This is a genomic window from Thermomicrobiales bacterium (assembly GCA_041390825.1).
Classification (GTDB): Bacteria; Chloroflexota; Chloroflexia; order Thermomicrobiales; family UBA6265; genus JAMLHN01.
Window position 1 is genome coordinate 173,014 of sequence record JAWKPF010000004.1, and the last position, 97,235, is coordinate 270,248.

Sequence of the window (97,235 nt, forward strand, 5' to 3'; positions counted from 1 at the left end):
AAGAAGCGCGGTTCGAGCGAACCGCGCCCCCTCAATATCGAGCATCGATGGTCTGGTTTATGCGCTCGGGGCGCTGAGGTACTGGCCGGCGACGAAGCCGGTGAGATCGCCAGAGGAGATTTCGAACCAGACGAGACCTTCGGCTTCGGTGGGACCGCTGACGACGGTGACCGTCGCGCCGGTTTCCAGTTGGCCGAGCGGATCGCCCTCGGTGGAGGCCGTGGACCGGACGTTGAGCGGACCGTCTGACACCTGAGCTGCCGCGCCAACTGTGATGCCACCGGTGAGGAAGTCGCCCGCGACATAGCCGGTTACGGCCGCGTCACCAGCGCCGAAGGTGACGGGATACCAAGAATAGTCACCACCCAGAACGGGCGCGTCGTTCACCGTGCCGACCGCGCCGTCGGCCAGTTGGCTGACGACATCGGAGTCGACGGAGGCATCGGCGCGCAGGTTGACCGATTCGCCATCGCCCGCGATGAAGACATAGGAGCCCGTTGGGAACGTGGACGATGCGGTGGCGGCGCTGGCTTCTGGTGTGGCCGTGGCTTCAGGTGTCTCGGACGATTGCGCGCCCGCCGCGGCTTCAGTTGTCGTTGCGCTGCTGGCTGCGCCGGGAACCGGGCCGAGATAGACGCCGGCAAGCCAGCCCTGCTCACCGTAGGCAGTATCGACCTGATACCAGTCGAGGTCGTCGACCACGTCCGGTCCGCTGACAATGGTGACGAGGTCACCTTCGACCAAGCCGCTGATGACTTCGGATGAGGCGCCGGCTTCGGCGCGGAGGTTGAGGGAATCGGCCACGATCTCGCGCTCGGTGCCAGGGGCGAGCTGGGCGCCACCCTTGGCGATGCCGAACTGATCGGCGGCGATCCAACCGGTGATGCCGCCTTCGGTCTCGACCTGATACCAGTCGACTCCGCCGATCGGCTCAGGGCCGGCCAGGACGGTGACCGTGGCGCCTTCGTCGATCTCGGTCAGGGTGGCGGCTTCTGAGCCGGCCGCGTTCTTGACGCTGGCCTGACCGTTGAGCAGCATGAGCTCGGTGCCATAGGGGTACTTGCCGGTGGAGAGCGCCGCAGCGGCCGCATCGGCCTCGGTTTGCGGTGTTTCCGTCGCGGCTGGAGTGTCCTGTGCTGCAATGGATCGCGCCGGAATGCCGGTCAGCGATGCTCCGAGCAAAGCGGCCAGTGCCAGCGAGCCGATTGCTCCGCGTAATCGATGGTTCATCGTTCCCCTCTTCGTTCTTCGCGGCCGCAGGGTTCGACCGCGGATTGGTGCACGGCGTTCGCGGCAGCCACCGCGCGCAACGTGCGGATATCCGAAATGCCTGGCCACACGCGTGCGCGCGTTGCCGGACAGACTGCGCGGGGTATCGAACGGTTACGGGGGTAGCCTCATCATAGCAGGATGTGACCGTACACTTCTAGCCGTTCTGGACGTACGCAGGAAACCTGGGCGGTCTATGGGAAGCGTTGGGGGCGGTCTGTGCGGATAACCAGGAGCGACGATGCGCAAACGATCTCGGATCGGCGTGTCGAACTCATCGTTTGGATGCTGGCGCTGACCACCTTCGCCTATGTCAGCCTGTCGGTTTCGCTCAGCCCGTTGCTGACGTCGATCGCCACGACCTTCGGTGTGTCGGAGAGCGCCGCCGGGCAACTGGCGACGATCCAGGGTGTGGTGGGAACGATTTCGGCGTTGGTGTCGGCGCCGTGGATGAACCGATATCCGCGGAGAACGTGGCTGCGGGCTGAACTGGCGTTGCTCTGCGTCGGTGTGGCGCTCGCCGCACTGGCGCCGAGCTTTGCGGTGATTGTGGTTGCCCGGGTGATCACCGGCATTGCCGCGGGGGCTTTGGTGGCGAATTGCTTCACCGCTGCCGGGGAGGTGGTGCGCGACCCACAACGGCAAGGGCGCGCGGTGGGGATCGTAGCATCGGGCACGACGATTGCCACCATGATCGGATTGCCGATGGTCGCTTGGCTGAACGGTCTGTTCGGCTGGCGCTGGGCGATGGCCTGTTTGCTCATCCCGATGGGTCTCGCCCTGGCTGGCACGAGTCTGCTGCCGAGGGGCGTGCGGGAACATGGCGAAGACGAGAGCCATGGGGAAGCGATCGACAGCGGTGCGTTGCGTCAGGTCATGCGAGGAGACCGGGCCGCGCTGGTGCTGATCGTGGTTGGCGGGATCATCTTCGTGGCGTATATCGGATGGGTGACGTATTACAGCGCATATGTCGAGCGCGATTTCGACGGCGACGCGCGGCTTATTGGTTTGCTCTTTCTGGTTGGGGGCGTATTCGAGCTGGCAGGCAACTTTCTCGCGCCGGCGCTTTCGCATCGGGCGCCGGTGCGGTGGATCACGATTGCGGGCGCGGCCGGGATCGCGCTGGCATTGCTCGGTAGCGGTGTCGTCTTTCGCACGACCACCGGGTTGATTGCCGGGATCGCATTGCTCCATCTTGCGACATCGTTTGCCTATGTGGGGCTGAACACCTTGCTCTTGCGGCGTCCGGCAGCGATTCGCGGTACCGTGATGGCGTTGTCGTCCGCGGCAGTCGGGTTTGGCGGCGCGATGGGCGCATTGATCGGCGGAGTTGTGCTTTCGCGGACGGACGACTACGAGTCGATTTTTCATGTATTGGGCGCTGTGATGGCGGCAGGCGCCGCTGCCCTTGTGGTGGCGCTGCGTTCGAGCGACGAGACTCGCATGGAGCTGGAGGAGTGACGATGAGCGGGTTGATCGATCCTGGACCGATCGAGTTCGATGCGGAGGTGCTTGGCGAAGGCGGGGGCACGTGGGTGGATGTGCCGCTGAATCTCAAGCAAACCTACGGCAAGGGGAACCTTGTGCCGATCAATGCGACTTTCAATGGGACGGCGCCATATCAGGGCATCCTGGCGATGATGGGCGGTGATTGCCCCATGTTGCTGATCCGGAGCGATGTGCGCGCACAGCTCGGGGTAACCGTGGGCGATCGCGTGCATGTCCGCATCGAGCTCGATACGAAGCCGCGCGTGGTCGAGTTGCCAGAGGATGCGTCGACCGCGGTGGGCGCGAATCCTGAGGCGCAAGCGGTCTGGGATCGACTCGCGCCGAGTCACCGGCGCGAATATGTCCGCTGGATCGAGGACGCCAAGCGGCCGGAGACGCGCCAACGGCGCATCGAGGAAACCGTGCGTAAACTGAGCGCAGGTGAGAAACTGCGGTAGCGGTCAGCCGTATTCAATCGCAGTGGAGGAGACGAGATGAGCAACGGCCCACTGTTTCCGAAGAAGTCCGAGACCAACGAGGAGCCGACGACCGGGTCTCAGGTGGAGATCGAACGCTCGGACGATCCGAATTTTGGCAAGACGACGAGCCGTGGACGGGGTAGTTTGCCGACGATGCAGGGAAAGCAAATCGGCTGCGGCACGTCGGTGTTCGTGCTGATGCTGTTGGTTGCGATCGTGGTGGCTGGGCAAGCGCTGCTCTAGCAGCGACCGTGCAGCGCCGCGACGGGTATTCGTGGATCGTCCCGTCGTTCTTCGATGCGGCACATGCTGGTTTCGATCCTGACACCTTCACTCAACCAGCGGGAGTGGTTGGCGGACAATCTCCAGTCCGTGGCCAGACAGAGCTATGCCCAGATCGAGCATGTGGTGATGGATGGTGGCTCCGTCGATGGAAGCGTCGAGGTGTTGGCCGCGCATTCGCGGCCGGGATTGATCTGGGTCAGTGAACCGGATGCGGGACAGTCTCACGCGCTGAACAAAGCGCTCGCCGCGAGTGCAGGGGAGATTGTGGGGTGGATCAACGCTGACGATGGCTATGTCGATCGCCGCGCGGTGGAGTTGGCGGCCAACTGTTTCAAGCGTCGCCCCGACGTCGATGTGGTGTATGGACATTCTCTTCTCGTTGGGCCCACGAATACCGTCTTGCAGGTCTTGTGGGCGCCTCCCTATTCACGCGCCCTCTCGGGGTACGTCACACCGTTTTTTCAGCCAGCGGTTTTCTTCCGCCGCACGGTCCTGGCGGCCGGGTTCGTCGACGAATCGTTGGACTATGTGATGGATTTCGATCTGTGGCGACGATTGCGAGAGACCGCCACCTTCCAGCGGATTCCGATCTATGTTGGGCTCGAACGTCATCAGCCAGGCCGCAAGGTCTATTCGGCCGCCTATCGGACCGAGCGGGCAGCCTATTTTCAGACGAATCTTCCGGAACGTGACCAGTGGCGATTCCGTGGGATGCGCATGACGTATGCGGCGTTCGAGCGGGGAAGCGGCATCGCGGCGTCGATCCTGGCAGAACGCGACATCGAGCCTGCAGTCGATCTCCGTTGGCCACCGTTGTTCCGCCTTTGGAGGACGCAGCTCGCGTTGCATCGAAACGAGCTTCCCGTTACGTGAGCAACGCACGAGATGGGGCGAAGCGTCGCCACTCTTCCGGGCCGGCATATCGGGATTGGCGGGGTTCGGATCGAACAGAGACGCGCAAGACGCGCAAACGCCCGGGAGGTCCCGGGCGTCTGCACCATTCCGTTGTGTCCGGTTCGAAGCCCTCTAGGCGGTGACCGGACCGAGATACCGACCCGCCACCCAGCCAGTGACCGAATCGGTTGTGGTGACCTGGAACCAGTAGACTCCATCGATCACGTGCGGATTGACATTGAGGACGCTCACTTGGGCGCCCTGCGCGAGGCTTTGCAGGATGGTTGCACTGGCGCCGGCGGCGGAGCGCAGATTGACGGGCCCGTCGGCAACGACTGCGACCTCGCCGAGGGCGAACCCGCCCGTAACGTAGTCGGTCGCGACGAAGCCGGTGATTCCGGCATTCTCGACCTGGTTCCAGTCGTACCCGTCGGCGGTTGTGGTTTCGCCCAGGACGAGCATTCCGTCGCCGTCGGTCAGGCTGGCCAGAATCTGGCCGCTGGTGCTCGGGGTGGCGCGCAGATTGAGCGGTGGATCGGAGACGAAGATCCAGTCGCCGGCTCCGAAGGCTCCGGACGGCGGGGTGACCGGGGGCGCATCGGAAAGAGCCAGATATTCGGCCGCCACCCAACCGGAAACGACACCGCTGACATCGATCTTGTACCAGTCACGGCCATCGACATTGGTGGGACCGCCGGTGATCACCGCGATGGTGCCTTCGAAGATGGTGTCGAGCACGGTGCTATTGACACCAGCTTCGCTGCGCACGTTGAGCGAATCGGTGGTGACATAGACCACGTCGCCGGTGGACCAACCGACCTTGTCGAGTAGCTCACCTGCAACCCAGCCGGAGCTGCCGGATTCGGCGGTGACGCGGTACCAGGTATAGCCATCGGCAGCGGATGGGCCGCCTGTGACGGTCAGGAGATCTCCGGTCTTGAGCACGGCGACCACGGAGTTGCTGATGCCGGCCGCGCTGCGCAGATTGGCAGGTCCGTCCACGACCACCGCGCGATCGCCTGCGGCGAAGTCCCCATTGGGAGACGGGTTCGTGCCGGGAGTCGCCGTTGGAGACGGATTTGGCTGATTCACCTTCTGGAGGAAATCGGCCGCGACCCAGCCAGTGGCGCTCTCGGCGGTTTGCACCTGGTACCAGGTGTAGCCGTTGCCGGCCGAGGGGGCGCTCAGGATGGTGAGCACGGCTTCCTGGGGAATGGACTGGATCACCGGGGCACTGGTGCCGGCGGCGGATCGGAGATTGATCGGTCCGTCGAACACGAAGACCTGATCGCCGATCGCGAAGGTGGCATTGGCGTCGGGCACGATCTGGAGGGCATCGACGATGACCCAGCCGGTCTGCCCGGATGACGAGGTGACCTGATACCAGTTGTAGCCATTGGCGGCGACCGGTCCGGAAACGATGGTGAGTTGCGTGCCGATTGCGAGCGAACCGAGCGAGCTGGAAGAGGTGCCGGCGGCCGAGCGCAGGTTGAGCGGACCTTCGGCGACGACCACTTGATCGCCGGGAACGAAGACATCTCCGGTATCGGCAGGCGCAACGGATTCGTCCGCGGCGGAATCGACCGGTTCATCCACAGCGCTGTCGTCAACCGACGGAGCCTCAGCGGGAGGTGGAGCGGTGGTGGCGGTTGGCGAAGGGCGCAGCCCGGCAGTCGGTTGCGGAGTGACCTCGGAAAGCTCCTCGGTCGCAGCCGGTTCCGCTGGAGGATCGGCGGTGGTGTTCTCGGTGGCGGGAGGCTCGATCACGGGTGCGTCGGCAGACATCAGGAGGTACATGTCGAGCGAGGCGGAAGGGCTGGCCGCGCTGGTGGTGAAGCGATAGTCGAAGGATGCGGATTGCCCGGAGGCGACGCCTTCGCCCTGGACCAGGAAGGCGGACGTGCCGTCGGGCAGAGTGCTGTGCTTGAAGCCCCATTCATCGGTCGCGGAGCCGGAGGACGTGGTGGTCCAGCGGAAGGTGTTGCCGTCCAGCACGGCGTCGCTGATGGTGAGCGGAGCGATGGCGCCGTTGATGGCCGTCAGGATGACATCGACCCCACTGGTGATGGGGATGCAGTCGTCGGGGACCATGGCCTGGAGGGTGACGCCCGGAGGGCAACGATAGACATCGAGCGCGATCGTGCGCGTGGTGTTGTCCTGGGCAGCGGCCGGCATCGATCCGGCGAGCGGCGTGACAAGCAGTCCAGCCAAGAGTGCCACAATGGCAACGATGTGTCGTAGTCGCATTTGCATGCGGAAGCCCCCATTCCGTCGTCTGGCAGCGCCCTTCATCGCTGTCAGGGGCCATTATACGCACGTACACCTGTTTTGGGAACCCTGCAAAGCGGGAAATCCCCGCGTTCGTACGCGGGTAATTGTGCCTTTGCGGTCAAGATGGCCGATCAGAGTGACAGGCAGGCATCGGCTGGTCTGGCGGAACGATCGGGCGAATGACGTGTTGTGACCGTGAGGCGCGATTCCCCTCGCCATGCTCTGCTGGAGGGCATCAATTGGGGCTATGCGGGCGAACTCACGCCGAATGCAGCCCGTCTCTCCAACGGAGAGACGGGCTGCTGGCAGCTGCGGAAGGAATGTCAGGCGAGATAGGAATCGTAGGCCCAGCCGGCGGCGGAGCCATCGACCAGTTCGACGTAGCGGAATCCATTGCTCAGCTGGTCAGAAGGCCACACCATGGTTCCAGCGGGCATGACCCTGAGGACAGGCGCCGAGAGCGATGCGGACGACCGCAGGTTGAGCGCCGAGGTGACGCGCAGTTGCCCGATCGGGCCGCCATTGCCTTCGCCATCGCCCCCTCCACCCGAGAGATAGTCGAGCGAGACCCATCCGAGCTGCTGGGCGTAGCCAACGAGCTGGAAGTTGCCCTGGAAGCTGTCGAAGACTTCGACGCTCGTCCCTTGCGGGAGCGTGCGAATGACGGAATATCCGGTGCTGGGACCGCTGCGCATGTTCACATAGGCAGACGTGGTCTTGTAGCCGAGGCTTTGCGGAATGTCGGAGCTTCCTCCATTGCCGGTGGCAACGTAGTCGGCATGCACCCAGCCGATCGTGCCCTGATTCGAGACTTTCATGAATCCGTAGCTTTCCGGACCGACAGCCTGGAGCGGCGATTGGGGTGGAAGGACCCGGATGACGCCGTAGTCGGCGCCAGGACCAGTGCGGAAGTTGACGTAGTCGGTGGTGCGATAGAAGCCGGATGCGGCCGCGGCGACTTCCTCGTCCTGGGCGGATGCGTTCGAGCCGAGGAGGGGCAGAGCGGCGACAGCAGTCGCGGCGGCGGACGAGCGCAGGAAGGCACGCCGGGAGAGATTGGATGAAATGGTTTCCATGATGGTTTTCCTCTTATCGAATGAAACGATTAGCAACACGATGACGAACTTTTGGGTAGCAACGGGATCACCCACGCGACGATGGGGGCGGGGCGTTCCGGAATCGGGCGGTCGTGGCATAGGCCCCGGCGAGACGGCAGGGACGCTCCTTGCAACGACCGGTGGTTGGCGATGGCGGATCCTTTCATGTCCGGGCGATTCGGGTATCGCCTCACTGAAGCTGAGTGTGGCAGCGGGGACCGGGATTGTCTCTCGGTAGGATGCAGTAATTCTTCATAAGAAGGTGCGGATTGGTAGATCGACGTAGAAGGCACGCAGCACGCGGTAGGCAGCAGGCAGAACGATCGGGGTCTTGCTCGGCGTTCAGGGGCGATAGGCGGCGATGAGGGTGTGTCCGGCGCGCGCCCAGGGGATATCGATGCGGGTGTAGCCGGTCTGACGGAGCCAGTCGATCTGGTCGACGAGGGGGGAGGGGAAGTCCATTTCGAGGTCGGGCCAGGTGTAGATATTCCAGTGATCGTCGCGAAAGAACTCCCAGGAGGCCGGACTGCCGGAGAGCTCGCGCGATTGACGTTCGACATCCTCGTCCCAGGCGCGGGCGGCATGGCGCAGGGCGGCGGGGCTGGCTGGTTCGACCAGATCGGCTATGAGGAGCGCGCCGCCGGGGGAAAGGTGGCTGTGCAGATCGGCGAAGAGGCCGCGCTTGGCAGTTCCCTTCAGATGATGGATCGCAAGGGAGGAAACGATGGCGCGCAGGTCGTTCGGGAGATTTGCGCGCCAGTTGGTGTCGAGTAGTTCGAACGCGCGGGTTTCCCAGCGGCCAGGATAGGGAGCCAGCGATCGGGCGGTTTCGGCACGCATCTCGACGGAACCGTCGAGCGCGAGGATGGACGCGTTGGGGTATCGCTCCAGGATGGCGGCTGAGAGCCAACCGGCGCCGGACGCGAGTTCGACGACCTGGAAGGCCTCGTCGCGTTCGGCCGGGATCAGATCGAGGAACGCGTCCCGCAGTTCATCGCGGCGAGGGGTGAAGACCTTGCCCTGGTCGATGAAGATCTTCGATTCGTCCTCGTTCCAGTTTCGTTCGGTCATGGTTTGCGATCGCCCCTGTCAGCGTCGAACGACACGGCTGGAGAAGCGGCTTCCCCTTCTTGCTTTCGACTCTTTGCCGTCTTCCAATGGTACGCGCAAGGAGGGACTTGTGATGTGTCAACGGGCCGGGATCGACTCGGGGCTTAGGGGCGGAGATGGGCCACCCGGCCAGGGCGTGAGCGTGCGTTCTGGCCGGGTGGGTAAGCGCGAGGGGCTGTCGTCAGGCGGTGACGTCGATCATCACGCGCTGGACGGCGTTGTATTGGTAGCCGAGCTGGTTCCATTGAGCGACGCCCGGTTGTGAGGTGGCGCGGTCGTCGGTGGCGCGGGTGAGCAGCCCGGTTGGTCCCGGGGTGGCGTCCCATAGGTATTCGAAATGCGCCCATGAGTGCTCGCCGCTCGAATCGGTGATGGTGGCGTCGTTCCAGGTCACGCCGTTGTCGGTCGAGACCTCGACTTTGGCGATGGCGCCAAGTCCGGACCAGGCGTAGCCGGTGATCGGCACCTGGCCGGCTTTCACCTGGGAGTCGTAGGCGGGCGTCCAGATGGCAGACGACACCGGCATCTCACGGACCGGCCGGAGCACCTCATTCTGAGCAGTGATGACGATGTAGTTGCCGACGTTGAAATCGCCCTGGAAGGTGGTATCGAGCACAGTGAGGCCGATGATCCATTTGGTGGAGGCGATGCCACCCCAGCCGGGGACGAAGAGGCGCACCGGCCCACCATGAGGCGCGGGGAGCTCTTCGCCGTTCATTTGCAGAACCAGCATGGTGTCGGCGCCCATGGCGACGTCGATCGGCAGCCCACGTTGCATCTCGGGGAAATCACCCCCCTGGGAGACGACATCGATGGCGCCGTCCTTGACCCCGGCCTGATCGAGGACGACGTGGAGCGGCACACCGGTCCATTCGGCGTTGCCGATGGCGTCATTGCGCCATTGACCGCCCTTGGCGGTGGGATTGAAGAAGCCGCGACCGTTGCCAGAGCATTCGAGGAATGACTGGTAGGTCTGCATCGGCATCCCTCGCAGGTCGTCCAGGGTGAGCTGAAGCGGGGTATCGACATGACCGCCCACCGTGAGCGTGTACTTCGACGGATCGTCGAGTTGGGCCGATGGTCCGTGCGATCGGATGAAGAAGGCGTCGTTGGCAACGTCGAAGTCGGTCACCAGTTCCGGCGGGGTGCCAAAGTTGAATCCTCCGTGCGCGATCAGCGGTTGATCGACACCAATCGACGCGAGGGATTTGGCCGGGTCGTCGTTGGGGGGAATGATCGTGAACGGGCTGGTGAGCTCGGGCAGCGCTGCCGCGGAGCCAGCTGTGGGTGTGCCGGCGACCGGGGTGGCGGCATCCTGCGCCCAGGCGCCGTCGGCCACGATCGAGGCGATGACCGGAGCGGCGAATCCTGCGGCGGCAAGGCGTTTCATCAGGGTGCGGCGATCGTAACGCGGGGCGGACGATTCGGTAGCGAGCATCATCTTGGTTGTCCTTTCCGAAGCACGGCTATGAACGATGCGTATCGCTTCTCCAAGCGTTGCACAGCCACGCGCGTTCGGCAGATTCGCGCAGGTGGTTCGGAGCGGAGCGCCGGCAATCGTTCGGAAAGGGTTACGGTCGTCGATGGACGAGCGGCAAGGAACGGTTGGCATCCCTCTCCCGGAGTTGGGAGAGCGTGCTTCTCAGGCAAAGCCGGGATGCGAGAGCACAAGGGACATGAGACAGGAGGACACAGTGGTCCTTCGCTCCGATTGGGCGGGGCAGCCTTGGGAGGTGGTGGCTACGCGGTTCCTCCAGCGAGGGTTTGCTGGGTGGCGCCGTCGAAGAGGTGCATGTGGGGGAGGTCGAGGGTGGCCCAGACGATGTCGTCGGCCTTGATGTGGGTCGAGGGGGGAACGCTGGCGACGATGAGGGCGTCGCCGAGGTAGCCGTGGACGTAGGTGAGGTCGCCAGTCGGTTCGACGGTGTAGACGCGCACGGGGATGGCGCCGTCGCGCTCCTGGGTGTGGAGGTCGATGGCGTTGTGGCGTAGTCCGGCGACGACGGTTCCGGAGCTGGCGGCGCGGGCCATGGCGGCGCGTTTGTCGTCGAGCTGGTACGACCATTTGTCCGCGTTGCGCAGCCAGGTGGTGGTTCCGTCGACTTCGACCGAGGCCGGAAGAAGGTTCATGGCGGGGCTGCCGACGAAACCGGCGACGAAGGTGTTGACCGGGTGGTTGTAGACGGTATCGGGCGCGTCGTATTGCTGGAGGAGCCCGCCGGACATGACGGCCATCTTGTCGGCCATGGTGACGGCTTCCAACTGGTCGTGGGTGACGTAGACGATGGTGGCGTTGAGGTCTTGATGGAAACGTTTGAGCTCGGCGCGCATCTGGACGCGGAGCTTGGCGTCGAGGTTGGAGAGCGGTTCGTCCATCAGGAAGACCTGCGGATTGCGCACGAGGGCGCGGCCGAGGGCGACGCGCTGCTGCTGGCCGCCGGAGAGCTCTTTCGGCCGTCGGTCGAGCAGGGGCTCGATGCTGAGCAGGCGGGCGGTTTCGCGTACGCGTTGGTCGATCTGGGCCTTCGGAGTCTTGCGCATCTGCAGTGGGAAGGCGAGGTTGTTGTAGACGGTCTTGTTGGGATAGAGGGCGTAATTCTGGAAGACCATGGCAATGTCGCGGTCTTTGGGGTCGAGGTCGTTGACCAGCCGCTCGCCGATGTAGATGTTGCCATCGGAGAGCTCGAGCAGGCCGGCGATGAGATTCAGGGTGGTGGTCTTGCCGCAGCCGGATGGACCGACGAGGGCCACGAACTCGCCTTCCTCGACGGTGAGGGAGACATTGTCGACGGCGATGACGTCGCCGTAACGCTTGACGACGTTCTCGAGAATTACGCGGCCCATGGGCGGTTCCCTTTGATACGAGCAGGCGGCATGCAGCAGACAGCATGCAGATCGATTGTCCAGAGTCCGGAGTCTTGTGTCCAAGTAGTGAACGCGTCGTCGAGCAGCACTCGCTGCGGCGAGGAGATCCTTCGCTGGCGCTCAGGATGACAAGACTGTCTGCTGCGTGCGGTGTGCTGCCTGCTCATTGCTTGACGGCGCCTTCGGTGAGGGCGCGGACGAAGTATTTCTGCAGGACCATGAACATGATGACGACTGGGACGCTCATGAGGAAGGCGGCGGCCATGAGGCCGGGCCAGTTGGCGACGTATTCCGAGAAGAAGCGCTGCAGACCAACCGGGACGGTGAGTTTCTGGTCGTCGGTGATGAAGGTGAGCGCGTAGACGTATTCGTTCCAGGCGAGGATGAAGCTGTAGATCGCGGTGGCGACGATGCCAGGCGCCGACAGCGGCATGACGACTTTGATGAATGCCTGGAAGCGAGTGGCGCCATCGATGCGGGCGGCTTGTTCCAGTTGGACGGGTATGTTGTCGTAGAAGCCTTTCAGCAGCCAGATCGAGAGCGGAAGACCGAACGTGAGATAGGTGATGATGAGGGAGAGGTAGCTGTTCACCAGATGCAGGTTGCGCATGAGGATGAAGAGCGGAATCAGGAAGATGACCGCCGGGAACATGTTGCGCAGCAGCACCCCATAGAAGAGGGCGTTCTTCCCAGGGAAGCGGAAGCGGGAGAAGGCATAGGCCGCTGGGACCGCCACGCAGACGCCAACAATGGTGGTGGCAGTCGAAACCCAGAGGCTGTTGAGCATGTAGCGCAGGAAGCGGCGGCCGATGTCGTCGTTCGGATCGAGGAGCATTTTGAAGTTGTCCAGCGTTGGATTGGCGGGAATCCAGCGCGGGGGGAACTGGAGCGCGCCGAGCTGGGTCTTGAGCGCGGTAGAGAGCATCCAGGCCAGCGGGACGAGCGTGAAGACCATCAGAAAAAAGAGGAAGATCCAGCCTGCAATGCCCCAGGCATCGAAGCGCTTGCGCGAGCCAGCGGTTCGTTCGTAGTTCGCGCCCATTAGCCCTCCCGTCGCTCATCGCCCCGCGTGAGGGCTTTCACATAGAAGTATCCGAGCGACATCATCACCAGGAAGAGGATCACCGAATAGGCCGAGGCGATGCCGAAGCGGGTGCGCCCAAAGGCCAATTGGTAGATCTGGGTGATCCAGATGTCGGTGGAGCCGGCGGGACCGCCGCCGGTCATGATCCAGACGAGGGTGAACGAGTTCAGGTTCGTCAGCAACAAGAGCAGGACAGTGACGACGGAGACGCTCTTGAGTTGCGGCATGGTGATATGCCAGAAGCGAGCCCAGGCGCCGGCGCCATCGACGCGCGCTGCGCGGTGGAGCTGATCGGGTACGCCCTGGAGCCCGGCCAGCAACATGATCATGGCGAAGGGGAATTCTTTCCAGATGTTGGCGATGATCAATGCGGGGAGGGCGCGGTGGATGTTGTCCAGGATATTGATGTTGTCATCGACGATGTTGAGGCGAACGAGGGTGTCGTTGATGAGCCCGTAGTCGGAGTGATAGAGCCATTTCCAGATGTAGGCGGCGGAGACGTAGCTGATTACCCACGGAATGAGGAGCAGGCCGCGCACCACGCTGCGGCCGCGGAACTCGCGTTGCACCACCAGCGCCGCGCCGAGCCCGATGAGATAGGCGAACGCGGTGGAGAGGATGGTCCACTCCAGCGTGTTCATGGTCACGTTGCGGAAGGAATCGCTTTGCAGGATGCGTTTGTAGTTGTCGAGCCCGACCCAGATCTTGTCTTCCATGGCCAGGTTCGCCGGAGTGGAATAGAAGGAAAGGCGAACCGTGTAGAAGATGGGATAGGCGATGACCACCAGCATGATGCCGAGAGCCGGGATGATGTAGAGGTAGTCGTTCCAATGGCGCGCGATATCGCCGGGCAGCGCGGCAAGCCGGCCGAAGAACCCGGGGCCGGATTTCTTCGGCGGTGGAGGGTCAGCCGTGGGTTGGCCGCCGGTGATCGCGGACATGCGCGGATGGTCCTTTCCGAACGAGGGAGAAGGCGAACCCGGCCGGCGCCGTTGAGATTGCCGTCGCCGGCCGGGTTCTGGTTACGCGATGTTGGCGACTAGAGCCCGTCGCCGCGCAGTTCTTCGATCTTGGCAGCCGCATCGTTGGCGGCGTCCTCGACCGACATCGATTCGGTGAGCGCGTTCTGCAGCATCTCCGGCACGATGATGTTCATGATTTCGGTCGATTCCGGGACCACCGGGAAGGGGATGCCGTAGGGGAGCATGGAGGTGGTCACATCGAGGTTGGGGATCGAATCGAGCCGTTCCTTCATCCAGATGGTCTGGAAGCCGCGGATGTTGGAGGGGTTGGAGCCGACCCAGGCGAGCTTGGTGGACCATTCCGGACCGGTCATGAAGGCGATGAGCGCCCTGGCGGCGTCCAGATCGACATTGCCGCCATCGACCACGGAAGGATCGAAGACGTGGACATTCGATCCGCCGAAGACGACCGCGCGGCGATCGGGGCCTTCCGGCAGGAAGCCATAGCGCATGTTCTCGACGACCTGATCGGCGATCTCTTTGTCCGCGCCGGTGGCAGTGGCGGCGAGATCGTTCATCTTCGCGTACTCGGAGGGATGGGCGATCATCATGCCGAGGGTGCCGGCGATGAATGGCGCCTGATTCTCGGTCTGGGTGTTGGTCAGCGCAGAGGTCGGCACCGACTTGTCGGTGACGTACATCTGATAGTAGGCCTGGAGCGCGGCTTTGGAGCCGTCATTGTTGACCCAGATCTCCTCATAGGTGGGGTTCTCCGCAGCTTCGTCGAGCGCGCCGCCACCATATGCCCACATGGCCGGCATGAAGCGGAACGGGGTGTTGCCGGCATTGACGCGGGCGACGAGACCGTAGCCGTCCTTGCCGGTGTTGTCCTTGATCTGCTTCGAGTACGCGACGAGATCGTCCCACGTGGCCGGCGGCGCATCGGGATCGAGACCGGCCTCCTCGAAGATGGCCGCATTCCAGATGAGGGCCATGGTTTCGTTGTTGGTGGGGACGCCATAGGTCTTGCCGTCATAGGTGACCGACTTCATGGCACCTGGCCAGTATTCCTCGACCGGGTAGCCGGCATCGGCTGGGCCGAATTCCTGAAGCTGGCCCTTGGCGGCGAACTCGACGCCCCAGAGGATCGGCATCTTGGCGACCATCGGCGCGGCATTGCCCAGCGCGGCGGTGCGGATCTGGTCCAGCATGTCGTTATAGGTCAGGCTGGTGATGTTGACCTTGATGTTGGGATAGGTAGCCGCGAATGCTTCCCAAAATTCCTTGTCGATGTCTTTGGTGATTTGCGGTTCGGCATCGGCCGGACCAACGTACCAGTAGGAGACTTCGCCGGCATAGTCGAGCGGCACCACCTTGGCGACCTCGGCGGCGGTATCGACCTCGAGGGTACCGGCTTGCGCCACGATGGTTTCCGGAGTCCATTCGGTTGTGTCGATGGTGCCGTCCTGGGCCAGGGTCAAGGCCGAGGGGAGGAAGGCGGCTCCGGCGCCCGCTGCTGCGCCATATGCGAGGAACTTGCGGCGGTTCAATTCCTTATTGAAGAGTTCGCGATATCGCTGCGTTGACATCTTTGCTCCTTGTTGGCTCAGCAACGAGCCGGGTGCGGTTCGAACAGATCGATCGGAAAACCTGCCGGTAAGCATACCGGGAGTGGACTTCGAGGTGCTCCTTTCGCGCAAGCAGAAACGGCCGATCCGGGCTGATTCGAGAGAGAACGGCGAGATCGAGCACCGGCATCTTCCGGTGCGTAGCGAGACTGGAGGTGCCGTTATACCCATTGCGCTCGCGGGCTGTCAAGCATCGGCAGCAACCTGTGCAACGTGCCTGTTTTTCCGCGAGCGAGGCAATGGCAAATCCCCATCGACCTTGGTTCTCCTGCACGAATAGTGCGCAATGAAGCTGAAGATTTGGCAAGGGAATCACGGCGCCTTGTGGGCATGACGCCAGGGGTTCCGCGCGCTTAGGGGGAACAGGGCCGCTGGGATCAGCATGACACGATTGACGGAGATCGTTTGGGCCGGCACACCTGACAATTACCGGCAGACACGCGCTCGAGCACGAAATGGGGGGACGGAGGCACCGATGGCAAAGAAGCAGACGAAGGCGGAGAAGCCGGACGAGATTCAGCAGATCATCCCGGATGCGTGGCCGAAATATGCGCCGGCGGGAAAGGAGCCGGTGCGGATTCGGGATCTGAACGTGATCCTGACTGCGCCAGACGGCATCCGGCTGGTCATCGTGAAGGTGGAGACGAGCGAGCCGGGGCTCTATGGGCTGGGTTGCGCGACGTTCACCCAGCGGCCTATGGCGGTGGTGGAGGCGATCGAGCACTACATCAAGCCGATGGCGATCGGGCGCGATGTGCATGACATCGAGGACCTTTTTCAGACCGGGTATCTCTCGTCGTACTGGCGCAGCGGGCCGGTGCTGAACAATGCATTGTCGGGGCTCGACATGGCGTTGTGGGACATCAAGGGGAAGCTGGCGGGGATGCCGGTCTACCAGCTTTTCGGTGGCAAGTCACGCCGAGCGGCGAATGTCTACGTGCATGCCTCGGGGAACGATTTTGCTGAGGTGGAGGAATCGGCCAGGGAGTTCTGGGAGCAGGGATATCGCTATATCCGATGCCAGGTGGCGGTACCGAACTCGGCGACGTACGGGGTGTCGGGCAAGAGCATGAAGGCGGCCTACCACCTCGACCCGAAGCAGGAGTCGTGGGATCCGGACGCCTACGCGCGTATCGTGCCGAAGCTGTTCGAGCATATGCGCGCGGCGATGGGCGATGAGGTGGAGTTCCTGCACGATATCCACGAACGGGTGCCGCCGATCACGGCGATTCGCATTGCAAAGGAAGTCGAGCCGTATCGGTTGTTCTTCCTGGAAGACCCGTTCGCGCCGGAGGATAACGGCTATTTCCCATTGCTGCGGCAGCATTCGGCGGTGCCGATCGCGATGGGTGAACTGTATGTGAATCAGGCGGAGTACATCGATCTGGTGAAGGATCGGTTGATCGACTTCATGCGGGTGCATATCTCGGATATCGGCGGATTGACCAACGCGCGCAAGCTGGCGGCGTATTGCGAGTACTTTGGCGTGCGGACGGCCTGGCACGGACCGGGGGATGCCTCGCCGGTGGCGCATGCGGCGAACTTGCAGCTCGACCTGAACACGCCGAACTTCGGTATCCAGGAAGCGTATCTGCCACCAGAGAAGACCCGTGCGGTTTTCCCGGGCACGCCGGAGATACATGACGGCATGATGTGGTCGAACGAGCAGCCGGGCCTGGGGATCGATATCGACGAGAAGCTGGCGGCGAAATATCCCTTCCCGGAGCATTCGATCAATGGGGCGTGGCCGCCGGTTCGGTTGAAAGACGGGACGGTGCAAAGGCCGTAGGTGGGGCGGGGACGGCGGAAGCATCACCCGCTCGGTGCGATTGTGAAGTATGATCGGACCGAACCCAGCGGACCTATTCATATGGAATGTGCGTGTGGTGTCGTTCACGTGGAGTGGCACGTCGCGCGGAGAGGGCAAGGCATGGACGATCGCAGTTTCGATTCGCTTGTGAAGGCAGTTGCTCTCGGGGCGAGCCGCCGCCGCGTGTTGAAGGGGATGCTCGGCCTGGGAGGAGCGGCGCTGGTTGGAAGCGTCGCGATGGAGGGCGACGCGGATGCCGCGCGGCGTCCGACGCCAACACCCAAGCCGATTCGGTGTCCCGGCCGGCAAACCTGGAACGGATCGGAGTGTGTCTGTCCTGATGACGCGCCTTCCAAGTGCGGCCCTGATTGTTGCACCGAAGGTGAGATCACGCCCGGAAGCCCAGGGTACTCCGAGTGTTGCGATAACGCGTGTTGTTTCGGTACGTGTTACGGCGAAGAGCTTTGTTGTCCGACAAATACGCCCGATGGGGGTGGGCTGCCCATAGCGAGTGTTTGCGCCAACGGCGAGTGCTGCCTGTTGCCAAACGTTTGCATCAACGGCGCGTGTGTGCCGTTCTCTGGTTGTGAATCGAATGACGATTGTGGAGACTGCGAAACCTGCAACCCGAGGACGGGCCAATGCAGCTCGTTGTGCACTGCCGATCTTCCCCAGTGCTGCGTCAATGGCTTCGGTGAGTACTGCATTCCGAGTGGAGAAACGTGCTGTTCCAGCGGTTCTGACTGCACGGAACCGTGTTCGTATTGCAACGATGTCGTCAGGTACTGCGTCGACCGATGTGACAATCCCGGCGAGTGTTGTGCCGGCGCGAATGGGGATGACTGCTGCCCGGCCGATCGCTGCGTTCCGGGACAAGGGTGTTGCGCGGAAGGCACGAGCGCGTGTGGTACAGGTTGCTGCGACAACGCCACCGAAACCTGCGATGGAAACGGCAGTTGTGTTTGCAATGCGGGCTTGATCGAGTGCGATGGCGTGTGCATCGATGCGCAATGTTGCGGGAGCGACGAATCGCCGTGTATCGAACTTGGGTACGATCCCGATTGCGTCGCGTGCTCAAATGGCGAGTGCGCTACCGCGGGATTCGATTTTCAGAGTTGCGGCACCGCTTTTCACAGTTGGTGTTCCAACGGCCAATGCCTTGCGTGCATTCCGTATCTCTCGTACGGGTGTACCTACGACAATCAGTGCTGCAATGGGACTTGTATCGGGGGCAGATGCGACACGCATTGATCGGCTGCATCCAGCGATGATTCCGCTGGATCAGTGCGTGCTTCAGGGATGATGTGACGCTCCGAATCTTGGAGACAGGAGGATACGACGGGCCAAGTCTTTGGCATGACCGGCCCGTCGTGTGGGGGATTGTTGCAAGGGCTTCGGCAGAGACGCCGGACATCGATCGTCTGCTGGTGTTGCATCTCGAGATCGAAGCCCTGGATCGACGTCTGGATCGAACGCGGCTCACCCCGTATTCGTTGCCACCGATTCCTGACCGTGTAGACGCACCGTGGATGCTTGCCTGGGCGACGGCCGGATTGCAGCGGCTTGCCGGCGACAATGTCTCGTTCTTTGGCGCCCGTGAGCTGGAAGAAGCTGGGACCAGCGAGATCGTGGTCGAGTGCGGGCACCAACAGACGGGGCTGTTGGCGCTTCGGATCGCGTTGCAGCAGCTGAATGCAAGTGCAGACGCCAACCGAGTGCGAATGGCGCTGGAATTGGAGCAGGCGTTTGCGAAACGTCTTGCGCCGGTTTCGGCGTCTCGGCGGCCAACGGCTGGACTGGCGTGTATTTTGGAGGCTGCGCGCACGCGGGAGATCCCTATCACGTCGCTCGACCCGCACGGCCTGGTGCGCGAACTGGGACATGGAGTCTACCGGCGGCGGTTGCGCCATACGAGCACATCGAACACGTCCTACCTTGGCACGCTCATCGCGCAAGACAAGCATCTCTCATTGCACTATCTGGCAGAGTGTGGGTTGCCGGTGCCCGACACGTTGCTGGCGCGCGATGCCGGCCAGGCGGTTGCCAACGCGAGGCAGATTGGGTTCCCGGTCGTTGTCAAACCGAACGACGAAGGAAACTCGGCTGGTCTGCATCTGGATTTGCGGAACGAGGAAGAGGTGCGAGCCGCCTTCGAGGTCACCGCTGGGATCAGCCGGTCGGGAACCGTGGTCGTGCAGCGGTTTCTGACCGAACGGCACTACCGCGTGCTGGTGGTTGGTGACCGGATTGTCGGGATTGCCGAGCGAATTGCCGCGCACGTGGTGGGCGACGGAGAGCATTCGATCCGGGAGTTGGCGGAGATCGAGAACCGAAATCCGCGACGAGGAACGCTGATGTCCGACCGGCTCAAGACGATCGCCATCGACGAGACGTCCGAACGAATACTGGTCAAGCAGGGATTTTCGTTGGACGACGTGCCACACCCGGGACTCCGGTTGGAATTGCAACGAATCGACGATCTCGAAGCGGGAGGCGAGGCGATCATCCAGACCGGCAAGACGCATCCAGACAACGAGGCCATCATCGTTTCGGCTGTGCGGGCCATGGAGCTCGATATCGCTGGGGTCGATCTGGTGGCCACGGATATCGAGGCGTCGATATGGGAAACATCCGGCGGCATACTCGAAGTCAATCGCGATACTGGGTTCGCGCTCATCCAGTTCCCAACTTCAGAGGGCGCGATCGATCCTGGTCCGGCAGTAATCGAATCGCTCTTTCCGCCGGGAGCGCCGGTGCGTGTGCCGCTCGTCGCGGTGACGGGTGGGAGTGGAACCGGTGCGGTGACCCGGGCGATCGGGCGGTTGTTGACCGCGCTTGGACCGGTTACGGGTGTTGCCGTCGGTGATGAACTCCTGCTTGGCGATCGGAGTCTTGTGGGAATCGACGGTGCGGGCGCACGGGGCAAGCGTCGCATTCTGCTGCATCCCATGGTGGAGATGGCGGTGCTGGAGATTCGGCCGGATGAGATCGTGGCGGAAGGGCTGGCGTTCGAGCGGTGCGATGTGGCGGTGGTGACATCGCTCTCAGGGATGGCTCCTGCGGGATTGCCGGAGGCGGAATCGGTGATTTGTCGGGTAGTGACGCCTGAGGGAGTGCTGGTCGTGGCGGCGAATGCGCCACAAGCGGTCGAGCTGGCGCGGGGCTCAGGTTCTTCTCTGGTGCTCTACGGCTGCGCGGATGACGCGGACACGATCGACCGGCACCGGGCGGATGGCGGTCGGGCGGTCTGGTTGCAATCGAAGAGCGGCGCGAGCGAGCTGGTCATCGACTGGGCTGAGGGGAGACTCGAGACGGCGCCGTTGCCAGGGCGAATCGAAGGAAGCGGGCGGGTCGTGGCGGCCGGGTTTGCGGCGGTGCTGGCGCTTGGACTGCCACGCGACGCAGTGCTGCAACTGGCGCGCGATGGGGGGACATTTCTTCAGGTAGGATGAGGGGTAGTCGTGGCAATGAAATAAAGGAGTCTCGATCGGAGGCAACATGAACCGGCGCACGATGCTCGGAGGTTTGCTCGGATCGGCAGTTGCGGTTAGTCCGGGACGAATCCTGCGGGCGCAAACTGAGCAGCGACCCGAATTGGCGGGGTGTCTGGCGGAGCCGGGGATCGCGCTCTTTCTGGATCTCTTCGAGGGCCAACAGACACTGACGCTGCAGGAACTCGTGCCGCCAGCCGACTGGTTGCCATTTTCCTTGCCATATAGTCCGGTCTGGTTTCTCTATCCGCCTGACTGGAGCGCGCAGCTGCTCTACGCCGCGACGTTCACCCAGAATGCCGCTCCGATCTGGATATCGAACGTTCCCCAGACTGGCGGGTTGCTTTCCGCGCGAGTGGTTTCGCCCGATGCGACCTCCGCATGGGAATACGCGGTTGGGTCGTTGCAGGGGGTGGTCATCTCGATCGAGCAGGCGATCGCGATAGCCGAGGGTGGGATGCTGGGAGATGGGTATGCGGGAAGTCGCTTGTGTTTCTCCACCGGACCGGCGATTCCCACCGGTATTGCCTGGTTGACGGCAATCGACAGCAACGGATTGCTGGCGCTGACCAACGGAACGTTGATCGTCGATACCTCCGGGTTTGTGCCGTTCAGCGTGATCACCTATTACTCGCTGGTAGCGCCGCGCGCGAACTACGAGCAGGTCATGCGGCAGGTGTTTGTGCCAATTCAGTGGCAGTTGCTCCGGCGTGACGACGGGCCGAGCTCGACGGTGACGCCAACGCCGTGACGGTTCGATAGCGTCCGGACGCGATCCTCTCGACCGGGAGGTCGGGTTGGACGGGGCGGCCACGGAGGGCCGCGGCTACGCGGGAATGGGGGAATGGGTGGAGCGGCCAGGGAGGGCCGCGGCTACGCGGGGATACCGGGGTGGCGCCAAGTTCGATCCGATGGACAGATCGCACCGCGATGCGTTTTGAGATTTAGCCTGGACTATACATTGCGCGGCATGTTTGCTAATCTGATTCTGTTGCTCGGCAATTTCGTGAGCTACAGGGTTTTCAGATGATCGTAGGTGGAGAACGCGTGGATCGCCGGCAACTGTTGCGTATCGGGGCGAGTGGCGCGGTCATTGGCGGGGTGGGCGTATCGGTTCCGCTGCTGAAAGAGCGGGGTTCGTCGGCGTCCGAGAGCGAGCGGATGCCTCCGGGGCATTCGCTCATGCAGACGGACGACGCCGACCATATGAGCGACGACCATGTGGCGGCGAACGGCGGAACGGTGGGGGACATCGTTTACGACGAGGATCGGCTCGATCCCTCGGTTTTTGCCACGGCGTTCGACTATGGCCACGTTTCGACGATGGCGGATGGCACGGCGGTGCGCGAGTGGGACATTGTGGCGCTCGACCGGGAGATCGAGATCGCGCCGGGGTTGTACTTTCCGGCCTGGACCTTCAATGGTCAGGTGCCGGGTCCGACGTTGCGCTGCAACGAGGGCGACCGGCTGCGGATCAACTTCGTCAATAACGGCTCGCACCCGCATTCGCTGCATTTCCACGGGATCCATTCGTCGTACATGGACGGGGTGCCGGGAATCGGGCGGGGGAACGTCGAACCGGGAACGATGTTCACGTATGAGTTCAACGCCAAGCCGTTTGGGGTGCATCTCTACCACTGCCATACCGCGCCGTTGAAACGGCATATCCACAAGGGGTTGTATGGCGCGTTCATTGTGAATCCCGATCCGGCGCGGCGCGGGGAGAAAGCGCGCGAGCGGCATCCCGACTCTCCGGAATTCGAGAAGTGGCAGGAGTTCGTGATGGTGATGAACGCCTTCGATACGAACTTCGATGCCGAGAACGATGTGTATGCGGTCAACACAGTGGCATTCCATTACATGCGGCACCCGATCGCGATCGACAAGTCACGCCCGGTGCGGATCTATCTGGTGAATGTGACCGAGTTCGACCTGATCAATTCTTTCCATCTGCATGCCAACTTCTTCGACTACTACGACACCGGAACGCAGCTCGAACCGAATCTGCGCACGGTCGACACGATCATGCAGGCGCAGGCGCAGCGGGGGATTCTGGAGTTCAGCTATGACGACGACGATCACGAGCCGGGGCTCTATATGTTCCACGCGCATGTGTCGGAGTTCGCCGAGCTCGGCTGGATGAGCGCGTTCGATCTGCAGGAAGGAGGAGCCGCATGAGCAGCGAGCCCGTTGCCCTGTCGAAGACGAGCGGTCGCGGGGTTCCCTGGCTGTATGCCGTCGTGCCGATCGGATTGCTGCTGTTGACGCTGGCCGTCATCGTGGGCACCGGCGCCGGTCTGCGGAACAATGGGGCGCCGCCGATCGAAACGCTGGCGGTGCAACGCGTCTGGTTGCCCGAGCCCGACGAGATTCGCCTGTCGGTGATGAACGACGGTCCGGATCCCATCACGATCTCGCAAGTGATGGTCGACGATGCGTATTGGCCGTTCACCATGGACGGCGATATGACGTTGGGACGTCGCGAAGGGGCAACGCTGACGATTCCCTATCCCTGGATCGAAGGGGAAACGCACGCGATTGCGATTCTGAGCTCGACCGGCGTGGCATTCGAAGCCGAGATTCCGGTTGCGATCGAGAGTCCGCATCTGACCGGTGAAACGGTGCTGCGGTATGGACTCATCGGGATCTATGTAGGGGTCATTCCGGTGGCCCTTGGGCTGCTCTGGTATCCGCTGATGCGGCGGCTTGGGCGCTCCAAGATGAACTTCATCCTGGCGTTGACGGTGGGATTGTTGCTTTTCCTGGTGGTGGATATGTTCCAGGAGGCGCAAGAGGTGGCGCTGGACGCGCCGGCCACGTTCGATACGCCGGTGCTGGTGCCGCTGCTGGCGGTCCTGGCGGCTGGACTACTGATTACCATGAGCCGTTGGCTCGACCGGCGCGGAAAGCGGCTGCATCAGACCCGCAATCCGTCGCTCATGCTGGCCTACCAGATTGCGCTCGGGATCGGGCTGCACAATCTGGGTGAAGGGTTGGCGATTGGAAGCGCGTTCTCGATCGGCGAAGCGGCGCTCGGGGTCTTCCTGATCGTCGGATTCACGTTGCACAATGTCACGGAAGGGATCGGAGTCGCCGCTCCGCTGGTCGAGAACCGCCCGCCCCTGCGGCATTTTGTGGGGCTTGCATTGCTGGCGGGAGGTCCAGCGGTGCTGGGGACGTGGATCGGGGCGTTTACCTTCTCGCCGTTCTGGACCGCGGTCTTCCTGGCGATTGGGGTTGGCGCGATCGTGCAGGTGATCTATGAGGTCGGTCGCATCGTCTGGCGCAGCCAGGAGCGTGCCGGCGAGCCGGGGTTGAGCTGGGTGACGTTCGGCGGACTGGCCGCGGGAATCGCAGTGATGTACGCGACGGCGCTCATCGTGGCGTGAAGCGGGCGAAACGCGGCCGGTTGGCGGCGACGATCTTGTAGCCGAGCTCGACGATCCAGACGAAGGGGCGACGCTCCAGCAGCCGGACGAGGCGGGGATGCCAGTTGGTTTCGCGGAGCGCGAAGAGCACGGCGCGTCCCCCGGAGAGTTGGCGTCCATCGGCGGTGATGAGCTGGGCGGCCTTGCGCGACTGGACCATGAGCAATGGGGTCATCGGTGGGCTGGGGACGACTTTCCGCGGACAGATACGGAATTTGCGGGTGCTGGCATCGCGCAGGGCGAGCCAGCCAGCCCATTCCTGGCAGAAGTCGCAATCGCCATCGAAGATGAGCATGTGCTGATAGTTCGCAGTCATGGAAGAAGGATAGCGGGTTGGGGCTGGAGTACGGGGCCTGGGTCCTGAACCGTGGGTCCTGAGAATGGCGGGGTTACCAGGATTCGCAGCCGTATCCGTCATTTTCTCTGTCGAAACCATGCCTGTCGTACCCAATCACTTGCACCGAGAATCTGATGTCATCGCAGTCGAGGTCATAGGGGACATTCGGCACACAGGGCGTGTAGTTGGGATCGCAGTTTCCTCCCCCCAGATTCATTGGCGCCTGGGTTGGCGGAGCGTAGGGAACATCGGTGGGAACCGGTACCTGAGTAGGAAGCGGCACTTGGGTCGGAAGTGGCGTAGGCGAGGGAAGCGCAACGCCAAAGCCGCCACATTGAGACCAGACACCGAGACGGTGGGATTGGGCGAAGTTAGCGGCCGAACCGAGTTGAGTCGGATAGGGGTCGAAGTCGTCCCCGTAGTCGATGTTTTCCGCCCATCCATTGTTGATCAACACGTGATTCAGCAGATAGGGTTGTCCGTCGACTGTGAACCAAACGTAGGCGAGCCTCCGGCCGTGTCGATCGCGCTGTCCGACCTCTTCGATCCAGACGAAGCCCGGTGTGTCATTGAATCCGAGTGCGAAGCGGACAAACTCGGTGGCGTTCGTGCCGCCGCATTCCACTAACTCTCCAACTTCAGGCGTATCGGCGCGATAGAGCCGGTAACGACTTGTTTCCCCGTCAACGGTGATTTCGTACGTGTCTCCATCGACGATGGATACGAGGACACCTTGAGACAATCCGTGTGGAAGGCTGGTCATCCAGAATGCGGGGGCGAATCCCGACGTCAGGCCATCGCACGCCACCCCATTGCCGTCGGGATCCAGACTGGCGAAGGCGGAGGGATCAGTTTCGAACACACTCTGCGCCCACTCCCAGGCGTCGTAGCCGGAGCAATCAGTAGCAGCAAGTGCGAGCCCGGAGACCGTGGATGTTGGCGGGACGGCAGTTTGCGTCGCCGGGATAGTAGTTTCTGTCGGCGGATCCGGCATGCGAAATGGGATATTGGTGGGACTCTGTGGTGTATTGGGGGAAACCGGTTCCGGTGTTCTGGTCAACAGGTGCGTCACGGGATCGCTTTGCCGGACAGGCAGGGTCGCCGTCTCCAGAACATGCGTTGGAGGCATGTCCGTGGGTTTGCGAGCCGGAGTTTGTGTTGGGCGAGGCGACTCTGGTTCGGCGGTGCGAGATGGATCGACCCAGGGGGTCTTTGTCGGTTTGGGTTTCGAGGTGCTCGAGGGGGGAGCCGTCGTTCTAGTGTGTGGCGCCAGCGTTCGGGTAGCGGGAGGATCTATCAAACTTGAGGTACTGGATGGGACGCCGGTAGGTTCCTTGTCGTTCGGCGAGAGCAGTTGTTTCGCCATACCAAGCAGAAGGACGATGATGAATAACCCCACTACTCCCTTCCCTAGCAGGGTTTGAAAGCGGCTCGACGGTTTCACAACCACGCCAGGGACGAGCGCTCCCCCGCATTGTGCGCAGAAGTTCTGGGTCGGACGAACGGATGATCCGCATGATGGACAACGTCGTCCAGAGACTGATGGAGCCAAGGGTGATACCTGGAGACAAACGGAATTCGAAATGGAGGTTTCGTCCCTACTGTCTCCTAATGTGGAGTGGACTGTCAAGCACGCGCGGGGCCTGCCGCATAATGGAGCGGTTCGTATCTACCAAGGGAACAGCGATGTACTTCAAGCAATTCCTGAACGAACTGGTCGGGTGCGCGTCGTATCTGGTGGCGTCGCGGCAGACTGGAGAGGCGGCAATCGTCGATCCTGGGGTGGAGATCGGCCAATATAACGAGCTCTTGAAGGACCGGAATTTCACGCTGCGGTACGTGATCGATACCCATATCCACGCCGATCATGTCTCCGGAGCGCGCAGACTGGCAGCTGAGCATGCGGCGGAGCTTTGCCTTTTCGAAACGGCGAGCGTGGCGTATCCGTTCCGACCGTTGAGCGACGGCGAGGAGTTGCCACTGGGGCAGTTGCGTCTGAGGATCGTGCATACGCCTGGGCACCGGCCGGAATTGATTTCGATTTTGATCATCAACCCGGAGCGGAGTCCGGAACCGTCGATGGTGCTGACCGGGGATTCGCTGTTGGTGGGCGATGTGGGGCGGCCCGACTTTGGCGGTGGCGATGCGCAACAGCAATACGAGAGCGTGGGGCGGTTGCTGCGGTTGCCGGATTGGGTGGCGGTGTTCCCCGGGCATTTCGAGGGGCCGTGCGGCAAGCATATGTGCGGCCGACCGAGCACGACGGTGGGATTCGAGCGGTTGTTCAATCCGATCGCGCGGATGGATCGGGAGCCGTTCGTGGACAAACTGGCGGGCGAGGTGCCAGCGCGGCCATTGAACATGATTGCGATCGAGGCGACCAACCGGGGGGACACGGACGCATATTGGGCGATGCTCAGCCGGATGAGCCAGATTCCCCAGCTCTCGAACGAGGAATTCGACGCGCTCGATACGTCGCCGGTCCTGATCGATGTGCGCGAACCGGGCGAGTTCGCCCGCGGACATCTTGCGGGCGCGATCAACATCCCCCAGGCGGAGCTGGCGACCCGTATCGAGGAGCTGCCGAAGGACCGGCCTGTGGTGACGGTGTGTCTCAGCGGGGCGCGGTCGTATCGGTCGGCGCAGTTTCTGGCGCAGATGGGATTCGAGCATGTCTCGAGCCTGGCTGGTGGTGTGAGCGGGTGGTTGGAAGATGGCCGTGAGATCGAGGTTGGCGTGGAGATCCCGGATGGACCGCGGGTGATCGAAACGGAGTGGGCGCACGCGGGGGCGGGATGATGGGAGAGACTTGGAAGTAGGAAGTGGGAGATAGGAAAGAGGAGATAAAGAGGCCATGGCATTGGAAGGGGATGCGCGGAATGCAGCGATGCGGAATGCGAATGCCTGTCAGCAACTCGTCGAGCTGTGCGGCGAGGTGCTCGAGGTTGCGCCGGAGCTGACAGCGCGCGAGTTCCTCAGGACGCTCGGTGCATTGGTGGCCGGGATCGATCTGGACCTGAAGGGTTTTCGACAGTTGGCGCGTGGCGGGGCGAATGGCTTGATCGGAGCCGGGTTTCGCGCCGAATACGACGACGGCACCGCGGGCCAGGCGCGGCATTTTGCTGGGACGGCCGCGGCGGCGGCGCTGATCGGAGAGAAGCCGGCCGAGTTGCTGGCGCATCATGTGGTCGACCCGGCGGAATCGATCGACGGGCACCTGTCTACGGCGGCGCTGGAGTTCGCGCGGTTGTTGATCGAGGGAGAGCTGCCGTTGGCCGAGGCGGGTGGGTGGATTGCAGCGAATGTTTGCGATCCAGCCTTCCAGACCGACGACGGTTCGACGCCGTTCGATGCGCTGGTGGAGCGTTCAGCGACGGCCGAAGGCTTGCGGGCGCGGTTCTCTGACGCCGAGTGGCGCGAGCTGACCGAACTGCCGGAACGGGTGGCGGTGGCGGCGGCGTTGTCCGATGCCACTGGCGGGTTCGAGGACGCAAAGGATCTCGTTGCGGGAATGCGGCAGATCGAGACCGGGTCGGAGAGCGAGAGCGAGTTGGTGCGCGCGCTGGTGGCGGAGCGGTATGACGAGGGGTTTGCCTGGGGTGACGACGACCGATCTCCAGACGAGCGCGTGGAGGATACGTTGCGCGCAGTTCGCGAGGAGCTCCGGGTGCTGCAGGCCAGGGCGATCGCAACGGGCGAGATCGTGGCGTATGCCAACTTTCTGATGGAGATCGCTCGAACGGCGGTACGTGGGTCGCGCTCGGGCGGGTTTCTGGGAATTGGTGGTTCCGATGTTTCTCAGCGCGAGTCGGCTTTCCTGAGTCGGCTGGAGGATGTGCTGGAGGCTGGGTTGCCGGCGTGCGAGGGCTGTTTGGGGTGATTGCGGCGATGACGCGGTGAGTTTGCGGTCGATTCGTCCTCTATGCCGTCGATGCTGCTATCTTCAGCGTGTTGCAGGCGATCTGCGGGGCTGCGCTCGATCGGTGCGCAGTCGATGGAGAGAGCGGCGAAGGGGTTGGTCAGGACGTGCCCAACCATGTGTTCGAGTTGTCTCGAGAGGCGTGCCGGAGCGCGCGTCGATGAACAGGAGATCTGATGCCTCGAATCTTGATGATTTCGGCCGGTGTATTGCTGGGGCTGTGCATTTTGTGCGTTGGACTGGGTTACTTCGTAGCGGTCCCACGCTTCAAGGAAGGCGTGGAGGACGGAGTCAACCAGGCGGTGTCGACGTATGTGGTCCCGCAGATTGCGGGAATTGGCGCAACGCCGGCAGCCGGGACGTATACCTTGACCGAGGATGACATCAACGATCAGATCCAGACCGGCGATGCCGATCTGAGCGATCTGCGGTTCATCATTACCCCCGCAGGGCTGGAGCTGCGCTTCGGTGAGCAGGGTCAGGATGTGGCCTACACGGCGCAGGTGAGCGCGGTGGACGGCAAGATCGAGATCCAGGGCGCGAACCTGGACGGTATTCCCACCTGGATCATTCCGGCCGGTTCGATTTCGAACGGTTTGGAGAGCGGGATCAACGACTATCTGGCGGAAAACAACCTGGTGGTCTCGAGTGTGACGATGCAGGAGGGGAGCATGACGTTGGTGCTGGAGGATGCGCCAGCAGGAGCGATGCTGATCGCGGCATAGGCGCGATCTACCCGATTGCTTTGCCCCGGCCCGTCGGCCCGTGTGCCACCGCGCACGCGCCGATCGACCGGGGCGTTGTTTTTCGCGGGCGGAGTTCGGGTAGGTCGATATCTGCCGGGATGGGAGAGCAGCCACGGAGGGTGCGGCTACGTGAAGATGCTGGGGGCAGCCACGGAGGGCTGCGGCTAGTGGAGGTGGGGGCGGCCACGGAGGGCTGCGCTACGGGGAGATGCTGGAGAGCAGCCACGGAGGGCTGCGGCTACGTGGAGATGCCGGGAGGGCAGCCACGGAGGGCTGCGGCTACGGGGAGATGCCGGGAGGGCAGTCACGGAGGGCTGCGGCTCCGTGGATGTTGGGGCAGCCACGGAGGGCTGCGGTCACGTGGAGATGTCGGAGAGGGCAGCCACGGAGGGCTGCGGCTACGTGGAGATGTCGGAGAGGGCAGCCACGGAGGGGTGCGGCTCCGTGGAGATGCCGGAGGGCAGCCACGGAGGGCTGCGGCTACGTGGAGGTGGGGGCGGCCACGGAGGGCTGCGGCTACGGGGAGGTGGGGGCAGCCACGGAGAGGAGATGCCGGGAGGGCAGCCACGGAGGGCTGCGGCTACGGGGAGATGCCGGGGGGTCAGTCGTGTCCTGGATTGGCTGGGTCGGGGGAGCGTTCTGGGCCGAAGAGCCGCGGGAGGCGTGGGTCGTCGATGGTCGCAAGGGCGGTGATGGCGACGATGACCATCCAGCCAAGAGCGGCCGTGGCGAAGCCGCGTTCTGCGAGGCCGTCGCGGCTGTCCGAGACGGTTTCGAAGAGATAGCCACAGAGTCCTGCGGCGATGGCAAAGCCAATGGCTGGCAGGGTGAGATGGCTCCAGCCGGGTTGCCGACGGGCGGCGAAGCCAGAAAGGAGGATGGCGGCGATGGCGCTCAGGATGGTGAGCGAGGCGAAGGCATTGTGCAGCCATCCTTCGAGATTTCGCGGGGAGCCCGGGGCGCGATTGTAGTCATGAAACATGCCGGTGCCGCCGATGGCGAATGCTGTGAGGAAGACCGGGATGAACACTATCCGGTTGTAGCGGGGGAAGGCGAGAAAACAGCCGACCGCGAAGAAGGCGAGCAGGATGGCGAGAATCAGGAGGCCTGTGCCCATGATTTCCGGATGGGGTTGGCCTTGGGCGGCGGCGTCGCTAAAGGTGCTGGAGATATGCGAATAGCCTGGAGTGATCATCCCGGCCCAGATGGCAAACGGCGCGAAGACAAAGGGGGCGATCAATCCGGCGCAGAGCAGCACGGCGGTTAGCCGCTGACCGGCGAGCGTATTCGGCTGAGCGAGAGGTTCGGCGTTGGACGATCGCACGGAGTTTGCTCGAACTGGGCGGAACGAAGGCCGTTCGAGCAGCATAGCATGGCCACCAGGGTTGTGGATGAGGCGGGTTCGCGCGCGGCCGTGACGCCCGAATTTCGGGTGGCGCATACTGCGTGCATGGAGAGCGCATCGGAAACGCTGAGAGCCGGACCGCTTATGGTGGCGACGAAGTTCCACGCCCCAGTTTGGCGTCCGGGCTTTGTCTCGCGCCGCCGGCTCGTGGACAAACTCAACCTCGGAGCGGAGCGAAACGTCACGCTGATTTCCGCCCCTGCCGGGTTTGGGAAAACGACGTTGCTGGCCGAATGGCTGGCGGACGATGCAACGGGACGGGCCATATCGTGGGTTTCGCTCGATCAGAACGACAACGATCCCGCGCTTTTCTGGGCCTACGCCATTTCCGCGTTGCGAGCACAGGAGCGCAACCTTGGGGAACGCGCGCTGACGCTCTTGCGTTCCCTGCAAGCTGCGCCAATCGAGTCCGTGCTGACCAGTCTGATCAATGAGCTGTCCGCTTCACCACGCACCTTCGTCCTCGTGCTCGACGATCTGCATACGATCGAGAACCGGGCAATCCATGAGGCGCTCGGATTTCTGCTCGATCATCTTCCGCCACAACTGCGGTTGGTCATGACGACCCGGGCAGATCCGCCGTTGAATCTGTCCCGGCTGCGCGCTCGGGGTGAACTGAACGAGCTACGCGCCGCCGATTTGCGGTTCACCCCGGATGAGGCGCGCGCATTTCTCAACGATGTCATGGGATTGCACCTCTCCGATGGTGATGTGCGCGTGCTGGATGCCCGAGCCGAAGGCTGGATTGCCGGCCTGCAATTGGCGGCGCTGTCGATTCGGGATCACGAGGATGCGTCCGGTTTCATCCAGACGTTTGCGGGCGATCATCGCTATATCGTCGACTACCTGTTGGAAGAGGTGCTGCACCGGCAGACCGAGGACACCCGAGACTTTCTGCTCAGGACCTCGATCCTCGATCGGTTGAGCGGTCCACTGTGCGATACGGTCACCGGGCAACGGGATGGGGCTGCGCAGCTGGTGGCGCTCGAGCGGGGTAACTTTTTTCTGATACCGCTGGACAGCACGCGGACCTGGTATCGATATCACCATTTGTTTGCCGATGTACTCAAAGCGCGGCTGCTGGAGGAGTACCCAGAGCAGGTGGCGCAGCTTCACCTGAACGCGAGCGAGTGGTATGAGAAGCAGGGGCTGGCCCCTGACGCAATTGGTCATGCGCTGGCCGCCGGCGCCTATGTCAGAGCCGCAGATCTCGTCGAGCTGACGGCTCGGGAAATGCAGCAACACCGGCAAGAGACCACCATGCTTGGCTGGCTCACCATGGTCCCCGAGGAGGAGATCAGATGCCGGCCGGTGCTTAGCACGGTTTATGCGGGGCTCCAGCTCTGGAACGGTAAGCGGGACATGGTGGAAGACTGGCTGCGCAACGCAGAGCGGTGGCTCGATGCGATGCGAGATCAGGCATCCGGCGTCCCTGCCGGGATGCGGGTGGCGGATCAGGACGAGCTCGAACGGCTGCCGGGATCGATCGCGGTCTACCGAGCCGGGTCCGCACTGATAGATGGAGATGTCTTCCGCACGATGGAGTTCGCGCGGTCCGCGGACCAGCTCATTCCGGACGATGACTATCTGTATCGCGGAGCCGCGGCCGCGCTCCAGGGACTTGCTTTCTGGACGGTCGGCAACCTCGAATCCGCCTATGAGGCGTATGCCAGTGGGATGGCAAGCCTGCGGCGAGGCGGGTACATCATCGATGCCGTCGGCGGATCCATCGGGTTGGCCGATCTGCGAATTGCCCAGGGTCGGCTTCATGATGCGATGGTGATCTACCAACACGGACTCAATCTGTCCACTGAACATGGACTTCGGTCGCCCAGTGGCATGGCCGATATGTACGCCGGTATGGGCGAACTCCACCGGGAGTGGAATGATTTGGACACGGCGACGCACCTGTTTGCACAGAGCGACGCATTGGGAGAGTCCGCTGGTTCTCCGCAGCATCCACATCGCTGGCGCGTGGCTCTGGCCCGGCTGCGGGCCAGTCAGGGAGATTTGGACGGCGCTATCGCGCTGTTCGACGAAGCGGAGCCCCGGCATGTCAGTGACATGTTTCCGAAGATTCGTCCCATCCCGGCGATGCGAGCACGAATCTGGATTGCGCAGGGGCGACTGGATGAGGCCTCCGGGTGGGCGCGCGATCAGGGCCTGTTAGTAGACGATCCCATCAGCTACTTGAACGTCTTCGATCTCCTCACGCTGGCTCGCGTTCTTCTGGCGCAGGGGGCCGAGGTTCGCTCCGAAGCGGACCTTCTGCGCGCGATGCGGCTTCTCGAACGGCTGCGGGACGCCGCGGATGCTGGTGGGTGGACTGGCAACCTGATCGAGACTCTGATGCTGGAGGCACTCGGTCACCAGCGGCTGGGGAACCTCGATGCAGCGCGCGCATCACTCGACCGCGCGCTGACATTGGCCGAACCCGGAGGGTACGTGCGCACCTTCGTGGACGAAGGGGAACCGATGCGCCAATTGCTGCGTGAGGTCGCCAGTGGTGGAGGGGGACGCCGCGCCCAGCGCATCTTGCTCTCCTGGGGCGCGCCGAACCGGCCGGCAGCGGGGCCGGGGATCGCATCTGGACTGGTCGAACCGTTGACTCCGCGGGAAGTCGAGATCTTGCGCTTGATTGCGGCCGGTCTGCGGAACCAGGAGATCGCCGACCAGCTCTACATCAGCCTGCCAACCGTGAAACGCCACCTCGCCAATGCCTACGGCAAGCTCGATGTCACACATCGCACGGAAGCGGTTGCCCGGGCGAACGCGCTGGGGATTCTCTAGCGCGACATTCCATTTGGTCGACACATGAGAACGCGGTTGCGGGCGGCTGTGCTGCCGGGCTGAGCCCAATCGCAGGGCGCGAAGAACATGCGCCACGACCGCAACTGCACCGCGGAATTACACCCCCTTCTGCACCCTTCGGCTGATCTCGCCGGATTGCCGCTTGCCTAGATTGAACGTATGGCGATGACGACTTCGCCATACGGAGGTCAGGCAATGAATGGCACCTATCGATTTCTGGTCCGCGGGCATTTGGACGACCGCTGGTCCGATTGGTTCGGAGGATTGGCAATCCAGCGGCTGGGTGACGGGTCGTCCGTCCTGACGGGAGCGATTGCGGATCAGGCGGCGCTCCATGGGGTGATCGCCCGCATTCGCGATATGGGGTTGCCGCTGCTGGCGGTGGAGCGTGCCGCGGGGTGTGACGAACCTGCCGGGGACGCCTTGCCGGGGGCCCGCGGGAGTCCGTTGCGGCTCGGGCGCGCGCACGAGGATTCGACATTCATTGACGGCACTTCCGTACAACCGACTACTCTCCAAGGAGACATACGATGCGATTGACATTCCCTCCGGCGTCCCTGGCTCGGGGCGCCGCGAACCATCCGTGGCGAACGATCGGCGCCTGGCTGCTCATGCTGGCAGCCGCGATTGCGCTCATGACTACTTTTCTGGGAAGCGCGCTGACCACGGACGTTACCGGAACACTGACGAACAATCCTGAGTCGATGCAGGCGGACCAACTGCTGCGCGACCGGCTTGGGAGCGCCGATGCGTCCAATGGTGAGATCGTGGTGGTGCGATCGCCGGACCTGACGGTGGACGATCCCGTTTATCGCGACTATGTCGAACGGCTGTATGGCGAACTGGTCAGCCTGGGGGACGACATCGTCTCCGAGGGAGCGAACTACTACCTGACGGGAGACGAGTCGCTGGTGTCCCAGGATCGGCACACGACGCTGATCCCGTTGACGTTCCCGCAGCGGCTGGAGAGCGAGATCCTCCAGGTGCATCAGGTGCTGGAGAACGCGGAGGGGGGCGATGCGTTCGATGTTTCCATCTCCGGGATGGCCACGCTCGATGCCGAGATCAAAGAGGTTGCCGAGAGCGACCTGGCGAGGGGTGAGGCAATCGGGATTTCCGTGGCACTGATCGTGCTCGTCATTGCCTTCGGCGCCATCGCGGCCGCTGTGCTCCCGATCGTAATGGCAATCGTGGCGATCATTCTGGGGCTGGGCGCTACCGCTGTACTGGGTCAGGTGTTCGATATTCCGTTCGTGGTGCTCAATGTGATGACCATGATGGGGCTTGCGGTTGGAATCGATTACTCGCTACTGGTCGTGTCGCGCTATCGGGAAGAACGCGCAGCGGGGCGGGAGAAGATCGACGCGATTGCCGCGACTGGCGGAACGGCTGGACGGACCGTGCTGGTGAGCGGTGTGACGGTGGCGCTCGCGCTCTCCGGACTGCTGATCATTCCCGATGCGAGCAATCGGGCGGTTGGCGCGGGTTCACTGCTGGTCATTCTGGCTGCGGTATTGAGCACGATGCTGCTCCTGCCGGCGCTGCTGAGCCTGATGGGCGATCGGGTCGATGCGCTGCGGATTCCGCTGTTGCAGCGGCGCGCAACCGAGGCATCCAGCAGCCGGTTCTGGGACGGATTGACCGGGGCCGTGATGGGGCGTCCGGTGCTCAGTTTGGTGCTTGCCGCGGGGATTCTGCTGGCAGCCGCCAGCTCGATCGTCGACCTGAATCAGGGCGAAGTTGGTATCGAGGCGTTGCCTGATGGACTGATGTCGAGGCAGGCGTATCTGGTGCTGCAAGAAGAGTTTGGGTTTGGGCAAGATCTGCCGGCCATGGTGGTCATCGACGGCGATACTGAATCGGCTGCGGTTCAGGGGGCTATCGCCCGTCTCGAGGAGGAAGTCGCAACCGATGCCGCGTTTGCGGGCGCGACGCTCACGACCTATCCGGAGGACGATCTTGCCGTCTTGCAGGTGCGGATGGCGGGAGATGCGACCTCCGGGACCGCCACCGAGGCCATCGAGCGGTTGCGCGATGACTACATCCCGATGGCATTTTCCGATACGCCAGCTACCGCGCTGGTGACTGGCAGATCAGCCCAGATCCTCGATCTGAACAACGTCACCACGACCTACACACCCATCGTGATCGCGTTTGTGCTCGGGCTCAGTTTCCTGTTCCTGATGGTGGCGTTCCGGTCGATCGTGGTGCCAATCAAGGCTATTCTGATGAATCTGCTCTCGGTGGGGGCGGCCTTCGGGCTGCTGGTGCTGGTCTTCCAGAAGGGCGTGGGGGCCGAGCTGCTCGGTTTCCAGCAGGTCGAGGTGATTCAGACCGGGCTCCCGCTCTTCGTGTTCGCCATCCTGTTCGGGCTTTCGATGGACTATCACGTCTTCCTGATCAGCCGGATCCGCGAGCGATTTCTGGAGACCGGCGACAACACGGAAGCGGTTGCCTATGGGTTGCGCACGACGGGGCGGCTGATCACGAGCGCGTCGCTCATCATGGTGGCGGTCTTCGCCGGATTTGCGCTGGGGCGGATGGCGCCGTTGCAGCAGCTCGGTTTCGGATTGGCGGTGGCGGTGCTGGTGGACGCGACGATTGTGCGCTGCATCCTGGTTCCGGCCAGCATGCGATTGCTGGGAAGCTGGAACTGGTACCTGCCGAATTTCCTGAACTGGTTGCCGGAGATTCGCATGGAACAGTCGGCTGTCGTCGAGCCGGTGACAGCCGGAGATTAGGTCCGGCCGGAGAACATGTGCCCCTCCGATGTGTTCCGAGTTGGGCGACCACGGAGGGTTGCACCTACGCGAGGACGTCGGTTCAGGGGCACATGTTTCTGAAACTGCTCGAGCGCGGGGAGGGGCGTCTGGCGTCACTCGGTGTGACGAGGAGGCCCCCCCGGTAGCACGACCGCTGCTCCAGGCGGCCAACCGACGACAACCGAAACGCCGGGATTGCGCATGGACGATCCCGGCGTTTCGCTGTCGATGGGAGGAGCGGTTACCGCTCGATGGGGGCGCCGATGAGGGAGCCCCATTCGGTCCAGGAGCCGTCGTAGTTGCGGACATCGGGGACGCCGATGAGCTCGGTGAGGACGAACCAGGTGTGAGCGCTGCGCTCACCGATGCGGCAATAGGCGATGGCCGGTTTCTCCTGACTGACGCCTTTGCCGCCGTAGATGGCGACGAGCTCGTCGGCCGGTTTGAAGGTGCTGTCTTCGGCGACCGCGGTGGCCCAGGGGACGTTTTGCGCTCCGGGAACATGGCCGCCGCGCTGGGCGCCTTCTTGCGGCAGGTTGGCGGGCGCGAGCAGCTCGCCAGAGAACTCGCCTGGCGAGCGGACATCGATCAGGACGGTGCCGGCATTGCCGATGGTTTCGCGGACGTCGTCACGGTAGGCGCGCAACTCTGGCCGAGTGGTGGTGACGGTGTAGCGGGTCTCCGCCACGGTGGTGGGGTCGGTGGTCGTGTCGCCGTCGGACGCGATCCACTTGGCGCGGCCGCCGTCGAGCAGCTTGACACTGGCATGACCATAGTACTTGAAGAGCCAGTAGGCGAAGGCGGCGAACCAGTTGTGATTGTCGCCATAGAGGATGACGGTGGTGTCGGGACCGATGCCGGAGCGGGAGAGGAGCTCTTCCCATTCGGATTTGTCCGGGATGTCACGCGCGGGGTGTTGCTGGAGGTCGACCTGCCAGTTCCAGCCGACCGCGCCGGGGATGTGACCGCTTTCGTAGGCGGTGGTGTCGACGTCGACCTCGACGAGGCGGACATTTTGGTCGGCAGCGTGGGATTTGACCCAAGCGACATCGACGAGCGCGTCGGGATTTGCGTAGGTGGCCATGGGTACTCCTCATTGGGACTAGCGCGAATGAATAGTGGAGTTCTCTATCGAAAATAAGAGTACCAGATACGCGCAAGCGCGCTCTCGGCGTGAGCGAGCGTCTCTGTGCAGCGCGGTCGATGCTGGGCTGCTCGGTCCGGGATATGCGGGTTCGGCGAATTGGACTGGTCTTGGCGTGTCAACGCGCACTAGAATGAATTCGTACTAGTTCAGTCGGAATTCGGCTGACGCTGTTGGACACATGCTGCATGCATGTGTCTCTTGGCCGAGCGTGGCGAGCAGAACGAGGAGTGGGATGAACGTGAAGGGAACCTTGGCCAGCGTTGGGCGGATCACGTTGGCGATGCTTCTGGTGGCTTCGATCATGGCGGTGATGCCGGGCGTTGCGGCAGCGCAAGATACGGCGAACGTTGCGCCGGTGGACGATGCGGCGTTGTCGGTCACCTTCGAGGATGGGGTGATTCCAACGGTCTTCGGGGATGTGACGTTGCCGGAATCGCGCGAGAAGGTGGTGACGCTCACCGATGGGTCGCTCGATGCCGCGTTGGCAGTGGGTGTGATGCCGGTCGGGTTGACACGCAGCTCGAATGGCGAAACCGTGGCCACGTATCTGGAAGACGAGCTGCTGGGCGAGCCGGTCTATGTCGGCGGCTGGGGCGAGGTCGAAGGCGCGGGCACCGACATCGAAAAGATCATCGAGCTGCAACCCGATCTGATCTTCTCCGATCAGTGGTTGCCCGGAGATCAGTACGAGCAGCTGAGCAAGGTTGCGCCCGTGATCGCGCCGGGCACGATCGAGGTGTCGGGTCCCGACGGACTGCAGCAGTGGGAATACGAGTTGCTGGTCTACGGTCAGGCGCTTGGGAAGTATGACGAAGCGCATGCGGCCCTGATGGGGTTGCGGCAGCGCGCGGCGGACTATGCCGCAACGTCGGCGCATGCCGGTGAGTCGGTGGTGGTCTTCCGGCCGCAGCCGGAGTTCGCGGTGGTGATGTCGCAGGGTTGGATCACCGGAAACGTGCTGAGCTGGTCGAGGTTCGTGGGCAATGAGCTGAGTAACAGCACCCCGTCCCCGCACAGCGGCCGGGATGTCGGATTGGAGCGGTTGGGCGAGCTGGAGGCCGATTGGCTACTGGCGGCCACACGTGATGCCGAGATGAGCGCCGAGCTGCAGAACTATCTGGAGAATCCGCTCTTTGCGCAGCTTTCCGCGGTGGAGAACGACCAGGTGGTCGAGGTTTCTGGCGATCTCTGGAGCGGCGCCACTGGAGTGCTGGCGGCGCATGCCATGCTGGACGACATCGAGCGGATCTTTGGCGCGGCCGGGACGGCGACGCCCGCGGCATAGGGAATGGGGCCTGGGTTCTGAGACGAACGGAGCAGGCGGCAGGCGGCATGCGGCACGCGGCAGGCGGCAGGCAGCAGGCAGCAGGCGGCACGCGGCACGCAGCACGCAGCACGCAGCACGCAGCAGGCGGCAGGCGGCAGGCGGCGGGCGGCAGGCAGCAGGCGGTAGGCAGCACGCGGCAGGCAGCAGGTGGCTGGCGGTTGGGGAGTGATCGAGACTCGTCTCAGGGCTCAGGGCTCAGGGCTCAGGGCTCAGGGCTCAGGGCTCAGGGCTCAGGGCTCAGGGCAGGGAGTTTCACGATGCTGAGCGCGCGGTTGGAACGGCTTGCGAAGGAGATCGAGGCGGCGGGTGCAGGCGCGCTGGAGCGGTTCTGGGACGAAGTCGCGCAAGCGGGAGCACCGCTGATCGAGGAGGATACCGAGCGGGACGACACGCGGGTGGTGACGTTTCTCTGGCGAGCGACTGAGCCGGTGGAGCATGTGGCGCTGATCGAATGGTTCAGCGAGGGGGATTTTGGCGACAAGTTGCTCGAGCGGTTTGGGGAGACGGATCTCTGGTACCGAAGCTATCGGCTGCGGTCGGATTTGCGGCTCGACTATCAATTCGGGCCGGACGATCCGCTGACGCCAAAGCGCGAGGAGCAGGATTGGGAGACGCGCCGCGCTGGGTGGCGGCGCGATCCGCTAAACCCGGATTGGTACTTCGATCCGAAGCATCCGGACGATGCGCTTCCCGAGGAGCGCGCGTGGTCGGTGGTGACGTTGCCGAATGCGGAGCCGCAACCGTGGCTCGCGGTGGTTGCCGATGCTCCCGCAGGGAGTGTGGACCATCATCGATTCGAAAGCGACATCATGGGCAACGAGCGGGATTGCTGGCTCTATCAGCCAGCGAACGGGACCGAACCCGAGGTGTTGTTGTTGCTTTTCGATGGCGAGCGGGCGATGGGCGCGATGCAGACGCCGCACGTGCTGGACAACCTGATCCTGGCTGGAGCGATTCCGCCAACGGCCGCGGTCATGATCGGGAATGTCGACCGGGGAGCGGAGCTGCCATGCAATCCGGAGTTTCTTCGGATGCTGGTGGACGAGATGTTGCCATGGGCACGGAGGGAGCTCGGGCTCGAATGGCTGCCCGATCGGGTGCTTCTGGCAGGGCAGAGCTATGGCGGACTGGCGGCGGCCTATTGCGCGCTCGAACGGCCGGAGGTGTTCAGCGGGGCGATTTGCCAGTCGGGATCGTTCTGGTGGAAAGCGGATCCGCGAAATGAGCAAGGTCCGGCATTGGTCGTGGGCGACGCTCCGGTGTATGGGTGGCTCCCGGCGCGGGCAGCAGACGCGGATTGGGCGGAGACGCGGTTCTATCTCGACGCGGGCCGCCTGGAGAACCGGCATTTCGACGATGCGGCGCCGTCGTTGCTGGTCAGCGTGCGGCACATGCGCGACGTGTTGCGGGCGCGCGGATTCGATGTGACGTATCGGGAGTTTGCTGGTGGGCACGATGTGGTTTGGTGGCGGTCCACACTGGCGGACGGGTTGATCGCGCTCGTGGGAGGGGGTTCGTGGCTAGTAGTCAGTAGTCAGTAGTCAGTCGTTGGGCGTTGGTTGCTGGTAACTGGTAACTAGCAACTAGCAACTAGCGACTAGCAACTGGTAGCTCGTGGGGGATGTGCGGTTCTTGTTGTATTGGCCGTCATTTGTTCTCCAACGGCTGGCGACCAACGACTGACGACTAACAATTGGCAACTGATGACTGACTACCGGTGACTAGCGGCTGACGACTAGAGCGGTTCTTCAAGGAAGTGCCTGCCATCTCAACGAAGCGTGACCTTGTTGCCCTCGCTGTGGCGAGGAGATCCCTCCACTCCGCCTCAGTCGGGATGACGACATTCGCACGGCAGGCACGTGTTTCGGCAACGGCTCGAGCGACTGACAACCAGCAACTGACGACCAACTACTAACAACTAACTACTGACGACTAGCTACTAGCGACTCAGTCTCTCGCGGCGGTGTCCTGGAGTTTGAAGAGGCGGTCGGTGCGGGCCGCCATGATGAAGTCGTTGCGGTGAAGACCGTGGATCTTGTTGGTGGTCCAGGTGACGCGGACGTGTCCCCATTCGGTGAGGATGGATGGGTGATGCTCGGCACGCTCGGCCAGACGGCCGACCCGTTTGGTGAATGCGAGCGCTTCCATGAAGTTGCCGAAGCGGTAGTCGCGTTCGAGCCGGTCGCCGTGTTCGTCCTTTACGAGGGACCAACCGGGGAGTTGGGGCAGCAGAAAGGCGGCCTCGTCCGGTGAGACGGGAGGATCGCTTTTCTTGCTGGGAGAGCAGTGTTCGGTGGCAAGGGAGGGCATAGGCTGACCTCGGGTGTTTGGCAAGTGATGTGGTGTCGAGTGTAACGGGTTTGGGAGAATCGAGAACGCCGGAGCGGTTGGCCGCTCCGGCGTTGGGTTGCTTGTTGCGTTTCGCGCGGATTACGCCGCCGCGTTGAGCTGATCGATTTCGGCCGGGCAGGCTGCGGTGAGTGTCTCGGAGGCGGTGTCGTAGGCGCCGCCGTCGGCGAAGACGCTGCTCAGGCTTTGGGCGTTCTGCATGGCGGTCATGGCGCCGGCCATGTTGCCTTCGGCGACCGCGGTAGCGATGTCATCGACCACGTCGGCCAGCGGGTAGTAGAACTGGTCGACCATGATGCTGTTGAGCTCGGCTGCCGCCGCGGGTGGATTGCTGGCGGCCTGCTCGTCGCCCATGACGCGGAGCTGATTGGCAATGTCAGTGAGTTGCGGGGCGGTCACGTCGGAAACGTCACCATCCTGGAAGAGAGCAGTGACCTCACCAGCGCGGGTGATGCGGTCCAGCAGATCAAGACCCCAGTCGACCAGGCCCGCGCAGTCGGGGTTGCTGGCAACGGCAGCCGTGGTGGCGGCTGCGGTGGGGACGCCGGCGACCTCGGTGGACGTGGCAGGCGGCTGGCTGGGCGGCTGGACAGCGCCCATACCGGCAGAGAGATCGGCCACGACGTTCAGGGAGGTGTAGCCATCGCCCCAGCTGATCTGGGCCGGCGGCACGCCTTCGAAGACCGCATAGACGAGGGCGCCTTGCAACGTATCACCCGGGTTGAGATCGACGTAGTCGAAGTCCGGGAGCGTGGTGTCGGCGCGAAGAACGTAGCTGGAGTCAGCACGAAGCCGTCGCATCGGTCACCCAGAGGCTGGAGGGGCTGACGCTGAGCACACCGCTTCCGGTATTGGTGACCGTGACATCGACGAGGATGTAGCGGCTGCCGCGCGGGGGAGCGTAGGAACTGTCATACCCGGTGAACGGATCGGTGACGCCATTGACCGTGACATCGGCCATCGGCACGCCCGATGGGTCCAGTATCGTCACCAGGTTCCGGCGACAACCGGCGCGGTGCGCAGGTCGAGCGCGGTGATCTGACGATCATACGTCGGGGCATAGACCATGCGTTGCAAGGTGGTGCTCCCGAAGAGCTGATAGGGGATCACGCCGGTGACCGAGGCGCCGGCGGCCAGCGCTTCGGTGTATTCGAGCGGGGTGACAGCCGCATCTGTGTAGGTAATGTACGGCTGCTGAGCGACGAAGCCGTCGCTATCGATTCCCATGATGTAGTTTGGATACACCTCCATGGGGGCCGTACCTGTATTGGTGATCGTCACTTCAGCGAGCGCGAAGTGATAGCCGCGTTGGGGGGCCGAGCTCGAATCGAAGCCCGTGAAGGGATCGGTGATGTTCGAGACGGTGATGGCGCCGATGGATGAGCCGTCGGTTGCGATGATGGGGACCGTGGCGCCGAGAGGGACGCCGAACGATCCGGTGGCTGGCGCGGTTTCCGGGGTGGTGGTCTGAGCCTGCGCCAGACCCGGAATCAGCAATCCCACGGTCAATGCGACCAGCATCGCCATGGCAAAGACTCTCCGCATGTTTCTTCTCCTCAATACCAGGTAATCCATTACGTCCAGCGAGACCATCTCACCGGGGTGCACGCTATTTGTACACCCATTTTGCAGTGCTGATAAGCCTGGTGGAGCGACTCATGGCCGAATTCGCTGCCGAACGCCGAATGGGGAAAACCCGGAACTCGTACACGTTGGGGGAGCGGACCCGCCTGCGAACCAACGCGCAGATTTGCCGAGATTTGTCCGATTTCCGAGCAGAGGAGCGTCTCTGGTCGCGCAGTTCGGAAAGGAGGACGGGTGGCGAAGGGCGTGCAGTTCGAGCGCGCTGCCGGGGAGCAGCTCGACGATCCCCAGGTGGAGTTGCGAGCGCAGTTTCGGGAGCGGATACGGCAGGGGACCTATGACGCGCTGCTCGATCCATCGGTACGGATGCTGTTGCGCGAGGGCGCCGCGATCCGGGGCATGGACGAGGAGCTGGGAGCGATTCGGTTCGCGTTGGCGAAGTTGCTGGCGGAAGAGCTCGATGCGAGCAAGCTGGCGGCTGGTGTGGCGCGGTTGACGTCGGCGGCCGTGCAAGCAATGAAGATGGGCCAGGCGCTCGGCGATGAGACAGATGAATCGCTGGCCGATCTGTTGAACGAGATTCTGATCGATCTGGAAAAGGAGAGCCAGGTGGCCCGAGCGGCCAGGAAGGAGGGTGGAGGTGATCGAGCATGGCGGCAAGATCTTGAACTTGCCGATACGGGATGACACGCAGGGCATCGACCTGAATCCGGGGACCGCCTATGAAGCGGTCACGCGGACGATGGTGGAGGAGCTTGCGGAGGATGTGAAGGAGATCCGCGGGCGGATCGACGCGATCTTCTGGTTGATTGCCGGGGCGATCGTGGTCGAGCTGGTGATGCGCGTGCTGGGCGTTCGCGGGTAGCCATGGGGCGGCGAGGCGATCCGGTGCTGGCGGCGCGGGTCGAGCGGCGAGCGGATCAGTTCGGTTCGATGCGGGTCTTTTCGCGGGTGTTGGCGCGAGACCATGTGCTGCGGGAGTACCAGACGCCACCGGCGGAAGCGGTGTTGCAGAGCGTGTTCGACGGAGACGGGGCGCAGTTCGCGGTGATGTTCAGCCGGCAGTCGGGGAAGGACGAAATGCTGGCGCAAACGGTGGCGCATCTGCTTTGGCAGTACCAGAACGCGGGCGGGTCGATCGTGCTGGCAGCGCCCACCTTTCACCCGCAAGCGGCGTTGATGCGGGACCGGCTCTATGACCGGTTGCGGTCGAAAGCGTCCGGGCCGCGGGTGAAGCTGAAACAGGGGTACGTGATCCAGTATGGCAACGCGTCGGCGCGGTTTCTGTCGGCATCGCCGCAGGCGAACCAGCGGGGACAGACCGCCAGTCTGCTGCTGGTCGCGAACGAGGCACAGGACATCGATCCGGTGGTGTGGGACACGGTGTTCACACCGATGGGGGCCTCCGGGAACGCGACCACGCTTTTTCTGGGCACCGCCTGGCGGCGAGACACGCTGTTGGCGCGGCAAATCGCGCACTTGTCGCACCTGGAGCGAGCCGATGGGCGGCCACGTGTGTGGAAAGTCGATTGGGAAGCCGTGGCGGAGGTCGTGCCGGAGTATGGCGCGCACGTGGCCAGGCAGATCGCGCAGTTTGGCCGCCAGCACCCGGCGATCCGCACGGAGTACTTCCTGGAGGAGCTGGACGATGCCGGGAGCTTGTTCCACGCGCATCGGCTGGCGCAGTTGCAGGGAGACCACCAGCGACGGCACGCTGCAGAACCGGGCAAACGATATGCGTTGTTGATCGACGTGGCGGGTGAAGACGAGCATCCACATGGACAAGGCGTTTTCGACCCGGATGCGCGGCGCGATAGCACGGCGATCACGGTGGTGGAGATCGGGCATGGCAGCGCGCCGGTTGGTCCGGAGGTGGAGGGATGGACCGGCAGCGAATTGGAGCTGCGGTCGCGGTTGCCGCACTACCGGGTGGTCGACCGGATGGCGCTCACCGGAGCGCGCACGGTGGCGGTGCATGCGCGCATTGTCGACCTAGCGGTCAACGTCTGGCAGGCGAGCGCGGTGGTGATCGATGCCACCGGAGTTGGCGCGGGGCTGGCGGCGTTCTTGCAGGCGAGTCTGGCGAGCGGGAAGCGACCGATCCGGGTGAAGCCGTTCGTATTTTCCGCGCAGAGCAAGAGCGCGTTGGGATGGGATTTCACCCACCTGATCGATACAGGACGGTTCAAGGAGTACCGGGACGATTCGCTGGATGGCACACCAGCCGCGCGGATAACCGCCGAGTACTGGAGGCAACTGCGTGAGGTGACGTTTACCACCTTGCCGGGGCCGGGCAAGTTGATGCAGTGGTCGGTGCCGGCGGGACGCGGGCACGACGATCTGGTGATGAGCGCGGCGCTGGTGGTGGCGCTGGAAGGTGTGGACTTGCGCGAGCGGATCGCGCGGGGTGCTTAGCGGGGTCATGCGGCCTGTGTCCTGGGCCCTGAGACGTTGCCGGTAGAGACGTGGCTCGTCTCAGGGCTCAAAACCCAGGGCTCAGGACGGATCGAAGGAGGTTTTCATGCACGAGAACGAAGAAATCGTCGAGCACGATGCAGCGGCCGCGGAGCTGGATGCAGTGCGGCAGGTAGTGCTGGCAGCGTATCCGGATAGTGTGCCGGAGTTGATCCAGGGCGCCACGGTTCCGGAGTTGCTGGCGTCGATCGAACCGGCGCGGGCGGCGTATGCGCGGGTGGTGGAGTCGATGGCGGCGGTTGCCGAACCGGTTGCTGTGACGGCGCCGGTGGTGCCGGCTGGAGGCGGCGCCGCGGTGTTCGATCCGGGCGCGTTGCCGGCGGCAGAGAAAGTGCGCCGGGGGATTGCGAGTCAGCGGAGGTAGCTGACGAGGTCCAGAGTCCAGGGTTCAGAGTCCGGAGTCCGGAGTCCGGAGTTCGGAGTTCGGAGTCCGGAGTCCAGGGCCCAGGGTCCAGTGATGGGGGTGGCCGGCCGAGGGGCCGGTTTCTTGTCGAAGTCGAAACGAGGAGATGGCGCCAATGGCGATGACAAAAGTAGAAGCCGCGAAACTGACGAACGATCTGCTGCTGCGCGGGGTGGTTGAGACGATCGTGAAGGAGAGCAGCGTGCTGCAGTTGCTTCCATTTATGGAAGTGACCGGCACGAGCGTGACGTATGGCCGCGAGGCGACGATGCCGGCCGCGACGTTCTATGACGTGGGCGATACGTGGACAGAGGCGACTCCGACCTTCACACAGATGACCGCGAATCTCAAGATCCTGGGCGGGGACGCCGATGTGGACAATTTCATCCAGGCGACGTATGCGGACCCGAACGACATCGAGGCGGAGGTGATTTCCAGCCGGGCGAAGTCGATCGCGCATGTGTTTTCCGATTCGTTTTTCAATGGCGATTCGGGATTGAACCCCAAGACCTTCGATGGGCTGACCAAGGTGCTCACCGGCACCGGTCAGGAGGTGATCGCGGGGGCGAATGGGGCGCAACTGACATTGGACATGATGGACGCCATGATCGATCTGATCATGCCGGGCAAACCGGATGCGCTCTTCTTGAGCCGGCGCACGCGGCGCAAACTGAGCTCGCTGCGCCGGGCCAGCGGGAATCTGTTGGAGGTCGATGTCGACCAGTTCGGGCAACGGGCGTTGTTCTACGACGGGATTCCGCTGTATGTGGACGATTTCATCAGTGACACGCAGGTGCAGGGGAGCTCGGGTTCGGTTTGCTCGTCGGTGTACGGGGTGAAGTTCGGGCAGGGGGTCGGCGCGCTCGGGTTGGAGCACGGCGGGATTCAGATCGAGCAGGTGGGGGAGCTGGAGACGAAGGACGCGACCCGCTGGCGGCTGAAGTGGTATACGGGGTTGTCGGTGTTTTCGCTGTTGGGCGTGGCGCGGGTGAAGGGGATCTTGGCGTAGGGGCATGGCCGAGACGAGGCGAGATTGTCGCCTCGTCTCAAGAGCTATCAGCGCGCGCGGTCCGCTCGCGCGGATAGCAGATGTGGTCGTTGGGATCGCAGACTCCGCCCGGAATGCCGCCGCTGGTGACGCATCCGCCGGTCCATGGACCGCATGCGCGAGCCGGGGTTCCTGGACCGTCTGGACCGAAGCATGCCCAGCAACTGGCGTCGCCGCCCTGAGTCGAAGCGCATTCCTCTGACTGATTGCTGTATTCGCAACCCTGCCGGCACGCCCCGTCCGCGCACTCGATCGTGCCAGATGGGCAGAGGCAGCTTTCCGCACTACAGATTCTGTCGCCAGCGCAGGAGCAGGTTCCGTCACAGCCGTCGCTGCCACAGGTGCTACCGTCACACGTGGGTATGCAACAGTCGGAAGACGGGACGCAACCGTTTCCAGGGCAGCAGATCTCGCCGGAGGGGCAGCATTCGCCCGATTCGTCACACCATTCCTGGGACGTTGGGCAACAGAGCTCCCCGGCGTAGCAATGACCGAAGCAACAGGCGTTGTCGCAGCATTCGGCGCCGGGTGGGCAGCAATCTGGTCCGCAGGGTTCGGAGCCAGACTGGCAGACGCATTGGTTGCCGCTCTTGACCTTGGGGTAGGGGCAGGTGAACGGCTTGGGGGTGGGAGTTGGACGCCGAGCGGCTTCGGTGGAGTCCGAGTCCCGGTCGCCCGCGAGCGCTGCCACGCCGAGTCCGAGCAGCCCTTTGAGCAGTTGGCGACGATTGTGTCCGGAGGCTACGTCTCGCGCGAGTGCGTCGAACCGTCGCTCATCCATTGATCGATCCTCCAAAGCGCAATTCTTCGACGTTACTGGATCGGTTTTCCGAGATTTTTCGATGGTGCGAAGCTTGCCGCACAACATAGCGAGCGAACACTTGGTCGGCAACCGAGGACGTGAAGCGAGGTGAGTACATTCTGCGCAACAGCCACTTGTACCCAATACACAGGCTCTGGTGCGAAGCGCTCGTTCGGATCGTCAACGGCCCTGGTATCTTGCCGGGGCCGTTGGGCCTTCCGCATGGCTGTGGGGTCTGCTCGTCACTGTCGTTGCCTGGCAGCCTAGGCGATGGGTATCCCGCAACCGTCTCCTTGTCCAGAGGGGCATGTCCCGCAGATTGTGCTTGCGTTCGGTGAGCAAAAGTCTCCTGAATCTACGCAGTCGGCATCGCTCGTGCAGTCTCCACATTGACCCGTGGTGGAGTAGACGCCGCTGACGCATTGGAGAGAACCGTTCAATCGATTGATGCAAACACCGCCGCCACCCGCTCCCTGATTGCACGCTCCGAGCACGGAATCTTCACAAAAGGACGTAAAGCAGGATGTCGAAGTATTGGCGCAGTTTCCGTCGAGGCAGGTCAAACGTTCGTCACAGACACCGCTGCAGTCGAGCACACCGCCGCAGCCGTCGGAGAAATCCGACGGACAGGTGTAGGCATGAACATCGGCACACGTCAATGGTTCGCAGCACAGGCCGTCATTCGGATTGCAGGTGAGATCACCACAGCAATCTGTGCCGTCGGAACCGCCATTTCTGCAGTCGAAGATGAGATCTGTGCAAGAGCCATCGAATTGGCAGTCGCTACGGAAGCAGGTGGGCGCCTCGCAGCACTCGCCCGTACCGGAGAAACAGTCTTCCACGTACAGGCAGAAGTGGTCCGCGGAGCAGACCGCCGCCAGACAATCCTGGAGTGGGCAGTTATCTGCTGTGCAGCATTGTTCCGGCGAGATACAGCCATAGTCCGGACAGCACGCCCATCCCTCAGGGCAGCATTCTCCGGTGATCGGGCAGAATTCGCGCGGATACGGGCAACAGAGCTCTTCGCCGTAGCAGGCGCCGTAGCAGCAGGCGTTGTCGCAGCATTCAGAGTGCGCGACGCCGATGCCGGCGGGGTTGCAGCAGTCCGGGCCGCAGTTCTCAGGTCCAGGGGCTTGCGGAATCTGACAAACACACTGCCCGCCGACCAGGGTTTGTTGTCCCGGGCAGCTTGGAGGCTTTGGAGTTGGGCTCGGCCGTCTTGCGGCCTCGGTCCCGGATGCAGTGGCGGACGCTACGACAGCGCTACCAAGACCAAGCAGCCCCTTGAGCACGTGCCGGCGGTTCTGGCCGGACGCCAATGAGCGCGTGAGCGCATCGAATCGACGATCGTCCATACTTCGCCCCCCAAGACCGTTGTGTCGACGTGACTGATTCAGTTTCTCGAGGTTGTCTGGATTGTTTTCTTGCCGCAGCATATCGGGAGAACAACAGGTCGGCAAGAGGTTTGGCTCTGGAACGCGCCCGAATTCTGCGCAACAGCCCAAAGGAACGCCCCACCTCCGGCCGTGTTCGAGGATAAATGCACCGGGAGGTGAGGCGGAAGAATGGGACGACGTGACTAGGCGGCGTTCCACATGGCGATGAGGGCGTCCTCGAGGGCCTGGGCATCCGGGGCGGTGGCGACCAGGATCTCGACGCCGTTGTCATCTGGCTTGGTGCGGCCGTCTTCGGGATCTCCCGGGACGTCGACGATGGTCACCGTGCGCGGCGTGAGGGTGACGATACTGGGATCGGCCATCACAACCGCGGCGAGGGGGTCCCAGAAGTAGTAGCTGCCACTTTCGATCGACTCCATGTTGTTGGAGAGGAGCGCGGCCACGAACCCGGCGGCCGGGGAGGTTTTCTCGGCTTCCAGTCGTTCGACGAACGCGGGTGTGACCGGCACTTCATTGGTGGCATCGAGCGGAACGAGTGTGATGGGAGCGCCGGACTGGAAGGTGAGCGCCGCGCCATGCGGATCGCTGAAGATGTTCCACTCGGCGGAGGTGTTGGCGTCGCTGACGAACGAGCCTTCGACATCGACCGCGCCACCCATCACGTAGATCATCTCGATGTTGTCGACCAGGGCCGGGGTCGCTTCGAGGGCCGCGCCGATATTGGTGAGCGGACCGAGCGCCAGCACGGTGATGGGTTCGGGTGAGTTCTGGACGGTGGTGGTGAAGAGCGCGACCGCGTCTTCATCGGCGGGTTTGCGGCCGTCGTCTGGCAGGCCGAGCGCCTGCACGGATTCGAGCGTGGTCATCCAGTCTTCGGGTGGTCCGTTCTCGCCGGCAAGGGGGTCTTCGCTCCAGCAGCTCACGGGCACTTCGTCGTACTTGGTCAGCGCCAGCATGCCGAGCGCGGCGGTTACCCCGGCGTCACACGTGGCAAAGCCAGTTCCCGTGACGGTGATGGCCTGGACGTCGAACCGTGGATCGTTGAGCACAAAGAGGGTGGCCATCCAGTCGTCGGAAATCATGTCGCTGTCGATGATGACCGGGATGGGGCCATCGGCAGCAGTTGGCGAGGGTGTGCCCTCCTGGGCGGAGACGAGCATCGCGCCACCGAACCCAGTCAGCATGAGGCTGAGCATCAACACGCACACGACTCGTTTGCACATGGGTTTTCTCCTTCGGTGATCGTCACCGTTCTCCGCAACCATTCAGTTGCGCGGCGCTAACAGGAAGCCTGCGTGCACCGATGGTTTACGCATCGGCTGCAGGTGCCGCATATCTCATCGTCACAACATCCGCCCTGCGTTACAACACCGTCGCAGCAGACGTTGCCCTCGAGTTGATAGATCATCCCGGCGCAGCAACCTTCGTTTGCTTCGTCCATGCAGTGGTTCCCGCAGGCTGCGCCAGCGCAGCAACCCTCAGATGCGCAATGGCCTGCTGGACAGCAGTCGTCGTTACAACATTCGAATCCGGCTTCGCATGCCTCGAAGGTGCAGCATTCGCCGGCAGACAGCGTGCCGTCGCAGCAATAGCTCACCTGCGGGTCATACGGTTGGGTGCCGCAACAGAGATCGCCCTCGTTCACTAGGCAGGCGTCTCCGCAGACGCCAATGGCGCAACAGGTCGTGCCGGCGCAATAGCCATGAGCGCAACATTGGCTGCCGCAGCACTCGAACCCGTCTGGACACGCGCCGTCGCAGCCGCAATCGCCGTCTTCGATAAGGATGCATCCCTGTTCATCGCAACAGGTTTCGCCGGCCGCGCAACATTCGCTGGCCGCGGCGCACCAGTTTTCATAGGGGCAGCAGAGCTCTTCGCCGTAGCAGTGGCCGAAACAACAGGCGTTGTCGCAGCACTCGGTTCCGACGTGACAGCATTCTGGGCCACAGGCGCCTCCGGTGGTGCAGACGCATTGCGTGCCATCCCAGTGCTTGCCGGCGGGACAGGTGATGGGTTTGGGAGTGGGCGTGGGCCGGCGAGCAGCGTTCGCTTCTGGTTCGAGGAATGCGCTGGTTACTGCGGCTGCGCCACCGAGGCCAACAAGTCCCTTCAGAACGGAACGGCGGCTTGCCCCGTTCGCGAGCGATTTGACCAACGAATCGAAGCGGTTCGTCTCCAAGCGTCTTCTCCCTCTTGCCGAATGGACAGCCCTGCACGTTTGGGTGCGTCGCTCGGGATTGTAGCGAGATTGGGATGGAAACGCGGGCAGCCGGTCTTGCACGAACAACGGTATGAGAAAGGAGATTCGATCAGGGATGCCGAACGTCTATCGGCGGGTTCCACACCCGCCATTTGTCGATCTGCCCGTCGCGAAACCGGCGGCGGGCGGATATGGCTATACGAAGATTCCCGTTGGGTCGCGCCGGATCGTGGGAGTGATGAATCACGAAACCCAGGGGCGCGGTTCGGGCGAGTGGTATCGCAATTTCTTTTCCTGTCCCGGTGGGCAACGGTGCTCCGATGCGCTGGTCGACTATGTGATCACGCGCGATGGCATCATCTTCCGGCTCAACGATCCCACCAATGATCGAAGCCCCTGGGCGAATGGGGGACCACTCGGTTTGGAGGGAGATGGGCCGGCGTTCTATGCCCGTTTCGGCGCACACGGGGTGAACAACAGCCTGATTTCGATCGAGTACGAAAAGCTCGATACGGAAGATTTCACCGATGCGCAGGTGCATGCCGGCGGGTTGCTCAATGCCTATTGGCACGATCAGGATGGACAGGACTGGGAGAGCTATCCCTACGTGCCGCGCTATGGCTGCGTGACGTCGCTGGCGCATTTCGAGATTGGCACGACCAACTGCGGGCACGGCGAGCTGGACGATATCGCGCGGGTGCAGGCGGTGGCGCGCGGCGAGATGAAGCGCTGGCAGACGCTGGCGGATGGGCCGTCCGAACCGTTGCCTCCGGTGGTGCCCACGCAACCGGAGATTCCTGCGTTGCCTGGTGGATTGACCGTGGAGGAGGCGGCGCGTCGGTTCGGGACGTTGATCAAGCACACGCCGGATGGCAAGAGCAAGCGCGCGCCGTTCGATCCGCGGGGCGTCATTTCGCTGTCGTGGCTGCATCGTTGCGTGGAGACAGGCGAATGGCCGCAGGCGGAGGATTGGTGGGCGCTGAGCGATTCGGGCGGGGCGCTCGATATCGTTACGTTTTCCAACAATTGGCAACTGATTCGCATTGCTGAGCGGCAGGGGATCATGTGGGCGAATTTCGCCGAGATCGAGCTCGAGGCAGCCTGAGGACGTGGGGAATTGGTTTGGATTGCGCGCTATGACGCCTCGCTGGCGCCCCACCGTTGAAACGCTGGGCCAAGACGCCTTTGGTGTTGTTGGCGAGGTTGTGGTCTGGAGGGTGAGTTTCGGGGTGACAAGAGATCCCTCGACAAGCTCGGGATGACGGGTGGTCCGGCGGAGGGCCGGGCGGGAATCAAGTGAACGGAGTCGAAGCTATGCCAACCGATGCGATTCGGCGTGCTGCGCGCACGTTTTTTCAGGGGATGATCGGGGTTTTGGTGCTCATCGCGGTGCCGGTGCTGAACCAACTGATCCAGGCGGTTGCCGCTGGAGGAGAGGTGGTGATCGATGTCGATCTCTGGCAGTCGATCGGGATCGCCGCAGTGGCTGGTGGTGTCATCGCGTTGATTGCATTTCTGCAGAACGTGCTGGAGGAACGGGTGGGGAGCGCCGGATTCCCGGTGCGAAAGGGATAGGACGGACGGCATTGGTGTGTCGCTCGCTGTGGCGAGGAGATCCCCTTCGGTTGCGCTCAGAGCGGGCTCACCGCTTCGGTAGGGCAAATTGTATACACAAGGTATTGCATTGAGGGTCATGGACGGATATACTGGTACGTACCAGTAATTCATGACCGCCTCATGCACGCTGGTACAACGGGTCCAGCACTCACCTGCTGGACCCGTCGTCTATGTTGCCGAGGCCTCCACTCGCCGCGCGTTCGATGGCGGCGCCTGCTACGCGGGTCACCGCGTGGGATGGCTGGGCGTTGCCTAGAGCATCGAGCGGATCTGGTTTCGGCGGCGGCCGTGACCGTCTCCAGGCATCCCGCCGCGTAGGGTGATTGCCAAACCTGATAGAGCGTCTGCTCGGCGTAGCGATCGCTGGGCGGGAGATAGCCAACGCCTCCGTTGGTCACACCGAGCACCAGGACCGGGTTGTCGGGAATGCCGCTCGCAGCGCGATTTGGAAGATGGAATAGGCTTCGCCTGGTATGGCGACCACCATGGCGTCGCCCAGACGCCAGAACCAGAGCGGAAAATCGAATGTTGCGCCGTCGCCCACCCCGCGGCGTTTGCCGATGAAGCGGCGCAGCCGCTCCTGAATGACCCGATCCTCACATTCCGCCAGCGATGCCTCCAACTCCGCGACCGTGGGCATGTCGATGAGCCCGACCGGCACGGTGATCCTGGCTGCGTTCAACACCGAGGCGTTTGCAATAGCCGCATCGGAGAGCGGGTGGTCGGACCAGATGCCGAGATCGGCGCCCGACTTGCGCAACCCTTCGTAGACGAATTCGGTGCCTGCGGGGGGGAGCGATTCCATCGTGCTGGCGACGGCATAGCCGAGCTGGCGACCGTTGCGGTCGGCAATGGCGGTGTCGCCGACATAGCTTTCGCGCGGTCCGAGCTCGCCAGATGCGCCTTGCAGGAAGAGCGCGGGGGCGGCGTAGATACCGCTCACGATTTCGCGCGCGGCGCCGACGTAGTCGGGCGAGAAGAGGTCGTTGTCCCAGGCCAAGGTGGTGGGATGGCAGGCGTAGTTGAAGAGCACGCTGTGGATCGCGCCGTCGTCAGCGGTGACGCGGCCAACGAGCAGCGTATCGTCCTGAGGACCGTTTGGATTGAACCCGCAGGCAAAGCTCTGCGCGGACTCGTCCCAGAAGTCGCGGTTTTTCGCGAGCGTGCAGGTTCCGATTCCCCAGGTGATCCAGGCAGGGGCCGATTTGTGCCGGGCGTCGTCGATCGCGTCGCCGATCGCGCGGGCGACGAAATCGAGATACGGCTGCGCTTCTTCTCCGCCCGGCAGATGGGGATTGGCGGTGTTGATATTGGCGCTGGAGTGCGAATGCGACGGAGAGAGGAGGAGGTTTGCTTCCGGGAGACCGGCGCGTTGCCGAATGGCTGCGCGCAACGCGGCTTCGTCTTGCCAGGCAAAGACGCAATTGTCGATGGTGGCGAGCACCAGCGGATCGCCGTCGCCGTCGATGGGGGAAATGACGGCCGCCGAGGCAAGCAGCGGCTTATGCACACCCAGCTTCTTGTCGTGGAGCGCCGCGCCCCACCAGCGGCCGTAGGCATTGAGCGGGGGCGTAACGTCGCGAGTGGCGACGCCAAAGCGACAGCGTGTCGTCTTCGAAGGAACCGATGTCATCCAGTGCTCCTGAATAGCAAGCGAACAGCGCCGCGATGGCGTGAACGGCATTTTCGCCGATCGCGTGAGGATGTGGAGATGGGTAGGTGGTCTCTTGGAGTCCAGGGTCCAGGGTCCAGGGTCCGGGGCTGGGGGTTGGGGGCCGGAGTCCGGAGTCCGGGGGCCGGAGTTCGGAATGGGGTTAGTCCCGGCGGTCGTACATGCGAAGAATGTCGAGCTCGCCGGGTGATGCGCCGAGATGGGTGAGCACCGCCGCGACTTCGCCACGGTGGTAGGTTTGGTGGTTCGCCTGGTGCAGCATTGCCTTCCAAAGGATGTTGCGGAACTCGCCTCCGTGGGCCCTGGCATAGACAATTTCCTGGCCAAGTTGCTCGTCCGAGAGGGTGGCGAGGAAGGCATCGGTCTCGGAATCGATCGCTTGCCAGCGCGCGCGGATCGTTTCCAGGTCAGTAAGCTCCGACGGCTCGATTTCCGGCACGCGGGCAGCCCCTGGAACCTGTGCAGCCAGAGCTCCTGGGCCCACATCATGTGCGCCAGCGTGAAACGCACCGGCTCGAATCCGGAGAGGACGCTGACGGTCAGCTGCTCGAATGGGACCTTCTCGGCGGCGTTCAGAATGTGACGATTGGCCCATTGCTGGTAGGCGTAGTACTCGGTCAGCAGCTCTCGCATGGGAAACCTCCGTATCGGGTCATTGCCAACGGTCGCGCCAGGAGTGCCTGGGCGTCCAGCCGAGCAGGCGTTTGGCTTTGTCGTTGGTGAAGAGCGATGTGTTGCCGGGGAGCGGGGCGCGGCGCTCGATATCGGGCAGGTAGGCGTCCAGCAATTCCTCGGTCGGTTCGATGCGGAAGGTGTCGTCGGCGATGATGTTGAATGCCTCGAACCCGAGTCCATTTGCCTCGAGCGCGAGCCGGATCGATTCGGCGGCGTCCCGGCCGTCGGTATAGGCCCAGAGGTTGTTCGGGTTGCCGGGCACCGGCGTCCCGCCGGACGGGTCCATGGTTTCGTATTCCGAGGGAAGCACGACCTGATGGAAGCGCAGTCCTATGACTTGCATGCCGCTGCGGCGGTGGAACATTTCGGCGATGCGCTCGTCGACCTCTTTCGAGAGCCCATACGGTTCGGCCACCAAAAAGGGATGGTCCTCATCGACCGGGACGTAGCGTGGCGGGCGGGAAGCCTTGCTCCAGGCCATGCCATAGGCCGAGGCGCTGGAGGCGAAGACCACCTTCTGGATTCCGGTGATCCAGGCGGCCTGCAGCACGGCATAGGTGGCGTTCACGTTGTTGGTGAAGACGGTTTCGTCGGCGTGGCTCCAGGGAGCGGGGATGGCGCCGAGGTGGACCAGCGCATCGCAGTCGCGCAGGAGCCCGGCGACCTGGCCGACATCTGAGAGGTCGGTTTCCACGAACTTCGCGTTTGGGCCGTTCGCGGGGCCGGGGCGGCGATCGGCATTGATGACCTCATGGCCGTGATCGACCAGATCGGCAATGGCGAGTTGACCGAGGCGCCCGCTTCCGCCAGTAACGAGAATCCTCATCGTGGTGTGCGTCCTTTTCGATCACTCGCTCAGGTTGGCCGGTTAGGGATTGTACGTTCGCGATGGCGCTCCCTGGGGCCAGACATGAAGAACCGCGGCCGGAGAGTTCTCCGGCCGCGGTTGATTCGAAAGGTTGCGAACGTCAATCGCAGGTAGGTCCAGCCAGTCCGAGTGTGCAGCTATTCGAGCAGCACAGCTCATCTACGAAGAAGCAGGGAGCGTCTTCGGGCAGGCAGACTTCCACGGGCGAACAGAACGGGCCGAGCGCATAGTTGCAGCAGCCGAGGCACGTGGCTCCAGGAATGCATGGCGCGCCATCGGGTAGACACGGTCCGCAAACCGAGAGTGCTCCCACCACCACGGGATAGCAATGGAGTCCCGCACAGCACGAGCTGCCGTCGCAGGTTTCGCCGAGAGCGTCACACGGAGTGAAGCACTGACCGGTGCTGGTGTCGCATTCCTGGCCGCTTGGACAACAGTCATTGGACGTGCAATAGGGCGAATGGGAACACACGCCTGTACCGGTATCGCACGTGTCCGCCGTGCAGGCGTTGCCGTCGTCACAACACGCGTCCGATGTGCAGGAGAACGTATTCGAGCAGGCGCCAGAGTCAGTGCAGATGTCGCTGGTGCATGCATTGTTGTCATCGCAATACGCCGTGTTCTTTTGACAGGCGCCACTCACGCAGTCGAAGCAGCCGGTGTCCCCGCCGGGACAGTTGGCGCGTACGTCGGTGCAGACATTATCGACGCAGCGTTGGCAGCCTCCGGCGCATTCATCATCCGAGCAGCAACCGTCGGCCGGGATACAGGCATCGCCACCACAGCATTTCGGAGTTGGTTCTTCGCAGCATGCATTCGTCCCATCGGCAATGGGGCAGCATGCGTGATCGCAGCAGCCTTCGGAGCCGCAGCACTGATTGTCGTCCGGCCCGCAGCACTCGTTCTGCGCTTCGCAGAAGACAAGTGGGTAGTCGCAGCACAGCTCTTCGCCGTAGCAGACGCCATAACAACAGGCGTTGTCACAACACTCACTGTGCGCAGCGCCGATTCCGGCTGGATTGCAGCAATCGGGGCCGCATTTCTCGGGACCTGGCGCGGGCGGGGAGATGCAGACGCACTGCCCGCCCTGGGGAGTTTGCTGGCCCGGACAGGACGGCGGTTTGGGTGTGGGGGTGGGACGCCGGGCTGCTTCGGCGCCGTCGTCCCGGAGGGTGCTGCCGACAGCGGCCGCGCCACCCAGGCCGAGCAAGCCTTTGAAGAGCGTACGCCGACTCGCGCCGGCAGCCAGAGACTTGGCAAGCGAATCAAAACGACGATCGTCCATTCCCGTACCTCCTTCGCCCTTTCGGTGAGGTCTTGAAAACGAATGGCAGCGCTTGGGCTGCCGGCTGCAATGCAGGAATGTCGGCTTTGCTATTGAGTTGTTCCGTTTCCATAATAGGAGGAGAGGGTCAGAAGTCAACAGAACCGCGCTGAGCGTTCGAAAATGGCATAGGATTGCCCAGTTCTCCCCAGCTTTCGCGTTCGGGACGGTTTCAGGTATGCGTGGTGGGCACGCGATTCAGAGCGGCTGCGACATGCTGCGCGATGGCCAGGAGTGGAGGGTCGCCAGATTCGGGATCTGGCAGGAGGGTGATGACCGGACCGGGCCACCGATCCGCCAGCGCATGCGTGGCCGGGTCCGAGCTATGCAGGATGACCGTCCCGTTCGGTGAGAGCACGTCGAGGAGCACCGTCTCCACCGGTTCGCCAGAGGGGCGCAGCAGGTCCGACAGCGAGCGCAGCACGACCACATCGCAGATGTCGAACCCGAGTCCGTGGGTCACGATGCTTTCACTTTCGATCTCCACGACAGCGGTGTCCACCGCAGGATGGTTCAGCAGTGTCCGGGGACCAGTTGGATTGGTCCCATCGGCGCCGAGGTAGGTCATCCCGTCGATGACGATGCCTGCACGAGTGGCACGTCCCACCGCGTGTCCCAACGCAGTGAGCTCCTCCGAGATGAGACGGCAGAGGTCGACCGAATTCTCGTCTTCGGTGACTGCGACGATCGGCGCGCGTACCGGTTGTCCAGGGGGAAAGAGAAGGTCGATGAGCGCAGGAGCGCCGTCGCGAGAAGCGCCTTCGCTTGGGCGGAGGTGCCGTTCGAAATCGGGCCGGCTGTTGATCTCGATGATGGCGCCGCCATCTGCCAGCATGGGACGGGAACAGTTCCGGGTGACGAAATCGATTCCGGCGATATCGAGGCCGATCGTTCGGGTTGCCTCGATCAGCAGGCGGGCATTGTCTGGATGCAACTCGCCGGTGCAGTCTCGCGCCAGGCCACCGTCGCGCTTGTGGCCAATTTGCGGTTTGAGCGCAACCGTCCGTCCGCTTTCCGGAATCGATTCGAGGGTGAGTTGCTGGCGCTCCAGCATGAGCATGGTCTCGGCATCGATCGGGATTTGATGAAGCTCGGCGCGTTGCCGCCTGGGTTGCGCGTTCTCCTGGGCCACCAGTTGCTGGATCGAGCTTGTGCCGTTGCCGATCACGTGGGCTGGTATCCGCTGAAAGAGGCCGACCACCTGGTCTCCCACGATGAGGGCGCGGTAGACGTTTCCGGGGATGAATCGCTCGAGCAGGAGTGGTTTCGTTCGTGATTTGAGTTCTTGGGAGATGGTTTCGAAACGCGTCCGCAACTCGGTTTCGTCACGGATGTCGACGAAGACGAGATACGAGTCTGCCTGATCCATCGGCTTCAGCACGACCGGATAGCCGATGCGCGCGGCACGTTCGCAGGATTGCTCGGCGTCGCGAACCGGTACCGCTTGTGGAACGGGGAATCCCGCGCTGGCCAGAAAGCGATTGGTCAGCAGCTTGTCATCCGAGATGAGGTTGCCCAACGCAATGGTGCGAGAGGTCATCGTTCCCAGGATGCGTTGGCGAAAACGACCGTTGCCGAGCTCGACGATGCGCCCGCGAGGATCGGTGGTGCTGAGTGGAATGGCGCGCCGTCTCGCTTCGGCGGCAATGGCGCGGCCGACTGGTCCGTGATCGTAGGCACGATTTAATCTCGCGAGCAGCGCCAGTTCCCGATCGAGCGTGAAATCCGGTTCGCTGCCGTAGAGCGTGTGATTCATGAGCCGCAGCGCGAGATGGGCCGCGACCTTTCCTGTGCGCCTGTGCAATGCCTCGAACGCGAACCTGGTCGATTGGTGGAACGATTGCTCGACCGGCGCCTCGCACATGCGCTGGAAGACAACCGACAGCCAACCGGCCCACTCCATCGGATTTGCCGATGCGGGAGCGGCTCGCTGACCGCATGCGGGACTCATGGTCGAGCCGAGCCCGGATTCGCGCAGAGCATGCTCGAGCGCTCTGCGTGCGCCATCGGTGATGAGACCGTTGGGAGGTTTTACACCCAGATCGACGCAGTAGATTGGGGTCGATGACCAGACGTTTGGCCCAGGGAACCAGGTGGCCGATTGGAGCCTGAGCGTCACAGGGATTCGCTCCAACGCGTGATCCCTGACGACGAGATGCGGATTTGAACGCGAATCAGCCGGTCAGATCGACCGGCTGAATCAGGAGTGAATCGAGCGTCATTCGCTCGCGACGCGTTCATCACGGATCGGTGCATTCACCGGTATCGACTTGACACTCCCCGCTGCAGCATTCGGAATCGTCGGTACATGGCGCCGAAGCGCCACCGCCGCATGGGATGCAGAAGCCAGCATCGCACTTGCCGAGCTCACCGGTGTCATCGGTATCGCATAAGGATCCCTGGAACGTATTCGTGTCGCAGAAGCCGCTCGGACAGTAGACGCAGTTGAGATCGTAGCCGTAAAGCACCTGGCAGTTTGCGATCTCTTCGAGTGCCGACCCGCAGCATTCCTGGCATTGACCGTTGTCACACCTGACCAAGCTACTGTCCGCGCAACTGCAGACCCCATTCACGCAGAGCCCGTTGGGGCAGCACATCGATCCGCACGGAGATGTGCCGGCATCACAGCATTCACCGGAGTTGTGATTGCATTGACCGTCGGGGCAGCATCCGCCGGGAAGAAGTCCGCAGGCCTCGGTGCCTGGCAGGCATTCACACCCGGTCCGGTTGTCGAACATTGGTAGATGGCAGCGCTGCAACAAATGCCGCCACAGGCGATGAAGCCCTCAGGGCAGCAGGCGGCCACCGGTCACCGCATTGGTGCCGCAGCGAATCTCCGGGCAACATTCGGCCCCACAGGCGATGTCCTGCCCGGAACAGCAGTCGCCGTCAGTGGTGCAGAGTTCATCCAGGCAGCAGATGCGGGCCGATCCACAGCATGTGAAGAGCTCATCGCAGCAGGCGTTGTCTCCGGTGCCGCAGGGGGTTTGCAGGGCATCGCAACATTCGTTGGCGGTTTCGTTGCACTGACCCAGAGGGCAGCAATTCCCACCGCAGCATGTCGCGGAGCTCTTTTCGCAGCATCCGGCTGCATCGGTTGGGCAGTACTCGTAGAGATCACTGCTGAGGCATTGGCCCCGGCAACAGATTTCGTCGCTGGAGCAATCGACCGGCTGGCAGTGCCCGAAGACGCATACCGCCTCGCAGGAGCCATTCGTTGGCGTCGGGCAATCGCTTGTCTCGCAACAACCGCCAGTGGAGAAGTCGGCACAGTACCGTCCGTTGGTTCCGCTGCCACAGCAGGTTTCGCCCGCATTGCAACAGATATCGTCGCTGTCATCACCACCGAGGCAAACCTGTTCGGCCGGGCAACAGGAATCGTTCCCCAGGAGTCCGCCGTGGCAGAAGGTGTCGCAGCAACCATCGACACGGCAGCAGTCCTGCGCGGAGAAGCAGCACTCCACCCCATCGTCTGAGTCGCAGAAGTACTGGAGCGGTGGAAGCCCGCCGGGGCGAGGGTTGGTGCTACAACAAAGTTCCTCGCCGTAGCAGACGCCATAGCAACAGGCGTTGTCACAACACTCGCTATGCGCGGCGCCGATTCCGGCTGGATTGCAACAGTCGGGGCCGCATTTCTCCGGACCTGGCGCCTTGGGGGTTTGACAAACGCATTGCCCACCGACGGGAGTCTGTTGACCGGGACAGGACGGAGGTTTCGGGGTGGGGGTGGGACGCCGGGCTGCATCGGCATCGTCGTCCAGAAGGATGCTCCCAGCCGTCGCCGCTCCACCAAGGCCGAGCAAGCCTTTGAGAAGCGTCCGCCGATTCGCGCCGGCAGCAAGCGACTTGGTTAGCGAATCGAACCGACGATCGTCCATTCCCGCTCCTCTCTGAACCGTGCCGCCGAGGTGAACTGCGTGTACGGCCGCGAGGCCGCGAACTGGATCTCAGGAATGCGTTGGAAGTTCCGTATTTTTCAGTGTTCACATCATATGGTTTGGCAAGCGAAAGTCAATACCTGTTTTGATTGGTTATTGGGACATAGAGGGCGATGCCCGACGCAGAATCATGTCGGCGATTACCGACCAGGGGAATGGGACCCACCGCCGCGACGATCCAGGAGCGGCGAGATTTGTTTTGGTTCAGGGATCAGGCGATGCCCAGGCACTCGCCGGTTTCGGCGTAGCAACTGTAGCCGTCGGGGCATTCCACCGGGATGCAGGTTCCGGCGTCACACGTCTCGCAGAGCGTGCAGAGGGTGTCGTCGGTGGAGCAGACGCCCTCGGAGCACGTGGCGCACGCGCCTGGACAGGCGGGGGAATAGGAGCAGGCGCCGTTCGAGCAGGTTGCCAGGGTGCAGGCGTCCGCGCCGGCACAATCGGCATCGACGAAGCACTCGACCGCGGTGCAGACGCCGCCCAGGCAGGCTTCGCCGACGCCGCAGTTGGCGTCGTTGCAGCAATTGCCGGTGACGCAGATGGGCGCGCCCGCGGCATTTGCGCAGCAGACAGCCCCGTCGGCGCAGACGTGCTGGCGGCAGACGCCGATCTCGCAGGTCACGTAGCACGCGCCGGGTTCGAGCGCGCAATCGGTCACCGAGCAGCACGCGCCGGCGCCTCCCGGGATGCAGGTATTGGCATTGGAACCGGCGCCGCAGCAAAGCTCACCCGCGGCGCAGCAGAGATCGTTGTCGATACCGGGGCAGAAGCTGGCGACCGGGCAGCAGAGGTTTTCCCCATAGCAATGACCGGCGCAGCACGCGTTGTCGCAGCATTCGGAGTAGTTGGCGTTGCCTGGATCGAGATGAGGGTGGCAACAGTGGTCGCCGCAGACCTCGCCGCGGGTCGTATCGGTCTGATCGGCGCTGACATTGCAGCAACCGTCCTTGCTGGTGCACCGGCCGGTGCAGATGGCGTCCTGACAGCATGTCTGGGTTGCGGGATCGAGGCAACCGCATTCTGTTTCGACCAGTGGCTCGACGCAGATTTCGGCCTCGGCCGCGAGCGATTGCACGACCTGGGTGGGCGATACCGGCTCGCTCGGCTCACGCAAGGGTTCCGTGGAACTCGGCGTGCCCGCAGGGGCCTGTGCGGCCAATCCGCCGCGGATCGATCCGCCCCCGATGACCGCAGCCGCGCCCGCACCAAGAAGACGGCGCACGAATGCGCGCCGGTGTTGTCCGGCGGCCAAAGCCCGGGTCAATCGGTCGAACGTTTGCTGATCCATCGTTGGGTTCCCAAACCCGTAGGGGTGACTCGCGCGGCACCGCCATGCCGAAGAGACGCGCGCTGCCCGTGCGTCTCGACATCATCTTAGCAGTCGAACCTTAACGATGAAAGCCGCAACGCTGGGATTTTGCTGGAGTTTTCGGCGCATTGTCCGCCATGAGCGGCATGCGATCGCAACCATGGCGGCGCGCCGAGTGTTGGCGCTCGCCGCTCGGACTCGATTCGACTCAAGAGAGAAAGGGAACCAGGCACATGCTCGAACTGAACTGGCCGCAGGAACTCGTCACCGACGCTGATCGGGCACGGTTCGCCCGCTACGAAGCGGCATTGGCGTTTTTCGAGGGCGATCAATGGCGTACGCGCCGCAAGCCGGGAGAAACCCGATTGACCCTCAACTATGCGCGCGCGTTGTTGCAGAAGGTGGCGTCGTATGTCTTTCCCGCCGAGCCGCGGTTCACGGTATTGGTGGAAGGCGACCAGACAGATGCCAATCGTGCCGAGTATCTGCTGGCCGAAACGATTGCCCGCAACGACCTGGCCACGCTCGATATCGACCTGTGCGTTGCGGCAGCGGTGCGGGGAGATGCGGCGGTCAAGGTCTCCTGGGACGCCCGGCGGGGATGTCCTCGCGTGGCCGCGGTCGATCCCGGCACGTTGGTGGTGCGGACCGCGCCGGACGATCCCCGGCGTATTTTGAGCGTCACCCAGTGTTATGGCGTGCGAGGGGAGGACATCGGGGCGCTATTTGGCGACGGGCCCGATCGCGCGCATCTCGATCCAAACCGACGTTATCAGGTGGTCGAGCGGTGGACCGACGAACGGTGGAGCGTCACGGTCGCCGAGCAGCTCCTGCGGGACGACGCGAACCCGTACGGTTGGATTCCCTACGCGATGCTGGCGAATCATCCTGGTCTGGACGGCGTCTGGGGCGAATCCGATCTGACCGATCTCTATGACATCTGCCGCGAGATCAATCGCCGCATGAGCGTGCTGTCGCAGGTGCTGGAGCTTTCGGGCGCGCCCATTGCGGTGCTGGAGAATGTCGACGGCTCCGAAGGAATCGCGGTCGGACCGGGTGCAAAGTGGGAGTTGCCGGAGGGGTCGCGCGCCTATCTGCTCGACCTGCTCGGCAGCGGCGGGGTCTCCTTGCATATCGACTATATCGGGCAGCTCTTTCGGGTGCTGCACGATCTGAGTGAAACCCCGCGCACCGCGTTTGGCGATTCGGGACGAGCGATCTCCGGAGCGGCGCTCGAGGTCGAGATCCAGCCGCTCATCCAGAAGGTGGCGCGCAAGCGCCGCCAGTGGGACGCGTTCTACCGGGAGCGAAACTGGCGCTTGCTCGACTTGCTGGAACGGTTTGGCGGGGAAGCGTTCGGCGGCTTGCGCCAGACCAACACGATCTGGCCGAATGTGCTCCCCAGCGATGCCGAACTGGCGGTTCGCTCTGCGGTGGCGTTGGTCGAATCGGGTATCCAATCCCGCCGCACCGCGCTTGCCACCCTCGGCGCGACCGATCCGGATGCGGAGCTGGCTCGTATCGCGCTGGAGCGCGCCGAGCCTACGTCACGGTAAAGACGACGAATTGCCCCAGGACGGAGTGCGGCAAGCCAGAGTCGCGATCCGCCACCTGGCAAAGCGCCAGATAGGCGCCTGGTGGAAGATCGATCTGAAGCCATGCCTCGACACCGGCAGACATCGTGCCCGATCCGCCGATTTCGACCAATTGGCTCAGGTCGATCGGGGCGACATTCGGAGCGACTGGTTCGGGCGAAGCGCCATATGCGGCGGCGAGCGCGGCATTGACTCCGGCGGCGGTCAGTTCACCGGGGTAGGAGTAGATGGAGATGAAGTGCGGTTGGTTGCCGTCGTTTTCCAGTTCCCAGACGAGGTCGCCTGCCCGGAGACCGCTGCCCAGCTCGAACGCGAAGTCCTCGAAGTTCACATCGACATCGGAATCCGGGTCGTCTGGCGATCCGATCTCGCCAGTGACCTCGAGTTGCTGGGCCAACAGGCTGTTCGCTTCGCCGCCATAGACGAAGACGGCCACCACCCAACTTCCGGCAGGCAGATCGATCACCGCCTGTCCGGTGCGGCCCGGTTCGGCCGAGACGCCACCGCCGATCAGATTGTCGTAGAAGCCGGGTGGCGGCAGGTTGGACGCGGCGGCTGACTGGAAGTCGGGTATCAGGTCTGCGGCGGATGTGCCGTCTGGCGCGCGATAGAACTCGACTGCCATCGAAGCCGCCGCGCTCCGATTCTCGAGCTCCAGGTAATACCGGTCGGCGTCCAGTTCGGTCGGGGCGGTCAGGGTGACCCCGTCGGAGGTCACGATCACCTCGGGCAGGCCAAGCTCGTCCAGCGGCATGGCGGGAAATGCCTGCTCCTGCGCCGATGCTTGCGCCAGGCCGCTCGCCAGGGTGAGCAGCACCATCGTTGCCATCATCCAGTGGCGCATGGGGCAAGCTCCTTTCCGGAAATCGCGGCCACTGCCATCTAGCTTACCCGCCCGGCGACGCATCGGGCGCTCTGCGAGCGGCCTGGGCTGCTCGCCTTCTCTCTTCCAGAAACGAAAGGAACCTGATATGACGACCCGTGCCGAATTGCGCGCCAGCTTGCGCGTTCGTCTCGAAGACCCCACCCCCGCGCCGCTGTGGTCCGATGCGGTGCTGCACGATTTTCTGCGGGAGGCGTTGCATCGCTACAGCGCCCGTTTCCCGCTCCAGCAGACCGAAACCGTCGTCGCTGTTGGCGGAGAAGCGACGCTGACGCTCAGCGGACCCGCCTCTGAACGTGATATCGCCCATGTCTATCTGCCGAACGGCAACCTGCTGCCGAAATCGGTCGAGGGAGATACCGCAGCCGGATGGTCGTTCTGGAACGACGCGTTGACGCTGTCCGTTCCGGCTCCGGCCGGGAACTGGCGCATCGATTTCTACGCCGTCCGACCGCTGCCGGATGACGATGTCACCCAGGTCGAACTGCCCGATAGAGATGTCGAGATCGTGGTGCTCATGGCTGCCAGTGGAGCGTTGTTGCGGCGCTCGGTCGAGGTTGGCAAACGCGGGCTCGATACGTCGAGCCTGGCGCTCGTTCGGGTGGCCGAAGCTTATGAACGGGCCGCGGAGTCGTTGATTCGCGCCCGATTCCGGCGCGCTGCCGGCAGTGTGCTGCGGACTGGCTAAGTCGAGCGCCCCGGTCCGCGGCTGGCGGACCGGGGTTCGCGCCGATGTGTTACGCGGCGGGAGTCGCGCCGGAGGCAGGCGCCGGAAGCACGCCAGACCAGGGCGTGTATTCCAGCGCGGTGACCGAGGCCATCGTGGTCGTGGTGATTTGCGGGGTGACCGTCTGCGAGATGTATTCCACGGTCGAGCCCTGCGCGGCGCGCCCGGTGAGCGATCCGGTCACGCGCACAGTTGCTTTCGCCACACCATTCAGGACGAGATCGGCTGTTTCGACCTCGAGTTCTCCGGCATGGAGCTCGGATCCGTTGTTGATCTCCAGCTGCATCGTTCCGGCTGCGCCGGTGAGGGTGGCATTGGAGAGGAGATCGAGCTTGCCGGTGAGGGATTGCACATCCATCGCGCCGATGGTGAGGTGCGCTCCGGTGGTCAGGCCCAGCACCAGTGTGTCCTGGGCTGGCAAGACCGGCACGGTCAGGTGCACCGTGCCCGAAAGATGGATCTCGTCCAGCGCGGGCGCCACGATTTCATAGGTCAGCTCGCTCAATCCAGTTACATCCAGCGCCGACGTCAGCACCGAACCGAGCACCAGTTGCCCGTTTTCCACCTTGGCGTCGAGTTGGTCGACGATCAGGGAGTTGCCGGTGATCGTGACCGACGGCGTGTCGCCGAAAGTCAGGGACGCCGTTCCGCCGCCGTTGATCTGGATGCTGGTGAACGGGTCGAGCGCGATCTCTACGGTCTTGGTGCTTCCCTGCGCGGCGGCCGGGATGGCATTCATCGCAAACGCGGTCAACCCCAGCACAGCGATCAGGAGCGCAGCTGCGCCGATGGGAAGCGCGTGGAAACGTTGCCGCATGAGAGTGTCCTTTCGCGTTGCGCCGGCGGGCAGGCGTCATGTGTTTTGCCCGCACATGGCAAGTATGGAGGACGGAGGAAGTAGAACCTATGCCAATGGGTTGGAATCGTGATCTGGCGGGTGGCAGCAACCGCGCCCAGGCAGACGCGCGGAATACGCTGGCGCGGAACAGCTTTTTCGACCAGGTGGCCGCGATCGCCGTCATGTTGATCGAAGACATTGTCGAAATCACGCATCGCGTTCTCGAAGCGCAGGTCTATACACGTTGGGAGACCGCGTCCGACGAAAAGGTCTGTCCCGTGTGCGGGCCATATGCCGGCCGGGTCTGGCGCGCGGACGACGGTCCCCAGCCACCGCTCCACCCCAATTGCCGCTGCCAGCGCGTCTACGCCTACACGACGTGGACCACCCCTGACTAGTGGAGCACGCGGCAGGCAGCACGCAGCACGCAGAAGACGTGCGCTCACCTCGTTCTGCCTGCTGCATGCCGCCTGCCGCGTGCTATTCCAAGGAGATCTTCATGCCGCAAGTTGCTGATATCGTGCTCGATGGCGTCGCGTACATGCTCGTTCCCGGCAGCTATCGCCGGGGGGCGGCGGGGTTGCCAGAAGGGCGTTCTGGCCGGGTGGTCATTTCCGATTTCGTCGGTGGCCAACGACGGGCATTGCAGCTGGAGCGGGACACATCGTGGGATTCGCCCGGAGTTGGGCCGGCGCTCTTCGGCCAGGGCATCGAACCGTGGCCGTTTGGCGCATCCCACACGGATGGTGTGGTGATTCCGGTCTCCACTGCCACGCGGGTGCATACATTTGCCCTTGGCAACGCGGTCTATCTCGGGATTGGGCGCTACGTCTACCGCACCGTCGCGCTCAGCGCGGGAAGCTGGTCCAGCCTGACGCAGGTCGCCGATATCGGCGCCGGGCAGACCGTGTCCGGCCTTGGGTACTACGGCGGCTATCTGGCCATCGGGTGCGGCAACGGTCCCGATATCAAGCTGCTCGATCCGGGATCACTGGTGTTGACGGCACTGTCGGCAGGACTCAAAGGGAGCTGGCTGGTGGGCTATGCCGGGCGGTTGGCGATTGCCGACCCGATTCCGGGCAACGAAGCCATCCTGCGGCTCACGACCGGCGGCGGGCTCGACACCCGCGAGCTCGACGCGCCGATCACCAACATGGCGCTGCATGGCGGCAAGGTTGCCATCGCCACCCGGTCCGCGCTCTGGTTGCTGGGCGGACGCGCCGATCCGGTCAATGGGGTCTGGGTGGGCGAACCGGAACCGGTCTACACCCAGTACGCTCCGGCAGCGGATGATTTTCGGTTCCTTTGCTCGTTTGGCGGAAAGCTCTATACCTGGCTCGGTGGCAACGCGGTGGAGTGGAATCCCAATGGGGGTTCCAGCAAGCAGGGTTGGCGCGCGACCGGGCTCGACGGCCGTGCCTGTCACGGTGGGGCGGTGGCTGGCAACATGCTGGTCGTTTCGATCGAGAGCCGCGCGGGGAGCTATCAGCTTTGGGCGTTCGATGGCACCGGTTGGTGGTTGATGCGGGAGACCGATGCCGCGCCATGGGTGTGGCCGGTGGCGCTCGCTGGCGCGGGGTCGTTCGACCTGCTTGCTTTCCGCAACGGGAACTCCGGAGTCACGTACGACCTGCTGCGCATGACGCCGCGCGGACCGTCCGCGCCGGCCTATGCCGGTTCCGGCTCGTTCACGTCGGCGATGCTCGATGCCGGCCAGCGGGACGCGCGCAAGAGCTGGCGCGCTATTGGCGCCACGTTCGCCGCGCCGGAACTCCGTGGCAATAGCGGTTCGTCCGACTCGATCTCATTGACGCTCGAATGGTCGATCGACGGCGGAGCCAATTGGACCACCGCGGCCACGTCGACCGTGAACGATCCCGCGCAACGCGTCTTCGAGCTGTCCGCGCAGCTTTCGCCCAATGCGGCGGTTTCGCCGTTTCTCCAGTTGCGGGTGCGGTACACATCGGTGTCCGACTGGGCGCCGGTGTTGACGGGGATTTGGGCAGACTATGCCGTGATGGATGCGCCGCCACGCCGGCGACGCTGGGCCTGCTCGGTCATGATCCGCGATGGCATCGTGCAGCGTGACGGATCGGCTGCCGCGCTGGCCGGAGCGGCGCAACGCAACGCGCTCTGGCATTCATGGCACGACAACCAGACGCTTACATTCCGCGATCTGGACTACGACGACGATCCGGTCGAGCGGCAGATCCGCATCGTCGCGATCGAGGAAGTCATTCCCAAACCGTCCGACGCAGGAATCTGGGGAACCTCGACCATCGCGCTGCAGCTGCTGGAGGTGTAGTGGAGCGAAATCGAACGCAGTGAACCGGGGTTCGTCTGAACGTCGGGATTCTGAGCGGAACGCCGCATGAACACGCCCCGCTCCCGTGTGTCGGGAGCGAGGCGTGCATCGCAGCGTTCGATTGCCCCTACGCCGTCGGAACCTTGTCCGCGGCGGCGGCCAACTTCGGAACGTAGCTTTCGATGATGTACGGAATCGAGAGCGGTGACGGCGCGGACACGGCCATGACATCGGTCTCGCCGATGATGGGCACATACGCGCCGTTCGCGAACGCCGGGATACCGGCCATGGTCGGCAGCGCAGCAGCCTCGTCGGCCTGCTCCTGCGTGCCGAACCAGAGGATCAGGATGTCGGCATCGATCTCGCCCAGGCGCTCGGCGCTGACATCGACAAAGAACGCGCTTTGGTCGTCGCCAACCGGCAACGATTCCACGAACGGGCTCGGCGTCATGCCCAACAGACTGAGCAACTGCACGCGCGCATCGACCGTGGTGTAGATGTACAACCCCGTCTCGCTGGGCGAACCGTAGGCAAAGGTCTTGCCCTGCAGTTGCGGATAGTCCGCGCCGGATGCTTGCACGAGGGTGATGGTGTCCTGCACCAGTTGCTCGGCAGTGGCGGCTTTGCCCATGATCTGCCCGATGATGCGCGTCACGTCTTCCCAGGAGGTGCCGAACGGAATGGCCGGGTATGCCACCGTGGGGGCGATCTTGGAAAGCGTGTCGTATTCGTCTTGCGTCATTCCGGAATAGATGCCGATGATGGCATCCGGCGCGAGCTCCACGATCGTTTCGAACGGCAAGCCGTTCTCATTGTCATAGAGCACCGGCAACGGACGGTCGCCAATGGCGGCACGGGTCCAGGGAAGAAAGCCTTCGCCATCGCCACCCCAGGAGTAGTACGGCATGCCGACTGGCACCGTGCCCAACGCGATGAACACGTCCTGATCGATCCAGCTCACGGTTGCGATCCGCTCTGGCGCGGCGTCGAAGGTCGTTTCCCCATAGACGTGTGAAATCGTGACAGGAAAAACGCCATCGACCGGCGGAGCCGCGTCACCGCTTTCCGGGGTCGCCTGCGCGGCCGCCGGAATGGTCCGGCTGAACGCCAGTCCAACCGCCGTGGCCGCCCCGCCACCCAGGAGCGCGCGCCGAGAAAAAGAAGAGTGCGTCACTTGTACCTCGCTTTACCGGGGCAGGAGCGGACACGAATCCGGTCATTCGGCGCCCCGCCCAAAAATCCCGACAATTTTACTCGGAATTTCAGCCGTAGGTGAAGGCGCCGGCTGGTCAATTCAGGCCGGCGATTCCTTTGGCCACGAGGATGCCACCGAAGAACGCCAACACCGAGGAGTTGATCGCCTGCTGATGGACGCCCATCCAGACTCGCAGCCGTTCCAGCAGGTCGTCTCCCCGTTTGCCCATGCCGACCTTGATTCCCAACGGAACCACCATCGGCCAGATCATCGCCAGACAGAGCACGAACAACATGACGAAGCTCTCCGCGAACCGGTCACTCGCTTCCTTGATGATGGCGGTGCCAGCCAGGAGCAGCGACATCTGCCGGATCGAGATGAACGCCGTTGCGAAACAGGCCACGAACAGCACTGGCGCATTCAGTTTGCGCAAGCGGGACAGGATCGACGTCTGGTTTTCTTGACTGGGTACCGACTTGACGATCAGGTTGTATCCGGACGCGAGCATGAGCCCAATGCCCACGATCAGGAAAATGGCCGGCAACGCCTCGCGCTGGTCGAGCTTGCCGCTGGCCGGGTTCTTCGGCAGTTGATGCAAGACGAACAGCGCCGCGAAGCCGGCCACGAGCAATCCCAGGAAGCGGCCGGCCACCACCGCGAATGCCCGCTTGGCATTCCCGTCGTGCGCCATGAGCGCGGTGACGAAGATCACCATCGTCGGTGTGATTGCCGCCAGAGACAGCGGAACGAATTGCAGGATCGCGAGCAGCATGCGGCTCTCCACCAACACGCCGCATCCCGAACACGCTCGAGTGTTGCGCCTGGTCTACCGCGCGGTTTGTACCACGTTGCTGCTTCGGCGTACGCGCGATGCTGCCGCAAGAGATTGGCTACGCGCACCTCGTCACCGGGGAATACCGCTTCCCTATACTCCCGGAATGCATTCGCGCGTACCGGGAGGCTCCTGGCATGGTCGGTCCCTTTTCCTGCGACACATCGGTTGTGCTCCCCCCGTTGACCGCGCAGGGAGACGTCATTTTCGCCAAGAACAGCGATCGTTCCCCCAACGAATCCCAACCCCTCCGCCATGTTCCGCGCCAATCCCATCCTGCCGGCAGCACGCTCCGCACCCAGTACATCGAGATTCCCCAGGTCGAAACCACCTGGGAGCTGATCGCATCCGCTCCGTACTGGCTTTGGGGATGCGAGATGGGTGTCAACGAATGGGGTGTGGCCATCGGGAACGAGGCGGTGCATACCCGCGAGCCGTCGCACGACGCGGCGTTGATCGGTATGGACCTTGTTCGTCTCGGACTCGAACGCAGCCAGACTGCCCAGGAGGCCGTTGGCGTCATTGGCGCGCTGATCGAGGAATATGGCCAGGGCGGAAGTTGCGAAGCCACCTACTTCCGCACGTACCAGAACTCCTTCATCGTCGCCGACCCCGCCTCCGCCTGGATCATCGAGACTGCCGGACATCGCTGGGTCGCCAATGAGGTGCGCGAACGGGGAGCGATCTCCAACTTGCTCACGATTGGCGAGCAATGGGATCTCGGCTCGCCCGGAATCCGCGAACATGCCGAAGCCGAGGGGTGGTGGCAACCAGTGGGCGGTTTCGCCGAAGCCTATCGAAATCCCGAAGTCGATCTCTCCACGCGCCAATGCCGGCTCGACCGCGCCCGGGAGATCCTTGGCGGGTATCGGCCGGGGATCGGTGTGCCGGAGATGATGGCCGTCCTGCGCGACCATGCCGGCCGCGATCTCCCCACCGGCCCGGAACCGATCCCAACCATCTGCATGCACGCAAACCCGGTCTTCGAAGGCGAAACCGCCGCCGCCATGGTCGTCAGCCTTCGCCCGAATCAGCCCCGCCTCCTGACCAGCACCGTCTGGACAGCCTTTGGTTCGCCCTGTCTCAGCGTTTTCCGCCCGGTCTACCCGCTCGCTGTTGGACTCCCGGAACGGCTTGGCGTCGCGGCCGCCAGGTTCGATCCCAGTTCACCATGGTGGGTGTACGAGCGCCTGCAACGGCTGGTGGCGCGGAGTCCGGACTCGGCGGGGTTTGTGCGTGACGCGTTCGCGGCACTGCAGGACGAATTCTTCGCCGACGCCGCCAGCGCCGAAGCCAAAGCGGCGCAACTGATCTCGGACGGGAACGAACCCATCGCCGTTGCGACATTACGCGCTCTGGTCCATTCCACCTCGAATCGCGCTATCGACCTCGCCAATCGCCTGACCCGAGAACTGCTCACCCAGGACAGCTACACGCCGTTGCCTGACCTGGACGCGTACTGGAACGAGCGCGACAGCGTGGCCGGAATTCCGGCAAACGGCAGGACCGAAGCGGTCTCGGCGCACGCGCCGTAGCTCGCGCTCGAACCAGGTTCTTGCAGAAATGTCGATCCATAGCGCCCGCGGCCGACTACCTGCATCCGACTCAGACGTGGAGTCGTGGAACGACCGAGAGGAGAATATCGATGCGCTTCATGATGTTGATGTATCCCGGATTCGACAAATCGATCGATGAGATCGATGTTCCGATCGAGCTCTTCGGTGAAATGGACGCGTTCAACAAGCGGCTTGCCGATGCCGGCAAGATGCTCGGCGGCGAAGGGCTGCACCCGTCCAGGTTGGGCGCCCGCGTCAGTTTCCGCAACAAGGAGAAGAAGCCAGTCGTCACCGATGGGCCGTTCACCGAGTCGAAGGAGATCCTGGGCGGTTACTGGCTCATCGAGGCGGATTCGTTGGAAGAGGCGGTCGCGTTGGCCAGCCAGGTGCCGGTCATGGGCACCGAAATGATCGAGATCCGCCGCGTCTACGAGCTCTCCGACTTCCCTCAGGAGATCCAGGACGCTGTACCGTTCGAGCGAGCCGTCCTGCAGGGCGACGTGTAACCCGGGTCGCCGGACGAATATTCCACGGACGTTGGCACGCCGCTCGATCGATCGAGCGGCGTGCTGCATGTCTGCTCCGCGTGGCGTAGGCGCCCCCGCTAGACGATGCCCTTGGGAACGATGTACCAGTACACCTTGTTGAATAGCGTCTTCTGGTAGTGGTAGTAGCGGCTCGGCTTCGGCGGTTGGGGAGGATTCTCGAAGTCGAAGGCCAGTTGGCTCGCCTGCCCGTACCCGGTCTCCAGGAAGCAGAGGACGTGACCGTCGTACACGGGGTCGTTGGCTGTGATTCCCCTGATCTTGTTGACGATGCGTTCCGCCATCACCTTGGCTTCGAAATGCGCGGCCGAACCGCTTTTCGAGACGGGGATGTCGGTGGCGTCTCCCAGCCCGTAGACGTTTTCGTGACCGGCCACTTCCAGTGTGTGGCGATCGGTGGGAAGCCATCCAAGCTTGTCACCGAGTCCGGATTCGACCACCAACTGCGATCCTCTGTGTGGCGGGACCATCACCAGCAGGTCGTAGTCGATCTCATCCCCTTCCAGTGACGTGACCTTCTTCGCAACGGGATCGATCTCTTCGGTGTTGAAGAAGACTTCGGTCCGAATGTTGCGTTCCTCCAACATGGGGGTCACGAATTCGGAGACACTTTCGATGGTGAAGGCGCGGTTGATCGGCGAGAGGTAGACGAGCTCGGTCTTGTCGCGCAGTCCGCGATTCGCCAGAAACTCCTCGACCTTGAAGACGAATTCCAGCGGGGCTGGGGGGCACTTGTACGGGATATCCGCCACGCCTACCACCAGGCGGCCGCCCGTGAACCCGTCCAGACGCGCGCGCAGCTTGATGGCGGCGTCGCTGCTATAGAAATGGAAGGCGCCATCTGCAAAGCCTGGAACCTCATCGGGCGCAATGCGCGCGCCGGTCGCCAGCACGAGGATGTCATAGGGCACCGATCGTTTTCCCGCCAGCTCGACGGTCTTCTTCACGGGATCGACCGATATGGCGCGCTCCACGATCAGCTCGACATTCTTGCGCAACAGGCTCTTTTCCGACTTGCGGAGCTTGCCCGGCGATTCTTCGCCGAACGGCACATACAACCAGCCGGGTTGGTAGAGGTGCTGGCCGAATTCATCGATGACGGTCACCTTCGCCTGCTCAGCCGGCAGTTCCTTGCTGAGGAGATTGGCGAGCAGGGTGCCTCCGACACCTCCGCCAACGATCACGATACGTTCGCTCATCCCGGACCGATCCTTTCCTGCGACGACGGCGCGCTAGTGGGTCTTGCGGATGACGAAGCGGTTGTATTCCGGCGTTGCGTCGACGCGCACCATCTCGTGCTTCGCCTTCGCGACCCAGGCCGGGATGTCCTTGCTGGAGCCGGGATCGCTGGACAACACCGCAACGATTTGTCCGACCTCCACGCTCTTGACTCCCCGGATCAGCTCCAACAGCGGTCCTGGGCAGAAGCTTCCGCGGGCATCGATTTCCTTGTCGATGGCGACGTGCTCGATCGCGCTCATGATTCGTTCCTTTCTAAATGAAGAGATTGACGTTGGCGTCTTTTGCCTCATCGACGAAGACCGCCACGCCCGTGACGTCCTCGACGATGGGATCCAAATCCTCGAGCTTCCAGCCAAAGAGCTCCATCGTTTGGCTGCAGGCGCGGACCCGGATATTTCCGATTTCGCTGGCTTGCGTCAGGACGTCCATCCAGTGCGGAACGTTCTTCTCCTGCATCGCCTGCATCATGGGCTCGGCGAACTCCGCGAAGTCGGCGCTCAGGCGCATGTTGCTTCGCACCTGGTCCTTGCGGAACGCGTTCAGTCCCCAGAACGTCACGAACAGATCGACATCCAGCCCCATCGCAGCGCCGCCGGTCGCCAATGTAGCGGCGGCCATCAGCTTGTCGACGGTGCCGGAGAAAACGATGATCGACATCTTCTCAGCCATGGTCTACTCCGTTCCCAGTGTGTGCTGGCAGATCGATATCTGCCCTACCCTGGTAGGGTATAAGATCGGCTGTTCATCAAGCATGTCAGGACCACGGGGGACATTGCAGAGTCGTAACAATCACACGAACGCACCGCCCGGCGTGCCTGAGTTCGGCATGGGCGCATCGTCGATCCCAGTCGATGGCGCGCCAGCGATGGAGGCCGGGGGCCGGGGCGGGGGGTTACTGAATCTCGGTGGGAATCACGTCTTCGAAAATCGCGCTCGTGCGCATCCGCTCCGAGCGTTGCCGCAAGATTTCCGCGCTCATCAGGATGGCGACCGATGTCACGATCAACAGGGTCGACACCGCCGCGATCGTGGGATCGATCTCCTGCCGCAACCCGTCCCACATCTTGCGTGGCAGGGTCACCGCGCCGGTTCCACTAATGAACAGCGCCACGATCAGTTCGTCGAATGAGGTGATGAAGGCAAAGAGCGCTCCCGCGAAGACCCCGGGCCGGATGATGGGGAACATCACATGCCGGAAGGTCTGCCAGCGGTTCGCGCCCAGGTTCATGGCGGCGTATTCCAGCCGCTCGTCGAACCCATAGAGCGTGGCCGAAACATTGATGACGACGAATGGAAGCGCCAGCGCGGTATGCGCCAGCGCCAGCGCCCAGGGGCTACCGACGATCTGAATGCGTGCGTAGAAGAAATAGACCCCGATCGCCACGATGATTCCCGGAATGACCAGCGGCGACACCATGAAGGCGTTCGCCAGATTCTTGCCCCAGAACTTCCCCCGCACCAGCGCCAGCGAGGCCATCGTCCCCAGAATCGTCGCCAGAATGGCCGTGACACACGCGATCCAGAGGCTCAGGAAGGTGGCGTCGATCCAGTCCGCGCGGTCGAAATACTTCTGGTACCACTGGAACGAGAACCCCGGTGGCGGAAACTGCAGATAGCTCGCCGAGCTGAACGACACCGGAATCACCACGAAAATCGGGAAGATCAGGTAGAAGAGAACCAATCCCGTGATCACATAGAGGATGATGCGCGTTACGGAGAGACCTTTCATTTGCGCGTCCCTCCGTAGAGCTTGTCCACCCCCAGCACCTTGTTGAAGAGCAGGAAGATCAGAAGCGCGATCACCAGCAGCACCAGCGCCAGCGCGGCCGCGAAGCCCCAGTTGAGCGTATTGACCTGTTGCGCGATCAGCATCGAAATCATGATGTCCTTCGGACCGCCGATCAGCGCCGGGGTGATATAGAACCCGAGCGAGAGAATGAACACGACCAGACAGCCTGCCGCCACACCCGGCAACGACAGCGGCAGGAAGACATGCCGGAAGACGCGCGCGTCGCTGGCGCCCAGGTTCGAGGCGGCGCGCAGATAGCTCCGGTCGATTCCGCGCATGACCGAATAGAGCGGCAGGATCATGAACGGCAGCAAGATATGCACCATGCCGACATAGACCGCAAAGCGGGTATTGAGCAACTGCATCGGCTGATCCCGGATACCCAGGTTGATCAGGATCCGGTTGATCGATCCCTCGCGCCCGAGCAACACCATCCACGCATACGAGCGCACGAGGATGCTGGTCCAGAACGGGATCAACACCAGGATCAGCAGCAGATTGGCGCGCGAATCCCGAATCGATGACAGCACATACGCCACGGGGTACCCGAGCAGCAGGGTCAGCAGCGTCACCGCGCCGGCAATGCGCAAGGTGATCAGAAAGACGTGGATGTAGCCATTGCTCGGAATCGACAGAAAGAGAAAGTCCTCGTGCCGGCGCACGTTCGTGAGCTTGCGGAAGTTCTCCAGCCCCAGCTCTGGATCGTTGAACGAGCGCGCCAGCATGGCCGCCACCGGATACCCGTAGAAGACGATCAGGAAGATCAACGCAGGCAGCAGCAAGAGCAGATAACGCAACTGCACCCCGCGCTCCAGCCGTCTGAACCGCTTCGCCTGCTCAGATGCGTTTGTCGTTACGGTCGACACGGACATGCGATGCTCCGCTCATCAATTGGTAGCGGCGGGACCCGTATCCGCCACCCGCAGATGTGTCTCAGACCAACCGCGTATCCTCGTACGCCCAGGCGACTTCGACTTCGTCACCCGGCGCGAATTGCTCTTCACCGGCGCGGTTCTGGCGCTTGAGAATCAACCGCTCGCCGTTTGGCAGCGCCACGTCGTAGCGCCGCATCTCGCCGGCAAAGATGACGCTCTCGATCCGTCCCGGCACTGCATTGGGATGGGTCTTTTCGCTGCGCCCGAAGAGCAGCTTCTCTGGGCGAACGGTAACCGTCACCGCTTCGCCGGCGACCGCCCCAGCCATCTCCGGCGCGGAAAGGGTGGCCACGCCGTCGATTTCCACCTGGCACATCCCGTTTTCGCACGAGCGCACCCGGCCGCTCAGGAAATTCGACTCGCCAATGAACGACGCCACAAATCTCGACTGTGGTTGGTCGTAGAGCTCGACCGGCGAGCCGATTTGCTCGATGCGCCCCTCGTTCATGACCGCGATTCGGTCGGACATCACCAGCGCTTCCTGCTGATCGTGAGTGACGTAGACGATGGTGACGCCGAGTTGGTCGTGCAGCGACTTGATCTCCAGTTGCAGGCTTTCGCGCAGTTGCTTGTCGAGCGCGCCCAACGGTTCGTCCATCAGCAACACACGCGGGTTGAAAACCAGCGCGCGCGCCACCGCGATGCGCTGCTGCTGGCCGCCGGACAACTGGCGCGGATACCGCCCTTCATAGCCAGGCAGTTTCACGAGCTGCAGCGCCTCTTTCGACATGCGCTGGATCTCGCTCTTGGAAATCCCGCGCATCTTCAGGGGAAAGGCGATGTTCTCGCCCACGGTCATATGGGGGAAGAGCGCGTAGTTCTGAAAGACCATGCCGATGTTGCGCTTATACGGCGGGATCGCCGCGATGGCAATGTCATCGACGAAGATTTCGCCATCGGTCGGGATCTCGAACCCGGCCAGCATCATGAGCGTGGTCGTCTTGCCCGAGCCCGAGGGGCCGAGCAATGTCAGGAACTCGCCCGGTGAGATGTCCAGCGAGACGTTGTCGACCGCGGTTACCGGGCCATACTGTTTGCGGACCGAGACGAAGCGCACCTCGGCGCCATGCGCGCCGATTCCGCCTTGCGCTGGTTGTGCACCGACCGCCGTCATCCGCCCCCCATCGTCATTCGAACCGCAAAGCCGTCATCCAGCGCTCGTGGCGGGAACTCTGGCGCTCGCGCACCCGTTCTCGAGACTGAAAGACATTGGATAGCGGCAGAACCAGACGTCGACCCCTCCCGGACGCATTCCAGTCCCGTCCGCAAAAAGGACCGCCACCGCGCCGCTCGTCGCGAAGGGCCTGCGCGCCACCGACCGTAGCAAAGGGCCTCCGTGCCCTATCTCCGATTGGCCGGAGACACCCTCCGCCACGACCGTATCGTCTCCGGACTCCGGACTCCGGACTCCGGACTCCGGACCCCGGACCCGCTATCCCAAGATCCACTCGTTCCAGATTTCGAGCACAGCGTCCAGGTTGTCTGCCCACCACTGAGTATCGACCGTGAAGAGTTGCTCGCTGATCGCCGGACCGGAGATGAAGCTGTTGAGCTCTTCCTCGGTCATGTACTGAGCAGAATCGGTGTTCACCGACCCATACGGAATCAGCTTGGAGAGCCGCGCCTGTGGAATCGCCATCGTGATGAACGCTGCGAACTTCTGCGCATTGGCGGCGTTCGGCGCGCCCTTCGGGATCGCCCAGACATCGGTGTAGAGACCGCCCTGATTCCAGACCGGCGCTACCGGCACCCCCTCGTCGAGGAGCGCTTGCATACGGCCGTTCCAGATGACGGCCATATAGGCTTCCTTGTCGGTCAACATCTGAGCCGGGATCGCGCCCGCATCCCACCAGCGCACGACATCGTCTCGAATCTTGTCGAGCGAGGCGTACGCGCGGTCGATATCTATGGGATAGAGCTCCTCCTTGGCCACACCGTCGGCCATCAGGGCCGCTTCCAGGTATGGGTTCAGTCCACCCGAACCGGAAATCATCGTGCGTGGCCCCGGGAAGTTCTCGGTGTCCCAGAAATCCGCCCAGTCGGTCGGCCCTTCTGGATACTCGTCCGTGCGGTAGCCATTGATCTGCGCATACGGCAGCATGTCCACCGAGAACGTGTAGCGGCGTTCTTCCGGAATGTGATCCACATCGAAGAGCGAATAGTCGATCGGCTCCCAGTAGTCGCCCTTGCGCTCCAGGTTGATCACGTCGCCACGGCCGACCTCGACCACGTCCCATTCGATGTTGCCCGTATCGACCATCGCCTGCACCTGCGCGATCGACGGCCCTTCGGTCTCGATCACGGTGATGCCAGAGAGTTCCTGGAATGGCTCGAAATAGGCCTGGCGCTGGGCCGCCTGGAACGTTCCGCCCCAGGAAGCGACCACCACTTCGCCTTCGCCCTTCAGGTTGTCGGGAATCTCGGTGATTTCGGGAAGCTCGGATGTCCCCTCGATCTCCGGTGTTTGGGCGCCCACGAGCGGAATGCCCGCGGCGAACATGGCGCTAGCCGATGCGAATGCACCGCCAAGCTTGAGCAGTTTGCGCCGGCTGAGGTCTTCCACATCACGCAGCATCGCTGCGCGCGCGGCGGCCTCGATCGACGTGCCGTCGAATCGGCGAGATCGGTCCATCGTCATTGGTGCCCCCAATCGTTGATTGTGCCGGACAAATGTTTTTCGACTGGTGCGTTGTTTCGGTGCTTCCGAGTATAGCGCGGCCTGCATCAGGCTGCTCGCCAACAGGTCTGCATGCTGCCCGGGGTTGGGCAAGCTGCACAGAACGATGGCTGGGAGCCTGCGACGACGGCTGCCCGCTGCGGTACCATGTGAGCAGCGGACCGTATCTCCATCGACAATGCATAGAGGGACCCGGCTATGGCAGGCGGAGCGATCTACCCGGCGAAGCAATTCGCATTCGATTGGCTCGATCAGAACCGTCAGCGGCTGTCTGACTTCGATCTCGAGATTTGGGGTTATGCCGAACCGGCCTGGCGCGAATACAAATCGGCGAAAGCCTATGTCGATCTTCTCCGTTCCGACGGATGGGAGGTCGAGGAAGGCTCGGGCGGTATGCCGACCGCCTTCGCAGCCACCTGGAGCAACGGTCCCGGTCCGGTCATTGGCTCCTATGCCGAATACGATGCCGTCCCCGGCAACTCCCAGCAAGCCGTTCCATATCAGGCGCCCAGGGAAGGGCTTCATCCCTGGACCGCCGGTCATACCGATCCCCATTCGATGCTCGGGGTCGGCGCGCTCGGCGGCATGCTCGCCACCAAAGCCGCCATGCAGGCGAACGGCATTGGTGGAACGCTCAGGTTCTTCGGCGAGCCAGCCGAGAAAGTCTGCGGTTCCAAACCGGTGCATGCCGCCAAGGGGTATTTCGACGGCGCCGACGCGTTCCTCTGCTATCACCCGCTGAACGGCAATACCGTTACCTGGGAAACCCACTGCGGTTCCTACTGGAGCGCTGTCTTCACGTTCGAATGCGCGCATCCCGAAGAGTGGGCCGCGCGCGACAGCTCGCCGCGCACCACCGACGAGAGCGCTGCATCGTCACACATCGTCGCGCGCGTTCCCGGCGCAATCGATGCGCTGATGCTCATGTACACCATGACGAAGTACACCAAGGAGGCGATGTTCCCCCACACCGGCACCTGGACCTTGAACGAATTCGTCCTCGCCGCCGGTGACGCGACCTCGGACAATCTCCCCCCGCGCTTCGCCCAGATTCAGTACTCGTGGCGGTCGCCGCTGCTCGATGTGCAGCAGCGTATCTTCGATGTGTTGGCGAACAACGCCAAGTCCGCCGCCCAGGCAAGCGGTTGTGAAGCCTATGTCCAGTGGGTCACCCGCACCCGGGTCGGGTTGGCGAACAACGCGCTCGCCGATCTCACCTATCGCAACATGGAGCTCATCGGGCCACCGGTGTATGGGGAGGACGCGATCGAGTTCTGCCGGGAAATCCAGCGCAATCTCGGTCTCGAACCGATGGAGCATCCCATTCCCGAGGTCTATACCCGTCTCACCACGCCACAGCAGTACGAGGACGACACCCGTTCCTTGCTGCCCTCATGGCAGAAGAACTTCACCTCGGATGACTATGTCGATTACACGTGGCACGCGCCGACGGTGCGCCTCTTTACCGGGCGCCCCATGCTTTCCTCCCCGAAACCGGGCTATGAGTATCCGAACTGGGCCTATCTCGCCATGGGCGGCCGTCCGGAGCTGATCGATCCCGGCATGTTCCTTGCCAGCAAGACGATCGCGGCAACCGCGCTCGACCTGCTCACCAAACCCGAAGAGCTCGCGAAATGCAAAGCCGAGTTCGAGGAACGCACCGGCGGCGGTGTGGGCGGCAGTACGTGGGTTGCGCCCTTGCTGCCCGCCGACTTCATCCCGCCAGTCGATTTGCGCTGGCCGGAATACATCAACACCGTTCGCGGCGAGGAGTGGTGGATTCCCACTCCCAACCCGGCTGCTCGTCAGCCGATCGGGTAACTGCCAGCAGACGTGTCCTGCGGGATCCGACTGTCCATTCAGGGTCGGCCAATCGCCACTTCCCGAGATGCCACCGTCGAAACGCTGGGCTTGAGCAGTTGCGGAAACATGTGCCCCTGGAGCGACGTCCTCGCGTAGTTGTGGCTCTCCGTGGCTGCCCAAATCGGCACACATCGGACGGGCAGGCTTTTCCGGCCCAGCCCAACCCCCTCGACAATCACCCGGATTCCGTATTGCGGATCCTCTCGCCCCACTGGCCCGTCATTCTGGATAAGGCGAGGCATCTCTTCCAAGGAGACACCGCCACGGCACAGCCGTATGTCTGAAGGACGCACCCGACTCAGGAAGCGGTTTCGGTGCTTCCGCTGTCCTGTTGGTGCTCACGCCCGACCATCTGGTCGACAAAGCGCGATTCGACTTCTTTCTCGAATTCGTCCGCCTCGGCTTTCAACAGGACCGACGTGGTGACCCGTGCGTCGCGGCCTTCGCCCTGACGCACTTCGACAAGGTGCTCTCCTCGCTCGAGCCCTTCCGGAAGCGGCACCTGGGCGCTGATCGTCCCGTCGTCGGCCACCTCGAGCCTGACATCGTTTATGGGCACACCATCGAGCAGTATGGCAGCGGTCGGTCCGTCCGGATCGAATCCCTTGCCAATCAGACCGATCGAGTCCGCTTCCCCCACGGCCGGGACGCCAATTGGCGGGAGGTCGGTGGACAGCAAGATGCGTGGCAATCTCGGATTGTCGAAACCCTCTGGCATGCGGTCATCCTCTTCCGGGGGCTGCGAGTCTCGTGCGGCCAACTCGGCGTCGATGGCTTCGTTTGCGATCTGCAGTTTGATCGATTGGCGAATGCGTGTGAGCAACGGCAATGTGCAGCCAACCGCCCACGAAAGCCGGAAGAGCCCGCGCCCATATGTCGAAACGATGACGTCGGAGTTGGGCTCGAAGAAGAAGCCAGTTACGTAGAGCGCGCGTTCCGACCCGCCAATCTTGCTCCAGGTCTCCCCGCGGTCGGTAGATTGCATGATTCCGGCGTCACGCGTTCCCACCAGGATCCGGTTGCCGTCGTAGGGATCGAACCCGATGTGGGTCACCTGCATGTGATACGGCGCCTTGTACATCAGGAGGTTTCCAGACTCGAGCACCAGATCAGTGAGCTGAGTGTTCTCTTGCCAGAGCAACCCGGCGCTTCGGGTGATCATCATGCGCTGGTTCTTGATGTCCGGCGCGATGATGAGGAGCCAGTCGCGCGGATCGACCGCAAAAACCGCTTGCCAGTCGAATTCCGTAGCGCGCAATCCAAGCGAGCCATCGTTTGGAAGCCGGATGATATTCGAATCTCCGATGGTGGTCACGGTGTTCGCCATCGGACCAAAGAGCCCCACCAATCCGATCTTTCCGCGGGTATCGATGCCGTTCGACTCGCCAGTGAACACCGGCCAGTAGGCTCGATTGGGAGGGCTGGGGTAGTTCGTGCTTGTCCGCTGGAATGGTCCCGCCCAGCCGAGGGTGGTCGTGTAACGCAAGCGCCACCTGGAACCGTTGTCGTCTGAAACGCGGATCTCGTTGGGCTCAGCGGGCTGTCCGGTTACGGGGGGAGGCATGCGGAAACGCAGCCAGTTCTTTGGTTTCAAATAGAACGCCTGTGACCATCCACCAAGCGTCGTTCCCGATTCATCGACGTCTGGCACCGCGCGCTGGTTCTGGAATCCGGCGTCGGCGAACATGCTTCCGCTGGGTCCCGCGCCGACTTTTCCATAGCCCACGGTCACCTGTTCGTTTTTCTCCGCCGTGTGCGCGACTTCGATATGAAAGCCTTCGCAACAGTCGTTACGCGGCCAGGTGGCGCCCCCATCGGTCGAAGCCCAGACAGCGTTGTCTTGCGTGGAGAAGTAGATCGCCGATTGTGTTTTTCGGTCGACCCGCACGTTCGTGCCACCGATATCGGTGATCTGATACGAGTTCATGCCGCTTCCCGGTTTTGCGGCGCTCTGCCAGGTCGCGACATTGCCGATCGAGTCGTATTCCAGCGGGGAGAACACACCACCGTCGGTACCCATCATGCGCGGTTGGAAGTCGCCATCGAGGCCGAGATCCCCGGTGTCGTCATGAAACCCCTGTGCGCGCCCGACGATCGACCAGTGTTCCGGACCCACGTTGCGGAAGTGTCGCGGAAGCTGGCGCGTGCAGAACAGCGCCGAGACACCGCGCCCGATCCAGACGGTGGCGTATTCCCCAAAGATGGGGACATTCAGCCTGGCGATGCGAACGAATGGCGAACGTGATTGGCCCGTTCCCACCGTCAGCTCGGTCCAGCGATCGAGATCGAGCTCGTAGAGGAGCAGCTTTTCATACGTCTGGAGCGCGATCACCGCCGGTGCCGACGGAAAGCGGTCCATCTTGTTCCAGCCGACTGTTTCGAAAAAGCTGAAGTCCCCCGAGCGCACATTGCGCCAGGTCGCGCCCCGGTCGTCGCTGCGATAGATGCCGCTGCGTAGCATCGCCATCACCTGTCCGCCGGGCAGCGCGGTGACGGCTTGCGGAACATCCTGCATGCGGTTGTTCACGAGTGGGACGGTGGGGTCGATGCGCTTGTGCTCCCAGGTAGCGCCGTCGTCACGACTGATCGCGATCCCGAAGTCCGTTCCGACATACCAGGTCACCCGGTCGTCGGGGTCTTTCGCGATTCCCCAGGCCGAGGTTCGCTCCGGTGTCCGCAGATCCTTGGGAACCATGCCGGTCGCGGGCTGCGACCAGGATTCGCCGCCATCACGGCTGATCCAGATGCCCCCACCGTTGACAGCCCGGAGATCCCACAACTTGGTGGCTACCACGGTCTGTCCAGTCGGGCCGTATTGCACATCGTGCGAGCGGGTCGTCGGCAGACCGTTTACGTGATACCAGGTGTCGCCGCTGGAGAACGTTCGCCAGAGACCGCCAAATTGCATCGAGACGATGATGTATTCAGGCTTGCCAGGGCGGACCGTAACGGCATGGGTCCGACCGGCATTGAGGGGAATTCCCCAAAAATCGGGTGGAAGCTTGGGTGGGAATTCGAATAGCGCAAGTGGCATTGGGGCACTCCTCCGTTGGTCGATTGCGCGTCCGAAAGGAAGGAGGGTGTAGCTGAACTACATAAAATCACGCGAACACGCAGTGGTCAATCGTCCGATGACCGCTCCGTCCCGATGAAAGGCAGGAATGCCCAGAAAATCGCCTGTCTGTCCGCGACGATAGCTACCGTCCCAGCACGTTCGCAATTGCCCTAATATGCGCCGGTCTGGTTCCACAACAACCGCCGACCACCGTGGCGCCCTTGTCCAACCACGCTTCGACGAACTCCAGATACGCCGGTGGTTCCAAATCCTCGCGCAGGTTGTGCAGGTCGTTTTCTTCCAGTGTCCAGTCGTCCGGTGTGGGGAGAAAGGTGTTGGCATACCCGCCGACAAAACGCGAGCCGGTGTTCACCAACTCCGGCATACCGGCTTCGATCAGTTCGGGCATGCAGCAGTTGGCGAGGAAACCGCTAACCGGTATCCCGTCGAGCGCCGCCACCGCCTCGCCGATCGTTTCTCCACTGCGCACATAGCCATGCTTGCTCGGATGCAAATTGAACGACACCCAAACCGGCTTTCCGGTTGCGGCAGCTGCGCGCGCCGCCGCCACGGCCTCATCTGATTTGGACATCGTTTCGCAGATGAACATGTCCACGTACTCGGCCAGAATTTCGGCCTGCTCGCGGTAAACGGGTTCGCTTTCGGCGGCTGGCAGCACCATGTCCGGGCGGTAGCTTTCGAACATCGGCGCCAGCGACCCGGCGATCAACACCGGCCGGTCCGCGCTCTCTCGTGCCTCCACCGCCAGCGCTCCCGCCAGGCGGTTGAGCTCTTCGTAGCGGTCGGCCACACCCGCCTTGTCCAGATGCGAGCGCAACGTGCAATAGGTGTTCGTGGTGATGATGTCCGCTCCGGCGGCGATGTAGTCGGCGTGGATTTCGCGCACCACATCGGGCGCATCCAGCAATGCCTGTGCCGACCAGATGTACCGCGAAACCTCGACCCCGCGAAACCCAAGCTCGCGCCCCATTCCGCCATCGAGCAAGACCGGCTCTGGCAGGATGTCAGTGACTGTCATGAATGCGTTTCACTCCTCGGATCGGGATGTCCCGAATGGTCGACTGTCGCATGACTGTGCGACTTGGTACTCAAGTAGAGGGCAATTGCCAGCGTCAGGATAACGGCGGCCGTGGCCAGCCCCAGATCGAGAATGCTGCCCGAACCGGTCCAGGTGACGGCTGTGCCCAAATAGCTCACGCCCAGCAGCACGATGATGACGCCGATGAGCTTTTCCTTGAGATCTTCGAAGGTTGCGATTACGAGCCAACTCGGCATCGGCAGGCTGTCGTCGATGAAGAGCTCGTAGAGGCCCAGCGCGATGATGTAGAGCGCCGTGCCGAGCAGGAAGATATCGACGAGCTGCAGATAGTCGACCGCCATGTGCTTCGACGCATCGACGCCGACATGCCCGTCGACGATCGCATCCTTGGTCACCTTGAACACCGAGATCGTGCCCGAAACGATCAGTGAGACCGAGGCGACGAAGGTGCCCAACACCGCAATGGCGATAAAGAAGCGGCTGCTCGCGAGAATATTGCGCATGTCGCTCCGAAGGCTCCCGGTACTTGCGTGGCGGATCGTTTCGCGGCTGAACCGCGCTGCGGTGATCTTACTCTGTGCCCGCTGCCAAGAGTTGCGCTTCGATCTCCCGATATCCGCGCTGCCGCGCATGGTCGAGCGGTGTCACTCCATCACCATCAGCGATGCGCACATCTGCCCCATGCGCGATCAGCTTGGCGACGATCTGTTGATGCACCGGACCGCCATCGGTCAGGATGATCGCCTCCAGCAATGCGGTCCAGCCGAGATCGTTGATGTGATTGACATCGACTTCGGTCTCTTCGAGAAGGTACACAACCGCGTCCAGGTGGCCCTTTTCTGAAGCGGGAATGATCGCCACCCCGCCGTAGCGGTTGCGGATCGTCGGATCGGCGCCCGCCTGGTGCGTCAGCTTCAGAATCTCCATCAGACCTTCTGCTCCGGCATAAAGGAATGGATTGTTCAGCATGTCGTCTTGCAGATCGACATCGGCGCCTGCATCGAGCAACAGCGCCACGGCTTCCGGTTGGTTCGCGTACGTCGCCGCCATGAGCGCTGTGCGCCCACGGCTGTCCCGCACGTTCAAGTCGGGCTCACTTGTTTCCAGCAGCGCCCGCAATCCGTCGATATCTCCGGCTGCGGCCGCATCGATCAATCCGATACCAGTTTCGCCGCTCATTCGAGCGACTCTTTGCCGCCGCCCGATCCCTTCGATGTCTCCGCGGCTGCTGCTTGCCATGGCCAGCGGCCCTCGATTTCCACCACCAGCGACCAGCTCAGGAAGGTGCGGACCAGCACCAGAATCCCAAGGATTGCCACATTCTCCAACGTTGGCTCCAGCGCCACGGTGCGGATGATGTCTGCCGCCACCAGGATTTCGAGACCGATCAGCAGCGAGTTCCCGAGCCGCGCACGGAACTCTCGATCGTAATGCTTGAGCTGCGGTGTTCCGTGGCGAGCAATGAGAAACGAACCGACGGCGTAGAGCACACCGACCGCGATGACGCAGACGGCCAGCACTTCGATCACCAGGGCCAGATACTCGACGCCGTCCAGTACCCGCTCGATCAATTCATGTTCGGGTTCTGCGACTCGATCCTGTAACACCAGCATCATAGATGCCGAACCTCCGTGTCGCGCTGTTTCGTGTGCGGATCATCGCATTTCTGCGCGGCATGGCGCATGTCCCAAGAGTGGAAATCTCCGCCGATCGCGATATCTCGACGTATGACGCGCCCAGCCTGGCATGCCCATGAAATCGGACCTTCCGAGCGGCCGCTGGTGTACCATGGCGGCTACGACAGTTGACAGAAATGGTCCAAACCTGATCGATGGCAAATCACGCCAAACTCTTCCCAACTTCTCCTCCCCCCTCGCCGCTGGCATCGGTTCGATTGGAAGGCGTCGCGATTGGCGGTGTCAGGTTCCTGGAACTGCGCGAGGTAACGGCGCTGCAAAAACGCGCCTTCAAGCCGAGGCTTGCCTATGGCTACGCCACATTGCTCTTGTTATGGAGTCTTCCTCACGTGCGCTTTCTCGTCGCGCGTGAGAACGGCTGCATCGTCGGCTGCGCGATCGGCGACCGCAACGGTGGCCAGGCCCGGGTGATCAACATCTGTGTCGATCCCGCCGCGCAACGGCGCGGCATTGGAGCGCGGCTCCTGCGCGCGCTCGATGCCGCCATTCCGCAGGGCGACATGGTGCTCATGGTCGAAGCCGAGAACGAAACCGCCAAGAACCTCTACCGCCGCGAAGGCTTCAAAGAGGTCGGCGTCAGCCGCAACTACTATGGCCGCAATCTCGACGGCATCTGGATGCAGAAATCCCGCGACGGCTCGTCCCCTCAGAAGATTCGCATCTAGTCGGCGGCCTGCTCGTTTCCGAGCAGCGTCCAGCGGTGAACCTCCCGGAATCCAACCGATTCGTAGAGACTAATGGCCGCGGGGCTGTCGGTGAAGCAATTGACAAAGACGCGGTCGGTGCCGCGCGCGCGCAACCGCCGCAACGCCTCGGTCAGCACTGCGCTCGTCAAGCCCATGCGCCGGTAGGCTCGCAACGCGCCAACCGGTTCGAACAAGCCAGTGCGGGTCACTGGGTCGAACCAGGCGATCGCGTAACTGGCGATTGTGCCGTCTGGACCGGCCGCCACCAAGTCGAGCTCTGGATCATAACCGGGCACGGTACGCAATCGGGCATAGGCCTCGATTGTCATCTTCGACGGGGCGAACGCCTCCCTGTGCACGTCGACGCGGGCAGCATACTCATCCGGCCCGGAAACCGGCCGCACCTCCCAACCGTCCGGCAGCATCACATCCAGCTCATCCGTGGTCGATACCGTGCGCGCATTCATGCGCATGAATGGATCGCCCTGGCGTTGCAGACCGAGCGCATGGTAGGTGGTTTCGAGCGCCGACCCCTCGTAGGTCGTTGGAAAGAACTCGCCCCCCTCGGCCTGCAACCGATGACCCTGCTCGCGCGCGCGGTCGAGCATCTCCTGGACCAATGCGCTGTTCGATTCGAGCTCCGCCGCCAGACAGAGGACGATCTCGCGGCTCTTCGGATAGATCAGCGAGTACCCGCGCAGCGTTGCTTGCTCTTCCCAGAGCAGCACGCGCTCATGCCAGCGCGATTCGCGATCTTCGAGCATGTAGCGTGCCCAGAGCACATCACCCGGGTGCATGTCCCAGGGAGCCGGCGCCGCGTCCAGCCATCGCTGCTGGACCAGCGCCACCATGCGCGGCAGATCGTCTCGGTCGGATTGGTAGGGGCGAAATTGCATGACACTCACTTCTTGTGTGGAACCGCTGTTCCTTTTTCATCGTTTCCATTTTGCGCATCGCATGCGATGCTGAACGAGTGGTCGTGAGAGGAGAGAAACGATGTGGCGCCAATACGAATCAGGGCTTCGGTTGATGATCGGCCTGGCAATCATGCTGCTGGCGGGACTCGCTGCTGTGTCTTCCGGCGTTGCCGTTGCAGAGTCGCCAGCGTCCCTCACCATCGACGTCTATACCTGCGACAGTTTGCACGATCCGATCGATCCCAATCAGACGCTCGTGAATGAATGCGCGCTGGGCACGGAAGACATCGCGTTCACCTTGCAGCCGATAGCCTCGGCCAGCGGCAGCATGATGGCTTCCACCGGATCCGGCGGCAGTCCGTCCACCATTTCCTTCACGAATCTCGCGTCGGGCGACTTCCGCCTCCAGCAGCAGACGCCCAGCACCATCGCGCTCTCGTACATTGCCGAATGCACCAGCAACGTGCGCTCGTTCGAGTCGCCCTTCTCTCCCTTCACCATCGTCGAGCCGGCAGGGAGACTCGATATCCAGCTTCTCCCGGGAGAGCAACTCGCGTGCGACTGGTACAACATCCTTGCCCCGGAACAGGTGTCCGTCACCACACTGACGGTGAATGTCTACAGCTGTAGTGGTGACGTGATCGATCCGGAACTGTGCGAACTCGCTCCGGACGTCGAGCTTCGCCTCTTCAACCCAAGCGCCGAATTCATCCTCACTACCGACGAGAATGGCGTCGCCACTTTCGATGGAACCGGCGACTATACGATCGAGTTCGTTTCCGAACTTCCCGATCGGGTCACCTGCGGCATCTTTGTCCCGGATGGACCACGTAGTTCGACAGTAACCCTCGACCCGGCGAACCCGGTTACCCTCGACGCGTTCTATTGCTATCCCGGCGCATGAGCGACCATCGCTCCGCGTGCCGCGTGCCGCGTGCCGCGTGCCGCGTGCTAGTTGCTGACGACCGGCTCCCCGAACACCTCGGCCCGGTAGTACGCGATGGTCTTTTCCAGCCCTTCGTCGAGCGACACGCGCGGCTCCCAGTCGAGCACCGATTTCGCGAGCGAGATGTCTGGCCGGCGACGGTTCGGATCGTCTACCGGTAGCGGCAGGAACTCGATTTCCGATGAGGAGCCGGTCATCGCAAGCACCTTGGTCGCCAGCTCCAGCATAGTGAATTCGTTCGGGTTTCCGATGTTCACCGGACCGCTATAGTCCGAGTTCATGAGCCGGACGATTCCCTCGATCAGGTCGTCGATGTACTGAAAGCTGCGCGTCTGCTGGCCGGTGCCATACATGGTCAGAGGTTCGCCCTTGATCGCCTGGACGATGAAGTTGCTCACCACCCGGCCGTCGTGGGGCGCCATATATGGACCATAGGTATTGAAGATGCGCACGATGCGGGTTTCGATCCCATAGCGTCCGGCATAGGCGGTGATGAGCGCCTCGGCATACCGTTTCGATTCGTCGTACATCGAGCGCGGCCCCGTCGAGCTCACATGCCCTCGATAGTCTTCGCGCTGGGGATGGTCGAGCGGATCCCCATAGACCTCGGATGTGCTGGTAAAGAGGAAGCGCGCGTTGTCTTCGACCGCGCGGTCGAGCAGCCGCCGCGTCCCTTCCGAATTCACCAGCAACGTTTCGATGGGGAATTTCTGATACTCAGGCGGACTGGCCGGGCTCGCGCAGTGATAGATTCGGTCGAGCCTGGGCAACGACGGCAGCCCCTGGTTCAGGTCGAACTCCACAAGGGTAAAGGCCGGGTTTGCCTGCAATGCCGCCAGATTGCTCGTGCGGCCGGTGACCAGGTTGTCGAGCGCGATCACTTCCTCGCCATCGCGCACCAATCGCTCGCACAGATTAGCGCCGACGAATCCGGCTCCGCCGGTCACCAACGTTGTCATCCCAACTCTCCCTGAATTCCCAACTTCCATGTCCAATGGGCGCCACGACCCGAAATGCCGCGTGCGTCAACTGGTCGATTGTGGGCGTGGTGTGAATCCTAACAGGAGTCTGGGAGTCTCGCCGCTCGATCCAGGATGCCCGATACCATGGATACGATCACCCAGGTCATTCATAGGGGGTTGCCTTGTTCCCCCCGCTGCGTGGTTGCGGCCCTTCGCGGTCGCAATCGACTGACAATTGGAGAGAGCGAAACGCTTTGTGAATGATCCGGACCAGAGCGGTTCTTCACCGAAGTGCCTGCCATCGCAAAGAAGCGTGACGTTGTTGCCCTCGCTGTGGCGAGGAGATCCCTCCGCTCCGCCTCAGTCGGGATGACGGCATTCGCACGGCAGGCACGTGTCTCGGCAACCGCTCTAGCGTGACGGACCGCCCCAGCCATCGAAAAGGTCGATCAGGCATTCACACAGCGCCGCTGACTCGCGCATCTCTTCGCGCAGCGACTCCACCAGCGCCGCCTTGCCGAAATCGAGCGCCGGCGCGCCCATCATGCGGGTGGCCGCCTCGGTGCCGGCCCGTTTGAGATAGTTTGCTGTGACATCGAGCGCGTCCCGCTCCTGTGGAGACGGCGCGGAAAAGAGTGGGATCACCTGCCCAGACATTGGCCCGAACCTCTCGTTGCTTTGCCGATCCGCACGCCCCCGCATGCGGGTTCCCCCACCCTCGCATTGCGTCGGTTGGATGGTTCGGAGCGGCTGCCCCGGTTTGCGAATGCCCGAACCATCCAAGCGACGAGTAGATCATATGTTCTACCTGGTGATCGCGTCAAGCGGAAAACGGCTCGTGGGGGACTTCCTCACGAGCCGCGATTACCGAAGAAGGCGATGGGCTAGACGATCGGGCCCGGATCGTTCGCGTCGAGCGGATCGTAGCCGTCGTTGATCTCGAATCCGTCCGAGAAGCCGTCGTCATCGGTATCCGAATCGTTTGGATCGGTCATGAAATCGGTCACTTCGTTGTAGTCCCAGACACCGTCGCTGTCGCTGTCCGGCATCATCGGATTCGTGAAGTAGACCTTCGCCTCCTCATAGTCCCCAAGCATGTCACCATCGCCATCCGGCGAGTTTGGCCGGGACCCATAGACCTTCACTTCCTCGTAATCGGTGAGGCCGTCGCCGTCGAGATCCGGAGTCTCCGAACTCGCGTTGTAGAGCACTTCCTCGAGGTCGTTCAGACCGTCACCATCGGAGTCGTACTTGGTCGGATCGGAGTCCTCGTAGTTCAGTTCGTCGTGATCGCTCAGTCCATCTCCGTCGGTATCGGGATTGGCCGGATCGGTTCCCTGCTGGGTAACTTCGTTGTAGTCGGGCAGCCCATCGCCGTCGGTATCCATCGAGGTCGGGCTCGAACCGTAGATATGCACCTCGTCGCCGTCGCTCAGGCCATCCTGGTCGGAGTCGGGATTGTTCGGATCCGATCCCAGGGCCGCTTCGTCGTCGTCATAGAGTCCGTCACCGTCGGAATCGACCTTGATCGTCGGCACCGTGCCGCCTGCCTGACCTCCGCCGGCTGGACCTGTGGTCTCACCAGCATTGTCAACCGGTGCCTCGCTCTCGACAGAAGGTCCGACAAGATCGAGCGCGTTGCCAAGGGTCACTGCCAGCACAACTGACGCTGGATCGACGCCGCTCACCGGGGTCGAGTCGTCGAGATCGATCGCGTCTCCAGCGTCAAGCAACGCCGATGCGCCTTCGGCATCCTCCACGATGACCGAACCCTCCAGCACCAGCAACAGACCGGCGCCCGACTCGGACTCGAGCACGATCTCCTCCATCTGGCCCAGTTCGGTTCGGAGCAGCTCCATGTCCCGCATGCCCGCGACATCGACGTACATGTCGCCCATGTATTCGGCAGTGTCTGGCGGATTGGTGTCCAGCTCGATGCTCAACAGGGAGGCGCTCCCCAACGGCTCGACCCGATACGCGTCTCCGGCGGCGAGCGCCGCCGCTTCTTGCGCGCCCAGGAGCAACGCGTTGCCATTCGTCTCGGCCCGGACCAGTGTCGACCCATCGGTCCCCACCAGGAACATCGGATCGTCCCCGGGCAGGGTGAGTCCAGCGGCATCGACCGTCTGCTGACGCACCATGAATGCCACGCGGCCCTCGGGCAGATCGACCAACTGCTGGGCAATTACCTGAGATGCCGTGTGCCGTGCTCCGCCATCGACACCTTGACCCATCGACGCCTCGAACGAGCCGCCAAGAACCACTGCCGCCGCCAAGCCTGGCACAAGCAATCGGCCACAGAGGGTATATCCAAATCGTCGCCGTACGTTCATTCCAACTATCCCTTCATCATCTATTTCGGATCAACATCGAGTCGCGTCGTTCTATCGGGCGACCGCCCGTCTTGAGAGTTTGCAGACCTCCTCTTCGCTGATTCGCTCGCCCCACGCAAGCAACGAGTCGATTCTGCTGTGGATCGATCTGGACGAAAAGGTGCACTTCTGCGTAATTCGCTTCAGATACTGGATAGTCAATCTGCCCATGCGGCATACAGCGTTGCGCCATTGCGTAAGTAGTTTTGCGTTCCGCTTGACCGCGAGGCCGCGCCTCCGCAAGAATGCATCAATAGTTGACTAGTCAAAATCCGAATTGCTGGAGAGGTTGCACATGCGTTTCCGTCGTTCAGGAATGTCCTTGTTGATCGGGCTCATGCTCATGGTGTCCGCGCTGGCCGCCCGGCCCGCTGTGACCACGGCGCAGATCGAGCCATGGGCGTGTGAGGCTCCCGCCGCTGCTCCAGCCGCGAGCCCGGCGGCAGAGGAAGGCGCAGAAACCGCGGCCGAGGTGGTTCCCTTCCCGGAAAACGCCGGCACCGTCACGATTTTCGCGGCGGCCTCGCTCACCGATGCGTTCACCGAGGTCGAGACTACGCTCGAAGCCGCCAACCCCGGTCTCGATATCGTCAACAACTTCGCCGGTTCGCAGGCGCTGGTCACGCAATTGACCGAAGGCGCCCCGGCCGATGTGGCCGCGTTCGCCTCGAACACGGCCATGAGCAACGCCATCGAGGCGGGAACCGTCACCGCGGAACCGCAAACCTTCGTCGAGAATCTCTTGACCGTTGTCGTTCCGGCCGACAATCCGGCTGGCATCAGTTCGGCTGCCGATCTCGCCAAACCGGGCATCAAGCTGGTCCTCGCGCAGGAGGACGTTCCGGTCGGCGGCTACTCCCGCGAGAGCATCTGCAATATGGCTGCCGATACTGCCACCTACGGCGACGACTTCGTAGCCAACGTGGCCGGAAACGTCGTCTCCGAGGAAGACAACGTCCGCGCTGTGCTCAGCAAGGTTGCTCTGGGGGAGGCCGATGCCGGCATCGTCTATACCTCGGACGTGACCGACGATGTGGTTGCCATTGCAATCCCGGAAACGGTCAACGAGATCGCCACCTATCCGATTGCGCCGGTTGCTGCTGGGAACCAGGATGCCGCCGCTGCGTATATCTCCTACATCCTGTCGCCGGACGGACAGGCCATTCTCGAGTCCTACGGGTTCATTCCCGTCGACTAATTGTTGGCGGCGGCATCTCCGTCCTCGATTGCCGTCGTCACGAACTGCTCCATGCGACCGCCATGCGCCATCCGTTCGGCTGCGTGGCGGTCGCACTATGATTGGTCACCCCGCCTGGACCAGTAGATTGCAGCTCGCTACGCACAGGAATGGAGCGCGCAGCTATTTCGTCGCAAACGAACCAGTACCGATCTCACGGGCTCATGCGCATCGGACGTTGGCTGGCACTGCTTGCCGCCGCGGCGATGATCGGCTTTCTTGCGCTTCCCCTGGTCAGCCTGTTGTGGCGCACGATCGAGCGCTTCGATGGCGTTTCCGAACGTACCGCCACCACGCTACGTGAGGCGCTCTCCCTTTCGCTGGTGACGACCACCATTTCGATGTCCATTGTGCTCCTGTTCGGCACGCCGCTCGCCTTTCTGCTCGGCCGGCACGCGTTTCGTGGCAAGAACGCGCTGGAAACCCTGATCGATCTCCCCATCGTCCTCCCACCGGCGGTAGCGGGCCTCGCGCTCCTGATGGCGTTCGGGCGACGCGGCCTGGTGGGGGAGTATCTCGACCAGCACTTCGGCATCACCATTGGCTTCACGTCCACCGCGGTCGTCATGGCCCAGATCTTCGTGGCTACGCCGTTCTATGTGCGCGCCGCGCGTGCCGGCTTTGCTCGCTACGACAAGGGCATGGAAGAAGTTGCCGCCGACCTCGGCGCCGATCCCTGGCGGGTGCTGCGCAGTGTCACGCTGCCAATGGCTCGACCCGCGATCGGTGCGGGACTCGTGCTCGCCTGGGCGCGAGCGCTGGGCGAGTTTGGCGCCACCATCATGTTCGCCGGTTCGATCGCCGGCAGAACCGAGACCATGCCGCTGGCCGTCTATGGCCGCTACGAGGCCGGCGACTTGAACACTGCCCTGCTCCTCTCCGTCATCCTCGTCGCCTGCGCCACCCTGGTGCTGCTCTCGGTGCGCATCTCGAACCGCGCGAACGGATTCGATTGACCGGAAACGGGCCGAGACTGTTGTCGCTCGAGACGCGCGCGCGGAGCATTGTTGCTGCCCAATCTGATCTCGATGCGCACCGGCCGGAATTCCAATCCTGGGAAACCACGCACCGGGCTCCAAACCTCCCGCGTACAATCCCAGCCAACACTGCCGTTCGCCCCGTTCGCCAAAAGGATGAATCCCCATGCGCGTCAATCACGTCAAGCGCCGCCTGGCTGCTGGAGAGCCGTCGATCGGCACCTGGCTTTCGCTTCCCAGTCCGGAAGCAGCCGAGTTCGTTTCGCGGCTGGGGTTCGATTGGCTCGTGGTCGATACCGAGCACAATCCAATCGACATTCTGACGCTCTCGCGCATGTTTGGCGCCATCACGACCGGCGGAGTCGCCCCAATGGTTCGCATTCCGTGGAACCATCCCGAGAACTTCAAGCGCGTGCTCGACGCTGGCGCCTGGGGCGTCGTGGTCCCGATGGTCAACAGCCGCGAGGAGGCCGAACGCGCCGCCGAAGCTACCTTTTTCCCGCCAAAAGGCAAGCGCAGCGTTGGCGGAAGCATGACCGGCACCCGCTTCGACACCTCCGGCGGCGACTATCTCAAACACGCGGACGACGAAATCTGCCTGATCCTGCAGATCGAGCATATCGACGCGGTCGAGAAGTGCGATGAGATCCTGAGCGTACCCGGTGTCGCCGGATGTTTCATCGGACCGAACGACCTCGCCGCTTCGATGGGTATCGGTCTTGGCGTTCCACTCGAGTGGGATCATCCGCAGATCGTCGAAGCCATTGCTCACGTCTGCAAAACCTCCAAAGAGGTCGGCGTTGCGCCTGGCATTCACACCTCGGGCGCGGCGGGCATCAACCAGCGCATCGAAGAAGGATTCCAGTTCCTTGCCATGGCCAGCGAGTCCAAGTATCTGGTTGGCGGTCTCTCCAGCGATCTGGCCAAGACCAATTGGACGCCCTCTGAACGCGCCACGATTGGCGGAGATGAGACCGGAAGCGCGGTTCGCTACTGATCGATCGGGAACGAAACGCTCATTCCGTGGCCACGGCGAGGGGGCGCTCCCGCCGTGGCCATTGCCAACCGATCACGAACGCGGTCGCCAGTGTCGCCCCAATCAGGGCCAATCCGGTGTCGCCAAGCGTGTCCGTGTACGCGGTGGCCAGCTCGGGCGAATTGCGCACGAAGGTGACGTACTCCAGCACCTCCCAGACATAGGCGGTCAACGCGGCGAACCCGATCATCAACCCGGCAGCCGCTTTCCGTCCCACCGGGAGCAGCAGGAGCACCTGCCCAAACGCCAGCGTCAAGATGCCCCAGTTCAGGAAATGATTGAAATCGTCCCACCAGTCGATCGTGTCGTAGAGGTTCAGCGCGTTGCCGGCTGTGTCGATCAGCAGCGGCAACACCACCAGAATGTCGAGCAGATACGGATAGGGCAGCTTCACCCCACGGCGACGAGCCAGCCACCACCCGATTGGCACCACCACCATCGAGATCGGGTAGAAGACCGCGCGGGCATTCATCGCTTTGCCCTGGAACTGCTCCAGATCTGGCCGCGCCACCGCGAAGAGCAGCAACCCCACCAGCGCGGCTTTCACCGCCGCATCGATCCAGAAGAGCCACGGCTTCGATTGCAGGCTCATGGCAACCAGTCCTGTTCGTAAATCGCGGCAACCAGTTCTTTCTGATTGCGCATCCCCAGCTTGTTGAGAATGTGCTCGATATGTGTGCGGACCGTGCTTTCGCTAATGAAGAGCGCTTCGCCGATTTCCCCGGCGGTGTGTCCAGGCACCAGCCGCAGCACCTCCCGTTCCCGGGGTGACAACACCGCGAGCGCGTTCCTGCTGGCGTGTTTCGATTCGACTGGCGCTCGTGCTGGCGCGAAGGCAGCCGCTACTGCCTCGGGAGGTGTGAGCGCCGCGCCTTCAGCCATCAACTCCGCAAACCGATCCTGGCCGAGGTGCGCTTCCGCCTCCTCCAGATTGCGTCGAAACCGTTCCCGGAACGGCACCTTGACCGATGCGCCCATGCTTGCGTGTAGGCTCTGGATCGAACCAGAGATCTGCGCGACGAGTTCGTAGTT

At 62.9% G+C, this 97,235-nt stretch carries 82 protein-coding genes; 36 read left to right on the forward strand and 46 right to left on the reverse strand.

Annotated features, from left to right (window positions below; translation table 11 throughout):
• Positions 1-57: 57 nt before the first annotated feature.
• Positions 58-1,230 (reverse strand): SH3 domain-containing protein, encoded by a 1,173-nt coding sequence (locus R2855_00765; protein MEZ4529533.1) that lies wholly within the window; start codon positions 1,228-1,230, stop codon positions 58-60.
• 258 nt (positions 1,231-1,488) lie between these two features.
• Here R2855_00765 and R2855_00770 point away from each other — a divergent pair, with 258 nt between their 5' ends.
• The 4 genes from R2855_00770 to R2855_00785 all read left to right on the forward strand — a co-directional run bounded on the left by R2855_00770 (position 1,489) and on the right by R2855_00785 (position 4,394).
• The gene (locus R2855_00770) at positions 1,489-2,730 is read left to right on the forward strand and encodes an MFS transporter (GenBank protein ID MEZ4529534.1); all 1,242 of its coding nucleotides are present in this window, start codon (positions 1,489-1,491) and stop codon (positions 2,728-2,730) included.
• A 2-nt stretch (positions 2,731-2,732) separates the two neighbouring features.
• The gene (locus R2855_00775; GenBank protein ID MEZ4529535.1) at positions 2,733-3,215 is read left to right on the forward strand and encodes a YdeI/OmpD-associated family protein; all 483 of its coding nucleotides are present in this window, start codon (positions 2,733-2,735) and stop codon (positions 3,213-3,215) included.
• 36 nt (positions 3,216-3,251) lie between these two features.
• Entirely contained in the window at positions 3,252-3,479 is a 228-nt protein-coding gene (locus R2855_00780; protein MEZ4529536.1) for a hypothetical protein, read from the forward strand.
• 63 nt (positions 3,480-3,542) lie between these two features.
• Complete coding sequence (locus R2855_00785) at positions 3,543-4,394, forward strand: glycosyltransferase family 2 protein (protein MEZ4529537.1); 852 nt, start codon at positions 3,543-3,545, stop codon at positions 4,392-4,394.
• Positions 4,395-4,547: 153 nt separating this feature from the next.
• On the opposite strand, the gene R2855_00790 is transcribed toward R2855_00785, so the two are convergent.
• The 8 genes from R2855_00790 to R2855_00825 form a co-directional block, all read right to left on the reverse strand.
• Positions 4,548-6,668 (reverse strand): SH3 domain-containing protein, encoded by a 2,121-nt coding sequence (locus tag R2855_00790; protein MEZ4529538.1) that lies wholly within the window; start codon positions 6,666-6,668, stop codon positions 4,548-4,550.
• A 341-nt stretch (positions 6,669-7,009) separates the two neighbouring features.
• On the reverse strand, positions 7,010-7,762 hold the full coding sequence (locus R2855_00795) for an SH3 domain-containing protein (protein ID MEZ4529539.1): 753 nt from the start codon (positions 7,760-7,762) through the stop codon (positions 7,010-7,012).
• 363 nt (positions 7,763-8,125) lie between these two features.
• Entirely contained in the window at positions 8,126-8,854 is a 729-nt protein-coding gene (locus R2855_00800; GenBank protein MEZ4529540.1) for a class I SAM-dependent methyltransferase, read from the reverse strand.
• Positions 8,855-9,074: 220 nt separating this feature from the next.
• Positions 9,075-10,334 carry a sulfite oxidase gene (locus R2855_00805; GenBank protein ID MEZ4529541.1) on the reverse strand — a complete coding sequence of 420 codons (1,260 nt, stop codon included), beginning with the start codon at positions 10,332-10,334 and terminating at the stop codon, positions 9,075-9,077.
• Between the two features lie 299 nt (positions 10,335-10,633).
• Entirely contained in the window at positions 10,634-11,737 is a 1,104-nt protein-coding gene (locus tag R2855_00810) for an ABC transporter ATP-binding protein (GenBank protein ID MEZ4529542.1), read from the reverse strand.
• A 184-nt stretch (positions 11,738-11,921) separates the two neighbouring features.
• On the reverse strand, positions 11,922-12,800 hold the full coding sequence (locus R2855_00815) for a carbohydrate ABC transporter permease (protein MEZ4529543.1): 879 nt from the start codon (positions 12,798-12,800) through the stop codon (positions 11,922-11,924).
• Entirely contained in the window at positions 12,800-13,783 is a 984-nt protein-coding gene (locus tag R2855_00820) for a sugar ABC transporter permease (protein MEZ4529544.1), read from the reverse strand. Before R2855_00820 ends, R2855_00815 begins: the two co-directional genes overlap by 1 nt.
• Before the next feature lie 98 nt (positions 13,784-13,881).
• Positions 13,882-15,393: a sugar ABC transporter substrate-binding protein gene (locus R2855_00825; protein MEZ4529545.1), complete on the reverse strand. Its 1,512-nt coding sequence runs from the start codon at positions 15,391-15,393 to the stop codon at positions 13,882-13,884.
• A gap of 514 nt (positions 15,394-15,907) precedes the next feature.
• Here R2855_00825 and R2855_00830 point away from each other — a divergent pair.
• From R2855_00830 to R2855_00850, 5 genes are all read left to right on the forward strand, one after another.
• The gene (locus R2855_00830; protein MEZ4529546.1) at positions 15,908-17,221 is read left to right on the forward strand and encodes an enolase C-terminal domain-like protein; all 1,314 of its coding nucleotides are present in this window, start codon (positions 15,908-15,910) and stop codon (positions 17,219-17,221) included.
• A 1,448-nt stretch (positions 17,222-18,669) separates the two neighbouring features.
• The gene (locus R2855_00835; protein MEZ4529547.1) at positions 18,670-20,694 is read left to right on the forward strand and encodes an acetate--CoA ligase family protein; all 2,025 of its coding nucleotides are present in this window, start codon (positions 18,670-18,672) and stop codon (positions 20,692-20,694) included.
• A gap of 46 nt (positions 20,695-20,740) precedes the next feature.
• A complete protein-coding gene (locus R2855_00840; protein MEZ4529548.1) occupies positions 20,741-21,484 on the forward strand; it encodes a hypothetical protein in 744 nt (247 codons plus the stop codon).
• A gap of 296 nt (positions 21,485-21,780) precedes the next feature.
• On the forward strand, positions 21,781-22,911 hold the full coding sequence (locus R2855_00845) for a multicopper oxidase domain-containing protein (GenBank protein MEZ4529549.1): 1,131 nt from the start codon (positions 21,781-21,783) through the stop codon (positions 22,909-22,911).
• On the forward strand, positions 22,908-24,122 hold the full coding sequence (locus R2855_00850) for a ZIP family metal transporter (GenBank protein ID MEZ4529550.1): 1,215 nt from the start codon (positions 22,908-22,910) through the stop codon (positions 24,120-24,122). The genes R2855_00845 and R2855_00850 overlap by 4 nt, the downstream gene beginning before the upstream one ends.
• On the opposite strand, the gene R2855_00855 is transcribed toward R2855_00850, so the two are convergent.
• A complete protein-coding gene (locus R2855_00855; protein MEZ4529551.1) occupies positions 24,109-24,477 on the reverse strand; it encodes a DCC1-like thiol-disulfide oxidoreductase family protein in 369 nt (122 codons plus the stop codon). The two genes, R2855_00850 and R2855_00855, sit on opposite strands and share 14 nt — an antisense overlap.
• A gap of 73 nt (positions 24,478-24,550) precedes the next feature.
• Positions 24,551-25,627, reverse strand: a complete 1,077-nt coding sequence (locus tag R2855_00860) for a thermonuclease family protein (protein ID MEZ4529552.1) — start codon at positions 25,625-25,627, stop codon at positions 24,551-24,553.
• Between the two features lie 557 nt (positions 25,628-26,184).
• On the opposite strand from R2855_00860, the gene R2855_00865 reads away from it, so the two are divergent.
• From R2855_00865 to R2855_00875, 3 genes are all read left to right on the forward strand, one after another.
• Complete coding sequence (locus tag R2855_00865; GenBank protein MEZ4529553.1) at positions 26,185-27,297, forward strand: MBL fold metallo-hydrolase; 1,113 nt, start codon at positions 26,185-26,187, stop codon at positions 27,295-27,297.
• Positions 27,298-27,352: 55 nt separating this feature from the next.
• Positions 27,353-28,378, forward strand: coding sequence for a hypothetical protein (locus tag R2855_00870; GenBank protein MEZ4529554.1), 1,026 nt, complete (start codon positions 27,353-27,355; stop codon positions 28,376-28,378).
• A 215-nt stretch (positions 28,379-28,593) separates the two neighbouring features.
• Positions 28,594-29,142 (forward strand): hypothetical protein, encoded by a 549-nt coding sequence (locus R2855_00875; GenBank protein MEZ4529555.1) that lies wholly within the window; start codon positions 28,594-28,596, stop codon positions 29,140-29,142.
• A gap of 622 nt (positions 29,143-29,764) precedes the next feature.
• Here the strand turns inward: R2855_00875 and R2855_00880 are convergent.
• Complete coding sequence (locus R2855_00880; protein ID MEZ4529556.1) at positions 29,765-30,487, reverse strand: DUF998 domain-containing protein; 723 nt, start codon at positions 30,485-30,487, stop codon at positions 29,765-29,767.
• Between the two features lie 48 nt (positions 30,488-30,535).
• Here R2855_00880 and R2855_00885 point away from each other — a divergent pair, with 48 nt between their 5' ends.
• From R2855_00885 to R2855_00895, 3 genes are all read left to right on the forward strand, one after another.
• Positions 30,536-33,358, forward strand: a complete 2,823-nt coding sequence (locus R2855_00885; protein MEZ4529557.1) for a LuxR C-terminal-related transcriptional regulator — start codon at positions 30,536-30,538, stop codon at positions 33,356-33,358.
• 216 nt (positions 33,359-33,574) lie between these two features.
• The gene (locus R2855_00890; GenBank protein MEZ4529558.1) at positions 33,575-33,919 is read left to right on the forward strand and encodes a hypothetical protein; all 345 of its coding nucleotides are present in this window, start codon (positions 33,575-33,577) and stop codon (positions 33,917-33,919) included.
• Entirely contained in the window at positions 33,910-36,120 is a 2,211-nt protein-coding gene (locus R2855_00895; protein ID MEZ4529559.1) for an MMPL family transporter, read from the forward strand. The genes R2855_00890 and R2855_00895 overlap by 10 nt, the downstream gene beginning before the upstream one ends.
• Positions 36,121-36,382: 262 nt before the next feature.
• Here the strand turns inward: R2855_00895 and R2855_00900 are convergent, their stop codons facing one another.
• Positions 36,383-37,225: a sulfurtransferase gene (locus R2855_00900; GenBank protein MEZ4529560.1), complete on the reverse strand. Its 843-nt coding sequence runs from the start codon at positions 37,223-37,225 to the stop codon at positions 36,383-36,385.
• Between the two features lie 301 nt (positions 37,226-37,526).
• Between R2855_00900 and R2855_00905 the strand changes: the two genes are divergently transcribed.
• Positions 37,527-38,573, forward strand: a complete 1,047-nt coding sequence (locus R2855_00905; protein MEZ4529561.1) for an ABC transporter substrate-binding protein — start codon at positions 37,527-37,529, stop codon at positions 38,571-38,573.
• 299 nt (positions 38,574-38,872) lie between these two features.
• Positions 38,873-40,156: an alpha/beta hydrolase-fold protein gene (locus R2855_00910; GenBank protein ID MEZ4529562.1), complete on the forward strand. Its 1,284-nt coding sequence runs from the start codon at positions 38,873-38,875 to the stop codon at positions 40,154-40,156.
• Positions 40,157-40,562: 406 nt separating this feature from the next.
• Here R2855_00910 and R2855_00915 read toward each other — a convergent pair whose 3' ends face one another.
• The 4 genes from R2855_00915 to R2855_00930 form a co-directional block, all read right to left on the reverse strand.
• Positions 40,563-40,925: a 4a-hydroxytetrahydrobiopterin dehydratase gene (locus R2855_00915; GenBank protein ID MEZ4529563.1), complete on the reverse strand. Its 363-nt coding sequence runs from the start codon at positions 40,923-40,925 to the stop codon at positions 40,563-40,565.
• A gap of 120 nt (positions 40,926-41,045) precedes the next feature.
• Complete coding sequence (locus R2855_00920) at positions 41,046-41,765, reverse strand: hypothetical protein (GenBank protein MEZ4529564.1); 720 nt, start codon at positions 41,763-41,765, stop codon at positions 41,046-41,048.
• Positions 41,746-41,955, reverse strand: coding sequence for a DUF4352 domain-containing protein (locus R2855_00925; GenBank protein ID MEZ4529565.1), 210 nt, complete (start codon positions 41,953-41,955; stop codon positions 41,746-41,748). Before R2855_00925 ends, R2855_00920 begins: the two co-directional genes overlap by 20 nt.
• Positions 41,952-42,509, reverse strand: coding sequence for a hypothetical protein (locus tag R2855_00930; protein ID MEZ4529566.1), 558 nt, complete (start codon positions 42,507-42,509; stop codon positions 41,952-41,954). Before R2855_00930 ends, R2855_00925 begins: the two co-directional genes overlap by 4 nt.
• Positions 42,510-42,782: 273 nt before the next feature.
• On the opposite strand from R2855_00930, the gene R2855_00935 reads away from it, so the two are divergent.
• The 5 genes from R2855_00935 to R2855_00955 all read left to right on the forward strand — a co-directional run bounded on the left by R2855_00935 (position 42,783) and on the right by R2855_00955 (position 46,435).
• Positions 42,783-43,235: a hypothetical protein gene (locus R2855_00935; protein MEZ4529567.1), complete on the forward strand. Its 453-nt coding sequence runs from the start codon at positions 42,783-42,785 to the stop codon at positions 43,233-43,235.
• A complete protein-coding gene (locus R2855_00940; GenBank protein ID MEZ4529568.1) occupies positions 43,189-43,413 on the forward strand; it encodes a hypothetical protein in 225 nt (74 codons plus the stop codon). Before R2855_00935 ends, R2855_00940 begins: the two co-directional genes overlap by 47 nt.
• 2 nt (positions 43,414-43,415) lie before the next feature.
• Positions 43,416-44,963 carry a hypothetical protein gene (locus R2855_00945; GenBank protein MEZ4529569.1) on the forward strand — a complete coding sequence of 516 codons (1,548 nt, stop codon included), beginning with the start codon at positions 43,416-43,418 and terminating at the stop codon, positions 44,961-44,963.
• A 106-nt stretch (positions 44,964-45,069) separates the two neighbouring features.
• Positions 45,070-45,387, forward strand: coding sequence for a hypothetical protein (locus R2855_00950; protein ID MEZ4529570.1), 318 nt, complete (start codon positions 45,070-45,072; stop codon positions 45,385-45,387).
• 154 nt (positions 45,388-45,541) lie between these two features.
• A complete protein-coding gene (locus R2855_00955) occupies positions 45,542-46,435 on the forward strand; it encodes a phage major capsid protein (GenBank protein MEZ4529571.1) in 894 nt (297 codons plus the stop codon).
• 2,420 nt (positions 46,436-48,855) lie between these two features.
• Here the strand turns inward: R2855_00955 and R2855_00960 are convergent.
• Positions 48,856-49,896, reverse strand: coding sequence for a nucleoside hydrolase (locus tag R2855_00960; protein MEZ4529572.1), 1,041 nt, complete (start codon positions 49,894-49,896; stop codon positions 48,856-48,858).
• 1,092 nt (positions 49,897-50,988) lie between these two features.
• Between R2855_00960 and R2855_00965 the strand changes: the two genes are divergently transcribed.
• Together R2855_00965 and R2855_00970 are read left to right on the forward strand one after the other, a co-directional pair.
• Positions 50,989-51,978, forward strand: coding sequence for a hypothetical protein (locus R2855_00965; GenBank protein ID MEZ4529573.1), 990 nt, complete (start codon positions 50,989-50,991; stop codon positions 51,976-51,978).
• A 209-nt stretch (positions 51,979-52,187) separates the two neighbouring features.
• Positions 52,188-52,448 carry a hypothetical protein gene (locus R2855_00970; GenBank protein ID MEZ4529574.1) on the forward strand — a complete coding sequence of 87 codons (261 nt, stop codon included), beginning with the start codon at positions 52,188-52,190 and terminating at the stop codon, positions 52,446-52,448.
• Between the two features lie 436 nt (positions 52,449-52,884).
• On the opposite strand, the gene R2855_00975 is transcribed toward R2855_00970, so the two are convergent.
• The 6 genes from R2855_00975 to R2855_01000 all read right to left on the reverse strand — a co-directional run bounded on the left by R2855_00975 (position 52,885) and on the right by R2855_01000 (position 62,255).
• Positions 52,885-54,123 (reverse strand): hypothetical protein, encoded by a 1,239-nt coding sequence (locus tag R2855_00975; GenBank protein MEZ4529575.1) that lies wholly within the window; start codon positions 54,121-54,123, stop codon positions 52,885-52,887.
• Between the two features lie 181 nt (positions 54,124-54,304).
• Positions 54,305-54,601, reverse strand: coding sequence for a DinB family protein (locus R2855_00980; GenBank protein MEZ4529576.1), 297 nt, complete (start codon positions 54,599-54,601; stop codon positions 54,305-54,307).
• Between the two features lie 213 nt (positions 54,602-54,814).
• Positions 54,815-55,663 (reverse strand): NAD(P)-dependent oxidoreductase, encoded by an 849-nt coding sequence (locus R2855_00985; GenBank protein ID MEZ4529577.1) that lies wholly within the window; start codon positions 55,661-55,663, stop codon positions 54,815-54,817.
• Between the two features lie 1,538 nt (positions 55,664-57,201).
• Positions 57,202-59,148 carry an ATP-grasp domain-containing protein gene (locus R2855_00990; protein ID MEZ4529578.1) on the reverse strand — a complete coding sequence of 649 codons (1,947 nt, stop codon included), beginning with the start codon at positions 59,146-59,148 and terminating at the stop codon, positions 57,202-57,204.
• Positions 59,149-59,815: 667 nt separating this feature from the next.
• Positions 59,816-60,907: a hypothetical protein gene (locus R2855_00995; protein MEZ4529579.1), complete on the reverse strand. Its 1,092-nt coding sequence runs from the start codon at positions 60,905-60,907 to the stop codon at positions 59,816-59,818.
• Positions 60,908-61,178: 271 nt separating this feature from the next.
• Positions 61,179-62,255, reverse strand: a complete 1,077-nt coding sequence (locus R2855_01000) for a hypothetical protein (GenBank protein MEZ4529580.1) — start codon at positions 62,253-62,255, stop codon at positions 61,179-61,181.
• 254 nt (positions 62,256-62,509) lie between these two features.
• Between R2855_01000 and R2855_01005 the strand changes: the two genes are divergently transcribed.
• On the forward strand, positions 62,510-63,832 hold the full coding sequence (locus R2855_01005; GenBank protein ID MEZ4529581.1) for a phage portal protein: 1,323 nt from the start codon (positions 62,510-62,512) through the stop codon (positions 63,830-63,832).
• Here R2855_01005 and R2855_01010 read toward each other — a convergent pair.
• The gene (locus R2855_01010) at positions 63,819-64,715 is read right to left on the reverse strand and encodes a hypothetical protein (protein MEZ4529582.1); all 897 of its coding nucleotides are present in this window, start codon (positions 64,713-64,715) and stop codon (positions 63,819-63,821) included. The genes R2855_01005 and R2855_01010 overlap by 14 nt on opposite strands.
• A gap of 127 nt (positions 64,716-64,842) precedes the next feature.
• Between R2855_01010 and R2855_01015 the strand changes: the two genes are divergently transcribed.
• Positions 64,843-65,442 (forward strand): hypothetical protein, encoded by a 600-nt coding sequence (locus tag R2855_01015; GenBank protein ID MEZ4529583.1) that lies wholly within the window; start codon positions 64,843-64,845, stop codon positions 65,440-65,442.
• A gap of 49 nt (positions 65,443-65,491) precedes the next feature.
• Here the strand turns inward: R2855_01015 and R2855_01020 are convergent, their stop codons facing one another.
• Positions 65,492-66,298 carry a DUF2807 domain-containing protein gene (locus tag R2855_01020; GenBank protein MEZ4529584.1) on the reverse strand — a complete coding sequence of 269 codons (807 nt, stop codon included), beginning with the start codon at positions 66,296-66,298 and terminating at the stop codon, positions 65,492-65,494.
• Between the two features lie 89 nt (positions 66,299-66,387).
• Here R2855_01020 and R2855_01025 point away from each other — a divergent pair, with 89 nt between their 5' ends.
• Both R2855_01025 and R2855_01030 read left to right on the forward strand, forming a co-directional pair.
• On the forward strand, positions 66,388-66,717 hold the full coding sequence (locus R2855_01025; GenBank protein MEZ4529585.1) for a phage minor head protein: 330 nt from the start codon (positions 66,388-66,390) through the stop codon (positions 66,715-66,717).
• Between the two features lie 101 nt (positions 66,718-66,818).
• Positions 66,819-68,624 carry a hypothetical protein gene (locus R2855_01030; GenBank protein ID MEZ4529586.1) on the forward strand — a complete coding sequence of 602 codons (1,806 nt, stop codon included), beginning with the start codon at positions 66,819-66,821 and terminating at the stop codon, positions 68,622-68,624.
• A 127-nt stretch (positions 68,625-68,751) separates the two neighbouring features.
• Here the strand turns inward: R2855_01030 and R2855_01035 are convergent, their stop codons facing one another.
• Positions 68,752-69,798, reverse strand: a complete 1,047-nt coding sequence (locus R2855_01035; GenBank protein ID MEZ4529587.1) for an ABC transporter substrate-binding protein — start codon at positions 69,796-69,798, stop codon at positions 68,752-68,754.
• 115 nt (positions 69,799-69,913) lie between these two features.
• A complete protein-coding gene (locus tag R2855_01040) occupies positions 69,914-70,591 on the reverse strand; it encodes a GAP family protein (protein MEZ4529588.1) in 678 nt (225 codons plus the stop codon).
• A 197-nt stretch (positions 70,592-70,788) separates the two neighbouring features.
• Between R2855_01040 and R2855_01045 the strand changes: the two genes are divergently transcribed.
• On the forward strand, positions 70,789-72,186 hold the full coding sequence (locus R2855_01045; protein MEZ4529589.1) for a C69 family dipeptidase: 1,398 nt from the start codon (positions 70,789-70,791) through the stop codon (positions 72,184-72,186).
• Between the two features lie 110 nt (positions 72,187-72,296).
• Complete coding sequence (locus tag R2855_01050; GenBank protein ID MEZ4529590.1) at positions 72,297-72,713, forward strand: YciI family protein; 417 nt, start codon at positions 72,297-72,299, stop codon at positions 72,711-72,713.
• Positions 72,714-72,811: 98 nt separating this feature from the next.
• Here the strand turns inward: R2855_01050 and R2855_01055 are convergent, their stop codons facing one another.
• The 7 genes from R2855_01055 to R2855_01085 form a co-directional block, all read right to left on the reverse strand.
• Positions 72,812-73,951 carry an FAD/NAD(P)-binding oxidoreductase gene (locus R2855_01055; GenBank protein ID MEZ4529591.1) on the reverse strand — a complete coding sequence of 380 codons (1,140 nt, stop codon included), beginning with the start codon at positions 73,949-73,951 and terminating at the stop codon, positions 72,812-72,814.
• Between the two features lie 33 nt (positions 73,952-73,984).
• Positions 73,985-74,233, reverse strand: a complete 249-nt coding sequence (locus R2855_01060; protein MEZ4529592.1) for a sulfurtransferase TusA family protein — start codon at positions 74,231-74,233, stop codon at positions 73,985-73,987.
• A gap of 13 nt (positions 74,234-74,246) precedes the next feature.
• A complete protein-coding gene (locus tag R2855_01065; GenBank protein MEZ4529593.1) occupies positions 74,247-74,663 on the reverse strand; it encodes a DsrE/DsrF/DrsH-like family protein in 417 nt (138 codons plus the stop codon).
• A gap of 223 nt (positions 74,664-74,886) precedes the next feature.
• Positions 74,887-75,723 (reverse strand): ABC transporter permease, encoded by an 837-nt coding sequence (locus R2855_01070; GenBank protein MEZ4529594.1) that lies wholly within the window; start codon positions 75,721-75,723, stop codon positions 74,887-74,889.
• Positions 75,720-76,655 (reverse strand): ABC transporter permease, encoded by a 936-nt coding sequence (locus R2855_01075; protein MEZ4529595.1) that lies wholly within the window; start codon positions 76,653-76,655, stop codon positions 75,720-75,722. Before R2855_01075 ends, R2855_01070 begins: the two co-directional genes overlap by 4 nt.
• Before the next feature lie 61 nt (positions 76,656-76,716).
• A complete protein-coding gene (locus R2855_01080) occupies positions 76,717-77,832 on the reverse strand; it encodes an ABC transporter ATP-binding protein (protein MEZ4529596.1) in 1,116 nt (371 codons plus the stop codon).
• Between the two features lie 318 nt (positions 77,833-78,150).
• Positions 78,151-79,356: an ABC transporter substrate-binding protein gene (locus R2855_01085; protein ID MEZ4529597.1), complete on the reverse strand. Its 1,206-nt coding sequence runs from the start codon at positions 79,354-79,356 to the stop codon at positions 78,151-78,153.
• Positions 79,357-79,593: 237 nt separating this feature from the next.
• Here R2855_01085 and R2855_01090 point away from each other — a divergent pair, with 237 nt between their 5' ends.
• Entirely contained in the window at positions 79,594-81,216 is a 1,623-nt protein-coding gene (locus R2855_01090; GenBank protein MEZ4529598.1) for an amidohydrolase, read from the forward strand.
• Between the two features lie 340 nt (positions 81,217-81,556).
• Here R2855_01090 and R2855_01095 read toward each other — a convergent pair whose 3' ends face one another.
• The 5 genes from R2855_01095 to R2855_01115 all read right to left on the reverse strand — a co-directional run bounded on the left by R2855_01095 (position 81,557) and on the right by R2855_01115 (position 86,989).
• A complete protein-coding gene (locus R2855_01095) occupies positions 81,557-84,292 on the reverse strand; it encodes a hypothetical protein (GenBank protein ID MEZ4529599.1) in 2,736 nt (911 codons plus the stop codon).
• A 163-nt stretch (positions 84,293-84,455) separates the two neighbouring features.
• Entirely contained in the window at positions 84,456-85,352 is an 897-nt protein-coding gene (locus tag R2855_01100) for a homocysteine S-methyltransferase family protein (GenBank protein MEZ4529600.1), read from the reverse strand.
• On the reverse strand, positions 85,349-85,876 hold the full coding sequence (locus R2855_01105; protein MEZ4529601.1) for a YqhA family protein: 528 nt from the start codon (positions 85,874-85,876) through the stop codon (positions 85,349-85,351). The genes R2855_01100 and R2855_01105 overlap by 4 nt, the downstream gene beginning before the upstream one ends.
• A gap of 67 nt (positions 85,877-85,943) precedes the next feature.
• On the reverse strand, positions 85,944-86,552 hold the full coding sequence (locus tag R2855_01110; GenBank protein ID MEZ4529602.1) for an ankyrin repeat domain-containing protein: 609 nt from the start codon (positions 86,550-86,552) through the stop codon (positions 85,944-85,946).
• Entirely contained in the window at positions 86,549-86,989 is a 441-nt protein-coding gene (locus tag R2855_01115; GenBank protein ID MEZ4529603.1) for a DUF1622 domain-containing protein, read from the reverse strand. The genes R2855_01110 and R2855_01115 overlap by 4 nt, the downstream gene beginning before the upstream one ends.
• Positions 86,990-87,204: 215 nt before the next feature.
• On the opposite strand from R2855_01115, the gene R2855_01120 reads away from it, so the two are divergent.
• Entirely contained in the window at positions 87,205-87,735 is a 531-nt protein-coding gene (locus R2855_01120; protein ID MEZ4529604.1) for a GNAT family N-acetyltransferase, read from the forward strand.
• On the opposite strand, the gene R2855_01125 is transcribed toward R2855_01120, so the two are convergent.
• Positions 87,732-88,652 (reverse strand): GNAT family N-acetyltransferase, encoded by a 921-nt coding sequence (locus R2855_01125; protein ID MEZ4529605.1) that lies wholly within the window; start codon positions 88,650-88,652, stop codon positions 87,732-87,734. The genes R2855_01120 and R2855_01125 overlap by 4 nt on opposite strands.
• 100 nt (positions 88,653-88,752) lie before the next feature.
• Here R2855_01125 and R2855_01130 point away from each other — a divergent pair, with 100 nt between their 5' ends.
• On the forward strand, positions 88,753-89,577 hold the full coding sequence (locus R2855_01130; GenBank protein MEZ4529606.1) for a hypothetical protein: 825 nt from the start codon (positions 88,753-88,755) through the stop codon (positions 89,575-89,577).
• Positions 89,578-89,624: 47 nt separating this feature from the next.
• Here the strand turns inward: R2855_01130 and R2855_01135 are convergent, their stop codons facing one another.
• The 3 genes from R2855_01135 to R2855_01145 all read right to left on the reverse strand — a co-directional run bounded on the left by R2855_01135 (position 89,625) and on the right by R2855_01145 (position 92,914).
• On the reverse strand, positions 89,625-90,578 hold the full coding sequence (locus tag R2855_01135; GenBank protein MEZ4529607.1) for a UDP-glucuronic acid decarboxylase family protein: 954 nt from the start codon (positions 90,576-90,578) through the stop codon (positions 89,625-89,627).
• Between the two features lie 414 nt (positions 90,579-90,992).
• Positions 90,993-91,238, reverse strand: a complete 246-nt coding sequence (locus R2855_01140) for a hypothetical protein (GenBank protein MEZ4529608.1) — start codon at positions 91,236-91,238, stop codon at positions 90,993-90,995.
• Between the two features lie 227 nt (positions 91,239-91,465).
• Positions 91,466-92,914 (reverse strand): hypothetical protein, encoded by a 1,449-nt coding sequence (locus R2855_01145; protein MEZ4529609.1) that lies wholly within the window; start codon positions 92,912-92,914, stop codon positions 91,466-91,468.
• Positions 92,915-93,248: 334 nt separating this feature from the next.
• Here R2855_01145 and modA point away from each other — a divergent pair, with 334 nt between their 5' ends.
• The 3 genes from modA to R2855_01160 all read left to right on the forward strand — a co-directional run bounded on the left by modA (position 93,249) and on the right by R2855_01160 (position 96,164).
• Positions 93,249-94,151: a molybdate ABC transporter substrate-binding protein gene (modA, locus tag R2855_01150; GenBank protein MEZ4529610.1), complete on the forward strand. Its 903-nt coding sequence runs from the start codon at positions 93,249-93,251 to the stop codon at positions 94,149-94,151.
• A 203-nt stretch (positions 94,152-94,354) separates the two neighbouring features.
• The gene (locus R2855_01155) at positions 94,355-95,146 is read left to right on the forward strand and encodes an ABC transporter permease (GenBank protein ID MEZ4529611.1); all 792 of its coding nucleotides are present in this window, start codon (positions 94,355-94,357) and stop codon (positions 95,144-95,146) included.
• Positions 95,147-95,333: 187 nt separating this feature from the next.
• Positions 95,334-96,164 (forward strand): aldolase/citrate lyase family protein, encoded by an 831-nt coding sequence (locus R2855_01160; GenBank protein MEZ4529612.1) that lies wholly within the window; start codon positions 95,334-95,336, stop codon positions 96,162-96,164.
• 19 nt (positions 96,165-96,183) lie between these two features.
• On the opposite strand, the gene R2855_01165 is transcribed toward R2855_01160, so the two are convergent.
• Positions 96,184-96,795 (reverse strand): hypothetical protein, encoded by a 612-nt coding sequence (locus R2855_01165; protein MEZ4529613.1) that lies wholly within the window; start codon positions 96,793-96,795, stop codon positions 96,184-96,186.
• A partial coding sequence (locus R2855_01170) for a helix-turn-helix transcriptional regulator (protein MEZ4529614.1) occupies positions 96,792-97,235 on the reverse strand: 444 nt, incomplete at its 5' end. The genes R2855_01170 and R2855_01165, both read right to left, overlap by 4 nt.

What these genes read in the sequence shown, in the direction of transcription:
- R2855_00765 (MEZ4529533.1), bottom strand. Translation starts at nt 1,230, where the DNA reads ATGAACCATCGATTACGCGGAGCAATCGGCTCGCTGGCACTGGCCGCT.
- R2855_00775 (MEZ4529535.1), top strand. Translation starts at nt 2,733, where the DNA reads ATGAGCGGGTTGATCGATCCTGGACCGATCGAGTTCGATGCGGAGGTG.
- R2855_00780 (MEZ4529536.1), top strand. Translation starts at nt 3,252, where the DNA reads ATGAGCAACGGCCCACTGTTTCCGAAGAAGTCCGAGACCAACGAGGAG.
- R2855_00785 (MEZ4529537.1), top strand. Translation starts at nt 3,543, where the DNA reads ATGCTGGTTTCGATCCTGACACCTTCACTCAACCAGCGGGAGTGGTTG.
- R2855_00790 (MEZ4529538.1), bottom strand. Translation starts at nt 6,668, where the DNA reads ATGCAAATGCGACTACGACACATCGTTGCCATTGTGGCACTCTTGGCT.
- R2855_00795 (MEZ4529539.1), bottom strand. Translation starts at nt 7,762, where the DNA reads ATGGAAACCATTTCATCCAATCTCTCCCGGCGTGCCTTCCTGCGCTCG.
- R2855_00800 (MEZ4529540.1), bottom strand. Translation starts at nt 8,854, where the DNA reads ATGACCGAACGAAACTGGAACGAGGACGAATCGAAGATCTTCATCGAC.
- R2855_00805 (MEZ4529541.1), bottom strand. Translation starts at nt 10,334, where the DNA reads ATGATGCTCGCTACCGAATCGTCCGCCCCGCGTTACGATCGCCGCACC.
- R2855_00810 (MEZ4529542.1), bottom strand. Translation starts at nt 11,737, where the DNA reads ATGGGCCGCGTAATTCTCGAGAACGTCGTCAAGCGTTACGGCGACGTC.
- R2855_00815 (MEZ4529543.1), bottom strand. Translation starts at nt 12,800, where the DNA reads ATGGGCGCGAACTACGAACGAACCGCTGGCTCGCGCAAGCGCTTCGAT.
- R2855_00820 (MEZ4529544.1), bottom strand. Translation starts at nt 13,783, where the DNA reads ATGTCCGCGATCACCGGCGGCCAACCCACGGCTGACCCTCCACCGCCG.
- R2855_00825 (MEZ4529545.1), bottom strand. Translation starts at nt 15,393, where the DNA reads ATGTCAACGCAGCGATATCGCGAACTCTTCAATAAGGAATTGAACCGC.
- R2855_00830 (MEZ4529546.1), top strand. Translation starts at nt 15,908, where the DNA reads ATGGCAAAGAAGCAGACGAAGGCGGAGAAGCCGGACGAGATTCAGCAG.
- R2855_00840 (MEZ4529548.1), top strand. Translation starts at nt 20,741, where the DNA reads ATGAACCGGCGCACGATGCTCGGAGGTTTGCTCGGATCGGCAGTTGCG.
- R2855_00850 (MEZ4529550.1), top strand. Translation starts at nt 22,908, where the DNA reads ATGAGCAGCGAGCCCGTTGCCCTGTCGAAGACGAGCGGTCGCGGGGTT.
- R2855_00855 (MEZ4529551.1), bottom strand. Translation starts at nt 24,477, where the DNA reads ATGACTGCGAACTATCAGCACATGCTCATCTTCGATGGCGATTGCGAC.
- R2855_00860 (MEZ4529552.1), bottom strand. Translation starts at nt 25,627, where the DNA reads ATGCCTCCAACGCATGTTCTGGAGACGGCGACCCTGCCTGTCCGGCAA.
- R2855_00865 (MEZ4529553.1), top strand. Translation starts at nt 26,185, where the DNA reads ATGTACTTCAAGCAATTCCTGAACGAACTGGTCGGGTGCGCGTCGTAT.
- R2855_00870 (MEZ4529554.1), top strand. Translation starts at nt 27,353, where the DNA reads ATGGCATTGGAAGGGGATGCGCGGAATGCAGCGATGCGGAATGCGAAT.
- R2855_00875 (MEZ4529555.1), top strand. Translation starts at nt 28,594, where the DNA reads ATGCCTCGAATCTTGATGATTTCGGCCGGTGTATTGCTGGGGCTGTGC.
- R2855_00885 (MEZ4529557.1), top strand. Translation starts at nt 30,536, where the DNA reads ATGGCCACCAGGGTTGTGGATGAGGCGGGTTCGCGCGCGGCCGTGACG.
- R2855_00890 (MEZ4529558.1), top strand. Translation starts at nt 33,575, where the DNA reads ATGAATGGCACCTATCGATTTCTGGTCCGCGGGCATTTGGACGACCGC.
- R2855_00895 (MEZ4529559.1), top strand. Translation starts at nt 33,910, where the DNA reads ATGCGATTGACATTCCCTCCGGCGTCCCTGGCTCGGGGCGCCGCGAAC.
- R2855_00900 (MEZ4529560.1), bottom strand. Translation starts at nt 37,225, where the DNA reads ATGGCCACCTACGCAAATCCCGACGCGCTCGTCGATGTCGCTTGGGTC.
- R2855_00910 (MEZ4529562.1), top strand. Translation starts at nt 38,873, where the DNA reads ATGCTGAGCGCGCGGTTGGAACGGCTTGCGAAGGAGATCGAGGCGGCG.
- R2855_00915 (MEZ4529563.1), bottom strand. Translation starts at nt 40,925, where the DNA reads ATGCCCTCCCTTGCCACCGAACACTGCTCTCCCAGCAAGAAAAGCGAT.
- R2855_00920 (MEZ4529564.1), bottom strand. Translation starts at nt 41,765, where the DNA reads ATGCGACGGCTTCGTGCTGACTCCAGCTACGTTCTTCGCGCCGACACC.
- R2855_00930 (MEZ4529566.1), bottom strand. Translation starts at nt 42,509, where the DNA reads ATGCGGAGAGTCTTTGCCATGGCGATGCTGGTCGCATTGACCGTGGGA.
- R2855_00945 (MEZ4529569.1), top strand. Translation starts at nt 43,416, where the DNA reads ATGGGGCGGCGAGGCGATCCGGTGCTGGCGGCGCGGGTCGAGCGGCGA.
- R2855_00950 (MEZ4529570.1), top strand. Translation starts at nt 45,070, where the DNA reads ATGCACGAGAACGAAGAAATCGTCGAGCACGATGCAGCGGCCGCGGAG.
- R2855_00955 (MEZ4529571.1), top strand. Translation starts at nt 45,542, where the DNA reads ATGGCGATGACAAAAGTAGAAGCCGCGAAACTGACGAACGATCTGCTG.
- R2855_00960 (MEZ4529572.1), bottom strand. Translation starts at nt 49,896, where the DNA reads ATGTGCAAACGAGTCGTGTGCGTGTTGATGCTCAGCCTCATGCTGACT.
- R2855_00965 (MEZ4529573.1), top strand. Translation starts at nt 50,989, where the DNA reads ATGCCGAACGTCTATCGGCGGGTTCCACACCCGCCATTTGTCGATCTG.
- R2855_00970 (MEZ4529574.1), top strand. Translation starts at nt 52,188, where the DNA reads ATGCCAACCGATGCGATTCGGCGTGCTGCGCGCACGTTTTTTCAGGGG.
- R2855_00975 (MEZ4529575.1), bottom strand. Translation starts at nt 54,123, where the DNA reads ATGACATCGGTTCCTTCGAAGACGACACGCTGTCGCTTTGGCGTCGCC.
- R2855_00985 (MEZ4529577.1), bottom strand. Translation starts at nt 55,663, where the DNA reads ATGAGGATTCTCGTTACTGGCGGAAGCGGGCGCCTCGGTCAACTCGCC.
- R2855_00995 (MEZ4529579.1), bottom strand. Translation starts at nt 60,907, where the DNA reads ATGGACGATCGTCGGTTCGATTCGCTAACCAAGTCGCTTGCTGCCGGC.
- R2855_01000 (MEZ4529580.1), bottom strand. Translation starts at nt 62,255, where the DNA reads ATGGATCAGCAAACGTTCGACCGATTGACCCGGGCTTTGGCCGCCGGA.
- R2855_01005 (MEZ4529581.1), top strand. Translation starts at nt 62,510, where the DNA reads ATGCTCGAACTGAACTGGCCGCAGGAACTCGTCACCGACGCTGATCGG.
- R2855_01010 (MEZ4529582.1), bottom strand. Translation starts at nt 64,715, where the DNA reads ATGCGCCACTGGATGATGGCAACGATGGTGCTGCTCACCCTGGCGAGC.
- R2855_01015 (MEZ4529583.1), top strand. Translation starts at nt 64,843, where the DNA reads ATGACGACCCGTGCCGAATTGCGCGCCAGCTTGCGCGTTCGTCTCGAA.
- R2855_01020 (MEZ4529584.1), bottom strand. Translation starts at nt 66,298, where the DNA reads ATGCGGCAACGTTTCCACGCGCTTCCCATCGGCGCAGCTGCGCTCCTG.
- R2855_01025 (MEZ4529585.1), top strand. Translation starts at nt 66,388, where the DNA reads ATGCCAATGGGTTGGAATCGTGATCTGGCGGGTGGCAGCAACCGCGCC.
- R2855_01030 (MEZ4529586.1), top strand. Translation starts at nt 66,819, where the DNA reads ATGCCGCAAGTTGCTGATATCGTGCTCGATGGCGTCGCGTACATGCTC.
- R2855_01040 (MEZ4529588.1), bottom strand. Translation starts at nt 70,591, where the DNA reads ATGCTGCTCGCGATCCTGCAATTCGTTCCGCTGTCTCTGGCGGCAATC.
- R2855_01045 (MEZ4529589.1), top strand. Translation starts at nt 70,789, where the DNA reads ATGGTCGGTCCCTTTTCCTGCGACACATCGGTTGTGCTCCCCCCGTTG.
- R2855_01050 (MEZ4529590.1), top strand. Translation starts at nt 72,297, where the DNA reads ATGCGCTTCATGATGTTGATGTATCCCGGATTCGACAAATCGATCGAT.
- R2855_01055 (MEZ4529591.1), bottom strand. Translation starts at nt 73,951, where the DNA reads ATGAGCGAACGTATCGTGATCGTTGGCGGAGGTGTCGGAGGCACCCTG.
- R2855_01060 (MEZ4529592.1), bottom strand. Translation starts at nt 74,233, where the DNA reads ATGAGCGCGATCGAGCACGTCGCCATCGACAAGGAAATCGATGCCCGC.
- R2855_01065 (MEZ4529593.1), bottom strand. Translation starts at nt 74,663, where the DNA reads ATGGCTGAGAAGATGTCGATCATCGTTTTCTCCGGCACCGTCGACAAG.
- R2855_01070 (MEZ4529594.1), bottom strand. Translation starts at nt 75,723, where the DNA reads ATGAAAGGTCTCTCCGTAACGCGCATCATCCTCTATGTGATCACGGGA.
- R2855_01075 (MEZ4529595.1), bottom strand. Translation starts at nt 76,655, where the DNA reads ATGTCCGTGTCGACCGTAACGACAAACGCATCTGAGCAGGCGAAGCGG.
- R2855_01080 (MEZ4529596.1), bottom strand. Translation starts at nt 77,832, where the DNA reads ATGACGGCGGTCGGTGCACAACCAGCGCAAGGCGGAATCGGCGCGCAT.
- R2855_01085 (MEZ4529597.1), bottom strand. Translation starts at nt 79,356, where the DNA reads ATGACGATGGACCGATCTCGCCGATTCGACGGCACGTCGATCGAGGCC.
- R2855_01090 (MEZ4529598.1), top strand. Translation starts at nt 79,594, where the DNA reads ATGGCAGGCGGAGCGATCTACCCGGCGAAGCAATTCGCATTCGATTGG.
- R2855_01095 (MEZ4529599.1), bottom strand. Translation starts at nt 84,292, where the DNA reads ATGCCACTTGCGCTATTCGAATTCCCACCCAAGCTTCCACCCGATTTT.
- R2855_01100 (MEZ4529600.1), bottom strand. Translation starts at nt 85,352, where the DNA reads ATGACAGTCACTGACATCCTGCCAGAGCCGGTCTTGCTCGATGGCGGA.
- R2855_01105 (MEZ4529601.1), bottom strand. Translation starts at nt 85,876, where the DNA reads ATGCGCAATATTCTCGCGAGCAGCCGCTTCTTTATCGCCATTGCGGTG.
- R2855_01110 (MEZ4529602.1), bottom strand. Translation starts at nt 86,552, where the DNA reads ATGAGCGGCGAAACTGGTATCGGATTGATCGATGCGGCCGCAGCCGGA.
- R2855_01115 (MEZ4529603.1), bottom strand. Translation starts at nt 86,989, where the DNA reads ATGATGCTGGTGTTACAGGATCGAGTCGCAGAACCCGAACATGAATTG.
- R2855_01120 (MEZ4529604.1), top strand. Translation starts at nt 87,205, where the DNA reads ATGGCAAATCACGCCAAACTCTTCCCAACTTCTCCTCCCCCCTCGCCG.
- R2855_01125 (MEZ4529605.1), bottom strand. Translation starts at nt 88,652, where the DNA reads ATGCAATTTCGCCCCTACCAATCCGACCGAGACGATCTGCCGCGCATG.
- R2855_01130 (MEZ4529606.1), top strand. Translation starts at nt 88,753, where the DNA reads ATGTGGCGCCAATACGAATCAGGGCTTCGGTTGATGATCGGCCTGGCA.
- R2855_01135 (MEZ4529607.1), bottom strand. Translation starts at nt 90,578, where the DNA reads ATGACAACGTTGGTGACCGGCGGAGCCGGATTCGTCGGCGCTAATCTG.
- R2855_01140 (MEZ4529608.1), bottom strand. Translation starts at nt 91,238, where the DNA reads ATGTCTGGGCAGGTGATCCCACTCTTTTCCGCGCCGTCTCCACAGGAG.
- R2855_01145 (MEZ4529609.1), bottom strand. Translation starts at nt 92,914, where the DNA reads ATGAACGTACGGCGACGATTTGGATATACCCTCTGTGGCCGATTGCTT.
- modA (MEZ4529610.1), top strand. Translation starts at nt 93,249, where the DNA reads ATGCGTTTCCGTCGTTCAGGAATGTCCTTGTTGATCGGGCTCATGCTC.
- R2855_01155 (MEZ4529611.1), top strand. Translation starts at nt 94,355, where the DNA reads ATGCGCATCGGACGTTGGCTGGCACTGCTTGCCGCCGCGGCGATGATC.
- R2855_01160 (MEZ4529612.1), top strand. Translation starts at nt 95,334, where the DNA reads ATGCGCGTCAATCACGTCAAGCGCCGCCTGGCTGCTGGAGAGCCGTCG.
- R2855_01165 (MEZ4529613.1), bottom strand. Translation starts at nt 96,795, where the DNA reads ATGAGCCTGCAATCGAAGCCGTGGCTCTTCTGGATCGATGCGGCGGTG.